Below are 111,474 nucleotides of genomic sequence, written 5' to 3'. Positions count from 1 at the left end.
ACCGTCGAAAGAACAACCTTCGTGGCGGTTCCCGACACAGGATCCCTGCTCCAGGATCTTGTCTTGTATACCACGAGCGTGTGGCGGTTCTGGCGGTCGAATTCTGCCGGGGCCGCATTACGAGGCCTCATCGCCGAGGCGCAAGGCACGAAAGAAGCGCTGGCAGCATTGCGCGAGAGATTTCTTCCGGAACGCACCGCCGACGTCAGGCATATCCTCTCGGCGGCTGCAAGCCGCGGCGAGATCGACGCTGCGGAAATCGACGACAAGCTTTCGCTCTGGGTCGGTTACAGTTGGTTTCGTCTTCTGACGGATGAGCTTCATGAAGAAGATCCGCTGGCGTCAGTCATGGCTCAGATCACCGGCGCAAGAAGCAATCGCCAATCCTGATCCGACAGACCGATGACGATGCCGTCGCATTCGAATTGACGAAACGATACGGATCGTTTATATGGCGACCGTTCTCCTGCCACGTCAATTTGAGGAAGCCTGATGATAAACTTTCGTCCTTCGCCACTTTTATCCACGGCTCGATTTTTGGGCGCGGCGATCATCGGAGCGTACATCGTGCTGAACGCCCTCAACATACTTCTGTTTCGCCTGACGGAAGGCTTGGGACAGGCAGGTGCAAGCGCCATTACGGTTCCGCCGATGGTGGTAGCAATGCTCTACGTGGTCGTGCCGCTCGCGAGAAAACTCTCTTAGGGGATCGGGAAGGCGCTAGGCGAAGCCGGCTGGAATTGACCGCCTGGCCATATTCATAAGCATTCTGTCGGCGCTTCGTGCGCCGAGTAAGGAGAGCGAAACATTCTTCACGCGACTGGCAATTGGAAAAGCCAGTTGCGGGCACCCGCTCAGACCTGAGAGACACAGAAGCTTGACGCAGGCCGAACGAAATGCGGCGAAGCTTTCCGGCCCGGCATCGCGCGTTGGCGGGCTCATGGCCAAGGTCGGAAGAGCGACAACCACATTTTCGCGGAGTAAACGGTCGACCTTCGCGGAAAAGAGCTTTCGGATCCTGTAGGCAGTGCGCACCTCCTCGTTGTCCAGGCGAGACGCTGATCGAAGACGCGCGGCAATATCGGGTGCGATGGCCTCAGGGCCCCGCTCGAAGAGCGTTTGGTTGCTTTCCCAGGCTTCCTTTTGGAGGATGGTGGTGAATGCCAAAGCAAGATCCGTGAGGCTGAACGAGCAGATCGCAGCTGTCCTGCGGATAGGCATGGCCGACGATCGAAGGCTGGCGATCATCTCGTCGGCGATCGCGCCGTCGATGGTTTCGAAGATATCCTCGGCAATGAGAATGGATAATGGTCGGTCATTTGCCGCGGGCATGCCGACGGCGCTCATCACCGCGGCCATCGGGTCGAGGCTTCTCGTCATGAAACCCGGCACATCGAAGCTTGGCGCCAGCGGACGCAGTGCCCTGTTGTCGAGGCTTCCATGTGTCGGCCGCCAGCCGACGAGGCCGTTGATGGCGGCGGGCAGCCGGATGGAGCCGGACGTGTCTGTTCCAAGCCCGAGATCCGCGAGGCCAGCGGCAACCGCGACGGCTGAGCCGGAGGACGATCCGCCGGGGATGAGGGTGGGGTCGCGTGGATTGATAGGCATGCCGAAATGGATATTGCCGCCAATCAGCGAATAGGCGAGCTCATCCGTATTGGTTTTGCCGACAAAACAGGCGCCGGCCTCCAGCAGCGTCTGGACCAAAGGCGCCGTCGCTGTCTTGATGCCCGAGGCGGCGAGCACCGCGGCATTGCCGGCCGAGGTTGGATAGCCGGCAACGTCGAAAAGGTCCTTTACCGCCAGGCGAAGTCCGGAAAGTGGTCCGGTGGACGCATGGCCGACATCGACGTCGGGATAGGGCATGAATGCATTCCACCGGTCCTGCACTTCACCGCTCCCTAGATCTTCAGATGTTGCAGGACACGGCTGCGGCTGTCCGGACCGTTGGCGCTTTCGTCTTCGATCGCTCCAAGTTTGAGAATGGCCCAGCGATCCGCCACCGAAAGGGCGAAATCCAGGTTCTGTTCGACCAGCAGGATGGTCGTGCCGCGTTTCTCGCGGTCGTCCCTCAACGCCTTGGCGATGTTCTGGACGACGGAGGGCTGCAGGCCTTCGGAGATCTCGTCGATCAGCAGCAGCTTTGGCCGCAGCATCAGCGCCCGGGCCAGGGTCAGCATTTTCTGCTCACCGCCTGAAAGCGTGCCGGCCTTTTGGGTCAACCGGTCCTTCAGGAACGGGAAATAGAAGTAGACCCTCTCCAGGGCGGATGCCAGGTCCCGGTCGCTTTTCAGCGCCAGGCGCAGATTGTCACGGATGGAAAGATCCTGAAACAACGGCAATTCCTGGGGCGCATAGCCGATTCCGGAAGCGATCAGCTCCGCCGGCTTCCTGTCGGTGATACGGGCGCCGTCGACCTCGATCTTGCCTTTGCCGACACGCAGGAAGCCGAGGATGGTCTTCAGCAGCGTCGTTTTGCCCATGCCGTTTTTGCCCATGAGCGTGAAGATCTCGCCGGGCCGGATGGCGAGCGACACGCCATTGACGACATCGACCGCGCCATATCCGCTCGACACAGTGCTGAGCTCGAGTTTGAACGCGTCAGCCATGAGCGCCTCCTGCGTAGATGGTGCGAACCGTTTCGGAATTGACCACGTCATTCACCGTGCCGTCGAGAACCAGCTTACCCTGGTGGAGAACCACGATGCGGCTCGATATCTCACGCACGAAATCCAGATCGTGTTCGACCAGGATGGCGGCAAAACCCATCTCGTCCGTCAGTTTCTTGAGGATAGTGCCGATGGTCATGCGCTCGGTCTTGGTAAGACCCGCCGTCGGTTCGTCGAGCAGGATGATGCGTGGTTCCAGAGCGACGACCATTGCCAGTTCGAGAGCCTGCCTTTGACCGTGCGACAGCAGCACGACCGGTTTGTCCAGCATCTCAGCCATGCCTGTGAGCGTCAGGATCTCGGCTGCAGCTGGCGGCAGTATGATCTCGGCGGATGATTGGATTGGGTTGGGTGTTCCGCGGCTGAGCCGTGCCATCTTCAGGCATTCGCCGATCGTCATGCTGTCGAAGATGCTGGCGACCTGGAATTTCCGGCCGACGCCGAGGGCGACGATCCGTTCCGGTGCACGACCGGCGATATTGGTGCCGATGACATCTACTTGACCTTCGACCTTCTCGGTGCCATCCGACAGACAACGCATCAGCGTGGTCTTGCCGGCGCCGTTCGGGCCGACCAGGCTGACGAGTTCTCCGGCGCCGATTTCCAGGTCGATGCCCTTGAGGACGGAGAGGCTGCCATAGGACTTGCCGAGACCGCGGATCGACAGAAGGCTTTTGCCTGCCGCCGGACCATTCCTGGCGACGATGCGCGTCGGCAAGGACTTGAGAGTGCTGTTGGAGTTTGCGGTCTTGAGGAAACGCGTCACCAGGGAGGCGAGGCCGCCCGGCAAAAGGATGATCATGACGACGAAGAGCGCACCGACGATCAGTTGCCAGAGGAAGGGCAGATCGCCCGACAGGCTGGCACTCAGATAATCGATGCCGATTGCGCCGAACATAGGCCCGATGATCGTTCCCCGGCCACCAAGCGCCGTCCAGACCACGAGTTCGGTTCCGAAGACGAAGCCGGTATTCTCTGGGGCGACGACACCGGATGCATTGGCATAGAGGAAGCCCGCAAGGCCGCACACGCCGGCAAGAACGCCCGTCAGGACGATCTTCAACCGGGCCGGATCCATGCCCAGATAGGCGACGCGGGCTTCATTGTCGCGGATTGCCACAAGCAGACGGCCGGCGTCCGACCGGACAAAGACGATCGCAACAATGGCCAATGCCAGCAGACAGGCGCCCGACAGGCGGAAGTAGCCGGGAAGCCCGAGCGGCAGAGTGTCGTAACCGACAAGGCCGCTCGAGGAACCGGTCCAGGTGCCGCCCGAAAAGACGAGCTGTGTGACGACGATCGGCACAACAAGCGAGATCACGGTGGCATAGAGCGGTGTCGATCCGTGATAGAACGACAGCCAACCGACGGCGAGGCCAAGCACGAGCGGGACGAGCACGGCGGCGACAAGGGCGACGACCAAAAGCGCCGGGCTTGCGCCGATATGGGTGAGAACCATGGCGGTGGCATAGGCGCCGACGCCAAAGAATGCCGCCTGCCCGAAGGTGAGAACGCCCGTATAACCCCAGAGCAGGTCGACGGTGATCGCCAGCATGGCGTAGATCATCGAGCGCGTCAGGACGTTGAGGCTGAAACGGCCGAGAAACATCGGTCCGAAGACGATCAGCAGGAGGGCTGCCAGCGCCAGCGCCAGAAGAAGGACAAGCCGGAGTTTTTGTCTGTCACGCACGGGCAAATCCTTTCGGACGTATGCGCAGTGTGATTGCGCAGATGACGGCCACGGTGATGCCGCCGAGGATTGGGCTGAAATAGGTGCTGACGAGCACCTGCGCGGCCCCGAAGATCAGGCAGGCGCCGGCAAGTGCGGCAAACGAAGAGCCCGCGACCATCACCAGCATGAAGGCGCCGGTCAGCCAGGCGACGCCCATATTGGGATCGACGCTGGTCAGCGGCGCCAGCAGCACGCCTGCCAGGGCGGCAAGGCCGGTGCCGATCATGAAGGTGGCGAGCCGCACCTTTTCAGTGTCGATGCCGAGCCCGCGCGCCAGTGTTTCATTCATGATGACTGCCCGGGCGGAAAGGCCAAGCCTTGTCCCATCGAGCAGCAAGGTGAAGCCGAGACCCAGACCGATAGCCGCGGCAATGGCGAAAAGGCGGTAGGCCGAGTAGCCGGTGCCAAAGAGGTCGAAGGTGCCGGGCAGCAGGGCCGGCGTGAACTGCACGTCGCGGCCGAACCAGAGCGTGATCAGCTGGCCGATGACGATGCCAAGGCCCCAGGTTGCAAGAATGGCGTCGAGGGGTCGGCGATAGAGAGGCCGCACGATAAACCGTTCGGCGATACCGCCGAGGATCGCTCCGACCAGAAACGCAAAGGGGATGGCAAGCCATGGATTGAGGCCGAACCCGCTGACGACGACAGCGCAGTAAGATCCAATGGTAAGCCAAGCGCCGTGCGCGAAATTGATGATCTTCAGCACGCCGAAGATCGCAAGCAGCCCGGCGGCAACGATGAAGAGAATGGCCGCGGTGCTGACGATATCGAGAAAGAGGGTCATTTCTAGAACTCCGATGCTGGAGGCGGGGCACCCTGCCCCGCCCCGCTGGTTTCAGAGATTCGGGCACTGATCGCCAGGATCGACATCTTTGAAGCTATCGACGACTGCAACGCTGCCGTCGTCCTTTACCTGGCCAAGATACATCGTCAGCGGCGCATGGTGCTGCTTGTTCATCGAGATCTTGCCGCGCGGACCGGTGAAGGAGACATCGGGAAGGGCTTTGAGCACATCAGCCGTATCGGTGCTGCCGGCCTTCTCGACGGCTGCTTTATACAGGTAGATCGCCTCATATTGCGGCACCGAAAGATCGTTCGGCGTGCGCAGTTCCTTGCCGAACTTCTTTTCCATGGCCGAGAGAAAAGCCTTGTTCTCGGGGCTGTCGATGCCGGTGACGTAGGAAGCGGAGAGGAAGATGTCCTTGGCATCGGTGCCCATGCTCTTGGCGGTGCCTTCGTCGACCGCCAGATTGCCGTAAGGCAGGCTGACGCCGGACGAGCGCAACTGCTTGGTCAAGGTCACGTTCGGTGCGCCGCCGGCCGTCGAGGTGATGATGGCGTCGGCGCCGGAGGAGCGGACCTTGGAGATGATGGCCGTCCAGTCGCTGCCGTCCATCGGCAGATATTCCTCGCCAACGACCTGCGCGTCGGCTTTTTCGATATAGGCTTTGGCGAAGGTCAGCATGCCGCGCCCGAAAGAATAGTCCGAACCGATCAGGAAGAACTTCTTGGCGCCCTGTTTGCTGATGAAATTGTCGACGACAGGCGGCACCTGCTGTTCAGGCACCCAGGCATTGACGAAAAGCTTGGCGTTGCAGGATTTGCCTTCGTAGAAAGACGTGTAGATATACGGCACGTCACCCTTGGAAATGATCGGCAGTCCTGCATTGCGCGCAGCACTCGTTTCCATGGAGATGACGACATTCACCTCCTTCTGGAAAACCAGGGAATCGAAGGCCTTTTGCGCGCCGGCCGCCCCGGATGCATCGTCGGCGATCTCAAGCGCCAATGGCCGCCCGAGCACGCCGCCTTTGGCATTGATTTCTTCCACGGCGAGTTCGGCAGCCTGGACGACCGACGGGGCGACCACGCTGTTTGCGCCTGACAGCCCCACCGGCACGCCGATCTTGATCGGATCCTCGGCAAAAGCTGCGGTGGCGAACGCCGCAGATGCCAGTGTCAGGATGATGGTTTTCATTTGCATTTTGTTCCCCTTTCTTGAGTTGGGTCGAGATTACCCGTAGACATCGGCTCGGCGGTCGCCGAGCAGATGATTGAAGCTGTTGAGCGTGCGGGTCTCCGTGACGCTCGACAGATCGATTTGTGCAAGCAGGATTTCCTCGCGATCGGCACTGGCCGGACCGGAGACGGGCCAGCCTTGCGGGCCGACGATAAGGCTGCGGCCGATGAAGGACTGGCCGCGCTCGACGCCGATCCGGTCGGCGCAGGCGATGTAAAGGCCATTGGTGTGGGCGGCTGCCTTGTGCAGAATGTTGGCCATCGGCTCCGCAATGCTTTCCGCACCAGCCATCGGTACCCAGTTGGTGGGCACGCAGACCAGTTCGGCGCCGGCCAGCGCCAATTCGCGGAATGTTTCGGGAAACCATCCGTCGTAGCAGATGGCGATGCCGATACGGCCGAAGGGCAGGTCAAATACCGGCAGCCCCATATCACCTTTTCGGAAAAGACGGTTTTCGTTGTTCCACAGATGGAGCTTGCGGTATTTGCCAATATATCCGTCGGGACCGCAAAGAAGCGCGCTGTTATAAAACCGGTCGCCTTCCTGCTCGGCAACGCCGCTGACGATGTAAAGGCCAAGCTCCCCGGCAAGGCGGCAGAGCGTCTCAGCACTCAGGCCGCCGGGTACCGGACCGGCCAATGCGGCAACTTCGTCGCCGTCACGGAAGCTGTAGCCGCTGTCGGCCAGTTCCGGCAGAACGACGATCTCTGCGCCCTTGGCCTTCGCTGCCCTCGCCAGCCGCTCGATGGCGGCGAGGTTATGGGCGCGATCGCCGACGATCGGTTCGAACTGGACGGTTGCGACGGTTACTGTCCGTGCGGTTGAGGTCTTGATGCTCAATCTCGTCTCCAAACGCAAAAAACCTCTGGCACGGAATTCAATCCGTGAACCAGAGGCTACATAGCCATGATGTGAATGCGGCAGCCCTGCCGCTGAGCAAACCTGCTCGTTATCTTTAGGCTGGCACGAAAGAATGCGACCGTCAAGCCGCTCTATTGGATATTTTCAAGAGTTGCACGACCACAACTCAGGGCTTAAAATTAAGCTTTTGCGCCGATCGACAGCCCAAGGCTTTTCATCGTGTCTTGCGCAGCAATGATCGATTCGGCAATCGTCGCCATCGGAACGCGCTTCGACGTCGCCTGATCGCGCAAGAGCTTATAAGCCGCCTCTTCATCGAGGCCATTCATGACCCGCAGCGCCGAAACGGCTTTTTCCACCAGCCGGCGGCTTTTCAACGTTTCCTCGAGTTTTTGCACTTTGCCGGCGAGCCGTTTTTCGTAGCTTTGCCGATAGCGTGCAAGCGCAAATTGCGTCAGGATGCCGAGCGGCCGCAGCGGTTTGCTGATAACGCCGTGGGCGTTGAGATCGATAATCGCCTGAAGGGCCGTCGGGCTCTCATATGTCAGGATGGCGATGACCGCCGTTTGCTGGAGATCGATGATCTCGAGCGCATGCTCGAGCTGGACATCCTCGACGTGCAGGAAGACGGTGTCGATGTCGGGCGGCAAGGCAGGCGGGAGCGGCCAGGTCGCGCGAACCTCGCAGCCAAGGCGCTTGAGGTGGGCGATCAGCAAGTTGCCGTCCTCGTCGCGCGGATGGACAACCAGAACGCGTGCGCGCCGCAGATCCTGAACGATCCGGCTTGGTCCCGCCATGTCAGGCCTCCAACCAAACGTCTTCGAACCGCGAAGCGGTCAGGTACGGGTCCGGTCGGATCGGGCCAGGCGCCTGCCAGGCAATGTCGAAAAGCCCGTCCGCCCGCGCCACGCCGATGCGGGGATGTAGCCAGAGATGCCGGGTATCGGCGTCGAAATTGATCCGCCCTTCCGGAGCAGAAAAATCCTCCAGGAGAATTTCCTCGGAAATGCGATGGGTCTCGAGCGAGCCGGCCCGGGCAAGTGCGCGGGCGAAAAGGTGAACCTGCGCATAGGCTGGCTGCGACCAGACGCTCGTGGTGAAGTCCTGGCCGAAGCGGGCCTTAAATGCCGCGACGAAGCGCGCGTTCGCCTCGTTTTCGACCGTCTGGAAATAGGTCGCCGAAAGAATATGGCCAGTGCAAGCGTCAGCACCGATCTCGCGGATCTCGCTCTCGGCCATGGTCAGGCTGGCAATCGGAACCCGCTTGCGATCGATTCCCGCCTCGGCATACATGCGATAAAACCGCTGCGCCGGCCGCCCGACAATCGTCGAGAAGATGGCGTCGGGCTCGAGACGGACGATATCGGAAATAACCGAACGCAGCGTTTGCTCGTCGGCATGAAGAGGCAGATATCGTTCGCTGACGACTTCACCGCCCTTTGCCTCCAGCACATCCCGCATCACCCGATTGGATTCGCGCGGATAAATATAATCGGCGCCGACGAAGAGGATCCGGCGTCCATGGTTGCGGAGCAGGTATTCTGCGAGTGCGAACGTATTCTGATTAAGGGTGGCGCCGGTGTAGACGACATTCTCCGAATATTCGAAACCTTCATACATCGACGGATAAAACAGCAGTCCGTTGTGCCGTTCGACAATCGGCAGCACGGCCTTTCGGCTGGCCGACATCGACGTGCCGAAGATGATGTTGACGTCGTCGTCTGCCAGCAGCCGCCGCGCCAGATTGCGATAGGCGGTCTGGTCCCCGCCCGGATCATAGGCGATCGGTACGATGGGCTTGCCGAGCACGCCGCCCGCCGCATTGACTTCCTCGATCGCAAGCGCGGTGCCAAGAAAGTGCTCGGTTTCCGTAATTTCGCTAATTCCGCTTCTGGAAAACAGCACTCCCACCCGCCATTCGGAGCTTGTCATCTTTGCCTTTTCCGAAACGTTGGAGGTTCGAAAGCGGTGAATGCCTCAGTTCCGCACTTTCGACTTCCATATCCTTAGTGCTTTTTCATGGGGTGCTGCAAGCGGGATGCAGGTCGCTGTCACAGGAGACGAAAACGCGAACTACCGGCTGCGCACTGTTGCGGGCATCACATTCTCGGGTATCGGGCACACATAGGCTTTGCCGCTGGTTTTTTCCCGCCACTCGGCCTTCGCGGCCGTAAGGAGGTCGGATGACGACATCAAGGCGAGCCCCGTCGTCGCAAGCGTCTTGGCCGCATGCGCCATGGCTTTGTGCGCGGCCGGGCTTTTTCCTTGCGCGACGACCTGCCAGGTATGGGGATTGGTGCCGATCGCCCAGGCTGGCGCCCAGCATTGCGCGGTCGGCGTCACCCAGCTGACATCGCCGACATCGGTCGATCCGGCCCGGAAATGCGATTGCCCTTCGAAATCGCGCAGACCGGTGTGCAAGGGCGTCGAGCCATCGATCTTGGCATTGGAAAACACATCGCCCTTGATCTGATAGAGGCGGATACTGCTCCTGATCGCCTCCTGGGTGAAGGTATCCTGGATTTTCCTGGCGAAGGCGATGTCTGCCTCGTCGAAGGCGATCGGCCCGAGCGCGACCATGTTCTCGTGCATTGCCGTTTCAAGCGTGATGTTGGGAAGAAGGTTCGTCGAGGCGGTGTCGAACACGATCTCGACCTCGGTTTCGGTCATCATGGCGGCACCGCGCGCAACTTTCTCGACGCGCCCGGCAAGCTCGAGCGCCTGCGGCATGTCGGGCGCCCTGATCAGATAGAGAACCTCGGCGCTGGCCTGCACGACATTGGCAGCCCTACCGCCGGTGTCGGTGATCGCGTAGTGCACGCGACAATCCTGCGGCATGTGTTCACGCAGGAAATTGACGCCGACATTCATCAGTTCGACCGCATCGAGCGCCGAACGGCCGAGATGGGCGCTGTTGGCAGCATGTGCCGCGACACCCCTGAAGCGATAGTAATATTCGAGAACGGCCAGATTGTTCGTCGAACGAACACCGTTGAACGGAGCCGGGTGCCAGGTCAGGGCGGCATCGACGTCATCGAATGCGCCGGCCCGAACCAAGAAGGTCTTGCCGGAACCGCCCTCCTCTCCCGGGCAGCCGTAATAGCGCACCGTTCCGGGCAGGTTGTTCTCCTTGAGGTGGCGGGCAAGCGCAACCGCCGCCATCAGCGACCCAACGCCAAGCAGATTGTGCCCACAGCCGTGACCGGTCGCTCCCGCTGCTTCGGGATGAGGCTCGGCCAGGTCGGCGGTCTGGCTCATTCCGGCCAGGGCATCGAATTCGCCGAGGAAAGCAATCACCGGCGTGCCGCTGCCAGATTCGCCGATGAAGGCCGTTTCCATGTCTGCGACACCACGGCGGACGACAAAGCCGCTTTCGTCGAGTGTCCTTGCCAGCAATTGCGACGAGCGCCGCTCCTCGAACTTCAACTCCGCGAAATCCCAGATACTGTCGCTGAGAGCGATATAGTCCGGCTTCATCTTTTCGATCGTCGCGGAAATGGAGCTGATCGCTTCAAGATTCATGGTATTTCCTCGCTACTGTCCGGCCGCCACAAGAATGTGTTGCGCCGGACCCGGCAGGTCTGTCTGCCGGATCTCTTGTCGACTGCCGAAGTGGGATCACCGCACCCGACCCGCCCGGGCGCGGAACTGAGGTTCAATTGTCGAGTGAAACTTCCCAAAGACGGGCATTCGATTGCCAGACGGGTTGGCCCTTCAGCTTCTTGGTCGCGCCCCAGAGATCGACCATGTCATAGAGGAAGATGCCAGGCATTTCCTTGAGCATCAGCGTGTGGAACTCGTCGAAGATCGCCTGACGCTTCGTCTGGTCGGGTTCTGCATAGGCGGCCTTCATCAACTCGACGGCCTTCGGATCATCCCACATCAAGGACGCGTTCTTGTCCTTGTTGCCGACATAGAAGCCGTACATCAGCGCCGGATCGAGCCGCGGTGCGACCGATTGCGAGATGATCTGGTAGTTGCCGGAGCGGCGGCGATCGACCTGCGTTGCATAGTCGAGCACCTCGATCTGCACATTGAGACCTGCCTGCTGCATCATGGCCTGCGCCATCACCGCGGCGGGGAAGCTTGGCACGTTGCTGCGCTTGTTGGCGATGATGGTAATCGGCTCGCCCTTATAGCCGGCCGTCGCAAGCTCTTTCTTCGCGGCCTCGATGTCGTAGGGCAGACGCTCCTTCTGGACGTCGTCGAAATAGAGCGAGTCTTGCGAAACCATCGAGCCGTTGGCTGCACCCGTGCCATTGGAGGCTGCCTCGACGAGCTGGTCGAGATCGAGTGCCATTGCCATGGCGCGGCGCACGCCGGGATTACCCAGAACCTTGTCGCGCGTCTGGATGTAGAAGAGGTTTTTGCCGTTGTTGCGAGCCACGATCAGCTGCATCGTGTCGCTCGTCTTGAATTCGGGAATGAGATCCGGCGAAATCTCCGCCGTATCGAGCACGCCGGACTCAAGGCCGGCCTTGACGGTCGAAGCATCGGGAATGACCATGAACTTGATGCCGTCGACGAGAGGGCGCTTGGAGCCGACCATGCCGTCGGGCTTGCCGTCGTTCTGAGGCGAGACATAATCGGCGAACTTGGCGAGATGGATATACTCGCCCTTCTTCCATTCATCCCATTTGAAGGGACCAGTGCCGATCGGCTTTTCGAAGCTTCCGTCCGCGCCGACCGATTCTGGGGAGATCATCCCGGTGTAGCCGCATTCGGGGCGCGACATCAGGCCAAGGAAAACCGCGGATGGCTTTTCCAGTGTGATGGTGACAGTGGAAGCATCGACTGCCTTGACGCCGGTAACATGCACATTGCCGCTGCCGTCGAAGTCAGGAAGGCACGTCCATTTCGTTTCAGGCTTGAGATAGCGGTTCCAGTTCCACACGACGTCATCGGCGGTCAATGTCTTGCCGTTGTGGAATTTGACGCCGTCACGCAGTTTGAAGCTGTAGGTCAGCCCATCCGCCGAGACGTCGAAGCTCTTTGCCAACAGCGGCTTGACCTCGCCATTATTGGCATAGCCGACGAGCCCTTCGACGATATGCAGGATGACGCCATCGGTATTGCCGTCGCGATTGACGCCTGGATTGCTGCTGCGCAGATCGGAACTTTGAGCCACGACGATGTCGCGGGCGTCGACCAGGCCGGTCATCGCCATCAAAATGGTCCCGGCAAGAAGAAGTTTATGCATTGTTCTACCCTCTTTTATGGATCGTCAGGATTGCAATTCATCCCAGCAGGCGCGCGAAAGCCTGCCGATGGTTTCAAGCGCGACCGTATAGCCCGGAGTGCCGTCCGGCATTTCCTGCGGCACGTCGTCGGTATAGGCGGCGATGATGTAGAAGGGGGAACCGTCGCGATAGACGATACCGGCATTCATCCGGCCACGCTTTCCCGTGCCACCCTTATGGGCGACGAGCACACCGAATGGCAGCCGGGAAGGAATGGCATAGCGCAGGATTTGGTTCTTCAGGGTTTGGAGCGCGTAGGCGCACAGCGCCTGCGAGCAACCGAGCCGGTCGGCTGCTTCCGGCGAATTCTGCGCATCCAGGATGGTCTGCAGCAGATAGACCTGATCCTGCGCTGTCGTCGTGGTGACGGCTTTCAATGAATGATCGGGTGACAGCGCCAAGGGAGGGATGAGGAAGCGATGGTTGGTGCCGGACATGCCGATCGATTTGCAATAATCGTCGACCTCTTCGAGCGTCAGCCTTTCGAAGACCATCTTGGTGCAGACATTGTCGCTCAGCACCATCATGCCGGTGATGGCATCGCGCAGCGATATGACGATACCGGGGCTGAGATAGCGGAACATCCCGCTCGCCACTTCCTCGGCGAAACGCTTTTCGTAGGTGATCCGTTCGTCCAGATCCAGGCGGCCTTCATGCGCGGCCTTCAAGGCTGCCATCATGATCGAGGTTTTTCGGGTGCTGGCGGAGGGCGTTTCCTCATCCGCGCCTCTGCCGATCGTTTCGCCGCTGGCAAACGCACGCACCATGAAGCGCGTCACGAACGGCTGGGCATCGCAGATCGCGTTCAATCGCTCCGCAAGCTTTGCGGATTCACTCATCATCGTCATATCAGGTCTCCAGGCGCCATTTGAGGGTCACGCCGCCCTGAGCATTGTGGTCCAGAGAGGGGATGGCCGAGAGAAGCCTTTGCGTATAGGCCTCCTTCGGGCTGTCGAAAATCGTATCGCGGTCGCCCTCCTCGATGATCCGGCCGTCCTGCATGACGACGACGCGATCGGCCACCTGCTCGACCACGCCGAGATCATGGCTGATGAACAAGCAGGAAAAGCCGTAGCGTTTTTGCAGATCGGACAGGAGTTCGAGCACCTGCGCCCTGACCGTCACGTCGAGGGCCGATACCGGTTCGTCGGCGATCAGGAATTTCGGCCGGCGCGCAATGGCCCGGGCAATCGCCACGCGCTGACGCTGGCCGCCGGAAAGCTCATGTGGATAGCGCCAGGCGTAGTCGGCCCCAAGCCCGACTTCTTCAAGCGTCTCCAGGGCGCGCTGGCGCTTTGCCGCAGCGTTGAGATCGGGAACGAGCCGCAGCGCTTCTTCGACAAGCGCTGCGATGGTCATGCGCGGATCGAGCGAGGAATACGGATCCTGAAAAACCATCTGGCAATTCAGCCGATAGTCCATCCAATCGTCGTCGCGGCTGCGTCCCTTGAAACGGATATCGCCTTTGCTCTCCCGGACCAGCCCGGCAATGGTGCGGCCGAGCGTGGTTTTGCCGGAACCCGAACCACCCACAAGTGCAACGACTTCGCCCTCGTGGATATCGATGCTGACGCCATGCAGCGCCCGCTTTGGCGTTGCCTTCTTCATCAGCGACCGCCGGCCCGCATAATCGACGACGATATCACGCGCCGAGACCATCGGCGCCTTGGTCTTGTCGATCGTTCGCGTCTGCCCACGGAACGGCAGGGAGGAAAGCAGTTTCTTCGTATAGGCACGCTGCGGTGCGTCGAGCAGATCGGCGGTGCGTCCTTCTTCGACGATCATGCCCTTTTCCATGACGACGATGCGGTTCGTGTAGCGGGCAACCATCGGAAGGTCATGACTGATCAGCAGCACGGCGGTGCCTTCCGCCTGCGTCAGTTCCACCATCAATTCCATGACATCGCGCTGGATCACGGCATCGAGCGCAGTCGTAGGCTCGTCGGCGATCAACAGCGCCGGTTTCAGTAGCATGACCGATGCCAGCATGATGCGCTGGCGCATACCGCCCGAGAATTCATGCGGGTAGGACGTGAGCGCCCCGGCGGGATCGCGGATCCCGACCCGGCTCAGCATGTCGAGGATCCGGCTGCGCCGCTCTTCCCGAGAAAATCTCGTATGCAGCTGCAACCCTTCTTCGAGTTGGCGGCCGACGGACATCGAGGGATTGAGCGAGGTCATCGGTTCCTGAAAGACGACACCGATTTCCGCGCCTCGTAGCTGGCGCAATTGCGCGCCGTTCATGGAAGGCACGTCGCGTCCCTTGTAGGCGATGGAGCCGCCGATCACCTTGATGGGTGCCGGCAGCAGTGAGATCAGGGCGCGTGTTGCCAGCGTCTTGCCCGATCCGCTTTCTCCGACGATGCCGAAGATTTCGCCCGGCGCGATATCGAAGCTGACGTCCTTGACGACCTGCACACCGGTCCCGGCGACCTGAAGCGACAGGTTGCGGACATTCAAAAGCGTTTCATTTATCATCTCAGTCCCCTCATCCGCGGATCAAGCTTGTCCCGAAGAGCGTCGCCCAGAAGATTGATGCCGAGGAGCGTCAGGGCGATCGCCAGGCCCGGGAACAGACCCAGCCAAACAGCCTGCTCGATGAAGGGTCGCCCGGCAGCCAGCATGTTGCCCCAGGTCGGTGCCGGTGGCGGAACGCCGAGACCGAGAAAGCTGAGCGCACTTTCCGAAAGGATCGCCCAGCCGAACATCGAGGTTGCAAGCACGGTGATCGGGGCGATGCAATTGGGGAGGATATGGCGGAACATGGTGTAGAGCGTGCCATTGCCCATCACCTTTGAAGCCTCGATGAACTCCCGCTCGCGCAGCGACAGGACGGCACCCCGGACAACGCGGGCCATCGAGGGGGAATAGGCAATGCCCAGCGCGAAGATGATGCCATATTGGTTGGCGCCGAAGACGGCGAGCAATCCCAGCGCCAGCAGGATGCCCGGAAAGGCGAGAAGCGCATTGTTGATGGCCATGACGACGGCATCGATCCAACCGCGGGCGTAGCCGCTGACGAGACCGATCAGCGTGCCGCAGACCGTCGCGAATGTGACCGTCAAGGTGCCGATCCAGACGCTCGCCCGGGCGCCGACGATCAGCCGGCTGAGCACGTCACGGCCGAATTCGTCGGTTCCGAGCCAGTGGCCGCTGCTTGGTGCCGCCAGCCGTGCCGTGAAGCCGAGCTTCATCGGATCATAGGGGGTCCAGAATAGCCCGATCGCAGCTGATATGAGCAAGGCGGCAATCAGAATGCTGCCGATGAAGCCGTTGAACGTGACGTTTTTCATTCGGCGACCACCCGGGGATCGAACAAGGGATAGAGCAGGTCGACGACCAAATTGACCAGCACATAGGAAAGCGAGACGAACAGCAGGCAACCCTGGATAACCGGGTAATCGCGCGCAAAAATGCTGTCGACCATCAGGCGCCCGAGCCCCGGAATGGTGAAGACCGTCTCGATGACGGCAATGCCGCCAAGCAGATTGCCGAGGATCAGGCCGATGACCGTCCAGGTTGGGCCGAAGGCATTCTTGAAGGCGTGCCGCCAGAGGACGGCGCTTTCGGAAAGGCCCTTGGCCCGCGCGTGGGTAATATAGTCGAGACGCAGCACTTCCAGCGTCGAGGCGCGTGCCATGCGGATCAACACACCCATTTCATGAATAACCAGGGTCACGATCGGCAGCACGAGGTAGAGCAGGCCGCCGGTCATGTTGCTGCCGATCGAGACGTAGCCAAGGACCGGTAGCCAGCCGAGTTTCAAGCCGAAGAAAAGCAGCAGCAGCAGTCCGAGCCAGAATGTCGGGATCGACAGCAGGATCGTCGCCGTGCCGACCAGCGCCAGGTCCGTCAAACTGTTTTGCCGCCAGGCGGCGATGACGCCGGCCGGCACGGCGATGAGGCTCGCCAGAAGGACGGCGATGACGACGATTTCGGCGCTGACCAGAAAACGTGATGCGACGAGCGGCAGAACCGCCTCGCCGTTGACGATCGAGCGGCCGAAGTCACCCTGGACGACATTGGCGGTCCAGATCAGGAACTGTTCCGGCAGCGATTTGTCGAGGCCGAGTTCCGAGCGCATCGCCGCGATCTGATCTGGCTCTGCCATATCACCCAGCATCAGTGCCGCCGGATCGCCGGGTATGAAGCGGATCAGGGTGAAGACAGTCACCGAAACGAGGATGATCGTCGGCAATGCCATCAGCAGGCGGTTCAGAACGAATTTCAGCATTTTTGTTCCCCGCGATGGGCGACGGTGAGTGTCCGGCGCCATCGGTTTCGTTGCTGCCGACTATGATCGAATGGAGAAATATCCGCAATATTATGCGATTTCGTCATAAGTCTATGCGGAATGTGACCGCAACCAAAGCGACTGCATTGGCGCAAAGGTTCAAGCTAAAAAACTGATTTCAAATGTCTTTTTGCGAAAGCTGGATCTGTCGCTTCAAGGCATCGCTGAGAGCATGGGCGGCAATCGAGAGTGGCGTGCCGACTGCCCTTGCCAATCCGAATTCCTGGGTCGCGCGTGGCACGAAAGGACGGTGAACGACCGGCAGGTGGCGATAGAGATTCGCATAAAAGCTGCTGATGATCGTTACCCCGAGGCCATGCGCGACGTAGGAACAGGCGGAACTGTTGGTATGCGTCTCGATCTTGACGATCTGCTTGATGCCAGCCCGCCGAAAGGTTTGGTCGAGCGCCATGCGGTTCGGCCGTTGGCGGCCAATCAGAATGAGAGGAACGTCGCGCAAATTCTTGACGGTGATTTCCTCCAGTTTCGAAAGAGGATGATCCTTTGGAACGACGCAGACGCTTTCGCCGGTGGCGACGCGCTCGACCTCGATGCCCGGTCCGCTCTCGCCCTCCATGCGTAGAAAGCCGAAATCGATCACCCTCTGCTCGACGAGCTTGTTGATCGCCGTCGTCGTCTCGAAGAAGGTTTCGATCCGTACACCGGGGAAATCGCGGATGTAATCGACCAGCATTGCCGGCGCGAAATGCTCCCACATGCTGCTCGGCAGGCCGATGCGGACGATCTCCGGGCCGGCGGCGCCGCTTCGCAAGTCCTCCGCGTGACCTGACATCCGATCGACCGCCAGCAGGATGTTCTCGGCATCGCGGGCAAGAAGCAGGGCCTCGGGGGTGGAGATGAGACGGCCTTTGTCGCGCACGAAAAGCGACATCGAAAGATCCGCCTCGAGTTGCTGGAGTAGACGACTGACGCCGGACTGGCTGAGACCCATCGTCTTTGCCGTGGCAATCGTCGACCCTGTCGCAAGAAGTGTGCGCAGGACTTCCAGTTGCTTGATATTCATGCTTTTGCGATCCCCCGGGACGGTATAAGCACCGTCATCATGCCCAGTCCGAAATGCTTTGAAGGAAGAGGCTGGCGGCCTTGGGCATCGGAAATTTCTCTCCGCTGATCAGCGCGTAGGCAACGGGCAGTTCCGGTTCGAGCGGAATGAACTGCAGCGGCAGCGTCGCATATTCGCGAGCGATGATTTCCCCGACCAGCGCAATGCCGAGCCCCTGTGCGGCCAGCGCGCAGGCACTCGCCACCGAATGGGCCTCAAGCAGGGGGCGTTGACGGATGCCGGCCTTGTGGAACAACGCCTCCAGCTCGTGGCGAACCGGTCGCTCCCTGTTCAGCATGATCAGATCCTGCCCCTTCAGGTCGCCGACCGACAATAGCCGGCTACCGGCCTTGGAATGATCGGTGTGCACGGCGCAAATGATCCGCGACGACAGGATCTTCTCCTGTTTCAATCCCGGGCTCATCAGCGGCAGACGCGCGAAGCCGAGATCGGCCTCGCCGTCGGCCACCATCCGTTCTAATGCGAGATAGCTGCCGGACGCGACTTCGACGCGCATCGGGCCATTGGCGGCAAGAAAGTTCTTCACTAACTTCGGAATGCGCGTTGAGGAAAGGCTGGCGGGAAAGGCGAGCCGCAGCATGATCTCGCGCGATCGACCGCTCTCAAGCTCCATCGCCGCGGTTTTCAAGGCGCGGAGCCGGTCGGAAATGGCGCGGATTTCCGGGCCGAGCTGAAGCCCCTCGCGGGTCGGTTGAAGCCGGTTCTTTTCCCGCTCGAAAAGCCGGACGCCGAGATAGTCTTCCAGTTGCTGCAACAAACGGCTGGCATTCGATTGCGAGATCCCAAGCTCGACGGAGGCAGCGATCGTCGAGCCGGTCGCGGCGATGGCGTCATAGGCCTCGATATGCTTCAGGCTGATCGCCGCACTCGTGTCTCGCGCCATTCTATCTCCCATGAGGATAGCCCTACCCGCAAACCGCATAAGATTGCGGAGCTGCGGAAAGTTGAACATTTTCCGCTGAGAAACCAAACCCACGGAAAGACTTTCGTCAATGGCCACCATTCTCCGGACGATCGCGGAACAGGCCCTGTCGCGCACGACGTTCTCAAGCCTCGCCATGGATCGGGCAAGAGATGCGGCGGTGGATACTATCGGCTGCATGATTGCAGGCAGCAGCGATGAAAGCGTCGCCGCGCTTACCCGCGCTTTCGACGGGGAAATCGCCGGCGGCGGCCAAGCGCGGCTCATCACTGGCGGCTCCGCCTCGCCCTCGCTCGCCGCCCTCGTCAACGCAACGGCGGCTCATGCGCTCGATTTCGATGACAATTTCCATCCGGCGAGGGCGCATGCTTCCGCGGTACTGGTGCCGGCGCTGCTGGCGGTTCTGACGCGCGGAAATGCCGTGAGCGGAAAACGGTTTCTCGAGGCCTACCTGACCGGGCTGGAAGCGCAGGCGACGGTCGGCTTCGGCGTCAATCCCTCTCACTATAACAGGGGCTGGCACGCGACTTCGACGGTCGGCAGCATCGGGGCTGCTGCAGGCGTGGCACGGCTTCTCGGTGGCGACGAAGAGAGCCTCGCTGCGGCGATGAGCCTCGCGACCAGCTTTGCCTGCGGGCCGAAAGGGCAATTCGGCACGAGCGCCAAACCGCTTCATGCGGGCATTGCAGCGCGCAATGCGGTGGATGCGGCGCGCATGGCGCTTGCGGGTCTGAGCGGCCGGCCGGATATTCTAGAACGGCCGCAGGGCTTCCGCGATTTGTTCGGCGGCGATGATGCCAAGGGGTGGGAGGGCCTGGCATTGACGGAAGAACACATCATCGAAAGCCGGGGCGTAGTGACCAAGCGTCATCCCTGCTGCGCCTCGACCCATCGCGCCATCGACGCGCTTCTGGACCTAAAGCAGGAGCACGGGCTTTTGGCGGCCGACATTGCCAGGATCGAGACGAAAGTCGGCATATCCGCTGCCCGTAATCTCGCTTATCCCGAGCCCACCAACGAGATGCAGGCCCGCTTCTCGATGCCATATTGCCTGGCGACGGCTTTCCTCAAGGGAGCTCTCAGCCTTTCGGACTTTACGCGGCAGCAGATCGAACGGCTGGAAATCCGGCAATTCATGCCGTGCATCGAAATGCAGTCCTATTCGGCCGAAGAAGAAAGAGGCGTCGAGCGCCTCCCGCACGTCGTCACGGTCACCACTCGCGACGGCCGCATTCTGAGCAAGTCCCGGCTGCATGCGAAGGGATCGCTCGAAGCGCCGATGAGTGTGCATGAACGTGAAGTCAAGTTCATGGACTGCTTGCGCTGGGGAAATCGGAATGCGTCCGGCGCTGCTTTCCTGCAACTTCGCACGCTTGCCGATTCTGAAAACATGTCCGGCGACGATTTCTTCTGGGGCCTGATTGCAGACCGTCAGTCGCCTTGACAAGCCACGGGGACGGATAGGCGGCGGGGAACGGCTCCCCGCCCCAGCATCGTTCAGGCCATGGCCTTCTCAGGCGAGGTATTTCGTGAACCAGTCGACCGTGCGCTGCCAGGCGAGCTTGGCGGCGGCTTCGTCGTAGCGCGGCGTGGAATCATTGTGGAAGCCGTGATTGACGTCGGGATAGACATAGGCCTCGTAGGTTTTTTGCGACAATTTCAGCGCGGCTTCATAGGCCGGCCAGCCTTCATTGATGCCCTTGTCCAGCCCGGCGTAATGGAGAAGCAGGGGCGCCTTGATCTTCGGCACGTCCTCGGCGCGCGGCTGCCTGCCGTAGAACGGCACGGCGGCGGCAAGTTCTGGATAGGCGACCGCCGCAGCATTGGCGACGCCGCCGCCGTAGCAAAAGCCGGTGATGCCGACCTTGCCGGTGGTGAGGTCGCTCTTCATCAGAAACTCCACCGCCGCGAAGAAGTCGTTCATCAGCTTTTCCGGGTCGACCTTCTGCTGCAGGTCCCGCCCCTTTTCGTCGTTGCCGGGATAACCGCCGACCGAGGAGAGTCCATCCGGTGCCAGCGCGATGAAACCGGCCTTCGCCACGCGCCGCGCCACATCCTCGATATAGGGGTTCAGGCCTCTGTTCTCGTGCACGACCACCACGGCCGCGACTTTGCCGGCGGCTTTTGCGGGGCGGACGAGATAGGCGCGGACATCTCCATTTCCTTTCGGCGAGGAATAGGTGATATATTCGGCTGATATGTCGGGATCGGTGAACTCCACCTGGGTCGCCAGCGCATAGTCCGGGCTCAGCGACGAAAGAATGGCGGCTGCCGTCAGCCCGCCGACGGCGAATTTGCCGGCCCGGTCGAGAAACTCGCGCTTGGTAATCCTCCCGTGCGCGTAATAATCATAGAGTTCGAGAAGTTCCTGAGGGAAATCCTTGGCTGTCATGCGGGTCATGATGGCTCCTCCTTGCCTTCGGGTCTCGCGCCATCCTACACACGTAAACTCATGTGTCTTTTCAACATTTCGCGAGTCCCGCGTGTGGCTGTCGGGACGATCGCCGGCTGCTGCAAAGGACGCTGAATTCGCCGCCGCTGCTTCAAGCGGTGCGGGCTATTTCCTTCGGCAACCGCATCCGGCGGGTCGCAGCCAACAATCGGCGCCATCCGCCGGTCTATGAAAATTAATTTCATGCTCGCGCTTTGAGGCCCGTTTTCTATTGACGCCTCTCGATTTTTGTCCCAACTTAAAGAAAATAAATTACTTAATTGGGAACTTGATCGGCATGAAAGTGGGAATCATCGGGCTGGGATTCCGGCTCGGCTATCTCGGATATGTGTTCAAAGCGATCGATAGCAGCTTCGACATTGTCGGCTATGTCGATCCAGAACCTGCCGGACTTCCCGGATTGACGGAAAAGGGAGTCTCGGTCGGCAAGGCCTATGCTTCGCCAGAGGAGTTGCTGGCGTCCGAAAAGCTCGATCTGCTGATGATCGGCTCTCCCAATCACCTGCATCTCGATCATATCAGGCTCGGGTTGCAAGCCGGTCTCAAGGTCTTCTGCGAAAAGCCGATCGTGACCACAATCGCCGAAAGCATCGAGCTTGCCCATCTGATGGCGAAGTTCGGTCACGAGCGGCTGATGGTCGGTCTGGTGCTGCGGTATTCTCCCCTCTACAAGGATCTGCGCGCCATCCAGGCCGAGGGCAAACTCGGCCAGATCGTCTCGATCGAGGCTTCCGAGCACATCGAGCCTTATCACGGCGCCTTCTTCATGCGCGACTGGCGCCGTTATGAGCGCTATTCCGGCAGCTTCATGCTGGAGAAATGCTGCCACGACCTCGACCTTTATAATGGTGTCGTCGGCGCGCGGCCGGAACGGGTGGCAAGCTTCGGTGGCCGCAAGAGCTTCATTCCGGCCAACGACCCGGCCCGCGAAGGGATCAACGATCTCGAGCTTTTCCACCGCAAGCCGAGCGGCTGGATGGGATCGGACAAGGTCTTCGACAGCGATGCCGACATCATCGATTATCAGGTGGCGATCGTTGAATATGAAAATGGCGTCGGCATGAACTTCCACACCAATCTGAACGTGCCCGATCAGTTCCGCCGTTTCGCCATCATGGGTTCGCGCGGCATGGCCGAAGGCGATTTCGTGCGCGGCTATCTCGATGTGCATGAGCAGCTGACCGGCAAGAAGGTCGTGGAAAATAAATATGCCGCCACCGAACTTTCTCAGCATTACGGCGCCGACGAACAGATGGCGAGCGATCTGCTGGAAAGCGTGCGCACCGGGCTTGAACTTCCGGTTTCCACGCTGAACGCGCTCGAAGCTGGCATCCTCGCCTTGGCGATGGATGAGGCGAGGATGAAGAAAACCGTCGTCGACCTGCGTCCCATCTGGGACCGCTTCGACGAGGCGCTCCACGCAAGAGCGGCTTGAGGAAGGCGGCAAGATGAGTGTACAAAGAAGCGCCTTCATCTTCGCCTGGATCCTTCTTCTTCCGGCCGTCCTCTATGTTCTCGCCATCGTCGCCTATCCCCTTGTCGATACCTTCATTCTCTCCTTCACCGATGCGTCGCTGAAGAAGACCACCAACTGGGTCGGCTGGATCAATTACCAGAAGATCTTCAACGCCACCTTTGCGGAGGTCATCTTCCGCACCTTCGTCTGGACCTTCTTCTCGGTCGCGCTGAAAATGGTGATCGGCACATTCGGTGCGACGATGCTGAATGCCGCCGTGCCGGGCCGCTCGCTGTTCCGGCTCTTGACCATGCCGCCATGGATCGTGCCGATGGCCATCGGCATTTTCATGTGGGGCTGGATGTATAATGGCCAGTTCGGGATGATATCGGGCGTTTTGCAGCGCCTCGGTCTGGTCGACGGTCCGGTCGCCTTCCTCGCCTATGGCAGCACCGCCTTCTGGGCAACGATCGTCACCGATGTGTGGATCGGCGTGCCGCTGGTGACGATCTACTTCCTGGCGGCGATCCAATCGATTCCGAAGGATCTCTATGAGGCCGCCTGGACCGACGGCGCCGGCCGCTGGTACCGCTTCCGCCGTATCACCCTGCCGCTGATGGTGCCCGCCATCATTACCATGTCGATGCTGTCGCTGATCGCCACCTTCAACTCGTTCGACATCATTTGGATTCTGACGCAGGGTGGACCGAGCGGCGAGACGACGACGATGATCATCGATACCTATCAGACCGCCATCGGCTCGAAGAAATATGGTGAAGGGGCGGCGCGCGCCGTACTGATCTGCATCTTCCTGTCGCTCTTCTGCTTCGCCTATTTCCGCGTCACCCGCCGCCTTAACCCGGAGAAGCGCGCATGAGCAGTGCTGCCATGATCGACCGTTACCGCTGGTGGGAAATCATCCTGATCTATTGCGGCATCGCGCTGTTTCTGTTCTTCGTGCTGGCGCCTTTCTTCGAAGGCTTCATGGTGTCGCTGAAACCCCTCAGCCAACTCTTCTCCTCGCCCTACCGCTTCTGGCCGGAGAACGGCTCCTTCGAGGCTTACCGGACGATGTGGGTCAGCGTTCCGGGCTTCGGGCGCTATATCTTCAACTCCTTCTTCATCTCGATCATCGTCACGCTGATCGTGCTCTGCCTCGTCATTCCGGCGGCTTATGCCTTCGCGAAGTTCGAATTCAAGGGCATGGGCATCCTGCTCGGCGCCTTCCTGACGGTGAACATGTTCTCCGGCGCCGTGCTTCTGATCCCGCTCTTCCGGCTGATGCGCAGCATGGGTGTGCTCAACACCTATCTCGCGATGATCGTGCCTGGTGTCGCCTTCCTGATCCCCTCGGCGATCTGGCTGCTGCGCACCTACATGATCCGCATTCCGCAGGAGCTCAACGAAGCCGCCTATATGGATGGCGCCAGCCATTTCTACACGCTTCGCCGCGTCATCCTGCCGATTGCGATGCCGGGGATCATCGTCGTCGCCATCACCACCTTCATCGGCGCTTACGCCCAGCAATTCATCTTCGCGCTGACCTTCAACTCGAAGACCGAATACATGCCCCTGCCGGTGGGCCTCTTTGCTTATTTCGGCAAGCAGGAGGTCATCTGGAACGAACTGATGGCGGCATCCTTCGTCGGCATCGCGCCGGCGATGGTCGTCATCTTCTTCCTTCAGCGCTACCTTGTCGGCGGGCTGACCGCCGGTGCGGTGAAACAATAAGACCAAAAAACGAGTGAACAGCTAACCAAGAACGGGAGTCACGACGTGAATATTACAATCAAGACAGGCCTAATGGCGCTCGCCTTGCTCGGTTCGACGGCACTGACCACGGTCACTGCCCATGCAGCCGACAAGGAAATCAGCTGGATCTATTGCGGCGACACGATCGACCCGGTCCACACCAAATACATCAAGCAGTGGGAAGAAAAGAACGCAGGCTGGAAGATCACCCCCGAGGTCGTCGGCTGGGCGCAGTGCCAGGACAAGGCAACGACGCTTGCCGCCGCCGGCACGCCGGTTGCCATGGCCTATGTCGGCTCGCGCACGCTGAAGGAGTTCGCGCAGAACGATCTCATCGTTCCGGTGCCGATGACCGATGACGAGAAGAAGACCTATTACCCCCACATCGTCGACACGGTGACCTTCGAGGGCAACCAGTGGGGCGTTCCGATCGCCTTCTCCACCAAGGCGCTTTACTGGAACAAGGATCTCTTCAAGCAGGCGGGCCTCGATCCCGAGAAGCCGCCGAAGACCTGGGCCGAAGAAATCGAGATGGCAAAGACCATCAAGGAAAAGACCGGCATTCCGGGCTTCGGTCTCTCCGCCAAGACCTTCGACAACACCATGCACCAGTTCATGCATTGGGTTTACACCAACAACGGCAGTGTAATTGGTGCAGACGGCAAGGTCACGCTCGACAGCCCCGAAATCCTCGCCGCGCTGAAAGCCTATAAGGACATCGTCCCCTACTCCGAAGAAGGCCCGACGGCCTATGAGCAGAACGAAGTACGCGCCATCTTTCTCGACGGCAAGGTGGCGATGATCCAGGCAGGTTCGGGTGCCGCCGACCGTCTGAAGAAGACGCAGATCAGCTGGGGCATCACGACGCTGCCGCTCGGTCCGAACGCCAAGGGCCCGGGCACGCTGCTGATCACCGACAGCCTGGCGATCTTCAAGGGCTCCGGCGTCGAGGACAAGGCGACGGAGTTTGCCAAGTTCATCACCTCGCCGGATGTCCAGTCGGAATACGAGCTGCAGGGCGGCGCCGGCCTCACGCCGCTGCGCCCCTCTGCAAAGGTCGACGAATTCGTCGCCAAGGACCCCTACTGGAAGCCGCTCATCGACGGCATCAGCTATGGTGGTCCCGAGCCGCTCTTCACCGACTATAAGGGCTTCCAGAACTCGATGATCGAAATGATCCAATCGGTGGTGACTGGAAAGGCCGAGCCGGAAGCCGCACTGAAGAAGGCTGCCGGCGAAATCGAAGCCTTCAAGTAATCCCTCCTAAGGCTCCCTCGGGTCGCGGCAAAAGCCGCGGCCCCTCCCCTATATCTAATGTGCGACGAAGACCGCCGGCGGAGACAGATTTTTGGGACAGCTCGTTCTTAACAAAGTTCAGAAATTCTATGGCGACTACGAAGTTCTGAAGGGCGTGCAGCTCGACGTGAAGAACGGCGAGTTCGTCGTCTTCGTCGGGCCGTCTGGCTGCGGCAAATCCACCCTGCTGCGGATGATCGCCGGTCTCGACGCGACGACGGCTGGCGATATCGTCATCGACGGGACCAGGGTCAACGACCTGCCGCCCGTCAAGCGCGGCATCGCCATGGTGTTCCAGTCCTACGCGCTCTATCCGCACATGACCGTTTTCGAAAACATCGCCTTCCCGCTGCGCGTCGAGAAGATGGAGGAGGCAAGGCTCAAGGCCCGGGTGGAAAATGCGGCGCGCATCCTGCATCTCGAACAGCGGCTGCAGCAGAAACCCGGCATGCTATCCGGCGGCCAGCGCCAGCGCGTCGCGATCGGCCGCGCCATCGTGCGCGAACCGAAAATCTTCCTGTTCGACGAGCCGCTGTCCAACCTCGACGCGGCGCTGCGCGCTGATATGCGCATCGAACTTGCCAAGCTGCACAGACAGTTGAAGGCGACGATGATCTATGTGACACACGACCAGGTCGAGGCGATGACGATGGCCGACCGTATCGTCGTGCTCGACGCCGGAGATATCTCCCAGACCGGCGCGCCGCTGGAACTCTATCACAAGCCCGCCAACCAGTTCGTCGCTGGCTTCATCGGCAATCCGAAAATGAATTTTCTCCCCGTGACCTGCAAGGGCGTCAGCGCTGGCGGCGTCGAGGTGGACTATCTCGGCCAGACCGCGGTTCTGCCGGTGACGCCGCGTGACGGCATGGCTGGCAAGACACTGACCCTCGGCATCCGCCCGGAGCATATTCAGCTCAACGGCGGCGACATCGTCTTTACCGTAACGCCGACCGTCATTGAACGCCTCGGCGCCAATACCGTCGCCTACGCCTCGCTCAACGGCGAGGGCGAGAATTTCTGTGCCATGCTGCCCGGCAGCGTCGGCATCCGCGCCGATGCGCCCGTATCAACCGGCATCAATGCCGCCGACTGCCATCTCTTCGACGAAGCGGGCATCGCGTTTGAGCGGCGGGTGGAGCTCACCGAAATCGATATGAATGTGATCAACCCGACGGCGGCTTGAAGCGACTGGCTCCGTGTCGGCGGCACGTCCGACTGCATTCTTGCTGATATCGAGATCGCGGACGATGTCGCTTCGCCCATCAGAACCATTTCACTCTCGACCGATCCCGACCCCTACCAGACGAGACCGCGGGCCGCGACATCTTCGACGCGTGTCACCACGCCTCCCAGATGAAAGACCATCGTATCGAACAGGTTGGAAACCACGCAGGTGTGGTTCGGGATGATGAAAAGCTTTTCGCCGATCTGCGGCCGGGGGCCGGTGCAGCCTGAGAGATCGATCACGCCGTGTTCTTCCGAGAGGCTGGTGATCCGGGCCTGGGGATAACCGACGATCAGGCCGTAATCGCTGAAGCCCTGCAGGTCCGAGGTCAGCGCTTTCGAGCCGGCGTCGATGACGGCGCGGTCGGCGGTCGGGCGGGAGACGACGGTGGCGAGCACGTGCATGGCGCAGTCGTCCTCGCTGCAATGGCCCATGCGCACCATCTGGCGGTCGTTGTAGATATAGGTGCCGGCGCGGTGCTCGGTGGCGGACGGGACGAGATGCGCCTCGAACAGGCTCGGCGTTCCGCCGTTGCTGACGATCGGGCAGGCGATGCCGTCGGATTTCAGGCGGTCCAGCGTCTCGGTGATGAAGGCTTCGACGGCGGCCGCCGATTGGGGCTTCGGATAGGTGACGATGCCACCGAAGGTGAGGCCGTCGGCGGCGGCAACGCGCCTGGCGAGCGAGGCGGCTTCTTCAGGCGTCTGCACGCCGCAGCGGCCGCCGCCGGTGTCGCATTCCACAAGCACGGTTAGCGGCTTGTGGCCGGAGAAATGGGCGGCCAGCCCATCAATCGTCGTTTCGCTATCGGCGACGACCTTGAGCGCCGGGATTTTCTCGTTCAGTTTTGCCAGGCGCTCGAGTTTCTGCTGTCCGATTATGTTGAAGGTGATCAGGATGTCGCCGAAGCCGGCTGCGGCAAAGACCTCGGCCTCCGTCACCTTCTGGCAGTTGATGCCCTTGGCGCCGGCGGCAATCTGCGCCACGGCGAGAGCCGGGATCTTGTGCGTCTTGATATGCGGGCGGAAGTTCAGGCCGTGCTCGTCCATATAGGATTGAACGCGGGCGATATTGGCGGCCAGCCGGTCTTCGTCGATCACGGGGCGCGGCGTCGAGAGATCGGCGATCCGGTCTCCCGCCCTGGCGACGACGGCAAAGCTGGCATCATGCATCTAGGCGGCTCCGCGTTCTCTTCCATGGGGATCGGCCACGATCGGCCAGATTGTCTTCGGCGCCCGCCGGTACGGCGTCGTCGCCGGATTATTGGGATAGGGCGTTCCGGCGGAGCAGTAAAGGATCTCGGCGGCAATCCGGGAGAAGGAGGCAAAGAAGTGATTGGTGGATTTGATCACCAGGATCTTCTGCTTCTCGGGATCGATGCCCATCACCGAAAACAGGCTGGGATCGAAGCTCTGGGCGCGCGTCGAATTGAGGATAATGTCGATACCATCGAGGACGATATGGGCGGCATCGCCGAACGGCGCCAGGCTCTCTCCGAACTGCATCTCGGCATTCCTGACGAGCTTGACGACCTTAACGGTGCCGTCGATCGGATTGCCGGTGCCGGGCGCCGATTTGGCACCGAAGCGCAGCGGGATTTCCGCCCCCTCGCCTGCGGCAAAACAAATCTGCACGGCCACCGGATCCCAGATGGTGCCGATGACAGCACTTCTGACGCCGCGGGCCAGGAGCTCGGCGAGAATGACCGTCGCATCCCCTGCCGTGCCGCCGCCCGGATTGTCCCAGACATCGGCGATTACGACGGGCCATGCAGTTGCAGCAATCGCGCGCGCGACGGCTTGCCTCTCGTCGATCTGCGGGACCATGAAGGTGCCGCGCTTGGAAAACAATTCGAGGCCGAGTTCGCGCGCCAAAGCCGCGCCCTTCTCTGGCTTGTTATCGGTGATGACCAGCAGCTTCGTTCCCATTTCGGGAACGTCCCCGACCATGAAGCCATGGATTACCGAGATCGACAGGATATCGGGATCATCCTTCTCGATCCGCATGATCTTGTCGACGAAGGAGCGCATCGGCTCGCGCGATGTTGGGAAGACGTCGATCATCCGGCAGTCGAACACTGACATGACAGGCTTGACCCGGCCTTCGAGCGCGTCGACGGCGATGCGCCAGAGATCCTCGGCGCGGTCGACGAAATCGGTATGTGGAAATTCCTTGAAGTAGACGGCGAAATTAAGCGCCGCGACACGTTTGGCCGTCAGATGGCTGTGCGGGTCGAGTTCGGCGCAGATGAGCACGTCGGGGCCGACGATCTCGCGCATGCGGGAGAGAAGATCGCCTTCGGTATCCTCGTATCCGGCGGCTACCATGGCGCCATGCAGGCCCATGACGACGGCATCGACCGGCATGGCCGCGCGGAGCTGGCCGAGGATTTCGTCGCGCAATTCTTCGTAGGTCGCCCGGTTGACGAGGCCCGCGGGGTCGGCCCAGGTCGCCGTTCCCTCGATCAGCTGCCAACCTTTCTCCTTGGTGACGCGCCGTCCGACGGTGATCGGCGCGGTGCAGAGGGTCGGCGTTTCCGGATGCTGGCCGGGGGGCGCATAAAGAGAGGCTTCGAATGCGCGGCGATCCACGCAGATCGGGGAAAAAGTATTGGTCTCGGTCGCCAATGCTGCCGTGAAAATGCGCAAAAAAGTGGCCTTCGTGTTGTCGGCTCCGCTTTACCCCATCGGGTTCGGCAGGTAGCCGGTGAAACCTGAGATCTTCCAGCGTCCTTGGTGAAGCCTGCAATAATAGAGCGTCTGCCATTGCAGGATGTCGCGGGTGCCGTCCGCCTTGGTAATGCCGCCGTCGAACTTCTTGCGGACGAGCGCCATCTCGCCTTCGATTTCGATATCTTCGAGCGTCGTCGTGGTGAAAATCGCCGTGCGCGCATCTTCCGCAAAGCTCTGCTCGGCGAAATCCTTCGCCTGTTTCAGCCATTCCTGGCGATAGGCCGACAGCGTCGGAAAGGCCAGGCGCCACCTGTCGGGGCTCACCTGCTTCTGCGCATCGATGCCGATGAAGCCCTCTTCGACAAAATCATGCTCCACCTTCGACCAGTCGGCGGCGAGAAAAGCATCGATATCGCGCAGAACGAGCATTTCCCAGATCGCCTGCCGGGCGCTGTCGGAGGGGAAAGGATTCTGGAAAGGATCGCGCATATCAGCCCCGGATTGAAATTCTTTTCATAAATGGTGTTTTTCACTGGTCAAATTCTGCTTTCTATGGTCACTTGTCAACTTACCAAGAAAATAATTTGCAAGGACATCAGCATGCCCATCAAGCGCTATGGCACTGTTCAAACGGGGGCCGGCGGCAAGGCGCTGCCTTTCGCGCGTGCGGTCGAGGCCGACGGATGGCTCTATGTTTCCGGACAGGTTGCAATGGAAGATGGCGAGATCATCGACGGCAACATTATCGCCCAGACCCACAAGACGATCGCCAATGTCCTGGCAATTCTCGATGAGGCCGGATACGGCGTCGAGGATGTCGTGCGCGTCGGCGTCTGGCTCGACGATCCGCGCGACTTCTGGACCTTCAATAAGATCTATCAGGAGTATTTCGGCGAGCATCCACCGGCGCGCGCCTGTGTGCAATCGTCGATGATGGTCGATTGCAAGGTTGAGATCGACTGCGTGGCCTATAAGAAGAAGGATGGGTGAGGAATAAGGGCGGGAGCGGCTTTGGATATCTTTTCGACATTGCAGGAAGACAAGGGCCGGCTCTCTCCCTCCGAAAGCCGCATCGCGGAGATCATCGTCAACGACTTCGAGTTCGCCGTGAATGCTTCGATCATCGAACTTGCCGAACGGGCCGAGGTATCGCCGCCGACCGTCACCCGCTTTTGCCGGCGGCTCGGCTGCGAGAGCTTTTCCGACTTCAAGGTGCAGCTCGCCCGGACCGCCCATATCGGCGTGCGTTATCTGAAACCGGAATCGAAAAGCACCGACCCGGCCGATGTCGCCCAGGATATCATCACCAAGGCGCAGAACGCGCTCTTTCTCCTGCACCGGTCGCTTGATCTTGCCGCGATCGAAACCGCCGTTTCGTTTATCGCCAAGGCCGATATGATCTACGCCTTCGGCTCGGGCGGCAATTCGTCGATGATTGCCGACGAGCTGCAGAACCGCCTGTTCCGTCTCGGGCTCCGCATCACGGCAAGCTCCGATCACAGCATGCAGCTGATGATGGCGGCCGCGGCGAAGCCGGGCGACGTGCTGATTGGCTCGTCCTTCTCCGGGCGCAATATGGAGCTGGTGCGGGCCTTCGAGCTTGCCCGCGGCGCCAAGGTGAAGACGATCGCGCTCACCCAGACGGAAAGCCCCGTTGCCAAAGCCGCTGAAATCGTCGTGCCGATCGACCTTCCCGAAGGCAACAACATCTATCGCCCGACCTCGACGCGCATCGCCTACATCGCGACGGTCGATATTCTGTCGAGCCTGGTCGCCTACGCCGTGCAGCCAAAGGCGACGACAACGCTGCGGCGCATCAAGCAGCAGCTCGTCATCCACCGCGACGGCGACGACCGGCAATTGCTTGGAGATTGAGCCTCATGAACGGGAGCGACAGAAAATGACGAAGTCGATAGCGATCGTCACCGGCGCTGCGGGCGATATCGGTGCGGCGATCGCCGCACGGCTCGCCGATGACCATGACGTCGTGTTTCTCGCCGACATCGATGCCGCCGCTGCTTCTGCCGTCGCCGCAAAACTCGGGCCGGACGATCGCTTCGTGGCCGCCGGATGTGACGTAACCAGCGAGGCGAGCATTGCCGAACTGGTCAGACGCGTCGCGGGCGCCGGCGTGGTGCGAACGCTGGTCAACAATGCCGGTGCGGCGCGCGCCACCAGCCTGCACGAGACGACGCCCGAGATCTGGCGGGCGGATAATGCGCTCAATCTCGAAGCGGCATTCCTGTGTTTCCGTGCGTTCGAGCCGATGCTCAAGGCTTCGAAGGGCTCCGTCGTCAATATCGCCTCGGTCAATGGCATGAATGTCTTCGGGCACCCGGCCTATAGCGCCGCCAAGGCCGGCCTGCTGCATTTCACCCGGCTGGTCGCCGTCGAATACGGCAAGTTCGGCATCCGCTCCAACGCGGTTGCACCCGGCACGGTGAAGACGCAGGCCTGGGAGAAACGCGCCGCCGCCAATCCGAATGTTTTCGAGGAAGCGCGCCGCTGGTATCCGCTGCAGCGGGTCGTCGATCCCCAGGATGTCGCCAATGCGGTCGCCTTCCTTGCCGGTCCGCTCGCCGCCGCCATCTCAGGCGTCTGCCTGCCGGTCGATTGCGGCCTGACGGCCGGCCAGGCCGAACTGGCGAGAACCTTCTCGCAATCGGAGCATTACTGATATTCAGGGCTCCAATCTCCGAGCCGAAACATGACATGAATTTCGAGACTGCCGCCGCGGCCGCGCCTGCCGATTTTCCTGACGATTGATGACCCTATGAGCCGCCTCTTCCCCGACGTCTTTCGCAATCCGGCGATCCGCGCCAGTATGATCGCCATTTTCACTTTCGGCATGGCAGGGGCGATGACCGCCCCCTATCGTTCCATCGTCGGCATCCGCGAATTGGGTTTGAGCGACGGCCTCTATTCCTTTTTGGCCTTCGCCTCGGCGGCGGTAAACGTCGTCATCAGCGTTCTGCTCGGCAACCTCGCCGATCGGCTCGGCGAGTATCGTTCGGCGATGATCGGCGCCTGCATCTTCGGCATCGTCGGCTACGGTATGGTCTATGCCTTTCCGAGCGCGACGGTTTTCATTATCAGCGGGCTGCTGCCGCTACCCATCTACGGGGCTTTGAATTCGCTGCTGTTTGCCAATGCGCGCGCGGCGATGCACGGCATGAACCGCAATGATATGGTGACGGCCAATTCAGGCGTGCGCGCGATGATCTCGCTCTCCTGGGTGCTGATCCCGGGCATCACGGGCCTCGTGCTTTCGGGCGCATCGAGCATGTTGCCGGCCTATCTCTTTGCGGCCATCTCCTGCCTGTTCTGTCAGGGCATCATCGTCTTTTTCCTGCCGAAGCGGGCGGGAAGGGAGATTGCCGCGGTTCATCATCTCTCCTATCTCGGAGCGCTCAGGCAGGTCGTGTCGCCGCGGATTTCGGCGCATATCGCCGGCGTCGCGCTGATCACCAGCACGCTGCATCTGAACGATGCCCTTCTGCCGTTGATCGCCACCGGTGCTGCCCATGGCGCGCTCAGCGATGTCGGCATTCTTGTCGGCATCGTCGCCCTGCTGGAGATCGTCTTCATCATCGTCTGGTCGCGGATTGCGCGGAAGACCGGGCAGATGACGGCGCTTGCCGCCGGCACGATCATCTATGCCTTATTCCTCAGCCTTCTCGGCTTTGCCTCCGAGCCATGGCACCTCTATGCACTGACCTTGCTCGCCGGCATAGGTGCTGCGGCAATCATCAGCTTTCCGATCACCTATCTGCAGGATCTCATCGCCGACCGGCCGGGGCTCGGCAGTGCGCTGATCTCCGTCAATATCTTTGCGAGTGCGGGCATCGGGGCACTGGTTTTTGCCGCCGGCACCTGGGCGACAGGTTATTCCGGAACCGCCATGCTGGGCGCCGTCACCGGATTGTCGGGCATCACAATCCTCGGCCTGCTACAGAGGCGCAATGCCGTTGCGCCTGGTGATGTCGAGGTTCAGTAAAATCCGCCGAAAAATGTGGCTTTCATCCCTATCCGTCTTATGACAAGGGTGGTGCACCATTTCCTTTGAAGGCGACATGAAGGCAATCTCCGGTACGAATCTCGAGCAGGCCAAGTCTCACAACCGGCGTGTGGTGATCGAGGCCGTGCGGACCAACGGTCCCTTGTCGCGCGCGGCGATCGCCCGGATGACGGCGCTGACCGCCCAGACCGTGTCGAATATCGTCGAGGAACTGGAGCGGTCGCATCTGCTCGTTCCGGCCGAGGCGCAGAAGCTGGCGCGGGGACAGCCGATCATCCCCTATTCGATCAATCCCGCCGGCGCCTATTCGATCGGTCTGGAACTCGGCCGCCAGCGTGCCAGCGGGGTCCTGACGGATCTTTCCGGCGCCGTCTGCGCGCGCATCGAGCGCCACGTCAAACATCCCGATCCGCAACGGGCGATGCCGGTTCTGCAATCGATTGTCGAGGACATTCAGCAGGCCTTCGTCTTCGACCGAAACCGGCTGCTCGGCGTCGGCATGGCCCTGCCCGGCCGCTATGCCGATGGCGGCATCACCTCTCTCAGCCCGCAAAACCTGCCCGGCTGGCAGGATTTTCCCGTCGGGCATGAGCTGGAGCAGCGGGTCAAGGTGCCGGTGCTCGTCGAAAACGACGCGACCGCAGCCGCGATCGGCGAGCGGCTCCACGGCGTCGCCCGCGGTTTGAGCAGCTTCGTCTATCTGTTTCTGGCCGGCGGCGGCGGCATCGGCGCCGGCATGTTCCTCGACGGTCACCTCTACAAGGGCAGCCGCAACAATGCCGGCGAGATCGGCCATATCATCGTCGAGCCGCACGGCAAGCTCTGCAGCTGCGGCAAGCGCGGCTGCCTGGACCGTTACATCTCGCCGACCGTCGCTTACGAATTCATGGGCATAACCAATGCCGAGGAACTGTCTTCAGACGATCTCGACGCGCGGATCGCTGGGGGTGGCGAAGGCCTGGACGCCTGGCTCGACCAGGCCGTCCAGCCGCTGCGGCAGACGCTCGATTTCCTCGAACTTGCCTTCGATCCGCAGACCATCGTGTTCGGCGGCAGCATATCGACATCGCTGATGCGCCGGCTTGCAGAACGGCTGGAGCCGCTGCACGTCCCGATTGATCCCAACCGCACGCGGAGCGTGCCCCGGGTGATGATCGGCATGACCGGCAAGGATACGGCGATCCTCGGCGCCGCGGCGCTACCGATCTTTTCCGAAACCAATCCGCGCTTCGACGTTCTGCAAAAGCCGGTCGGCTAAGCGACGATTGCAGCCTATTCAAACAGAATGAGGCTTGCCGGCGTTGGCGGCATCGGTTTGACTGTGACGCCGGCAAGGCCGGCCAGTCTTGCCATCTCGGTCAGCTCATTTTGCGTATAGGCCTGGCCCGCCGGCGTGCCGGCGAGCATCTCCCAGGAGAAGGCCGCCGGAAAAGGCGGCGACACGCGATCTTCGTTCGGCACGAAATCTACCGCGACGATCCGGCCACCCTCTGCAAGGCTCGCGATGATCTTTCGCAGCAGCCCTGCGCATGTCGGCAGATCGAAATGGTGCAGGAAATTCGGTAGCAGGACGAGATCGTAATCCGTGCCCCAGTCGACATCGAAGGCACTGCCGGCGATCGTCCGATACCGGTCAGCGACGCCCGCTCTTTCCGCATTCTGCCGCGACAGCTCCAAGACCGCGGCCCAATCGACGGCGACGATCTCTGCCGATGGAAGGGCTTTTGCAATTTCGATCCCGAACAGGCCGGGACCTGCGGCAATGTCCAAAACCTTTTTGAAGGGCTTTCCCAAGCCGGAGATTTCGCCAGCCAGTAGTTTGGCGCTGAGGCCGGTAAAGGAGCCCATGCCGCGCGCAAATTTCAACCAGACGGGATTGTCCGGCGACATGTTCGCGAGCCCGGGCGAACCGCCGTTTCGCACGACGGCGGCCGGATCGCGCAGGAAATTATCCAGTATTTCGGGTGCAGCGACGAACTCGACAGCAGAGCCCATGTAGGCCGGCGAATTGCGATCGAGGAACATCCGGGTCGACGGCGTCATCCGGTACTCTCCGCTCTCCTTTGTCAGGAAACCATGGACCACCAGGTAGTCGCAGAGGATGCGCACCCCACGCTCCGAGGCGCTGGTTGCCGATGCCAGCAAGGCTGCCGTTTTGCCCTCGCCGATATGGGTAAAGAGATCGAGCTCGATAGCGGCCTTGATCGCTGCCGTCTTGCGGCAGGCAAACAGCGCATCGACCACGAGTTCGGGTGACACGACGCCAGCGTCGGCGTCCTCGGCGATCGTTTCCATGGTATCCCCCAACAACCCTCGATCGGTCTTGCCTGGCAGCGCCAGCCGCGGGAATTATGCGTGCATTCGCATATTCTACAATACTTACCGCGCTAACCCGATCGGGTGCCCCAACGGCCGACGGTCACCGACAGCCAAGGCCGGAGATTCACTGTCCATCGCAATCAAAACGACGTTCGGACCTGCAAATTCAGAATTTCCTGCTCAAGACGTCGGGGAATTCAGCCTTCTCAGCGACTGACGCTGACCTATGCTTTCTCTCGAAGCAGACGGCTTTCCCGAAGCCAAATCAAGGACGAAGCGCATGGCTATTTTCCGCCCGAAATACATCACGTTCGACTGCCACGGCACGCTGATCAACTTTCAGATGGCGGAGGCCGCGCGCGACCTTTATGGCGACCGCATGAACGAGCAGAAGATGCTCGAGTTCATCAAGGACTTCTCCGCATACCGTCTGGATGAAGTCATCGGGGATTGGAAGCCTTATGCCGACGTGGTCCATAACGCGCTCTCAAGAACCTGCAAACGCAACGGCATCGACTTCAGGGACGAAGACGCAAGGCTCGTATACGAACGCGTACCGACCTGGGGACCGCATGCGGACGTTCCGGCTGGCCTTGCCAAAGTCGCCAAGGAAATTCCGCTTGTCATCCTTTCGAACGCCATGAACGCGCAGATCATGTCGAATGTCGGAAAGCTCGGCGCCCCCTTCCACGCAGTTTATACCGCCGAAGAGGCTGGCGCCTACAAGCCGCATTTCCGCGCCTTCGAATATATGCTGGACATGCTCGGCTGCGGCCCGGAAGACATCCTCCATTGCTCCTCCTCGTTCCGCTACGATCTGATGAGCGCCCACGACCTCGGGATCAAGAACAAGGTTTGGGTCAATCGCGGTCATGAGCCGGCCAATCCCTATTACGGCTATACCGAGATCGCCGATATCTCGGAATTGCCCGGTGTCGTCGGGCTCTAGGAAAGACCGAATCTATCCCGTCTTGCAGCTCAAGAAAGCAACCGCCGTGCGCGCACCTTTCTCAACGCGCGCACGACGATCTTGGGCGATCCTCAAAGCGGATGACGGTGCCTAGCCCGGCTTTACGACTCCTGTAGCCCATAGAGCAGCGGCATCAGCCCGGCCAGCGCCTTGAAGCGTTCCCATGACTTCGACGACGGTTTCGTCCAGCCGGTTTCGGCAAGTCCGGAAAGACGGGGAAAAACGAGGCGGTCGAAAACGGCGCGATCGGTCATCGGTTCGGACCAGATGCAGGCCTGGATGCCGAGGAGCTTGCCTTTCTGCGCCGCTGTCCAGCCACTGAGCGGATCGAAATTATAGAGTTTTTCCGCATCCGACGTTCCCGCCCAGCTGGCGCCGGGCTCGTCCCAGTCCGGCCGCAGCGCCATGTCGAGGTAATAGACCTGGCCGGGGCAGACGACCATCTCGTAGCCGCGTCCGGCAAGTTCGGCCGAGACCTCGACATTGCGCCAGCTGCAGAGATAGCTCTTCGCCTTGTCGATGACATCGCCGTGGGCCGCTTCTTCCCAGCCGCCGGTGATGCAGCCCTTGCTCGCCAGGAAGCGCTGGACCCGCTCCAGGAATTCGGCCTGCAGGACGGCGGCACCCGAGCCGTGGATATCGTCGGCGCCATGGGTATTGGTCACAACGTTCAGCCGCTTGGCATGGGCATCGGCAATGGCATCGCCGGCGACGGTACGCAGCCGGTCGAGCGCTGCCGGCGAGCCGGACCACGCCCCGAGCGGCACTTCGTCGGCGCCGAGATGGATTGTCTTGAACGGGAAGAGCTCGATGAGTTCGGTCAGGATAGTCTCGACGATCTCGTAGGTCTTCTCAAGCGCCGGATTGATGCAGTTGTCGGGAAAGCCCTGAACCGAATAATAGCTGCCGACCTCGGCCGGATCGCGCAGTTCGGGTATTGCCTGCTGCATGGCGTAGCAATGGCCGGGCATGTCGATCTCCGGCACGATCTCGACGCCGAAGCTCTTTGCCTCAGCGACGATCTCGCGGATGACCGCCTTGGGATAGTAACCGCCCGTGCGGGCCGGGCTGGACCCAAGGAGCGGCGGAACGGCAAGGCCGTGGCCGCGCCAGGCGCCGACCTCGGTCAGCGCCGGATAGGCGTCGATCTCGACGCGCCAGGCCTCGTCGTCGGAAAGGTGCCAGTGGAAGCGGTTGAGCTTGTTCCAGGCAAGCACTGCGATCAGTTTCTTGACCTCGGCTGCACCGTAGAACTGGCGGGCGACATCGAGATGCAGTCCGCGCCAGCCCATCGCCGGCTCATCGACGATCTCGCCGGATGCCGGAAACTGGAAGACACCGGGATGCAGCCTTGCGCCGCGCCAGATCTGGCCGAGGGTGACGAGGCCGTAGAGAAAGCCGGTCCGGCTGCTCGCCTCCACCGTCAGCCTCTCCTCGTCAAAGCTCAGCCGATAGGCTTCGGGGCCGAAGCCGGCGGCATCCTTCAGGGTGACGGGCACCGCCCCTTCCGCCTCGGTGCGCACGATGCCTTCGACGGCGAAGAGATGGTCGACCAGCGCCGCGAAGCTCTGCGCCGCCGCCTCCCCTTCGCCGCTCTGCGCCAGCGGCGCAAAACCGGCCGGCAATGGACGGCGCGCGGCGATCGCCACATGGTTCGGCCAGGGAATGATCGACACCTGAACGGGCGCATTGGCGGGAACCGGATAGATCTCGGCGCCCCGCTTCAGGGCCGCATTGCTGACCGAAGAGCGCGTCGGCTCGATGCCGAGCACGATGGTGCCGCCATCGGAAAGCGCGAGATAGGCGCTCGTCGCACCATCCGTCCAATGGCGGAACTGCCAGCTCAGCGCGTAGACCGAGATCGTCCAGGTCTCGCCGGCTGCGAGAACGAAATCGGCCGGCGGCTGGAATTCGGTGAAATTGGAGAGCCGCTTTGAGACCGTGGCGCCTTCGACCCGTCCGGCCGGATCGACCCGGCCCGGACCGCTGATGCAAAGCGAGAAGCCGGAAATCGGCTCGCTGCCGAGGTTCTTAAGGCGCAGAACATAGGAGAACTCCTTTCCGTCGGCCGGCGGGTTCCAAAGGGTTTCAAGCCGCAGGGTTTTCGGTCGCGGTGTGGACATCGTCACTCTTTCCTTTTGAACATTGGCCTCTTGAGAAGCGGGCTTTTGAAAATCAGCTCTTGGGCATTCCGGCGTTGGAAACGCCGAGCGCGCGGATGAAATGGTTGGGGCCGACCTGCTCGATCACAGCCGATTCAGGGCGGCTCAGCGAACGCACCTTTTCCGCCTGTTCGAGGAAACGCGCGCTGCCGCCGGTCACGAACGGCCTGCTGCCGTCCGGAACGGCGGACAGCAGCAGCCTGGTATAGGGATGGCGCGGGTCGGAAAGAACCCTTTCGGTGTCGCCCCATTCGACCATCTGGCCGGCAAACATCACGACGATCTCCTCGGCCACATGCGCCGCCGTTGCGATATCGTGGGTGATATAGAGCATGGCGAGGTGGTTTTCCCGTTTCACCCTGGCGAGTAGATCGAGAATATCCTTGCGGATGGAAACATCGAGCATCGAGGTCGGCTCGTCGGCGACCAGCACGCTCGGCGCGACGGCAAGCGCCCGGGCGATGTTGACGCGCTGCCGCTGCCCGCCCGAAAGTTCATGCGGGAATTTCTGCCGGGTCACATCGGGTTCCAGCCCGACGCTGGCGAGCAGCCGGGTAATCGCCTCGGCGAGATCGGCCTTTGCGCCGCTCTGCCGATGCAACTGCAGCGGCCGCGCCAGATGATGGCCGACGGTGAAGGCCGGGTTGAGCGACGAGAACGGATCCTGGAAGACCATCTGCACTTCCCGGCGATAGCGATGCTCAGCCCCAGCGTCGCCGCGGGCAGTCAGCTCCTGCCCGCGGAAAAACAGTCTGCCGCCGGTCGGCCTGTCCAGGCGCGCGATGATGCGGGCGCAGGTCGTCTTGCCGCAGCCGGATTCGCCGACGAGCGCCAAGGCCCGGCCGGGAAACAGCGAGAAGGACACGCCTTTCAGCGCACGGACCGCGCCGAAATTGCGCTCTATCCCCTCGAGCCGGATCACCGCTTCAGCGACAACGGGATTTGTCTCCGCTTTCATGCCACGACTCCCGATAGATGCCGATTGTCGGGAAGCTGCGGAATGGCATTCCAGAGCTTCCGCGTATATTCGTGTTTCGGCGCATGGGCGACCTGGCTGACGTCGCCCACTTCTACGAGTTCGCCCTTCAGCATGACACCGATGCGCCGGCAGAGCTGCGCCATCAGGTGCAGATCATGGGTGATGAACAGCACGGAGAAGCCGTAGCTCCGCTGCAGGTCGACGACCTGTTCGAGGATCTCCCGCTGCACGACGACATCGAGCGCCGTTGTCGGCTCGTCCATGATGATCAGTTCCGGCCTCAGCGCCAGGCAGATCGCGATGACGATGCGCTGGCGCATGCCGCCGGAGAACTGGTGCGGGTAATCGCCGATGCGATGCGTGGGAATGCCGACGAGGCGGAACATCTCCTCGGCCCGCGCCCGGGACTCCGCATGCGAGCAGCCGGTGTGCCGGCGCAGAACGTCGTGGAACTGCGCCTCGACCCGCATCAGTGGATTGAGCGAATTCATCGCGCTCTGGAAGACCATGCCGATGCGCTTCCAGCGGATTGCCTGCAGCTCACGTTCCGGCAGCCTGAGCAGATCCTGCCCGGTGAGGCGGATGCTGCCGCCGCTGATCCAGGCCGGCGCCTTGGAAAGACGGGTGATCGCATAGGCGATCGTGCTCTTGCCGCAGCCGGATTCACCGGCGAGCCCGAAGATCTCGCCGCGGCCGATCGTGAAGGAAACGTCCTTCACGGCGCGGAATTCTCCCTTGTCGACGAGGTAGTCGACATTGAGCTTTTCGATTTCCAGAAGATTGTCGCTCATCGACCAAGCTCCAGTTGCCTGTTGCGGGCGCGGTTGAGGCGGAACCAGCGCGTCAGCGCCGGGCCGGAGCGGAGCTGCGGGTTGGCGATCTCGTCGAAGGTGAAATTCAAAAGCGCAAGGCCGAGACCGGTCAGGGCGATGCCGAGTGCCGGCACCCCGATGTCCCACCATGCGCCGACCATGATCGCCGAGGAATTCTGGGCGTTATAGAGCATCGTGCCCCAGGAGACTTTCAACGGATCGCCGAAGCCGAGATATTCGAGCGTCGTCTGGGCGACGATGGCGTAGATGATGCTGCCGACGAGGTTGATGCCGATCAGCGTCGTCAGGTTCGGCAGGATCTCGACGAAGATGATGCGCCAGGCCGGCTCGCCGATCATCTTCGACGCCGTGACGAAATCGCGATTGCGCAGCGCCATCGTCTGCGACCGGGTCATGCGGGCGCCCCACGGCCAGGAGGTCAGCGCGATGATCGTCATGATCGTCATCGGCCCCACCGTGCCGGCGAACGAGGCGAGCAGGATCAAGAGCGGCATGTTCGGGATGACGAGCACGGCATTCGTCGCCAGGTCGAGCCACGCATCCGTCCTGCCGCCGACATAACCGGCGATCAGCCCGATGGCGGTGCCGAGAACGGTGATGGCAATTCCCGTGGCAAAGCCGACCGAGAGAGAGCTGCGGGCGCCCCAGACGAACTGGCGATAGACGTCCCGTCCCATCTTCGTGGTGCCGAGAACATGTTCGATCGACGGCGGCTGATGCGAGCGTCCGACACGCGCTCCGGGCTCTCCGGGGGCGACGAGCGGCGCAAACAGCGCCATCAGCCACAGGACGGCAATGATGATCAAGCCGGCGAGCGCTTTCTTCTGCTTGAAGATGGGCCACAGCGTAAAGCTCATCACGCGGCCTCCCGCAATCTCGGATCGACAAAGCCGTAGATGATGTCGACGAGGAAGTTGGCGCCAAGGGTGGCGAGCGTCATCAAGAGCAGCTGCCCCTGGATGACGGGGTAATCGCGGGCGATGCTCGCGGTATAGAGCGTCAGCCCCAGGCCGGGATAGTTGAAGACGATTTCGGTGACGATCGAGCCGCCGAAGACGGCGCCGAGCATCAGCGCCAGATTGGTCAGCACCGGAAGCATGGCATTGCGGGCGCCGTAGCCGAACATCACGGTGAGGTGGCTGAGCCCCTTGGCGCGCCCCATGGTCACATAGTCCTCGCCGAGCACCGAGATCATCGACGAGCGCATCGTCGTCTGGAATTCGCCGATCAGAAACGGCGAAAGCGTCAGCACCGGCAGGATCGCATGGGCGAAGACGCTGCCGATAAAGGTGAAATTGAAGGCGGGATCAAGATTGGGATCATAGGCATAACCCACCGGAAACCAGCGCAGCGAGACCGCGAAGACGAAAAGCGTCGTCAGCGCCACGATGACGGGCGGCACCGAAATCATGATCACCGACAGCGGCGAGACGATCGTGTCGAAACGCCCGCCGCGGCGCCAGGCCGAGACCGCACCCAGCACGACGCCGACACAGAGGGAAAAGATAATCGCGGTGGTGACAAGGAAGATGGTCCAGAGCGTCGAGCGGCCGAGCACCTGGACGACGGTCTGGGGGTAATATTTGACCGAGACGCCGAGATCGAGGGTCACGAGCCCCTTTAGATAATCGGCGAACTGCCAAAGCATCGGCTGGTCGACCGCGCCGAAGCGCGCCTTGATCGCTTCGACGGCGGCCGGCGTTGCCCGCGGACCGAGTTGGGCAACCATGGCATCGACCGGGCTCCCCGGCATTAGCCGGGGAAGGATGAAGTTCACCACGATGGCAAAGGCCAGCGCGACCGCATAGACGCCGAGGCGCCGGCTCGAAATGCGCATTTTGCTCCCCCGCTGGGTTTAGCTGACCGGCTTGAGACGTAAGAGATGCATCAGGCGCATGCGGTTGTTGTCGTGATCCTCGGGGTTCATCACCGGATCCTTGTCGGTGACCCAGCCGGTGAAGCGCTTGCTGGAGAACTGATACCAGGTCGGCCCGTTGAAGACGGGAACGACGGGGAAGTCGTCGGCGATCAGTAGCTGAATGTCGTTGAAGATCTTCTTGTGATCCTCGTCCGACGTCGCCTGCAGATATTGATCGAAAAGCGCGTCCAGTTTCGGGTTCGAATAACGCGAGGGCGCGCCGGTGATGCGCCCGCCATAGGCTGTGGAAAGGCTCTGGTAATAGCCGCGGAACGGCGTTGCGCCATCGGCGCGGGAGTTCATGACGACCTCGAAGCTGCCGTCGATGAGCTCTTTGCGCCATTGTTCATATTCGGGCGTGGCGACCGACGCATTGATGCCGGCGGCGCGCAGGCCTTCGACCGCGATCTGGACCGCATCGATCCAGTCCGTCCAGCCGTTCGGAACGATGATCGGGAGGGCGATCGGCTTGCCGCTCGGCGTGGTGCGGAAGCCGTCGGCGCCCTTCTTGTAGCCGGCATCGTCGAGAATCTTGCTGGCCTTCTCGGTGTCGAAGCCCATGAAAGCGTCCTTGCCGCCCTCGGCATCCTTGTTGCGCCAGCTTTCGAAGCGCGGCGGCAGGCCGGTCGCATGCTCGTTGACGACGGGATAGCCGAAGCCGGCAATATCGACCATGGACTTGCGATCCATGGCGAGGCTGAAGGCATGGCGGAAGTTCAGGTCCTTATAGGCCTCGAGGTTGCCTTCATTGCCGCTCTTGAAGTTCATCTGGAAGGCGACGGTTTCGGCCGGCGGCTGCCAATAGCCATTATGGTCGGCATCGAGCCCGACGAAGGTCTTGTCGATCTGGGGAATGAAGGACCCGATCCAGTCCATATTGCCCTCAGGCAGGATGGCGAGCATCTGGTCGTTGCCGGAGATCTGCGGCAGTCTCAGGCAATCGACATGCAGCGAGGTGGCATCCCAGTAGTTCGGGTTGCGGCACTGCTCGTAGACCTGCGGCGTGAAGCGGCGCAGCTCGGTCATCGGGCCGGAACCGACCGGCTTCTCGTTCTTGAAGGCGACCGGATCGGAAACGTCCTTCCAGATATGCTCGGGAACGACGGCGAGGTCCGCCAGCGTTTCCGGGAAATCGGAGTTGACGGCCTTGAGATCGATCTTCACCTCGGTCGCTGACGGCGTCTCGACGGAGGCAACCGTTTGACCGACGCCGACGGTGTCGAGGGCTGCATTCTTCAGCATGAGGTCGATCGTATATTTCACGTCGGCCGAGGTCAGCGGCTGGCCGTCGGACCATTTCACTCCGGGTCGCAGCGTGTAGGTGACCGATTTCATATCCTCGGAGAATTTGTAAGCCGTCGCCAGGCGGAAGACCGGCTTGCCGCCATCCTCGGCATTGAAGATGACCAGCGGCTCGTAGATGAAATCCATTGTGCTCTGCCGGCGGCCGGCGAGATCGAACGGATTGAAGTTCTGAACCCAGCTGGTCTGCTCCTCGATGTGCATCGTCAGCACCGATTCAGCAGCCGCACTGCCCGCCCCGAAAGCGACGAGCGCCGTCAGCGCCGTTGCCGCTGCTAAGCCGGCGTACACGGAAATGTTGTGAAACATGCGTTTGGTCGATCTCATTCCAACGTTCCCTCGTTGTTTATTTTTGAAGTCAATCAAATTGATTTAATATTGATAGTCAGTTTCCCGCCGATGCGTCAATTGCCAATCCAAATTTTTCCGGGCGGCATCTGCAGCCGTTTTCGGCAGCCGTCGGCAGGTGCGATTTCATGGTGAACAAAAAAATAAGGGCGGGGCTCGCCGCGTTAACCATTAAGGTACTTTTAAGTACGATAATTAATCCAACGATGGCGAATTGATCGGAACCTCCAGGTCGATAAGCATGAGGCTGCTCGCCACGGCCGGGATGTTTCCCCGGGTTTCAACATATTCAACCTCCGAAACAGGCGAACTTCGATGACGAGCATCAATACCAACAATTCCGCGATGTCTGCCCTTCAGACGCTGCGCAGCATCAATTCCAATCTCGAAACGACACAGAACAGCGTCTCCACCGGCTACCGTGTCGATACTGCATCCGACAATGCCGCCTACTGGTCGATCGCGACCACGATGCGCTCCGACAACAAGGCGCTCTCGGCAGTCTCCGACGCGCTCGGCCTCGGCGCGGCGAAGGTCGATACCGCCTACACGGCAATGGACAGCGCGATCGACGTCGTCGACGAGATCAAAGCCAAGCTGGTGGCGGCGACCGAAGACGGTGTCGACAAATCAAAGGTCCAGGAAGAAATCGGCCAGCTGCAGGAGCAGCTGATGAGCATTGCCCAGTCGGCGTCGTTCTCGGGCGAGAACTGGGTCGCCGGCGCCGACGGCACGAAGAACGTCGTATCGTCCTTCGTTCGCGACGGTTCCGGCGCCGTTTCCGTCAAGATGACGGACTACGTTCTGGATACCAGCTCCGCCGGCAACGTGCTGTTCGGCATGAACGGCGGCTCGATCGAAACCTCGACGGGTATCCTTGGAACGGCGGATGCAAACGGCGATTCCGTCTACTCGCTCGACATTACCAACTTTACCACCGGTCAGATCCAGTCGGCGCTGTCGACCGTCGAATCCGCGCTTTCGGCAATGACCTCGGCCGGTGCGCAACTGGGTTCGATCTCGACGCGCATCGATCTGCAGGAAGATTTTGTCGGTGCGCTGTCGGATTCGATCGACTCAGGTGTCGGCCGGCTGGTCGATGCCGACATGGAGGAGGAATCGAGCAAACTGTCCGCCTTGCAGACACAACAGCAGCTGGCGATCCAGTCGCTGTCGATCGCCAATTCCTCGTCCCAGAACATCCTGTCGCTCTTCCGCGGCTAATCGCAATCGCCGACGCAAAGGGAGCCGGGCTAATAAAACGCCCGGTTCACATCCGCCGATCAATCGATCGAGCCTGGCCTTCCCGGTCGGGCTCGATCGCATTTGGGACCCCTCTTGCCTTGACATGTCGATCGTCTCCACAGCAAACATGGTCGATCTTCTCAACCGGGGCAGAAATGCCGCGCGCGCGGGACCATCGTATGGAACGAGTTGAGCCTGCCCACCCCGATGCAAGGCCCGCCATCGTCTGGCTCGGCTTCCTCGCCATGTGCATCGGCATGTTCATGGCGATCCTCGACGTTCAGGTGGTGGCGACGTCGCTGCCGACCATCCAGTCGGCGCTTGGCATCGATCCCGATCAAATGAGCTGGATACAGACGGCCTATCTGATCGCCGAGGTGGTCGCGATCCCGCTCACCGGCCTGCTGACGCGGCTTCTGACCATGCGGTGGCTGTTCGTTGTCGCCATCGGCCTGTTCGTGACGGCTTCCGCCGGTTGCGCGGCCAGCAGCAGCTTCGGCGAGCTGGTCGCCTGGCGGGTGCTGCAGGGTTTTTCCGGCGGAACCCTGATCCCCTCGGTGTTTTCGGCTGTCTTCATCCTGTTCCCGAACGAGCGGCAGGCGCTGGCGACGACGATTGCCGGCGTGCTGGCGGTGCTGGCGCCGACGGTCGGGCCGATCGTCGGCGGGTGGCTGACCGAGACCTATTCCTGGCATTGGCTGTTCCTGATCAACATCGTTCCGGGGATAGCCTCGGCAATCCTGGCGGCATTCTTCCTGCCGCGGCAGCCGGCCGACCCGTCCGAACTCAGGCATCTCGACGGCCTGTCGCTTCTTCTAATGGCAACTGCGCTGACGACGCTGGAACTCAGCCTGAAGGAGGCGCCGACCAGCGGCTGGACCTCGACCTATGTGCTGAGCCTGCTGGCGATCTGTCTTGTCTCGGGCGGTGTATTCATCGCTCGCACGCTGCGTCGGGACCGGCCGATTGTCGATCTCGGCAATTTCGCCGATCGCAATTTTCTCGTCGGCTCGACCTTAAGCTTCGTGCTCGGCATCGGCCTGTTCGGCTCGGTCTATCTGATGCCGGTGTTTCTCGCTTTCGTCAGAGGCCACGACGCGCTTGAGATCGGCACAACGATGCTGGTGACCGGCATCGCCCAGCTGGTGACGGCGCCGATCGCGGTCGCGCTGGAGAAGCGCATGGATGCGCGGCTGCTGTCGGCCGCCGGTTTCGCGCTGTTTGCGATCGGCGTTGGCATGAGCGCGTTTCAGGATCCGCGTTCGGATTACGATGCGATGTTCTGGCCGCAGATCGTGCGCGGCGTCGCCATCATGTTCTGCCTGCTGCCGCCGACGCGGCTGGCGCTTGGCACGCTTCCGGCCGATCGCATTCCCGATGCGAGCGGGCTTTTCAACCTGATGCGCAATCTCGGCGGCGCCATCGGCATCGCGCTGATCGACACCATCATCTACACGCGCTCCGAGCCGCTGGGCCAAGGCCTCTGGGCGCGTCTGCAGGCCGGCGACATCGATGCCGCCACGTTCGTCGGCGCACCTCTTCAGGCCATATCGGGCCACAATGGGGAATTCGATGCGGATACGACGGCGCTGCTCGATCCGCTGGTCCAGACCGCGGCCAGCGTCCAGGCGATCAACGAAGCCTGGATGGTCGTCGCCATCCTCACCGGCTGCGCCCTGCTCTGCGTGCCCTCCGCCAGGCGGCCGGCGTCAACGTGACACATGGCGATATGTTGCCGATCGGTCGGCCGCCGGTAAGATTTCTCTCAATCTTTTTGCGTCATGCTTCGATTCCCCTCTGATCAATCGACGAGATCTCAATGGCCCCGAACCTTGACCGCAGCTTTCAAATGCCCCGACGCGACGATCTCGGCCTCTTCACGATCAGCAACGGCTCCGGCCTGACGATATCGACGCTGCCGAACGGCACGCTGTTTGCCATCGAATATGCCGACGACAAGGGGTCGGTGCAGATCAATCAGATCCAAGGTTCGCCGCTCATCGGCGGCATCGGCCGCCTTTATCTGCGCATCGGCGGCGCTCGGCCTGATGTCGTCGAGATTGTCGGGCCGCGTGCCAATGGCAGCTTCGGATACGATGCGACGAGCTTCTCTTGGAACGGCAAGGCAGGCGATATCGCCTATGACGTCCGGCTCGAACTCCATCCCTCCGAAACGACATGGTTCTGGCGCGCCTCGCTCAGGCATCTGAAGGAGAAAACCCTGCCGGCGGATCTGGTGCTGATCCAGGATGTCGGCCTCGGCGATCGCGGCTTCCTGATGAACAGCGAAGCCTATGCCTCGCAATATGTCGATCACCATATCGCCGATCATCCGGCATTCGGACCCGTGGTGATGAACCGGCAAAATCTCAAACAGGGCGGCGCCCGCAGTCCCTGGCTCGCTCAGGGCTGCCTCGACGGGACTGCCGCCTATGCCACGGATGCGATCCAGCTGGTGCAGGCAAAAGACCGCCTCGGCGATCGGCTGGTCGGCCCGTTCGGCGCCAGCCTGCCGAGCGAACGGCGGCAGCAGGAAACGGCCTGCCCGGCCATTCAATCGAAACCGCTCGCCATTTCCGCAAGCGGTGCTGGTGCGACTTTCTTTGCGGTGTTTGCCGCCGATCATCCCGAGGCGTCGAGTGACGCCGATCTTGCGCGGCTCGACGGGCTTGCAGCTGCGGAAAGCGTTGCCACTCGCCTCGAAACGGTGACGCCGGTTCGCAGCCTGTTGCAGGATGCGTCGCTGTTGGAGGTCGAATCGCTCGACAAAAAAGCGATCGGCCGGCTTTATCCCGAGCGGAGCCTGGAAGAGCGCGCCGGCGGGAAGCTGCTGTCGTTCTTCACGCCGGACGGCGTCCTGAACCGCCATGTCGTCCTGCGCGAGAAGGAGCTTTTGGTGGCGCGCCGTCACGGCGCGATTGTCCGAAGCGGCAATAATATGCTGCTCGATGATTCCACTCTTGCCGCCACCTGCTGGATGCAGGGCATTTTCGCCGCGCAGCTGACGATCGGCAATACCTCGTTCCACAAGCTCTTTTCCGTTTCCCGCGACCCCTACAACCTGACGCGCGCCAGCGGGCTGCGCATCCTGGCGTATCTTGGTGCCGGCTGGCAGCTGCTGGCGGTGCCGTCGGCGTTCGAAATGGGGCTCAACGACTGCCGCTGGATCTACCAATGTTCGGAACGCACGATCACCGTTGCGGCGGTCGCCTCCGGCGAGGATGCGGCCATGCAATGGACCGTCTCCGTTGAGGGCAAGCCGTGCCGCTTCCTGGTGTTCGGGCATGTCGTTCTCGGTGAGCGTGAATATGACGCGGGCGGGCAGATCGCAATCGATGCCGCACGCAAACGCATCGCCTTCCGGCCCGATCCGGCCTGGCTCTGGGGCGAGCGTTATCCCGGTGCCGGCTATTGGCTGGTGAGTTCGACGCCCGATGCCATCGAGGAGATCGGCGGCGACGAACTGCTCTATGCCGATGGCATTGCACGCAACGGCGCCTTCGTCGGTCTGCGCTCCCGGCCGACGCAGGCCCTCTCATTCGCCGTAGTCGGCTCGATGACGAATGCTGAAGAAGCCGAGCGGCTGGCGCAACGCTACGAGGCTGGTGTCACCGATGCAGCCATGCTGGCGCCGGCCTCGAAATTCTGGCGGAACGCCGTTCGTGGTTTGACGATCGGTAGCCCTTCGCCGGATCTTGCCGCGCAGACGACGCTGCTGCCCTGGCTCGCGCATGACGCCATCGTGCATTTGAGCGTGCCGCACGGCCTCGAGCAATATACCGGTGCCGCCTGGGGCACACGCGACGCCTGCCAGGGGCCGATCGAATTCCTGCTCGCCTATGAGCATGACCGCGAAGCCAAAGAGGTGGTGAAAACGGTCTTTAGCGAGCAGTACCTTGAGAAAGGCGACTGGCCGCAATGGTTCATGCTGGAGCCCTATGCCAACATAAGAGCGGGCGACAGCCATGGCGACGTTATCGTCTGGCCGCTGAAGGCGCTCTGCGACTATATCGAAGCGACCGGCGATCTCGCCATTTTCGACGAGAAGGTCTCCTGGCGCGATGAAAAGACCATGCAGAAGGCGCCGAAGGTCGACAGCATCGCGGTCCATGTCGACAAGCTGCTCGATACCGTCCGCGGCCAGTTCATCCCGGGAACGCATCTGATCCGTTATGGCGAGGGGGACTGGAACGATTCCCTGCAACCGGCCGATCCGCATCTGCGCGACTGGATGGTCAGCAGCTGGACCGTCGCCCTGCTTTACGAGCAGATCGTCCGCTATTCCGCGATCCTGCGCCGTCTCGGCCACGGGAAAAAGGCCAGAAATAACAAGGCAAAATCGCTGAGGAAAATCGCAACGGCGATGCGGCGGGATTTCAACCGCCATCTCGTGCGGGACGGCATCGTGGCCGGCTACGGTATCTTCGATCCCGCCCATGACGGCGTCGAATTGCTGCTGCACCCGAGCGACAGTCGCACCGGCCTCTCCTACTCGCTGATCGCGATGACGCAGGCGATGCTCGGCGGGCTGTTTTCGCCGGATCAGCGACGCGCTCATATGAAGCTGATCGAAGAGCATCTGCTCTTCCCAGACGGCGTGCGGCTGATGGAGAAGCCGGCGACCTATGCCGGAGGACCCGAGACGCTGTTTCGCCGGGCCGAATCCTCCTCCTTCGTCGGCCGCGAGATCGGGCTGATGTATGTGCATGCGCATCTTCGCTATTGCGAGACGCTCGCTTTGGACGCCGAGGTGGACGAACTCTGGAAGGCGATTTCGCTCGTCAATCCCATCGCCGTCACCACGGCCCTGCCGCAGGCGTCGTTGCGCCAGCGCAATACCTATTTCAGCAGCAGCGACGCGGCCTTCCATGATCGCTATCAGGCGGCGGCGCAATGGGCGCGCGTCAAGGCCGGAAAGGTCGCGGTCGACGGCGGCTGGCGCATCTATTCGAGCGGGCCCGGGCTCTATGCCAGGAGCTTCGTCGAAAATATCCTCGGCTTCAAACGACGCTTCGGCCGGCGCAGACGCAAGCCGCTTCTTCCCGCGGTTCACGCTTCCGTCGAGCTGCAGACGGATCACGCCGCCTGGCGGCGGCTGATGAAACCGAAGCCCGACGCGTAATATTCACGACGAGGCGTTGGCGTCGCGCAGTTCTTCGAAGCGGGCGGCACTCTTCGACAGGTGAGTTCGAATGGCGCGGCGGGCAGCGGCCTCTTCGCCGTCGCGGATCGCCGCGAATATGGCATGGTGTTCCCGGCGCATGCGCGCCGCATGGCGCTTACGCTCGGCCGCCGTCATTTTGTCCAGGCGGGCCCATTGCCGCGGCACCATGAGGTCGCCGAACGTATCGAAGAGGCGGCCGTAATAGGAATTCTGCGTCGCGACCAGGATAGACCTGTGGAAGGCGTAGTCCTCCTGCGCGCCGTATCCGCCCTCCTCCAGCGCCTTGTCGAGCGCATCGAGCCGATCCTGCATGCGGTCGAGATCCTCAGGTGTGCGCCGCAGCGCAGCAAGTCCGGCGGCTTCGTATTCGACCCCCATGCGCAGTTCCAGCACGCGCAGGATCTCGTCGATCGACTGCAGGTCGTTGGGAATGATCGAGAAGGATCGCGGGTTGGGATCGTTCGAAACAAAAGCTCCAAGCCCCTGCCGCGTGGTGATCAGGCCCTTGGCGCGCAGCGTGGCGAGCGCCTCGCGGACGATTGTCCGGCTGACGCCGGTCGTCCTCATGATCGCTTGTTCGGTCGGCAGGCGCTGGCCAGGCTTCAGGTCGCCGGATTCGATCTGCGCCATCAGCGTATCGGCAAGGCCGCTGCGCAGGTTCGGCGGCTGGCGAATGGTGTTGAAGACCGCGTTGTCTCTGTCCGTCATCCTGTGTCGATCCTGCCCCCGATGCGGCTCTGCCGGCCTCATGTCCTTTTGCTAACGCATGCCGGCAGGAAAGGCAAAAAGACCTCGATTACGGCAGCTCTATGCGACAGCACCGCGCGTCTCTTCAGACGCGCGGCCCTTAGTACTTTGAATTATGCAGTCATCGTTCGGGGGCGGATCATCGCGCCAGCCAGCCGCCATCGACGGGCAGAACCGTTCCATGCACATAATCGGAGGCCGGCGATGCCAGGAACACGGCAGCCCCTCCAAGTTCGGCTGGCGTTCCCCAGCGCCCGGCCGGAATGCGGGCAAGGATGGCGGCGTTGCGGTCGGCATCTTCGCGCAGCGCCGTGGTATTGTTGGTGACGAAGTAACCGGGCGCGATGGCGTTGACGTTGACGCCCTTGCCGGCCCATTCGCAGGCAAGCAGCTTGGTCAGACCGGCAAGCCCGCTTTTCGAGGCGGTATAGGACGGGATGCGGATACCGCCCTGGAAGGAGAGCAGCGAGGCGATGTTGATGATCTTGCCCCTGCCCTTGTCGACCATGTGGCGGCCGGCCGCCTGCGACAGGAAAAAGGCCGTCTTCAGGTTGACGTCGATCACCGCGTCCCAGTCTTCTTCGGTGAAGTCGAGCGCATCGGCCCGGCGGATGATGCCGGCATTGTTGACGAGGATGTCGAGGCCGCCGAAGGTCTGGATGGCTTCAGCGACGATGCCCTTGACCGGCTCGATGGTGCCGAGGTCGGCCTTGACGACATGAAAGCGGCTTCCCGCCTGCTTCACCAGCGCTTCGGTTTCCTCCATCGAGGAGCGCCCGACGGCGACGATCGAGGCGCCGGCCTCGGCCAGCGCCGCCGCGATGGCCTGGCCGATGCCGGTATTGGCGCCGGTGACGACGGCGGTCCTGCCTGTGAGGTTGAAGGGGTTTGCCACCACGCTCACCTCAGATCCGCAATGGCGATGTGATCCATGTCGGTGAAGCTCTTATTGTCGCCGGCCATCGCCCAGATGAAGCTGTAGTTCTTGGTGCCGGCACCGGAATGGATCGACCAGGGCGGCGAGATGACCGCTTGTTCGTTGGCGACAAGCATATGCCGGGTCTGCTGCGGCTCGCCCATGAAGTGGAAGACACGCTGCTCGGCTTCGAGATCGAAATAAAGATAGGCTTCCATGCGGCGATCATGCGTATGGGCCGGCATGGTGTTCCAGACGCTGCCCGGCTCGATCATGGTGAAGCCGAGGGTGAGCTGGCAGGACTGGCAGACCTCAGGGTGGATGAACTGGTAGATCGATCGCTTGTTGGCCGTTGCCGCGTCGCCGGGCGTCAGGTGGCGGGCCTTTTCGCGGGTGAGCAGCACGGTCGGATGTGCTTGATGCGCCGGCGTCGAGACCAGATAGAACTTTGCTGGATTGGCGGCATCCACGCTTTCGAACCGCACGTCCTTGGCGCCCTTGCCGGCATAGAGGCAATCATACTTGGCAAGATCATAGCTGGTGCCGTCGACGACGATGCGGCCGGCGCCACCGACGTTGAGCGCGCCGAGCTCACGCTCGGCAAGGAAGGTTTCCTGGCCGACCGCCGTCGGCGCCGTCAGCGCCAGCCCGTCGGCCAGCGGCGTCGCGCCGCCGATGACCATGCGGTCGTAATGGGAATAAGTCAGCCGGATCTCGCCGCCCGCAAAAACGGTTTCCACCAGAAAGTGACGCCGCAGCGTCTCCGTGTCGTATTCGCGCACGGCCTCGGGATGGGAGGCGTGCCTCACGTCGATCTGCATGTCAAATTCCTTCAGTTTCGTTGTCGTCAAGCGTCGTTGCTCCAGCGAGGCCGGATCCGTTTGTCGATCCGTTTCGCTCGGCAATGAACCGAATGGTTACATAGTTGTACGACAAATTCGAAGTCAATATGTTTCTGCAGCACTGGCCCGCAGCGGGCGGCCATCGCCGGAATCGGGAGCAAAATCAGCGGTAAGCGGGAAAAGTCTTCAGCGCCGGGCGACGGGTCGCTCGCTGCGGTTTTCGGCACGATCGGTCAAAAACGAAAAAGCCTGCCGCGGGAGGAGGTGCGGCAGGCTTTCTAAAAAACCGAACGACAGCTGGGAGGAGGAGTGCTGCCGTTCCCGCAGACGACCCTGGGAGGAGGATGGGGCGCCTGCTCGAAGGGATGCGGTGCATCGCTTCGATAGAAATAATCATACTTATTTCTTGCTCAGTTGGTAGGCATTTCTTTGCAGGGCAGCTATGCGCTATGCGAAAAGCAGGTGGCTCAAATCACCATGATCCCGTCACGCCGGAAGCACAAAAGCAAAGCGCCCGCTTCGGAGAAAGCAGGCGCTGGCCAAGTCTTTAAAAGTGCTTGTTGTGCAGGCCGTTAGCGGGCGATGGCAGCGCGAGCGACGTTACGGATATCGCCGCGGCCGATGCCGAGGTCGTCCAGTTCGCGCGCAGACATACGGCCCAGTTCAGCGACCGTCTGACGGTACTTGCGCCAGTTATTGAAAGAGCGTGCTACGTTCATGATGATCCCCTTTCCGTGGGCTTTCGAAGCCTAGCTGCCAGTCCTTGGCGCTTCGTTCGCTTCGATGAGTGGTATATAGTATGAGCCGATCGATTGTTGCAGCGCCAATGCATCACTGCACCTATGCGGCGTTTGCATGGGTCGTCGGATTGAGGGTGTTCCGGTAGGATACGAACCGCTTCGCGGTCAGAGTTTGAAGCGATCGAAGGCCGTCAGCCGCACGGTCGGCGGATCCGCGTCTCGCCACCGGTAGATGTCCGAGCGCAGATAGGAAAGCTCGTCACCGAGATCGTCTTCTCCGACTTCGATCCACCAGGACTTCAGGCGTCCGTCGCTGCCATCCGACCAGCGATAACCCCTCGCCTTCAGATGGTCCTTCATCTCGAAGGGGCTGTGTTCGGCAAAGATGCGGATGCGCGAGCGCTGGCTGGCGCGGTAAAGCTCGGCGAACGGGCTTTCACCGTCGCCCTGCTCCCGATCGAGGATTTCCAGCAGGGCGTGGCAGTCGTCCACCGCGCGATGACCGTCATGGAAATAACCGGCCTGGCCGACGAGATAGCCGAGCTTGGTGCCCTCAAAGCCGCGGGCGCTCCAGTCGATCTCCGACACCGAACAGGCCCAGGCCTTGCAGGCGAAGATCGCCGAGAAGGCTTCGCAGAACGGCCGGTCGAAACCGGCATTGTGGGCGATGATCAGATCCGCCGGTTCGATCAGGGCGCTCAGCGACCTCATATCGATGACCTGGCCTTCGACCATCGCATCGGTAATCCCCGTCAGCCGGGTAATTTCGGGCGGAATGGGCCGCGACGGCTGCTGCAGGCCGCCATAGATGCCGACGATATCGCCGATCCCGCCGTCATCGTCGAATGTGAAGGCGACGGCGCCGATTTCGATGATCTCATCGCTGCGGTGGTTGAGACCGGTCGTTTCCGTATCGAGAATGACGCCAAGCCGCGAAAACTCCGGCCGTCTGGCCGTTGCAATCGGCCGGGCGGTCAGTTTCCGGAGGATGCGGTAGTTGCCGCTCTCTTCAAGCGTGCGCGCCATGTCTTCATCGGAATGGCCGGCCGGCTGCGATGGCGGCCGGCGTGATGGAGCGCGCGCCCTGGCCGTCGCCGTTGACGGCTTGGCAAACATATCGAGTTGCGAATCTCTCTGCACGCTCATCGACCCTGTATGTCACGCAAACGCGGTTTAATCCATCGCGCGCGGCGCTATCCCCAGCCCTTGCCTTTCGTGGACATGCAAGCTTAGCTGAGCGCGAGCAGCGAAAGGAAAAGCCATGCCCGGTGACAACGGCACGAGTGTCGAACAGGACGTCGTCATCATCGGCGCCGGGGCCGCCGGCATTGCCGCTGCCCGTCGCCTGCAGGCAATTCGTCCCGATATTTCGATCCTGCTGCTGGAAGCCGGCGACCGTCTCGGCGGCAGAGCCTGGACGGTCGGGCTGCCGGGAGCCGCCGACATCGCGCTCGACCTCGGCTGCGGCTGGCTGCATGGGGCGCGGACCAATGCCTGGACCGGCATTGCCGACGAGGTCGGATTGACGGTCGACCGCACGCCGGCGCCCTGGAACGGCGGGCGGCGGCTGCAGCGCGACGATGCGGAGATCCATGCCGCACAGGAAGCAATCGGCGCCTATTTCGAACGCCTGGAGAGCCATGAAGGCGATGACACCGATCTGGCCGAAATGCTCGAACCCGGCAATGCCTGGAATGGCCAGATCCGGGCGATCGGCACCTATATCACCGGTGCCGAACTGGAGTGCTCGTCGGTCGTCGACTACACCAGATATGATCCCGGCCCCGGCCCGGACTGGCGGGTGCGTGAGGGCTATGGAACCTTGATCTCGCGTTACGGCAAGCCGGTCCCGGCAAAGCTTGGCGTCGAGGTCACGCGCATCGACTACCGCCCTGCCGGCCGTATCGATATTGAGACGAACCAGGGTGGGCTCAGGGCTCGTGCGGTGCTGGTGACCGTTTCGACGAATGTGCTTGCCGCCGAAACGATCGCCTTCGACCCGCCATTGCCCGAGAAGATCGAGGCAGCGTCCCGTTTGCCGCTCGGGCTCGCCGACAAGCTCTTCCTCAGGCTGGCAAATCGGGAGGCGCTGCCGGCCGATACCCATATGCTCGGTTCCACCAGTCGCGGCGCGACCGGCACCTATCAGCTCCGGCCACTCGGCGCTGCCGTCGTCGAAGCCTATTTTGCCGGCAACCTCGCCCATGATCTGGAGCGGGAGGGCAGAGACGCCGCCTTCGCCTTCGCCGCCGATGAACTGGCGGCGGAATTCGGCGCCGATATCCGCAAGGAATTGTCGGTTGCGGCGATCTCGGCCTGGGCCGCTGCACCCCATATCGGCGGCTCCTATTCTTATGCCGAGCCTGGCGCCTCGGATCTCCGCGCGGTCCTCGCCGCACCGCATGACCAGCGGATCTTCTTTGCCGGCGAAGCCTGTTCGCGCGCGCGCTATTCGACGGCGCATGGCGCCTACGAGACCGGTGTCGCTGCCGCCGATCTGATCGCCGGCTCGTTTTCGAAAGAAGCGTAAGTCGCCGGCCGCATGGGCGGCGGGAATATTTTTTCCCACTTGTGACACCGGCGGGATTGGTTATGCTGCTTCAGCCCCTGCGCCGGATTGAGCCCAGGGCGCCAGACGTCATCCGGCGGCAAGCGGCCGCCTCAAGCTCGATATTGTCATTGATTGCGGAAGCCCCGGCTTCTACCCCGGCGATTTTGTGCGTCGGCTGCGGGCGTCCGCATGAGGAGGAAGATATGGATTATCGCAAGCTCGGTCCCAGCGGGACCGTCGTCACCGCCTATTGCCTGGGCACCATGACCTTCGGCGCGGAGGCCGACGAAGCGGCCTCGCACAAGCTGCTCGACGATTATTTCGCCTGGGGCGGCAATTTCATCGATACCGCCGATGTCTACAGCGCCGGCAAGTCGGAAGAGATTATTGGTCGCTGGCTGAAGGCGCGCCCGACCGAAGCCCGCCAGGCGATCGTCGCCACCAAGGGCCGTTTTCCGATGGGCAACGGTCCCAACGACATCGGCCTGTCGCGCCGCCATCTCGGCCAGGCGCTTGACGATTCTCTGCGCCGCCTCGGCCTCGAGCAGATCGATCTCTACCAGATGCATGCCTGGGACGCGCTGACGCCGATCGAGGAAACGCTGCGCTTCCTCGATGATGCGGTTTCATCAGGCAAGATCGGTTATTACGGCTTCTCCAACTATGTCGGCTGGCATATCGCCAAGGCCTCCGAGATCGCCAAGGCGCGGGGTTATACCCGCCCGGTGACGCTGCAGCCGCAATATAACCTGTTGGTGCGCGACATCGAGCTCGAAATCGTCGCGGCCTGCCAGGATGCCGGCATGGGCCTGTTACCCTGGTCGCCGCTTGGCGGCGGCTGGCTGACCGGCAAATACAAGCGCGACGAGATGCCGACCGGCGCCACCCGCCTTGGTGAAAACCCCAACCGCGGCGGCGAATCCTATGCGCCGCGCAATGCGATGGAACGAACCTGGGCGATCATCGCCGTTGTCGAGGAAATCGCCAAGGCGCACGGCGTCAGCATGGCGCAGGTGGCGCTCGCCTGGACGGCGGCGCAGCCGGCAATCACCTCGGTCATCCTCGGCGCCCGCACGCCGGAGCAACTGGCCGACAATCTCGGCGCCATGAAGCTGAAGCTCTCCGACGAAGACATGGCGAAGCTCAACGAGGTTAGCGCCCCTCAGCCCTTCGACTACCCCTACGGCAAGGGCGGCATCAACCAGCGCCACCGCAAGATCGAAGGCGGCCGCTGAGTTTCGGTCCATAAACAACGGGCTGTCTCGGATCTGCAGCCACCAATGCAAAAAGCCGCCATGTTTTTTCATGGCGGCTTTTCTGCTTGGGAGGCGATTTTAAGCCGGAAGCTGGAAGATCACATTGGCGATCAGGACGATTGCCAGGCCGCCGGCGAGTGCCAGATAGGGCAGCATGCCGGCTTTCTTGACGCCGAGATCCTGGCCGATGAGGCCGAGATCCTCCATTGCGCCGGCCGGGAATTTGCCGCCGTCGCGCACATAGTGGCGATAGGCGAAGACCGGCAGGATCAGGGCGGCGAAGATGAAGCCGACCCAGAGCGCATTGGAATAACCCCAGACCTTGGCCCCTGCCCCGAGAAACAGCGCGTTGACGAAGGCAAGCACGGTGTTGAGGCCGATCAGCCAGGTCGGCGCCTTCCAGGGACGTTCGATATGGCCGGAATCGATCCGGTGGATCCAGCCGGAATTGAGGTTCAGGAAGTTGAAGATGATGTAGCCGACATTCGAGACGGCGAGCACGAAGAAGTAACCGCCGGTATCCGAGGCGATGGCCAGAAGGAAGAGGTTGAAGGCGAAATCGGTCCACATCGCCCGCGTCGGGGCGCCGTTTTCGTTGACGTGGTCCAGATATTTCGGCAGCCAGCCGTCCTTCGAGCCCTGATAGAGTGTGCGCGAGGAACCGGCCATCGCCGTCATGATGGCGAGGAAAAGCGCCATGATCATCAGCACGACGAGCAGCTGGGTGACGACGCGGCCGGCGCCGATCAGGCCGCCGAGCGCTTCGGCAACGCCGGTGCCGTCGACGATGCCGGGGGCGAGCATGCCCGCATGGCCAAGAACGCCCTGGAAGGCGAAGGGCACGAGGAAGAAGAACAGGCAGCAGGCAAGGCCGGAATAGAAAATCGCCTTGAAGGTGTCGGTCTTCGGGTTCTTGAGTTCGCGGGTGTAGCAGACGGCGGTCTCGAAGCCGTAGGTCGACCAGGCGGCGATATAGAGACCGCCGAGGAAGAGCGTCCAGCCGCCATTGCTCCAGCTGCCGTCGGCGCCGGAATAAGCGGCCGTCGGCGGCACGAGGCCGGTAACGTTGGCGGCAACAATATGGCCGCTGACGATCGGGTAGAGACCGATGATCAGCAGCGGCACCAGCACGATGATCGCCAGCCACTTCTGCACGCTTGCCGTCTCGGAGATGCCGCGATGCTGGATCGCGAAGATGATCAGCATCAGGATGCCGCCGATGAAGAAGGTGGCGTTGACATTGGCGGTGGCAAGAAAAGGAATGCTGAAGCTGACCAGCGACCAGCTGCGGATCCACGGCGTCAGCGCAGCGACGCCGTCGGTGCTGAGCAACGCCTTGACGGCGTCATCTGGCGTTGTGCCGGCATGGGCCGCAATATATTCGGCGACGCGGGGGCTATCGGCCGTGATGGAAGCGGCATGCGCGGAGATCCAGTCGAGGACCATCTGCGAATCCGCCGCCGGGATCGGGAAGAACGAATTGAGGATATAACCGGCGGCGATGGCGCAGCCGAGCGACAGCACGGGCGACCAGGCAAACCAGTTGCACCAGACCGACAGCGGCGCGATGAATTTCGAATAACGCAGCCATGCGGTGGCGCCATAGACCGAGGCGCCGCCGGATTTGTTGGCGAACATGCCGGCGATTTCGGCATAGGTGAAGGATTGCAGGAAACCCATCACCATCGAAATGATCCAGACGAGGAAGGCGAGCTTGCCCGTCGTGCCCGCAATGCCGCCGATGGAGAAAAGAACGAGCGGCGGCACGCCCGCAGCCACCCAGAATGCGCCCTTCCAGTCGAGCGCGCGTACAAGCTTACCTTCGGTGCCGGATGCAATTCCGGCCTCCACAACGTCTGTCATCGGTAAAATTCCCCATTCGATTTGTTCCCGGACGTATCTTTGTACGTCTCCCTGAACGTGTCTCCCTGACAGTCTCAAGCCCGCCCGGATGATTTTGGCGATCCGTGTTTCCGACGGATTCCCGAGTCTCGACCCTTTATGCATAGTGAAGATATTTTCTTTTTAGTCAACTCGACTTTACTTTCCCCAGCCGTTTTGTAACCTGTATGGGTGGGTGCCCGAGGGCATGCCGATCCTCCCAATGAGGGCAGAATGCGAGAACTTCATCCTGCTATGACAGGCCTGCGGCCCGCGGTTCCGAGCCTGGTGCGTTATCCCGGCCTCCCTGCCCTGCCGGAGGGGACGGCGCGCTACAGGGCAAAGGGCGGCGGATCGGTCGTCGTGCGTGTCGAGCCCGGCGACCACGTCAGCGTCATCGACAGCGAGGGCGGACAGGTTTGCGAGATCTCTTTCCTCGACGAAAAGGGTCGCTTCCTGGCGGCGGGCCTTGGAACGGCCTTCAGCAATTCAGCCGAGGGTTTGAAGGCCATTCTTCAAGGTGAGGATGAGAGTGCTGCCCGCACGCGTGCAGCGCTTGAGCGGCGCGGCGCCGATCTTTCGGCGGCCGGAGCGCTCAGCATCTTCGGGGCGGGATCGAGCCCGGGCAGCCGGGCGGAATTCACGATTTCCATAAAGGGACTGCTGATCGTCGCGGCACCCGCTGGCGCCATGTCGCCGCAGGCGCAGGATACTGCGACGCCGATCGAGGTCAGGATCAAGCGCAGCCTGCTGATCCGCGATTACGCCTCCGCCCTGCCGGAACCGGCCGCCGACCCCATCGAGGATATCCGCATCCGGGCGGCAACCGCCGCAGCCTATTTCGTGCGCGCCGGCGAATTCATCCAGATCATCGATGTCTATGGACGCCAATGCACCGATTTCCAGGCTTTCGCCGCCCGCAAGGTCGACAAAGGCCTCGATCTCGCGCTGGATTCCACGGTGACCCGCACGCTGCTCAGCCGCAGCTATCCGATGCCGGGTCTGCCCTCCAAGGCCTTCGACCGCGACTTTGAGCCACTGGTCGAGATCGTCCAGGATACGGTAGGGCGCCACGATGCCTTCGCCACCGCCTGCAATTCGCGCTATTACGATGACATGGGGTATCCCGGCCACGTCAACTGCACGGACAATTTCAACGCGGCGCTGGCGCCTTACGGCATTGCCGGCCGCAAGGGCTGGGAAGCGCTGAATTATTTCTACAATACCAACATCGACCACAACAACCAGCTCTATCTCGACGAGCCCTGGTCGCGCCCCGGCGACTACGTGCTGATGCGGGCGCTGACCGATCTCGTCTGCGTCTCTTCGTCCTGCCCCGACGATATCGACGCGGCGAACGGCTGGGATCCGACGGATATTCACGTCCGCACCTTTTCCGGAAAAGAAAAATTCTCACGAGCGGTGGCCTATCGCATGACCCCAGACGCCGACGCCGAACTGACGCGCGAAACTGCCTTCCATCCCCGTCTTTCCGCCTTGACGCGGGACTATGCCGAATATCGCGGCTACTGGCTGCCGAACCGCTTTTCCGCCGAAGGACTGGTCGAGGAATACTGGGCCTGCCGCGAGCGCGCCGCTGTCATCGATCTCTCGCCCTTGCGGAAGTTCGAGGTGACGGGGCCGGATGCCGAGGAGCTCCTGCAATATTGCCTGACGCGCGACGTGCGCAAACTGTCGACCGGCCAGGTCGTCTATTCCGCCATGTGCTACGAAAACGGCGGCATGATCGATGACGGCACGCTTTTCCGGCTCGGCGACAAGAACTTCCGCTGGATCGGCGGCGATGATTTCAGCGGCATATGGCTGCGTCAGCAGGCCGAGAAGAAGGGCTTCAAGGCCTGGGTCCGCTCGTCCACAGATCAGATGCACAATATCGCCCTGCAGGGCCCGAAGAGCCGCGATATCCTGAAGGACATCATCTGGACGGCGCCGCGCCAGCCGACGATCGGCGAACTCGAATGGTTCCGCTTCACTGTCGGCCGCATCGGCGGTTTCGAGGGCGCCCCGGTCGTCGTCTCGCGCACGGGTTATACCGGCGAGCTCGGCTACGAAATCTTCTGCCATCCGAAGGGTGCGCTGACGGTGTTCGACGCCGTCTGGGAGGCAGGGCAGCCGCATGGCCTGAAGCCGATGGGGCTGGAGGCGCTCGACATGGTCCGCATCGAGGCAGGCCTGATCTTTGCCCATCACGAATTCACCGACCAGACGGATCCGTTCGAGGCCGGCATCGGCTTCACGGTACCGCTGAAATCCAAGCAGGACGATTTCATCGGCCGCGAGGCGCTGATCCGGCGCAAGGAACACCCGCGCCATCTGCTCGTCGGCCTCGACGTCAAGGCCAATGAGGCGGTCGGCCACGGCGATTGCGTCCATATCGGCCGCGCCCAGGTCGGCGTCGTCACCAGTGCCACCCGCTCGCCGATCCTCGGCAAGACGATCGCGCTCGCCCGCATCGACGTCATGCATGCAAGTCCCGGCACCGAGGTCGAAATCGGCAAGCTCGACGGCCACCAGAAGCGCCTGCCGGCGACGATCGTGCCGCTTTCGCATTACGACCCGCAGAAGACGCGGCCGCGCTCTTAACGCAGGCATTGGAGACCTGGCCGATCCGTTCCTGGCCTCGCCGATGACGCATCACGCACCGGCGACAATGTGTAAAGGCACTGAGATGCAACCATCTAGAGAATGCGGAGTTTCGAAAAACTAAAAGTTGACAAATTCGGGTTGAGTGATTATATCGGCATTGTCGATATTGCTTGTTTGACTTTTGTTATCGCACGCCGACAACGTGCCCTGGACGAACTTCCCTCTTCAAAATCGAGATTATCATCCGTCGTGCATCTCGCACGTGCGGCCTGTCAATTGCTATGAAAGGGTTTGTTATGACCACTGGCACAGTTAAATGGTTCAATTCCACCAAGGGCTTCGGCTTCATTCAGCCTGATGACGGCGGCGCTGACGCCTTCGTTCACATCTCGGCCGTCGAGCGCGCTGGCATGCGCGAAATCGTCGAAGGCCAGAAGATCGGCTACGAGCTTGAGCGCGATAACAAGTCGGGCAAAATGTCCGCTTGCAATCTTCAAGCTGCTTAAATTGATATCTGCTTTCCTTTGACCACGGATGTACTGGCACTGTCGAAAGCGTGATACCAGCGAGGTCAGGCAAATTGCCTGGCCTTTTTTCTGCGCTGCGGGCCACTGCACCATTCCTTAAATCGGAATCGATCTAAGGAATTATGCAGCAAGCCAACGTGTTCCAGCGTCCTTTGCCCGTCTTGAGACGCGCGGCGCGGTTACGAAAATCCAGGACTGATATGACAGACACACACAGCAAATCGCGCCAACGGGCGGAGATCGCCTTCGGAAACGTACAGTCGCAATTCCTGGCGCGCAGCCGCGCGGTCGAAGAAATCGATCAGACAGTGCGCGCCCGCGAGGAAAAGACCTTGAGATTGCGCGAAGCCCGTGAGGCCAAGGAATTGCAGGATCGCTTGATGGCGGCCGCCGGCCCAGCCGTGAAGCAAAAAAAGAAAAAGTGATTCAACATCTAGATGATTTCAAACCGGATTGGCATAATAGCATCCGGATCCCAATCGAATACATAGAGCATAGGGTCATGCGAAAGCCGCACAGTTTTCGGCAATCATGCTCTAACGTCGCAGCCAAACAGTCAGGTAACAGAATTGAAAAACGCCAGAAACAATGAGCTTTCCGATCGTCGCAGCGCCGCTGCCGAAGCAAAGGCCGCTCTCCTCAATGCGTATCGTGACGCCAAGGATAAGGCTGAACCGACCAGGCAGGCAAAGCAGGCCGAGCGTCAGGCCGTCGCTGCCGCCAGGGAAGAACGCCGCGCCGAGCGCGAACGGGTAAAGCGTGAGGAACTGGAGCAGGCGAAAGCCGCGGAAGCAGAACGCCAGGCCGCCGCCGAGGCTGCAGCACGCGCCGACGCCGACGCGCGCGAAGCGGCTGACAAGGACCGGATCGCTCGCGTCATTGCCGACGAAGCCGCCCGGAAGGCCGCACGCGACCTGCGTTACGCCAACCGAAAAGCCAGAAAGTCGTGACTGTCAGCGCTGCCTGTCGTCACAACAGGCAGCGCCCTCTTTCAAGCGGCCTGCACGGCTGCGTTCAGCGGGATTTCGACATCGATCTCGAGCGTCGAGACGAATTCGTTGCGATCGATCGTCACCTGCACCTTGTCATGGTCGAGTTCGACATGCTTGGCGATCACCGCAAGGATTTCTTCGCGCAGCAACGTGACTAGGTCCGACCCGGCCGAGGAACGTTCGTGGGCAAGAAGCACCTGCAGGCGTTCGCGAGCGGCCGGTGCGGTTCTCTGCTTGTTGAAAAGACGGAAAATATTCATGCCGCCCTCCGTCCGAAGATTTTGCCGAAAATGTTGCGCTTTTCCTCAGGGATCGCCATCGGCACCAATTCGCCGGCGAGCCGGCGGGCGGCATCGAAATAGGCCATCGCAGCCGGGCTGCGGCTTTCTGCCAGCGTGACCGGCGCACCGATATTGGAGGCGCGCAGGACGTCCATGCTTTCGGGCACGATGCCGAGCAGCGGGATGGACAGGATTTCCAGCACGTCATCGACCTTGAGCATGTCGCCGCGCTCGGCGCGGTTGGCGTCGTAGCGGGTCAGCAGCAGGTGCTTTTCCATCCGTTCGCCGCGTTCGGCCTTGGCTGTCTTGGCATCGAGCAGGCCGATGATGCGATCGGAATCGCGCACCGACGAGACTTCGGGGTTGGTGACGACAACGGCAACATCGGCATGGCGCATGGCAAGCGTTGCGCCGCGCTCGATCCCGGCGGGGCTGTCGCAGATGATCCAGTCGAAATACCGCTTCAGGTCGTTGATGACCCGTTCCACGCCCTCGGCCGTCAGATTGTCCTTGTCGCGCGTCTGCGAGGCCGGCAGCAGGAACAGCGTCTCCAGCCGCTTGTCGCGGATCAGCGCCTGGGTGAGCTTTGCATCGCCTTGGATGACGTTGATCAGGTCGTAGACGACCCGGCGTTCGGCGCCCATGACCAGGTCGAGATTGCGCAAGCCGACGTCGAAATCGACGACGACGACTTTTTCATTGCGTTGCGCCAGCGCCGCTCCCAATGCGGCGGTCGAGGTCGTCTTTCCGACCCCGCCCTTGCCTGACGTGACGACGATCACTTTCCCCATGTCTCTCTCCTTTGCCGCAGTAATTCGAAGTGTCTCAGCGTCCTTCGCGCGTTTCTCAAAGCCGCGCGGCGCTGTCGTCAGGTCATTTTTTCCGCCATGATCGCATCGTCTTCGAGCCAGAGCTGAACAGCCTGTCCGCGAAGATTGGCGGCCATGTCTTCCGCCATTTTGTAAACGCCGTCGATTGCCACCAGCTCGGCTTCCAGCTTGCGGCAAAAGATCCGCGCCGATGCGTTGCCGATGGACCCCGCCATGGCGCGGCCACGCAGCGCCCCATAGATATGGACCGACCCACCGGCGATGACCTCGGCGCCCGAGGCGACAGACCCCACGATAGTGACGTCGCCTTCCGGGAAGATCACCGATTGCCCGGAGCGCACCGGCTCCCTGATGACGATCGATTGCGTCGTTGCCGGACGGATCGCGGCGACTTCAGGTTTCACCGGCGAACCGGCAGGCTCATTGGCCTGAACCTCGATGTCGGAAGCGGAGCGGCCGCCTTTGAGCGCCGGCGGCATGCCCACGCCGAGAATGGAAGGCCGTGCGCCCTCGATGCCCATGATGCTGACATTGCGCTTGGCCAGTTCGGCAATCAGCTCTTTCAACTGCGGCCGGTCGATTTGCAGGTCCGTCAGATCGAGCACGACAGGCCGTCCGAGGAAGAAGCCGGCCGAACGCGCTGCCAGATCGTCGAGCCGAGCCAACCAATCATCGAAAGGAAGGTCCGGAGACAACATGACGGCCAGAAAGGAGCGGCCCTTGATGCGGATAGAGCGAGCGTCTGTTAGCACTTTGGTCATCTATGTGAAGAAATCGTTGACCATATCTACCGCTGCTATGGTTAACAAAAAGTTAACGCGGCCTTAATATTAGCGGCAATGACAAGCGTTTTTTCAACCGCGACATTGAATTAACTTATTGAAAACGCACTATAATATTTGATACGGCCGCACGGTTAACAACCGCGTTTTTGACCTGAGCCGCAAATATTTCGTCGCCCGGGAAAACGCTCAGCCTTCCGCCTTGCGTTGCGCCTCGGAAATGGCGCGGGCGGCCTCTTCGGAGGAGTTGGCGAGCGTGCGCATCTCGGCGGCAAGCACGGCAAAGCCCGATCCGGCGGTGCCGGCGCGGGCGGCTTCAATGCCGGCATTGACGGCGAGCAGCTTCAGGTAGCGCAGCGATTGCAGGATCTCGTTGGTCTTCGAAGCGGTGACGCGCATGTCGGCGGTCCGCTCGTCGATTCGCTGATAGAGCGATTCGATGTTGATGATGCTGCCTTCGAGGTAGAGAAGCTCGCCCTTCTGGTCCCATATGCCGCCGCCGGTCTCCGTCACCCAGATCAGATGGCCCATCGCATGGCGGATGCGGTATTCCATCGTCCAGTCCGCGCGCTTCTCCAGCGCCCGGCCGACGATTTCGTCCATCAGGGGCACGTCTTCCTCGTACATGATCGAGGTGAAGGTCCGCGTACGGTTGCCGATGATTTCGTCGGCGGGATAACCGAAAATGCGCTCGATGCCGTTGGTCATCTCAAGCATCGTGTAGTTTTCATCGGCACGGCAGCGATAGAGAAAACCGCTCATGCGTCCGAGAATGCTCGTTTGAAAATCCATGAAGGCCACGTTCGAAGAGAAGAGTTGCGGATGGATTTATATCGGCTCGTTTGAAAAGGCGCCGGTCACTATGCCGGACGAAGATGTACGAATAGCTTCGTCCGGCAGAACACTCGGGTCCGGTCAGTTGCGCAGATATTCCTCCTTGGAATCGTCGAGCGCCTCGACCCAGGGCGTGTGGTGCTTCGGCGACATGTTGCCGGTCATCAGCGATCGATAGGCGTGGTCGCGGAAGCCCATAATATTGTGGGCCTTGTGATGTTCCCACTCCATGAAAGTCCGGTTGGTGCCTTCGATGTCGAAGGAGGGATAATCGGTCTCGGCAAGCAGTTCCTTCACATAATCGCCCTGATACCAGATCATCTGTTCGGCATCCTCGAGCGTCTCCTCGCGGGCCCGCCACATATCGAAATTGGCTTGCAGCTCTTCTTCCGGCGGCAGTGCGATGCGGCCCATCATCACGTCACGGGCCCACCAGGCCTGCACGTCGAACATGTTGAACGTATAGAACTGGTCCTGCATGCCGATATAGAAAAGCTGCGGATTCTTATCGAAGATCACCCCCTTGTAGAGGCTGTCGGCCCAGAGGCGGTTTGCGGTCTTCAGCCGGAGATCATCCGGAAGGAAGGGGAAATGGTGCTGGTAGCCGGTGCAGAGGATGACCGCATCGACGTCCTTGGTCGAGCCGTCGAGGAAATGCGCCGTGCGGTTTTCGAGCTTCGTCAGCAGCGGCCGTTCTTCGAAATTCTCCGGCCATTTGAAGCCCATCGGCTTCGAGCGGTAGCTCGTCGTCACCGATTTCGCGCCGTATTTCCAGCATTGCGAGCCGATGTCTTCGGCCGAATAGCTGCGGCCGACGAGCAGAATATCCTTGCCCTTGAACTCCAGCGCGTCGCGGAAATCGTGAGCATGCAGGACGCGGCCGTTGAAGGTCTTCACACCCTCGAAATAGGGCACGTTCGGTGTCGAGAAGTGCCCTGATGCGACGACGACATAGTCGAATTCCTCGTCATACATCCGGTCCTCGACGCGGTTATGCGCCGTCACCGTGAATTTCTTCGTCGCTTCGTCGAAGCGGACCATACGCACCGGCGTGCTGAAGCGCACCCAATGGCGGACATTCGCCTTCTCGACGCGGCCCTTGATATAGTCCCAGAGCACGGCGCGCGGCGGATAGGAGGCGATCGGCTTGCCGAAATGCTCCTCGAAGGAATAGTCGGCGAATTCCAGGCATTCCTTCGGCCCGTTCGACCAGAGGTAACGATACATGCTGCCATGGACCGGCTCGCCATATTCGTCGAGGCCGGTGCGCCAGGTATAGTTCCAGAGCCCGCCCCAGTCCGACTGCTTTTCGAAGCAGACGATCTCCGGGATCTCGGCGCCCTTCTGGGCAGCCGATTGAAAGGCGCGCAGCTGCGCCAGACCGGAAGGACCGGCACCGATGACGGCTACTCTTGTCATGAAGCATTCCCCTCTTGATTATGCGGTATCGATTTACGGACTAAATTTCAAAGTGTTACGGTGTTTTTCGCGTCTGAAAGGTGTGCATCGCGGCGCGTCAGTCGGGAAAAATGCCGGGGCTGGTCGGTGCTCCGTCGTCATATTTGGAAAGCCAGTCGATCGTCGTCTCGCGGAAACGGGTGAGGCCCTTGTAGTCGATCAGCTCGGGCGGCAGCGTCTTCAGCACGCGCGGGAAACGGCGCGCCCATTTCGGCACGGTGACGAGCTCTTCCATGTTCATCAGGTAGCAGCGGATGACGAAAAGGATGGCGTTGGAGCGCGGCAGTCGCCAGAGGCTCTGCAGCTCGACGCGCAGATGCACCTTCTCGCCGACATTGTCCGATGTCACTGTGGTGCGATCAGGACCCCATTTGTGATAATTCTCGGGACTGGTGTCGAGGCGCGGATTGATCGTCATCGTCCAGTTGAAGCGTCGTGTCGGCTTGCCCTGCTGCAGGTTCAGCAGGAATTTCAGCGCTCTGTCGAAGACGCCGATCTGATGGGCTAGCGGCACCGGCCCGTGCCATTCCATGAAGTTCATGCCGATATCGAAATCGAGCGACCAGTCGGCCTGCGTCGTCACCATGCCGGCATCCATCCAGAGATTGCCGTCGCGTTGATCGACGATGCAGAAGTCGCCCTGGGCCTGGCGGGTGATGTATTCGAAGGGCTCATAGGGCAGCGTCGAGGCATCGCCGAAGGTGAAGCTGTCGTCGATGCCGAGCGGGCGGTTGATCCAGCGCCACTGGTCGCCGTTGCGGATCAGCGTGAAATGGTCTGGGTTACCCGCCGCCTGCTCTTCCATCAGCAGTTCGAGCGTATCCCATTGCGCACTCATCATGTGCGGCAGGGCCTGATAGCGGAGCGGATCCTCCTTCAAGACAAGCGCCCGGTCATGCATCTCGGCAACATAATGCTCGTCGACGTCGATCAGGTTTTCGAAAACGGTCCCCGTCCGTCCGCGCACATGCGGCTCCATGTTGACGGAATACATGTATTCGTCGCGGTCGAAGGGAAAGGGGAAGCGGCGGATGTTCTCGGGGCTGTTCCGGTAGCTGAAATCGTCCCGGAATGTTTCCTGCTTGAAAGCGATTGCCATGCCCGGTCTCCTGTTTGTGCTTTTTCCTGTGGCGTCAAAGATCGAGATGCAGGATGTTTCCCTCGAAGCGGGAAACGCAGATCATCACCTTGCGTCCGGATGCTTTTTCTTCGCCTGTGAGGTAAACGTCATTGTGCAGCAGCTTGCCCTCGCAGACGGCGACCGCAGTTTCGCATTGACCGCAGGCGCCGCCGCGACAGAGGAAGGGCGCGTCGACGCCCGCCGCTTCGATCGCCTCCAGCATGCTTTCGTGATGACCGACTTTCACCGTCTTGCCCGAGCGCAGAAGTTCGATCGTGAAGGGCTTGCCGGGCAGCGAGGAGAGGAACCGTTCGGAATGCAGGCTCTGTTCCGGCCAGCCGGCGCTGATGCCGGCTTTCAGCACGCCGTCGATCATCCCGGAGGGGCCGCAGACATAAAGATGCGTGCCGAGCGGCTGGCTGTCGAGCAGGCGCGTCAGGGGGATGGCGGCGCCTTCTGCGTCGCAATGGATCTTGATGCGATGGGGGCCGTAGCGCTCCAGCAGTTCCCGCCAGTAGGCGCCGCGATCACGCGTGCGGATGGCATAATGCAGCTCGAAATTGGCGCCCTCGCGGGAAAATTGCTCCATCATCGCGATGAAGGGGGTAATGCCGATGCCGCCGGCGATCAGCAGATGTTTGCGCCCGCGCCAGTCCGGCTGGAAGAGGTTGACGGGGTAGCTGACCTTCAACTCGTCGCCTTCGCTCACCTTCTCATGCATGAAGGTGGAGCCGCCGCGTGAATCCTCGACATGCAGCACGCTGATCTCATAGGCTGCGCAATCATGCGGCGGCGACATCAGTGAATAGGCGTTGCGGCGCATATGACCGCCATCGTTCATCGAGACGATGATATGCGCGCCGCCGGAAAAATAAGGCATCGGCTTGCCGTCGAGGCGCTCGAAGCGGAAACGTTTGACGCGTTCGGCGATCGGGGTGATCCGCGCCACGCGGACGGGAATTTCTGTGCCGCCGCTCAAAGAAACAACTCCTCGGGGTCGGGCGCGCTGCCCGGTTCTTCTGCATCGATATTGACGCCCTGGAAGGCGGCGAGCCGGCGCGAATAATGATCGCGCACCAGAAGCGTCAATCCGCAATGGCTGCAGGTAAAGGGACTGGCGGTGACGTCGTCGGTCGTGCCCTTGCAGTGGACGCATTGCACGCGCCTAGCAAGCGACCCGCGGTGTTCGGTGATGACGGAGGCGTGGTCCATGCCGTAATCGAGCGCCATCAGCATTGCCTGGCCGATGAAGCCTTCCGTGCCCGCTATATAAAGCCGGGTGCCCATATGGGCTGTGGCAAGCGAGCCCTTCAATCGGAAGAGCAGTGTTGCGATCGTCGGGGCCGTGAAGAACATGTCGGCGCCGAGGTGGCGCAGTGCCTCGTCCAGGCCGGAGCCTTGCGAGCCGCGGGCGACATAGAGGATTTCGCTGCGGGAGAGGGCGGTTTCGTCAAGTGCTGCCCGCTGGTCGAGGAGAGCCTTGGCACCCTCCCCTTCGAGCGCGAAAATGTGCCGCCGGGCGTTCGGCTGGATGATCAGGCCCGTATAGACTGGTCGGCTCTTGATGCCTGCAACGAGCATTCGCGTGCTCCTTAACCTACGGCAGTCCTCTTCTTCTTCTCCGGGTCGTCGAAGGGGAGCGTGTGGGCAGTGGCGCTTGCCTTCACGGTCTTGCCGCGGACTTCGAGTTTCGTCCCATGCACCGCCTTGTCAACGTCGAGACGGGCAATCGCCATGGATTTCTTCGTCAGCGACGAATAGCTCGGGCAGGTAATGACGCCAACCTTTTTGCCGTCGGCAAAAACCTCGTCGCCGAGATCGGCGGGTCCATCGGCATCGATCAGCATGCCGAAGATCTTGAAGCGTTCCTTGCCCTTGAGGCGGGCATGTTCCTCCGCACCGCGGAAGCCCGTCTTGCCGGGGCTGACGGTGAAGTCGAGGCCGAGTTCCCAGAGGCTGTCGCCGGGCGGCTGATCGGCGAAGGGATACATCTGCGAATTGTCGTAGGGATAGAACAGCAGGTAGCTTTCGACGCGCAGCATGTCGAGTACGGAGAAGCAGCAAGGGATGATGCCCATTTCCTTGCCTTCCTCGACGATCCGGTCCCAGACCATGACGGCGTCCTGGCCGCGCACGAAGATCTCGTAGCCGCGTTCGCCGGTATAGCCGGTGCGCGAGATCATCACAGGCGCGCCGAACAGTGTCGTCTGCATGTGGTGGAAATATTTGAGATCGCGGATGCCCGGCACGTATTTGGCGAGATAGTCGACCGCCAGGGGACCCTGCAGCGACAGGTCATGCAGGTCGTCGTCGAAGAGCACGGCGCAATTTCGGCCTGCCGCCTGCCTGACGATCTCCTCGTGGCCGGAACCGGAGCCGTGTACCAGCATCCAGGCGTTCGGGCCGGTGCGATAGACGATGCAATCGTCGGTGAAATGGCCGCGCTCGTTCAGCATGGTCGCATAGACCGAGCGGCCGGGGTAGATCTTGGTCAGGTCGCGGGTGGTCATGGCGTCGAGAACGGCGATGGCGTGCGGGCCGACCAGATGCACCTTCTTCAGGCCCGATACATCCATGATGCCGGCCTTGGTGCGGACCGCGACATGCTCTTCCGACATGTCCTTGTCGTAGGTCCAGGCGGTCCCCATGCCGCTCCAGTCCTCAAGCTTCGATCCCAGAGCGCGATGCCGATCCGCTAACACGGAGAAACGCCATGATAGAGCCATTTCCGTTCCCTCTTATTTCTTCTACGGAATATTTATTTCCTGAGTATATAAGCCTTTCGCGCCATGGCAAGCCCGCCCGGCGGCATTCCAATCAAAACTTCGGCGGCGTCTGCCCGGCAGTGCGATGGGCGGCGATGACGGTATTGGCCATCAGCATGGCGATGGTCATCGGCCCGACGCCGCCGGGAACGGGAGTGATGGTGCTGGCGACTTCGGAGACCTCAGCGAAGGCGACGTCGCCGACCAGCCGGGTCTTGCCCTCGCCTCTTTCGGGGGCTGCCACGCGGTTGATGCCGACGTCGATGACCGTCGCACCCGGCTTGACCCAATCGGCCCTGACCATCTCCGGCCGGCCGACGGCGGCGACCAGGATATCGGCGTTGCGGCAGACCTCGGCGAGGTTCTTGGTTCTCGAATGGGCGATCGTCACCGTCGCATTGGCGTTGAGCAGCAATTGCGCCATCGGCTTTCCGAACAGGTTGGAGCGGCCGATAACGACGGCGTTGAGGCCGGAGAGGTCCTCGCCATGGGTGCGGCGGACGAAGACCATGGCGCCGGCCGGCGTGCAGGAAACCAGTCCGGTCTTCAGGTCGCCGATGGCAAGCTTGCCGGCATTGGCGATGCTGAGGCCATCGACATCCTTTTCCGGCAGGATCGACTGGATGATCGGCTCGCTGTCGAGCGGCTTCGGCAGGGGCAATTGCACCAGGATGCCGTGGATCGACGGATCGGCGTTGAGGGTGGCGACGAGGGCTGCCAGCTCCTCTTGGCTGGTCTCGGCCGGCAGCGTGTGCTGGACGGATTTGAAGCCGCATTCCTTGGCCATGCGGCCCTTCGAGCCGACATAGGCGTGGCTTGCCGGATCGTCGCCGACGATGACGACCGCAAGACCGGTGGTGACGCCGCTGCTCTTTTCCAGCGCTGCCGTCGCACTCTTGACCGTCTGAATGACCGATGCAGCTACGTTCTTGCCGTCGATGACCTCAACCATCTCTCAGCCCATGCGTTCGGAGGCGTAGCTGCCGGGGCTTGCCGGGAAGACCACGGTGCGGTTGCCGTTGATGAAGGTGCGATGGTGAATATGGGCGTGGATGGCCCGGGCCAGCACCTGGCTTTCGACATCGCGGCCGATCGAGACATAGTCGTCGGGCGACTGCGCATGGGTGATGCGCGCCGTGTCCTGCTCGATGATCGGGCCTTCGTCGAGATCGGCGGTGACGTAATGGGCGGTTGCCCCGATCAGCTTGACGCCGCGGCCATAGGCCTGCTTGTAGGGGTTGGCGCCCTTGAAGCTCGGCAGGAAGGAATGGTGGATGTTGATGATCTTGCCCGACATCTTCTGGCACATCTCGTCCGAGAGGATCTGCATGTAGCGGGCGAGCACGATCAGCTCGGTGCCGGTCTGCTCGGCCACCTCCATGATACGGGCTTCGGCCTGAACCTTGTTAGCCTTGGTGACCGGAATATGGTGGAAGGGAATGTCGTGGTTGACCACGACCTTCTGGTAGTCGAAATGGTTGGAGACGACGCCGACGATATCGATCGGCAGGGCGCCGATCTTCCAGCGATAGAGCAGGTCGTTGAGACAATGGCCGAAGCGCGACACCATCAGCAGCACCTTCATGCGCTTCTCGCTGTCGTGGAATTCGTAATCCATCGAAAAGGGGGCGGCGACCGGTGAAAAATCGGCGCCGATCTCGGTGCCGGACAGACCCTCCTCCGAGATGAAGGAGACGCGCATGAAGAATTTTCCGGTATCGAGATCGTCGAACTGCGAGCTATCGATGATGTTGCAGCCCTTCTCCGCCAGATAACTCGAAATCGCCGCCACGATGCCGCGCGTCGACTTGCAGGATACGGTGAGTACGACGTTCTTCATGCTGTCTTTTCCTTCACGAGATCAAGTGCCGAGGATGCGATCACGCCGAGCTTGTCAGCCCGGCGTGTCGGCGGTCTCGAAGACATCCGTCGGCCGCTCAGATGTCGAGCGTGCTGTCGCGTTCCCACTGGGTGAAATGCGAGCAGTAGGCATTCCATTCCCGATGCTTGAGCTTTAGATAGGCGGCGGAAAATTCCGCCCCCATCGCCTGCTTCAGGCCCTCGTCGGCATCATAGGCACGCAGCGCATCTAGGAGGTTGAGCGGCAGGCGCGGCGCGTCCTTCACCAGATGCCCCTCGGCATACATGTCGATATCATAGTGCCGGCCGGGGTCTGCCTGGCTGCGGATGCCGTTAAGGCCGGCGGCAATGATGATCGCCTGCAGCAGATAGGGATTGACCGCTCCATCAGGCAGGCGCAGTTCGAAACGTCCCGGTCCCGGCACGCGCACCATGTGGGTGCGGTTATTGCCCGTCCAGGTCACGGTGTTCGGCGACCAGGTGGCGCCTGAGGTGGTGCGCGGCGCGTTGATGCGCTTGTAGGAATTGACCGTCGGATTGGTGACCGCGGCAAGCGCCGAGGCATGTTTCATAATGCCGCCGAGGAAGGTCTTGCCCTGAGCCGAGAGCCCAAAGGCCATTTCCTTGTCGGCGAAGGCGTTGACCTTGCCATCGATGTCCCAAACCGAGATGTGGGCGTGGCAGCCGTTTCCGGTCAGGCCCATGAAGGGCTTCGGCATGAAGGTGGCGCGAAGGCCATGCTTTTCGGCGACCGACTTGACCATGAACTTGAAGAAGGAGTGTTTGTCTGCGGTCTGAAGCACGTCGTCATATTCCCAGTTCATCTCGAACTGGCCGTTCGCATCCTCGTGGTCGTTCTGATAGGGCTTCCAGCCGAGCTCGAGCATGTAGTCGCAGATCTCGGCGATGACATCATAGCGACGCATCACGGCCTGCTGATCGTAGCACGGTTTTTCGGCGGTATCGAACTGGTCCGAAATCACCGAACCATCCGCAGAGATCAGAAAGAACTCGGGTTCCACGCCGGTTTTTACCCGCAGCCCTTCTTTCGCAGCCTCAGCAACCAGCTTTTTCAGCAGCACACGTGGCGCCTGTTCGACGGGCTGATCGTCCATGACGCAGTCGGCTGCGACCCATGCGACGTCTTTCTTCCATGGGAGTTGGATGACCGAGGACGCATCGGGAACCGCGAACAGGTCGGGATGGGCCGGCGTCAGATCGAGCCAGGTTGCAAAACCCGCAAAGCCCGCGCCGTCTTTCTGCATATCGGCAATGGCTTGCGCCGGGACCAGCTTGGCGCGTTGGGCGCCGAACAGGTCCGTGTAGCTGATCATGAAATATTTGATGCCTTTTTCGGAGGCGTATTGCGAGAGATCCAGTGTCACGTTTGTCCCCTTGTATTGATCTCAGACACTTGATGATGAAGCCGGCCGCATCCTCCCAAACGCGCCCGGCTGATGTTTTTTTAAAAACCGGTCTTGCCGGGGATCCAGTTGGTGCCGGCGAGCGGCACTTGCGCCATGGCCGATGCCTCGATCGTCAATGCAACGAGGTCTTCCGGCTCGAGGTTATGGAGGTGGTTCTTGCCGCAGGCACGCGCGATCGTCTGCGCCTCGAGCGTCATCACCTTGAGGTAGTTGGCAAGGCGGCGGCCGGCCGCAACCGGATCAAGGCGCTTTGCGAGCTCCGGATCCTGGGTGGTGATGCCGGCCGGATCCTTGCCTTCATGCCAGTCGTCATAGGCGCCGGCCGTCGTGCCGAGCTTTTGATATTCTTCTTCCCAGTGCGGATCGTTATCGCCGATGGCAACAAGTGCCGCCGTGCCGATCGCGACCGCGTCGGCGCCGAGCGCCAGCGCCTTGGCGACGTCGGCGCCCGAGCGGATGCCGCCCGAAACGATCAGCTGCACCTTGCGATGCATGCCGAGATCCTGCAACGCCTGGACCGCCGGACGAATGCAGGCGAGTGTCGGCATGCCGACATTCTCGATGAAGACGTCCTGCGTGGCCGCCGTGCCGCCCTGCATGCCGTCGAGCACGACGACGTCGGCGCCGGCCTTCACGGCAAGAGCGGTGTCGTAATAGGGACGCGCGCCACCGACCTTGACGTAGATCGGCTTTTCCCAATCGGTGATTTCGCGCAGCTCCATGATCTTGATTTCCAGATCATCGGGGCCGGTCCAGTCCGGATGGCGGCAGGCCGAGCGCTGGTCGATGCCCTTTGGCAGGTTGCGCATATTGGCAACGCGGTCGGAGATCTTCTGGCCGAGCAGCATGCCGCCGCCGCCGGGCTTGGCGCCCTGGCCGACCACGACTTCGATGGCATCGGCGCGGCGCAAATCCTTCGGATTCATGCCGTAGCGGGAGGGCAGATATTGGTAGACCAGCGTTTGCGAATGGCCGCGTTCCTCATCGGTCATGCCGCCGTCGCCTGTCGTGGTCGAGGTGCCGGCGATGGTCGCACCGCGGCCGAGCGCTTCCTTGGCGTTGCCGGATAGCGCGCCGAAGCTCATGCCGGCAATGGTGATCGGCGTCTTGAGCGTGATCGGCTTCTTGGCGAAACGTGAGCCGAGCACGACTGTCGTGTCGCACTTCTCGCGATAACCTTCGAGCGGGTAGCGCGAGATCGAGGCGCCGAGAAACAGCAGATCGTCGAAATGCGGAACCTTGCGCTTGGTGCCGGCGCCGCGGATGTCATAGATCCCGGTCGCGGCCGCCCGGCGGATTTCGGCAAGCGTATAGTCATCGAAGGTCGCGGACTTGCGTGGCGGGGTATAAGGATTGTGATAGCTCATGGGGGTCCCTCGCCTCAGTACGCGTCGGCGTTGTCGATGTTGAAATTGTAGAGCTTGCGAGCCGAGCCGTAGCGCTTGAACTCTTCGGGCCTGACGTCCGTCACGCCTGCTTTATCGAGCAGCTCGGCAAGCTTTTCCAGATGCTCCGGCCGCATCTCTTTCTCGATGCAGTCGGATCCCAGGCTCTTGACTTCGCCGCGGACAAAAAGCTTGGCTTCGTAGAGCGAATCCCCCAGCGCTTCGCCGGCGTCGCCGAGTACGACGAGATGGCCGGACTGGCCCATGAAGGCCGACATGTGGCCGATGCTGCCATGAACGACGATGTCGATGCCCTTCATCGAAATGCCGCAGCGCGACGCCGCATTGCCCTTGATGACGAGCAGGCCGCCGCGGCCGGTGGCGCCGGCATACTGGCTGGCGTCGCCCTCGATGACGACAGTGCCCGACATCATGTTTTCGGCAACGCCCGGACCGGCCGAACCGTGGACCGTGACCCTGCCGCCGTCATTCATGCCGGCGCAGTAATAACCGACCGATCCTTTGACGGCGACCGTGACGGGGCTGTCGATACCGACGGCAACGGAATGACTGCCGCGCGGGTTGATGACCTCGAATTCAGTGTCGTTGGCACCTTTGGAAAGGGCGTGCAGCGCGCTGTTCAGTTCGCGAAGAGGGGTGTTGGAAAGATCGAATGTCGGCATTGCATCCTCGTTGGTCCGGGAGACGGTCTGACCCGCTCCTGCATTCAGGCGCCCCTCAGGCAGCCTTGTCGTGATCCCAGAAGTAAACGGTGGCCGGCTCCGGCTCCCAGACACGGGCGTTCTCGATGCCTGGAAGATTGACCAGCGCGCGGTATTCCGAGCCGAAGGCGACATATTGGTCGGTCTCGGCCATTACGGCGGGCTTGCAGGCGATCGGGTCGCGCACCACCCCGAAGCCGGACTTGGTGCCGACGACGAAGGTGAAGAAACCGTCGAGATCGTCGAGCGCGCCGGTCAGGGCCTCACCGAGATCCTTGCCCTTGGCCATTTCGGCCGTCAGATAGGCGGCGGCGACTTCGGAATCGTTCTGCGTCTCGAAGGTCATGCCTTCGCGAACCAGTTCGCGGCGCAGGTTGTTGTGGTTGGACAGCGAGCCGTTGTGCACCAAGCACTGGTCGGCGCCGGTCGAGAACGGATGGGCGCCGAGTGTGGTGACCGCGGATTCCGTCGCCATGCGGGTATGGCCGATGCCGTGGGTGCCGCCCATGGCGCGGACATCGAACCGCTTCACGACGTCTTTCGGAAGACCGATTTCCTTGTAGATTTCGACGCTTTCGCCCGATCCCATCAGGCGGACCGTCGGGCGGATCTCTTCGAGCGCCTTGCGCACGGTTCCAAGCTTGGAGGCATCCAGCTCGATGACCGCATGCGTGCTCTTGATCGACACCTCGGCTCTGATGCCAGCCTTCGCAAGGTCAGCGGCGAGGCCTTCGAAGTCCACGCCGGGGTTGGCGGACTGGATGGTAATCTTCGCTTTTCCCTCGGTGGAGCCGCCATAGATTGCGATTCCGGCTGAGTCCGGTCCGCGATCCGTCATGGTGATCAGCATATCCGAGAGCAGATTTCCCAGCTGAGGTTCAAGGCTCTTGTCCTTGAGGAACAATCCAACAATGCCGCACATAGCGTGTGCCTCCGTTCATGGTGAGAAAGGACTAGCAGGACTATTTCAGGACTTCAACTAGGAAGAATAAATTTTTCTTTTAAGGCAAGTCAGCTTCTGGAATTCTGCTGGGGATAGCTGATGATCGAGAGGTATTTGCTCGGCAGTTCCACCAGTTGTTCCGGGCCATGCGGCGCATCGGCATCGAAGAACAGGCTGTCGCCCGGCTGCATCTGGAAAAGCTGATCGCCATGGCGGTAGATGACCTCGCCTTCGAGCATGTAGAGAAATTCCATGCCCTCGTGCTGGAAGGTCGGGAAGGTGTCGGAATCGGCCGTCAGCGTGATGAGATAGGGTTCGACGATGACGCCGCTGGTATTGTTGTCGATGTGGCCGAGCAGATTATATTGATGGCCGGCGCGCGTGCCGCGCCGTTCGAGCTCGATGCCCTGCCCCGCCTTGACGAAGACGGCATTGCGCGGTTCCTCAAAGCGGCGGAAAAAGGCGGTCATCGGCACGCCGAGCGCCCGCGACAGCGATTGCAGCGTCGTCAGCGACGGCGAGATGTTGCCGTTCTCGATCTTCGACAGCATGCCGAGCGAAATGCCGGTCGCGGCCGCCAGATCGGTCACCGTGATGCCGAGTTTCTTGCGGTAGGCGCGCACCTCATGGCCGATCGCCATTTCGAGGTTGTTTTCCTTCGGCTCGCGAACAGCGTGCGGATCCTGGGAAAAGGGAGCGCGTTCGCTATGCGCCTGTTCCGGTTGCTTCGCCGCTTCAAGCTTGGATTTCATGCTGCCGCCTTCGCGTTGTTCAGAGGCAACCCTATCGCCCTAGTGAAATTTTCTCAACCGTGAAGAAAACCTATTCCCGCCGCGCCTCACGCGGAGCGATGCCGTAGACGGCGCGGAACATCCGGGAAAAGTGGCTAAGACTGGAAAAGCCGGTGGCAACGGCGATCTCTGAGACGGAAAGCGGGCTCTGCTTCAGCAGGCGTTGGGCGTGCTGCAGCCTGATCCTGTGGTACTGATCGAGGAAGCTGGTTTTAAGATGGGCGGAAAAGAGCCGGTCGAGATGGCGGACGGTGACGCCGGCGATGCGCGCCATGGCGGCGCGGTCGAGCGGCATTTCGATCGTCTCCTCCATCCGTTCGAGAACGCTGAGCAGCCCGGGATGGTGGACGCCGTAGCGCTCGGCGAGCGAGGCGCGCTGGGGGGCGGCGGGCTCGTTGACCTCGGTGTGAAGATACCAGTCGCTGACGCGGCGGGCAAAATCAGGTCCCATGCGCTCGGCGATCAGCACATGCATCATATCGAGCGGTGCGATGCCGCCGCCGCAGGTGATGCGGTTGCCGTCGATCATGAAGCGCGCTTGGCGTGGCGTAAGCTCCGGAAAGGTCTCGAGCAGGGCGGCCGCATGTTCCCAGTGGATGGTAAAATCGCGGCCGACCAGCAGTCCGGCGGCAGCCATCAGATAGGGACCGCCCGAAATGCCGCCGATCCTCACACCCTCGCGCGACAACTGCCTGAGGCAGGCAAGCACGCCGGGATAACGCCAGTCGCGCGGCAAGCCGCCGGCGCAGACGAAGGCCATGCCGAGGCCGGAACCTCTGGCCGGAAGGGGTTCGGCGGGCACGCTGACGCCTGAAGAGGAGAGCGCCGGCCCTCCGTCCGGCGAAAAGATCGACAGCCGATAGATTTCTCGTCCGGCCAGAAGGTTTGCCGCCCTGAGCGGCTCGGTCGCCGAGGCATAGGACATCAGCGCGAATCCCGGTATCAGGATGAAGCCGATTTCCTGGACATTTTTACTATCGGGCGAGGACATGTCTCTTTTCTAACCATTCATGTCCTTATAGCGCAAGTCGAACGTCTCCTTTCTGGCATCATGCGGTCGTTCCATTCGGATTGACCCATGCGCTATTCCGCTCTTTCGATTTTTCTCAACGGCCTTCGCGGCAACAAAGGCTGGGCGCCCGCCTGGCGCGACCCGGCGCCGAAGCCGCATTACGACGTCATCATCGTCGGCGGCGGCGGTCACGGCCTTGCCACCGCCTATTATCTCGCCAAGGAATTCGGCATCACCAATGTCGCTGTCCTTGAAAAGGGTTATCTCGGCTCCGGCAACATCGGCAGGAACACGACGATCATTCGCTCGAACTACCTGCTGCCCGGCAACAATCCTTTCTACGAACTGTCGATGAAGCTTTGGGAAGGCTTGGAGCAGGACTTCAACTTCAATGCCATGGTCTCGCAGCGCGGCGTTCTCAATCTCTTCCATTCCGATGCGCAGCGCGACGCCTATACGCGCCGCGGCAACGCCATGCGGCTGCACGGCGTCGACGCCGAGCTTCTCGACCGGCAGGCGGTGCGCAAAAAACTGCCCTTCCTCGATTTCGACAATGCCCGTTTCCCGGTGATGGGTGCTTTGTACCAACCGCGCGGCGGCACGGTGCGCCACGATGCGGTCGCCTGGGGTTATGCGCGCGGCGCCGACAGCCGCGGCGTCGACATCATCACCCAGTGCGAAGTGACCGGCATCCGCAGCGAAAACGGTCAGGTCACCGGCGTCGAGACCAGCCGGGGTTTCATCGGATGCGGCAAGCTGGCGCTGGCAGCGGCCGGCAATTCTACCGTCGTTGCCGACATGGCCGGCCTTCGCCTGCCGATCGAAAGCCATGTGCTGCAGGCCTTCGTCTCCGAAGGACTGAAACCCTTCATCGACAATGTCGTCACCTTCGGCGCCGGCCATTTTTACGTCTCGCAGTCGGACAAGGGCGGGCTCGTCTTCGGTGGCGATATCGACGGTTATAATTCCTATGCCCAGCGCGGCAATCTGGCCTCGGTCGAGCATGTCGCCGAAGCCGGGCTGGCGATGATCCCATCCCTGTCGCGGGTGCGTTACCTGCGCTCCTGGGGCGGGGTGATGGACATGAGCATGGACGGCTCGCCGATCATCGACCGCACCCATATAGACAATCTCTATCTCAATGCCGGCTGGTGTTACGGCGGCTTCAAGGCGACGCCGGCCTCCGGCTTCTGCTACGCCCATCTGATCACCCGCAACACGCCGCATCAAACCGCCCGCGCCTTCCGGCTCGACCGGTTCGCCCGCGGCTATCCGATCGACGAAAAGGGCGTCGGCGCCCAGCCCAATCTGCACTGAGGACATCTAACGATGGCAAGCCTGATTTCATGTCCCCATTGCGGCGCCCGGCCCAAGGAGGAATTTTCGATCCGCGGCGATGCGGGCCTGGCTCGACCGGCGCCGGATGCCGGTGCGGAGGCCTGGTTCGACTATGTCTATCTGCGCGACAATCCGCGCGGCAGCCACAGCGAATACTGGCATCATTCCTCCGGCTGCCGCCGTTGGCTGATCGTCGAACGTGATACCGTCACCCATGTGGTTCATGGCGTCAGGGATGCCGCGCTTTCGAAGCTTGGCGGGGATCTGGCATGACGAGCTTCCGTCTTGCCTCCGGCGGCCGCATCGACCGCGCCACGACACTCGGCTTCACTTTTGACGGCAAGGTTCTCGCAGGCCATCCGGGTGATACGCTCGCCTCGGCGCTGCTTGCCAACGGCATCCAGCTCGTCGGCCGCAGTTTTAAATATCATCGCCCGCGCGGCATTCTGACGGCCGGGGCTGCCGAACCGAACGCGCTGGTGACGACAGGCAGCGGCGGGCGCACCGAACCGAATACGCGCGCGACGATGATCGAGCTTTATGAGGGGCTGGCGGCCAAGAGCCAGAACCGCTGGCCCTCGCTCGGTTTCGATGTCGGCGCCGTCAACGGCCTGCTCTCGCCTTTCCTCAGCGCCGGCTTCTACTACAAGACCTTCATGTGGCCGGCAGCGCTGTGGGAAAAGCTCTACGAGCCGGTGATCCGCAAGGCGGCGGGCCTCGGCAGAGCTTCCTATGAGGCTGACCCCGATGCCTACGAGAAATGCTGGGCGCATTGCGATCTGCTGGTGATCGGCGCCGGTCCCGCCGGTCTTGCCGCAGCACTAACCGCCGGCCGCGCCGGCGCCCGCGTCATCCTCGCCGACGAAGGCCCCGAACTCGGCGGCAGCCTGCTTTCCCGCGGCACTGTCGAGGACAAGCCGGCGGACGCGCTTCTCAACGAGCTGCTGGCCGAACTCGAAGGGCTGGAAAATGTGCGCCGCCTGCCGCGCATGACCGTCTTCGGCTGGTACGACGACAATGTCTTCGGCGCCGTCGAACGCGTGCAGAAGCATGTGGCGCTGCCCGATCCGGAACGCCCGGTCGAACGCTTGTGGCGCATCGTCGCCCGCCAGGCGATCCTGGCGACAGGCGCCGAGGAACGGCCGCTGGTCTTCGGCGGCAACGATATACCAGGCGTGATGATGGCTGGCGCCATGCGCAGCTATCTCAATCGGCAGGCCGTGGCGCCAGGCAAAAGCACGGTAATATTCACCACCAACGATTCTGGTTACCGCACCGCCGCCGACCTTGAAGCCGCCGGCCTTCAGGTCGCGGCGATCGTCGACAGCCGCGCCGATGCGGGCAAGGGCTGGCAGGGCCGCGCCGAGGTGCTCAAGGGCGCCCGGGTGATCGACGCTTTTGGTGGCCAGCGCCTCAACGGCGTCAGCGTCGAAACCGCAAACGGCACCCGCCGCATCGACGCCGATGCGCTTGCCATGTCGGGCGGCTGGAGCCCGATCATCCACCTTGCCTGCCATCGCGGCGGCAAGCCGCAATGGTCGGACGAAGCTTCGGCATTTCTGGCACCGGTCGCGCAGGACGGTCTTGCCGTTGCCGGTTCGGCTGCAGGCCTCCCTGAAACCGCGGCCTGCCTCGGCGATGGCGCCGCAAAGGCGACGGCCGCCCTGAAGGCGATCGGCTTTGCAGCGGCGGAACCGGCCTTTACCGCGCCCTCGGAGACCGCGGCACTCACAAAGCCGCTCTGGTCGGTCAAGGGCTCGAAGGGCAAGGCTTTCGTCGACTATCAGAACGACGTGCATCTCAAGGACCTCGGGCTTGCCGTGCGCGAAGGCTACGGCCATGTCGAGCTTGCCAAGCGGTATACGACATCAGGCATGGCGACCGACCAGGGCAAGCTGTCCAACATCAACGCCATCGGCATTCTGGCCGAGGCGCGCGGCGTGTCGCCGGCCGAGGTGGGAACGACGACCTTCCGGCCCTTCTATACGCCGGTTTCCTTCGGCGCTCTGACCGGAACATCGCGCGGCAAACATTTCCAGCCGGGGCGCAAATCGCCGCTGCATGGCTGGGCCGAGAAGAACGGCGCGGTCTTCGTCGAAACCGGCCTCTGGTACCGGTCTTCCTGGTTCCCGCGCGCAGGTGAGGCGACATGGCGCGACAGCGTCGACCGCGAAGTGCTGAACATCCGCAAAAATGCGGGCCTCTGCGACGTCTCGACCCTTGGCAAGATCGAAATTTTCGGCCGCGACGCTGCGACCTTCCTCGACCGGGTCTATTGCAACGGCTTCGCCAAGCTTGCTCTGGGCAAGGCGCGTTACGGCATCATGCTGCGCGAGGACGGCTTCATCTATGACGACGGCACCACCAGCCGCTTCAGCGACGAGCATTTCTTCATGACGACGACGACGGCGCTTGCCGCCGGCGTGCTCACCCATCTCGAATTCTGCGCCCAGACGCTCTGGCCGGAACTCGACGTCTGCTTCGCCTCTTCCACAGATCAATGGGCGCAGATGGCCGTTGCCGGGCCGAAGTCCCGCGCCATCCTCGCCGAGATCGTCGACGAGGACATCTCCGATGCGGCCTTCCCCTTCATGAGCGCCCGCAAGGTGTCGCTATTCGCAGGCCGCCTCGAAGGCCGGCTGTTCCGGATCTCCTTCTCCGGCGAACTCGCCTACGAGCTGGCCGTGCCGGCTGGCTACGGTGAGAGCGTTGCCGACGCCGTCATGGCATCAGGCGAAAAACACGGTATCTGCGCCTATGGCGCCGAAGCGCTCGGCGTCCTGCGCATCGAAAAGGGCCACGTCACCCATGCCGAGATCAACGGCACGGTCACCCCGGGCGATCTGGGTTTCGGCCGCATGGTTTCATCGACCAAGCCGGATTTCATCGGCAAGGCGATGCTCGCCCGCGAAGGCCTGCAGGATCCCGAGCGGCCGCGCCTCGTCGGCGTCAAGCCGTTGAACCCGGCAAGCGGCTTCCGCACCGGCTCGCATATCCTTGCCGAAGGCGCTGCTGCGACGCTCGAAAACGACCAGGGCTATGTCTCCTCAAGCGCCTTTTCGCCGACGCTCGGCCATACCATCGGCCTGGCGCTGGTCACGCGCGGGCCGGAACGCATCGGTGAGAAGGTGACGGTCTGGAACGGCCTGCGCAATGAATTCACCGATGCGGTGCTCTGCCATCCCGTCTTTGTCGATCCTGAAAACGAGAAGCTCCATGCCTGATCTTCCCCAGCACAGACCGGTTCTCGCCGGCGCTCGATATAACGGCATGGCAGGATCCGGCCTCCGGCTGGAAGCCTTGCCGGAAGGCCATCTGCTGCACGTGCTCGGCGCGATCCAGCCGGCGGCGCTGGCCGCCGAACTGGTCAAAGCGGGCCTTGCAAACAGTTCGATCCGCACGGCCGGCTTCCGCCAATGGTTCGTCGCCGGCGACGCGCCGCTTCCGCCCGCCGGTCTCGATGTGCTGACGACGGCACTTGCCGGAAAAGCCTTCGTCATGGACCAGAGCCACGGGCGCGTCCGCATCGGCGTGTCCGGTCGGTCTTCGCGCCTGCTTCTTTCAAAGGGCACCGCCGTCGATCTCGACCCTTCCGTCTTCCCGGAAGGTAGCTCGGCAATGACGATGGTCGGCCAAATCTCCGTGCAGATCGTCCGCACCGGCAATGACAGCTTCGAGCTGACGGTGCCGCGCAGCTTCGCCGAAAGCCTCTGGGACGAGCTTTGCGATATGGCGGCGAGCGCCGAGAAGGACGGCGGCGTATAGGCCTGCCGTTCGTCCAGCCAACACCAGGCCAATTGCATCTCTATCCATATGCCCGCGCAGCCCAGCCGCCGGACATTGACACGGCAATACCAGGCTCCTATGTTACATGTAACGCCCTGCAGCGCGTCGCGATCTATCAGATTCGACGTTGCGCTTTAGGTTTTTATTTTTACGCATGTCGTTGCCGCAAAACCGCTGCACACTTTTGCGCGACATGCTTTAATGGAGCCAATCATGGCAACGCCGGTCAACGAAAGAGTTCAAAAGCGCCGCGAGGCCTTGCGGGCTGCTGGGCTGCGTCCCGTGCAAATATGGGTGCCCGATACCCGTCGCCCCGGTTTTGCCGAGGAATGCCATCGTCAGTCCGTTCAGGCAGCCCTTGCCGACGCCGGAGATCGCGATTTGCAGGATTTCCTCGATGCCGCACTCGCCGATCTGGACCCCGAAGGTGAGGCGTGAGGCGCGGTGACATCGTAACCGTCGCCATCACCGGCGATTTCGGCAAGCCTCGTCCGGCGCTTATCATCCAAGCAGATCAATTCGACGCAACGGGCACGGTCACCGTGCTGCTGATATCAGGCACGCTCATCGATGCGCCGATTATTCGGCCAACCATCGAGCCGACAGCACTCAGCGGTTTGCGCAAAGTCTCGCAAGTGATGGTGGATAAAATCATGTCCGTGAAACGGGATCGAATAGGCCCGATAATCGGCCGCCTGGAAGACGATGCTCTCTTGGCGGTCACAAGATCGCTCGCCGTTTTTCTGGGTATCGCCTGACGGCAAATCCTGACCCGCTTTCCACCAACTGGTGCCCGGCGATGGGCTTCAAGCCGTTTCCCGCGCGGCGGGCGTCATCCATTCGGCGCGCTCTGCACCTTGCAGCTCTTCCATCGCATCGGCAGCAAAGCTCGGCACCACGCCGGTCCACAGCAGTGCGCCGTCGGGATTGGAGTGGCCGTCACCTTCGAGCTTATAGATGCTCTCAACGATATACTGGCCGTCATTGTTCAGGCCCTTGATCTCGGAAATCTCGATCACCCGGCGTCGTCCGGTGCGCTTGAAGCGGGCGATCTGGACGACGACGTCGACCGCCGAGGCGATCTGGGCGCGCAGCGGCCGGAGCGGCATGTCGATATCCGACATCAGCGCCAGCGTTTCCAGCCGGTGCAGGGCGTCATAGGGCGTGTTGGCATGCACCGTCGACAGGCTGCCGCTATGGCCCGAGGTCATCGCCTGGATCATATCGAGTGCTTCGCCGCCGCGGCACTCGCCGACGATGATGCGATCGGGCCGCATGCGCAGCGACGAGCGGAAGAGGTCGCGGATGCTGGCGCCGCCGCGGCCGAAACGGTCGGGCTTCGTCACTTCGAGATAGACGACATGCTCCTTGCGGATCTGCAGTTCCGAGGTGTCCTCGATGACGATGATGCGCTCGTGGTCGGCAAAGGCTTCCGACAGCGCGTTCAGCATCGTCGTCTTGCCGGTGCCGGTGCCGCCTGAAATGATGACGTTCTTCTGCAGCCCGACGGCTGCCTGCAGCAGCGACAGCGACGCCTCGGTCAGGCTGCCCTGGGTGACGAGATCGCGGATGCTGCGATGTTCTTTCAAGAAACGGCGGATGGAGATGCAGAGCCCGGTGCGGGCGGCCGGCGGCTGGATCATCTGCACGCGCGAACCGTCCGGCAGGCGGGCCTCGACGCTCGGCTCCTCCGGCGTCAGCCGTTTGCCGGAGAATTGCGCGATGCTGCGCGCGGCCGATTCCAGATCCTCGCGGCTGGCAAAACGCGTATCGGCGCGTTCGAGCTTGCCGCGCCTTTCGACGAAGATGTCGGATGTCCCGTTGATCAAGATTTCCGACACGCTCGGATCCTCGAGCAGGAAGCGGATCGGGCCCAAGAGCTTGTCCAGCGCCCGGGTCAGGACCTGGAAGGTCGCCTGTTCGGCGGCGTCGTCGGATACGGCCTTCATCAGAGCGGCATCCCCACCAGAACCGTGCTCATGCCGAACAGTGTCGCCATCATTTGAACTGCGGTTGGAAAGAACATCATCAATGGAATGAGGACCAATGCAAGTATCAGGATGCTGCTCATCGTTTCCATGGTTCGTTTCTCCGGAACGACTGAAGGGCGAGGCCCATAATGTCGGAGAAGCTTAATCCAGATCGCCAAGCAACGCCATGGCCGCGTCCCGCGCGAGCGGCCGATAGCGCGCGCGTCATGCCGTCTATTCTATCGCCTTGAAAGAATTGACCAATTATGGGGCAGTCGGCGACAGTTGGCAAAGCCGTCGCAAAGTTGCTTCTTCGGGGTAAAACTATAGCGTCTTCAGGCGGTTAGTTGAAAATTACCGCCGTCAACTCCGTTTCATCAAGAGACGCCTCCAAGACAATTGGAACCCTTCGTTCCGTTTGCTTGACGGAGGGCTGGCCTTGGGCGCACTCTTGGGTCTTAATGGTGTTGCTCAACAAGCGTTGGCCGCCGGGGAAGAAAAGCTGAAGCAGAACATATCATTGGAACGAGCAACGTGCTGGTTCGGATCGATACCGTATGCTTGGTAATCTTCTCTCAGGTCTTCGATCCGAAACAAACCTAGGAACGAGGAATACGCAGATGTTTGGAAAACTCAAGACTCTCGCAATTGCACTTCACCAGGACGAACGTGGCGACATGGCCCAGATCGTCCTCGCCGTCGCCCTGATCGTCATTCCGCTGATGCTGCTCCTGCTCGCATTCGGCAAACAGATCGGCGAATGGTTCAACGAAAAGAACACGGCTCTCTCCGACGCTGAGAGAATTCCCGAGCCGGGTCAATAAGCGGATCCCGTGTCATGGATATGACCTACGATCTGACCCTCATGCCTGCGGCGGCGGCTCTTGCCGTCGCCTGCGCCACGACCGCGGCGGTGCTCGATCACCGCCAGGGTCACATCCCGAACGCCGTGACCTATCCCTGCCTGCTTGCCGGCTTCATGCTGGCGGCAGTCAGCGGCGGTCTGGCAGGGATCGGCCTTGCCTTTGCCGGCCTCATTGCGGCCGGCATGATCTTCATCATCGCCTTCGCAGCCGGAAGCTGCGGCGGCGGCGATGTCAAGCTGATGGCGGCGCTCGGCGCCATTCTCGGCCTCTGGCCCGCCATCGACGTGACGCTCGCATCGCTGATGGTCGGCGGCGTGATCGCCCTGTTCTCGATGGCGCGGCGTGTTCAGTGGAGCGTGCTGGCCAGGAACGTCGGACTGTTCGCCCTGCTGCTGCCTGCCGGTTTCCGCGACGCCGCTTCGGTGTTGAAGCCGCGCGAGACACATCATACCGTCCGCTTCGGCGTTGCCGCGGCTCTCGGGCTTTTCTGGTGCCTATTCATGCCTGATTTCACCCCTCTTTCACTCGTGAGGTAACGGCAATGCGCGCTGAACTCGAACGCCCCCTCTTCGACGGTGCCTTCTGGAGTTCGATCCTGCACTCACGGACCTTCTGGATCCCTGAGGATCACGGCGCGCTCTTCGGCACCTTTGCGATCGCGATGATCCTGCTTGCCTCGATGCTGCTGCTGCCGCGGCTTTCCGCCCGCCGGCGCCGGATATCGGAGCTGCACGGCGATAGCTCCGGCAGCACCACAATGATGGATTTCGTGCTCGTCACGCCGGTCTTCGTCTTCTTCATGTTCGTGGTGTTCCAGTTCGCGATCCTGGCGAAAAACCACCTCTTCACCCATTATGCCGCCTATGCGGCGGCCCGCAGTGCCCGCGTCTATTTCTGCCCGGCCCTGCCGATCACTATCCGGAGCTTCATCGACGTCAAGACCTGCGATGACGATGCCGCTCCTGGGAAAGCCGATCTTGCCGCCCGCCTGGCGCTGATTCCGGCCGCTCCCTACGACCAGCTGAAATGTGTCGGCGCCTGCCAGCCGCCGGAAGAAGCGCTGAAAAGCCTTGCCGATGCCTCCGGCCTTTCGAAGAACTGGCGGGCGATGCGCAACCAGGCCCGCTACATGTTCGACCCGCAGAACGTCACCGTGACCGTCGACCGCGCGCCGATGGCGCTCTATGCCGCCATCAACCGCTCGCCGCAGGTGCCGGTGACCGCCAAGGTCGAAGCGCGCTTCCTGCTGCTCGAATATGCCGGCTGGGTCTTTGCCCGCGGCCAGAGGAAAGACGGCCGCTATTACACGATCTCGAAGGCGGAGGTGAACCTGCTATGACACCGACCCTCATCCAGCGCCTGCACCGCGACGAACGCGGCTTCCTGTCGCCGATCATTCTCTACATGACCATCGCGCTTGCCCTGATGATCGTCTGGATCCTGAACACGGGACAGATGATCTACGACAAGCAGCGCACGCAGGACACGGCCGACGCCGCCGCGCTCGTCCATGCCGACTGGGAAGCGCGTTATCTCAACATCATGGCGATGAACAACGTCGCCTCCTCGCAGGCAACCGTCGTCATGGCGACCTCGGTCGCCTTCCAGCTGACCACGGCGGAATTGGCCCTGCGCTCGACCGCCATTCTGGCGAAACTTGCCGAATATTCCTTCACCGAGGGCTTCGGCCCGGCGTCCCTCTTGCCGCCGATGCCGCCGATGCCCTATTGCCCGGGCTGGCAGAAAGTCCCGATCGTCGGCGGCATCATTTACGGCGCTTGCCTGGCGTTTCAGGGGTTCCGGGCGACCGAAGCCACCATTGCCATCGCATACACGGTAAAAGCACAGATCGATTATGATCCCTGGGGCCTGATCAACAAGTCCAGCGACATCATCGACGGCATGAACGATCTCAACGACTACCTCGTCGAGAGCTTTCCGCAGCGCGTCGGCAACGAAGCCTTGCATCTGGTGCGCCTGAACAAGGCGGATCATGTCGTCTTCCATCCGCCGTGCGAATCCTGCAACGACGCCGGAGAAGGTGCCGGCGGCAACCTGCCGGTCGATCGCGACGGCGTCAATCCCGCTGCGGCCTATGCTGAAATGTGCCTTGCGATGAGCAGGGGCACCGAGGGACAGGATCCATTCCTGATGCGCGGCGAATTCGCCAATCGCGGCTTCCCCAACGGCAAGGGTCCGCTGACCGCAGGCGGCGTCGACGGCAGCCATATCCGCGACTTCGTCAACCACAAGAGCGGCATCGACAATACGCTGGTGAACTTCTACATCTTTTACGAAGCCTTCGGCCCAGCTTACCTGAGCAAGGTGCCTTTCAAGGCGATCGTCGAACAATATGCCGGCGATCTCAGCTGGCTGGAAGAAGCAGCGCTCGATGTCAGCTTTTGGCTGGCGGACAAGGTCTTCGGTGTCGGCTTCGGCGTCACCAACCCCTTCCAGCTGCCGATCGACGTGCCGCCGCGTTATTCCGACTCACAGACAAAGGACGAGAACGATTTCACCCGCAAGTTCGACATGATCTGGAACCAGGTCTGCGGGCCGGCCGGTGGGGCGATCTCGGTGGCGGGTGCCGCCCTGCCGGTCATCTCCTTCCCCAAGCCTTACTGGCTGAAGGGCCGCATCCCCTTCAACTTCACGCCCTTCGGCGGCGAGCAGCTCGACGACTATCAGACGCTGGCGATCGTTTCGCGTGCGCCGCGGGCCCGGCTGCAGATCCGCATCTTCAAGGACAAGACGCCATCCGCCTATGCGCTCGCGCAGAGCTGGGTCCACAATTATACGGCCTTCGATCTCTATACGCAGGACTGGCTCGCATCGCTTGCGCCGGCCACGCTCGCCGACGATACCGGCGAGGTTTCGAACACCATCAAGCAGAGCCCGGCCGCCGATAGTTTCACCGGCCTGACCCGCGTCTTCGACAAGGGAGGAGCCAATGCCTGGGCTGCCGTCAACACACACTGAAGATGCCCGCGGCGCCCCAGCCGGCGGCCTGATGATGCGGCTGCACCGCGACAGGCGGGGTCTCGCCTCGATCGAATTCGTGCTCGCCGCACCCGTCATCCTGCTGATCGTGATCTTCATGATCCATGCCAACAGGATCTCCACCAAGAAGGTGGGCACCATGCTGGCGATGCGCAACGCCGCCTTCGCCGAGGCGAATGGACTGGACTGCACCTCGGATTTCTCGAACGTCTTTCCACTCCCCTCTCTGCCGGCGCTGCCCGGACGCGATGCCATGAGCTGCTCGCGCACGCCCTCGCATGAGGGCGACGGCGACCCGCAGCGCACCTTCGTCTGGGACGACGTGCAGAACACCCTGAAAAGCGATGGCCGCGACTTCGGCGACATGGTCGGCGACCTCGCCAATGAAAAGCCGCAGCTGGTCACCGCGACGGCTGATCGCGTCTACAAATTCAGGGATTCCGACGATCTCGATACCATCAGGAGCATCCGCTGGAAGGATGCCTTCACGGTCGACGATGCAACGCTGTTTGCCTCGCACAACAACGATACGACGCGCCGCGGCTACGACCCGACGCTGCGCCGGGAAATCCGCGATGTGGCCGACGATTCCGGCGATCTGTTCGATGGCGTCTTTCCGGGAGCGAAATAAGATGAGACAGGGCGCGCGCATCTCCGTTCATCTGCTGGCGACCGCGTTCGGTATCGGGCTTGTCGCCATAGTCGCGGCCACGCCGGGCCGCGCCGAGGTCTACAAGGATTTCCGGGCGACGCTGAATTCGATGCTGGCCGGCATTCTCGGCGCGCCGGAGCGGGCGCCGCGCGATCTGGTCATTAACGGCCAGCCGCTCGAATTCACGCCCTACCAGAGCGATCGCAGCATTTCCGATATCACCGACGAATGGCTGCGGGTGCTGGCCGTCAATACCCGCCCTGCCCTGCCGAAAAGCAACGACAGGGAAGAACTGACTGCCGTCATCGCCGCCAATATGCTGATCGTCCCGAAGGTAAGCCGCATCCGCGACGATCTTGCCGTGGTGGTTCGCTTCTTCGATGGCGACGGCGAGGCAGCGCTCGATTATCTCCGACGGCAGGACGCGGCAAATCCTTCGGCAAGAGCGCCGATCCCCGGCGTCTCGATCATGATCCGCAGGCCCGCCGGCGCGCCGGTGACCGAGGTGCTGATGACCCGCTTCGAGGACGTGGCGTCGTCGCTGCCGGCCTTTGCAGCACCCGCCGATGTCGGCAAGCTGCCGCCGTCGCTGCGTCCGCCGGCCGGTGTCGAGGTGCTGAGCGATATCGGCGACCGCGACAAGGGCCATACGTCGCGCACGGTCGTCTCGAAAGGCTCGCTGTCGGCCGTGCGCTGGTCGGATGCGCGCGCCGAGCTTCTCACCCGTGACGGCTTCACCATCGAGGCGCCGCCGGCTCAGCGCGGCGGGGTCACTGCCCTTTACGGCCGGCGCGGCAGCGTCGAGGCCAATGTTCTCTACACCAGCAGCAAGAGCGACGGCCGGACCGTCGAGGTCATTCAAATCAGGCAACCCTTCGTAGGGGGAACAACACCATGAACTGGAAGCTTATTGCGGCCGTCATCGTCGGGCTCATCACCGGCGTTCTGCTCTACTTCTGGACCGAGAGCGTCAAGAACGAGCAGGTAGCCTATGCCTTCATGCGGCTCCAGCCGGACCGGAAGGTGACGCGCGGTCAGGCAATCACGCCCGACATGCTCGCCGAACCGGTCATGCTGCCGGAAAGCTTCGGGGCGCTTGCCAAGCTCGCCGTTCCGGCGGCCAGCGCCTACCAGGAATGGCTGAAGGACAGGACGGCCGCTGCCGACATTCCGGCCGGCTCGGTGCTGCTTTTCCAGTATTTCGACGATAATGACGGTGGCCGCCTGACGACGATGATCGCGCCCGGTAAACGGGCGCTCACCCTTCCCGTCAACGCGGCCGCGGCCGTCGGCCACTTCGTCGAGCCGGGCAGCTATGTCGATATTCTCGGCACGGTCGATGAGCCGGTCGAGCCCGTCGCACCGGCCGCCGCGACCCAGCCGGGAACCCCCGGCCAGACACCGGCGGTCCCCGGGCAAGCGCCTGTTGCGGCCGGGCAGCCGCAGGCTCCGGCCCAGCCGCCCTCGCCGGTCGAGCAGATGCTGAAGAACTATCTTACCCAATATCCGGGCGCCGACGAGAATGACGTCAATGCCTACCGCAAACAGGCGCAGGATTATAAACTCGGCATCAGCTCGCGCACCCGCGTCGTCACGCGCACCTTCCTGCAGAATGTCAAAGTGTTGGCCGTCGGCGCGGCGACGACGGCGGAAGGCGCGGTCACCAAGGCCAACAGCACCTACAACAACGTCACCGTCGAAGTGACGCCGGCGGAAGCGGAGATGCTGATTTTTGCCATGGGCCAGTCGAACGGCAGCCTGAACCTCGTGCTGCGCAATCCGGCCGACAATACCGTCGAGGAACTGCCGAGCATCAACTGGACGCGCATGTGAGCGTTGCGGGGGAATAAGCCATGCTGTTGAAGATTTCCTATGAGGACGGCAGCGGCCGGGAGGTGATCCCGCTCTCGGCAAACGAGACCTATTTCGTCGGCGAAAGCAGCACGCTGACGCTGCCGGCCGGCGCGGGCGTCGTGCGGCTGCGCGGCAGCCACGTCTCCTCGCCGCAATTCGTGCTGCGCAAATCAGGCCAGGGCTGGTCGGTGCAGCATCATGGCCGCAATCCGACCCGGGTCGACGATCAGCCGCTGCGGGCCGGCACGCCGGTTGCGGTTTCGGCCGGCATGTCGATCTGGGTGCCGAACGTCACGATTGAACTTGTCGAGCCGGCCGCGGCGGCCGAAGCGGTGACGCAGTTTCCGGACCAGGAGCGGGTGCTGGCGCTGCAGATGGAGATCCATGAGCGATTGCTAAAAGACACGCAATACGACCGGCTGGTGAAATCCTCCGATTTCGGCCGCGAGGACACGCGAAACCGCATCCGCGAGCGGCTCGACATGTTCATCAAGGAAGCGCTCGACGGGGCGCCGCAAGATCTCGTCATCCTCGTCATCAAGAACGCCGTCTATCGGTGGCTCGCAAAACGCATCGCTCGCACCGGGCGGCGTGACGCCTCGTCGACTGCGGCCAGCCTGTCGCGCGAGGAACAGGACAACCGCCGCCTGTTCGATGTCGGCAAGGCGCTGATCTCGGCGCTGCAGCTCAAGCTGAATTTTGAATCCACCCGCGCCGACTTCGCCCAGCTCGACACGCGCTTCAGCGCCGCCTTCCAGTCCCGCCAGGCGCTGTTCAATGCCGGCGACCGCTACGAGATCGCCCATATGCACCTGCGCTCGAATATCGAGGAGCTGATGTACCGCTGGGGCACGATCTCGGAGCTGATGGATCTCGACGTCATCTCGGAAATCATGGTGACGCGTTACGACGAGATCTACGTCGAAAAATTCGGCCTGCTGGAGCGCTACCCCTTCGCCTTCGCCAATGAGCGGCAACTGATGAAGGTGATCGAGCGCATCGCAGTCGATTCCAACCGCTCGATCAACGAGAGCGAGGCGATGGCCGACTTCCGCATGCCCGACGGCTCGCGCGTCAACGCCGTCATTCCGCCGCTGGCGGTCAAGGGCGCCTGCCTCACCATCCGCAAATTCGGCGGCAAGTCGCGGCTCGACATCTCCAAGCTGGTCACGGCCGGCGCGCTCAGCGAGCCGATGCGCGCCTTCCTCGAGGCGGCGGTCCGCGCCCGCAAGAATATCGTCGTCTCCGGCGGCACCGGCTCCGGCAAGACGACGCTGCTCAACAGCCTGTCGCAGTTCATCCCGATCGGCGAGCGCGTCGTTGCCGTCGAGGACACCTCCGAACTGCAGCTCGACGGCATTCATGTCGTCTATCTGCAATCGCGGCCGAAGACGGCGGAGTCCGAAACCAGCGTTACCATCCGTGATCTCGTGCGCAACGCGCTGCGCATGCGCCCCGACCGCATCATCGTCGGCGAGTGCCGCGGGGCGGAGGCGATCGACATGCTGCAGGCAATGAACACCGGCCATGCTGGCTCGATGACGACGGCGCATGCCAATACGCCGCAGGACATGATGACCCGCCTCGAGGTGATGGTGCTGCAGGGCCAGAGCTCGCTGCCGGTCATGGCGATCCGCCAGCAGATCGTCGCCGCCGTCGAGCTCGTGGTGCAGCTGAACCGCTTGGAAAGCGGGCGGCGCGCGGTGACCGAAATATCCGAGGTGATCGGCATCGATCCGGATACCGGCCTCGTCATCGTCGAGCCGATCTTCCATCTGGTCGGGCGCGCCGGCGGCCAGGCGGTGCATGCCTTCACCGGCTATCTGCCCAGCTTCGTCGCGGAACTGGTCGAGTTCGGCGAAGACGGTGAAATCGAAAAACTCGACATGTTCGTTTGAGGGGGAAGCCATGGATATCAGCATTCTGCAGATTTTTACGGTCGCCCTCGGCGCGGTGACGGCGGGGCTGCTCGTCTGGGGTGCGCCGGTGCGCTGGCCGGCGCCGCTGTTGCGCGCCACCGAACGCGATATTGCGCTCGCCAGCGAGGCGGCACAGGTCTTCGGCCGCGATGCCGTGCCGCCCTATACGATGATCCTTGCCTACGGCATCACGGCAATCGTCGTCTTCCTGGTGGTCTCGCTGATCTTCGGGCCGATCTTCGGCATCGTCATCGCCATTCCGGTCGCTTTCTTCCTGCCCAAGGCGGTGATCCGCTATTTCCTGCAGCGGCGCTGGCTGCAGATCGAATCGCAGCTTCCCTATGCCGTCGACCAGATCGTCTCGGCGGTGCGCACCGGCAAGCCGCTTGCCGTCGCCGTCAATGCGGTGGCCGATACCGGCCAGATGCCGGCCTCGCGCGAGTTTGAGCGTATCGCCCGCGAGCAGAAGCTCGGCATCGGCCTGGTCGAGGCGCTCGATCGCCACGGCCGCACCGTGCCGAGCCTGCACTTCAAGATGGTCGACGCGGCCCTCGGTCTCTTTGCCCGCCAGGGCGGCGATATTTCCGAGCCGCTAACGGAAATGTCGAAATCCTTCAAGGAAATCTGGAAGCTCGACCAGAAGATCACCACCTCGTCGTCGCAGGCGCGCATGAACTTTCGCGTCGTCAACGGCGGCGCGCTGTTCATGATCCTGATGATCTTCTTCGGTCAGCCCGAGCTGATCGACAAGGTGTTCGGCAACGCCATCGGCATCGTCATCGCGATCGTCGGCGCCATTCTCTATGCAACCGGTTTCTTCTGGATGCGCTCGATGATGAAGGTGTCGGTCTGATGTCTCAGATACCCCTCGCCCCCATTGCCGTCGTTTTTGCCGGCATCACCGCCGCCCTCTTCGTCTGGTGGATCGGCGACCTGCTCGGCAGCATCCAGGTGGTGCGCCGGTCCCGCGGCGGCGACGGCCCGCCGCCGAATGTCGTTGACAGCATCGGCATGCGCACGCCGGTGGAATTCGTGCTGCTGCATTTCGAGCCGTGGCTCGCCGATTACGGCGCGCAGCTCGAGCAGAAGCTGATCTATGGCGGCCGGCCCTTCGGCGGCGTCACGGGCCGTGAATATATCGCGCTGCTCGTTGTGCTGAGCCTCTTCGGCTTCATCCTGCTCGGCGTGCTGTTCGGCATTGCCAGCGGCAGCATCATCGGCGGTCTGGTCGCCGGTCTGATCCTTGGGCTGATCCCCGCCATCTATTTCTGGGTGGTCGCCGACGACAAGATGCAGGACCGCAAGGAGCGCATTTCGCGCGAATTTCCCTATTTCCTCGATCTCGTCGTCATGACCCAGCAGGCCCAGGCCACCCTGCCGGAAAGCCTGCGGCTTTATGCCGAGGCTGCACCCGGAACGGTGATGAGCGAGGAGATCGATCAGACGCTGAAGGACGTGGCGCTCGGCACCGGCATGGTCGAGGCGCTGCAGCGTTTGGAGCGGCGCATGACCGCCGAAGAGGTCATCCGCGTCATCCGTGCGGTGATCCAGGGCGAGGTCGAGGGCAGCAACCGCGTCGAGCTGTTGCGCGAACATGCGCGCGACCTTCGCTTCCGCCGCTGGGAAAAAGCCGACAGGGCCAGTGAAAAGCTGAAAGCAAAGATCGTCATGCCGGCGATGATGATCGTCGTGTCGATCCTGCTTCTGGTGCTGGCGCCGGCAATTGTCGAGATGATGTCGAGTGGGATGTTCTAATCATGGCCTTTTCCTTCTTTCGCGGAAACAAACCAAGCCTTCTGCAGACCGGTCCCGGCGGCCAGAGCCGCAGCCATGTGCTTGATCGGCCGGAGATGTCGATCGGCCGGGCGGCGAATGCCGATATCGTCGTCGACGATCCCTTTCTGGCGCCGATCCATGCGCGCATCGAAAAACAGAGCGACGGCGGCTTCATCATCCGCCGCATGGGGCTGAACCCGATCATGCTGCGCGGCGAAGCGCTGCTGCAGACGGCCTCGCTGAAAGCCGGCGACAGTTTCCGTCTCGGCAAGGACGTCGAATTCCAGTTCGTCGTCAAGACCGCCGCCAAGGAGGCGCCGAAGAAGGAGGCATCCAAGACGGGAGACGACAAGCCGAAGAAGCCGCTGCTGAAGCAGCCGGCCTTCCTCGCCGGCATGGGGCTTGCCTATCTCGCCATCGTCGGCATTATCGGCTACGTCATCCTGTCGGATAGCGGCAGCACCGAGGGTGGCCCGACCGCCGAGCGCATCAACGCCGAAGCCGCCCGCATCCCGACCTGCATCAAGAACGCCCGGCGCATGCGCCAGGTCTCCGAAGCAAGCTTCAACGGCGCCGTCGGCGGCCGCGTCGGCCGCGATGGCGATGCAACCTATGCCGCGCTTTCGCTGGCCGCCGAGCCATCGGACGACGCCGCGCTGGCGAAGGCCGCCGAGCCGATCGTCGAGGCGTACAAACGCACGGCACTTGCAGCACTCGCCTCGGAAAACCGCGGCAACAAGACGCTGGCGCTGAGCCTCTACCAGCAGACCTACGATCTCGTGCCCGACATCAACTGCTCGGCGGCACGGTTTGCGCTGCAGCGGCGGGCGGCGGTCAAGCCGCCGGCGCGGCGGTGAGCACAGTCCCGCCGGCCGCACTAAAGCCCGTTGCGATCTTCCAGATTCGCTCCCCGCGCTTTAGGCCCTTCTACGCATGTCATTATCGCACACTTTTACGCGACATGCTTTAACATGCACACCACGGCGGAGGAGCGCGCCGACCTCGTGCTCGACCAAGTCCGATTGATTTGCCGATGAGGTCGTCCGAGCGGGACTGGGGGATTTCATCCTGCGCTGACGGCAGTGCGGCTCATCCGCTGCATGACCAGGATCAATCCGAACATGACGATCGCGAGGCAGCTTAGCGTTGCACAGATAGCCAGCGATGCCGGAATGCCGATCTGAGCCATTGCCAGCGCCAGGACGAACGGCGCAATAGCGGACAGGATCAAGCGGGCCGCCATCATCTGACCCTGCCGCTTGCCATAGCCGTCACTGCCGAACAAATGCAATGGCAGCGTACCGGTGACGATGCTCAGCAAGCCGTTACCCATGCCAAAGATCATCGCGAATATCATGGCGCCCGGCACGGACGGTGCCAGAAGCAGCAGGATCAGCATGCCGCCGGGTATTAGAAGAGCCGCGAACAAGGCAAGATGCAGCGCCGCCAGATTCTTGCCGAACATCATGTTGATGAGACGGCTGGCGACCTGGGAGGGCCCGAACAGCGTCCCGACCAAGGCAGCCGTGGTGCCGAGACCGAGGCCAGACAGCAGTGGCACCATATGAACCAGCACCGCCGAGCTGGAAAGCGACATCAGCGAGAACCCCGCTACCATCAACAGGAACCCCAGCCGACGACGCTCTGATGGCAGGATACCCTCGACGCGCGGCGAGGCAATTTTTGCTGTTTTCCGTACTGCGCCGTGAGAAAGCCATGCATGGATCGGCAGGCAGATGAATAGGTTGAGGGCGGCAAATATCACATACACATTCTGCCAGGACATCAGCGCCTGCAGCGCTGCCGTGATCGGCCAGAACATGGTCGAGGCGAAACCCGCAATCAGCGTGAGGTGGGCAATGCTGCGCGCTGCCACCTCCGGCCGGAGCTGCACGAGGAACGCGAACGCCGCGCCGTATTGCACCAGATTGGCCGCGACCTCGATCGCGATCAGGGCGGCGACATAGGACGTCCTGCCCGGCGCATAGGCGCAGGCGAGCAAGGCTGTGGCGGCGACGGCCGAGCCTATGGTCATCACCCGGCCGGCACCAATGCGATCAAAAAGGCCGCCAAGCCACGGCGCCGTCAGCCCGCCGATCAGCAGCGCGACCGAGAGGGCGCCGAAGATCCATTCGGTCGACCACGCGAAATGGGCCGCCATATCAGGCGCCAGAATACTGAAGCTGTAGTAGAGCGTGCCGTAGCCGATATTCTGCGTGATGCCGAGGGCAACGATGGCAGTGACCGGGATCCGCCCGCTCATATGGATTTCAGTCTCGTGCGCTGCTCCAGCTTTTCCGCGTCTTCCTTGCGCTCGCTGTAGCGATCCGTGAGATAGGCAGAGGCGTCCCGGGTCAGCAGGGTGAATTTCACCAGCTCCTCGCAGACGTCCACGACGCGATCGTAATATGACGAGGGTTTCATGCGGCCGTCCGTATCGAATTCCTGAAAGGCTTTCGCCACCGAGGACTGATTGGGGATGGTAATCATGCGCATCCAACGGCCGAGGACACGAAGCTGGTTGATCGCGTTGAACGACTGCGAGCCGCCCGACACCTGCATCACCGCCAGCGTCTTGCCCTGGGTCGGCCGCACCGATCCGACCGAAAGCGGGATCCAGTCGATCTGTGCCTTCATGATGCCCGTCATGGCGCCGTGCCGTTCCGGACTGACCCAGACCTGGCCTTCCGACCAGGCAGAGAGATCACGCAGTTCCTGTACTTTGGGATGGTTGACCGGTTCCGCGTCTGGAAGTGGCAGGCCAGCGGGATCGAAAATCTTCACTTCGCACCCGAAATGCTTCAGCAGCCGGGCGGCTTCATGAGCCAGCAGGCGGCTATATGATACAGCCCGCAGCGAGCCGTAGAGGATCAGAATGCGTGGCTTGTGGCTAGAAAACGCCGGACGCAATGCGTCGAGATCCGGCTGGCGCAGATGATCGAGGGATGCGGCAGGCAAGTCAGACAATGCGCTTGCCCTCGGCATCGAGAACTTGCTCGCCATCTTCCTTGGTGAACGCCCCCTTGTGGGTGGCCGGCAGAATGTCGAGCACCAGTTCGGAAGGACGGGTCAGCCGCGTGCCGATCGGTGTGATCACGAAAGGCCGGTTGATCAGGATCGGGTTTTCAAGCATCGCATCAAGCAGCTGATCGTCGGTCAGCTTCGGATCATCGAGGCCAAGTTCCGCATAAGGCGTGCCCTTCTCGCGGATCGCCTCACGGACGGTGAGGCCGGCCTCGGCGATCATTCTGACAAGCTGGTCGCGGCTGGGCGGTCTCTTCACGTACTCGATGACTGTAGGCTGAATGCCGGCATTGCGGATCATCTCCAGCGTGTTGCGCGACGTGCCGCAGTCGGGGTTGTGATAAATGGTGACGTCCATGATGTTAAACCCTCTTGATGGTGGTGGCGCTGGTCTGGACGGCGGCGCCGCGCTCATACCAGCCCTTGCTGCGGTTGACGATCCAGACGACCGACAGCATCACCGGCACCTCGATGAGGACGCCGACAACGGTGGCGAGCGCCGCCCCGGAGTTGAAGCCGAACAAGCTGATGGCTGCGGCCACCGCCAGTTCGAAAAAGTTGGAGGCGCCGATCAGTGCCGAAGGCCCGGCGACACAGTGCTCCTCCCCGCTCATGCGGTTGAGCAAGTAGGCGAGGCCTGAATTGAAGTAGACCTGGATCAGGATCGGCACGGCCAGCAGCGCAATGACCGCCGGCTGCGCGATGATCTGTTCGCCCTGGAAGCCGAACAGCAGAACCAGGGTTGCGAGAAGCGCCAACAGGGACACCGGCTGCAGCTTGGCGCCGAGGCGGTCGACGTCGGTCACGCGGCGCAGGATCTGCGCGACGATCACCGGCAGGACGATGTAGAGCACGACCGACAGGATCAGCGTGTCCCACGGCACGGTAATGGCCGAAAGGCCGAGCAACAGACCAACGATCGGCGCGAAGGCAATGACCATGATGGTGTCGTTCAACGCCACCTGGGAGAGCGTGAAGTGCGGCTCGCCTTTGGTCAGGTTCGACCACACGAAGACCATCGCCGTGCACGGCGCAGCCGCGAGGATGATCAGGCCCGCAATGTAGCTATCGATCTGGTCAGCCGGCAGGTAAGGCCGAAACAGATAGCCGACGAACAGCCAGGCGAGCAGCGCCATCGAGAACGGCTTGACGGCCCAGTTGATGAAGAGCGTGACACCGATCCCGCGCCAATGGCGCCCGACCTGGCTGAGCGAAGCAAAGTCGATTTTCAGAAGCATCGGAATGATCATCAACCAGATCAGCACTGCGACCGGCAGATTGACCTTGGCGACTTCGGCTGCGCCGATCGCCTGGAAAACGCTGGGCATCACATGACCGAGAGCGACGCCAACGACGATGCAGAGGAAAACCCAGACTGTGAGGTAACGTTCGAAGGTGGACATGGATTATTATCCTTGGACTGGCTTGGCCAGCAGCGCCGCTGCGGCCGGGCACAGGCTTGTGACCTGCCGAGTTTGCAGGATTGCAGCAGGAGCCGTCGCACGATCCACCTTGGCGAAACCGAGGCGTTCGAAAAAAGAGGTTGCAGAATCCGTCAGCAAATAAACCATCCGCGCACCATCACGCGCAGCCTGGGCTAGCAACCGCCTGGTGATGGCTTCGCCATAACCGTGCCCACGCTGCTGCGGCAGGACCACCAACGAACGCAAAAGTGCGCAGTCCCCGTAGTGTTCCAGCCCCCCATAGCCGATGGTCGCGTTCCGATCCGCAAACCGGAAGAGGCTGCGGCCGTCTTCATCAAGATCACCGGTTGGAAGTCGGGCGGCCTGCAGGGCTGCTCGCAAGTTCTCATCTGCGCAGCTGACCGGTTGCTGTTCCAGCTCCCCGCTCATGCGACGTCGCCCCGGCTATTGGTCGTGCCCTCCATCGTGCCGATGGCGCGCAGTTGCGTTTCAAGAGCCAGCTTGTCAACTGATGCGAGCGGAAGGCTCACGAATGCCATGATACGGTTCTTGAGGTAGCGCGCGGCTTGGGAGAACGCCTGGCCTTTCTCAACCAGTGTACCTTCGACGGCCGCCGGATCCTCGACACCCCAGTGCGCCGTCATCGGGTGGCCGATCCACACGGGGCAGGCCTCGCCCGCGGCGTTGTCGCAGACCGTGAAGATGAAATCCATCTGCGGCGCGCCGGCTTCGGCAAACTCTTCCCAGCTCTTCGAACTGGACCCGGTGCTTTCGTAGCCAAGGGCGCGCAGCGTATCCAGCGCCAGCGGGTGGACTTCACCTTTGGGCTGGCTTCCCGCCGAATAGGCCTTGAAGCGACCCTTGCCTTCGCGGTTGAGGATGGATTCGGCCAAGATCGAGCGGGCGGAATTGCCCGTGCAGAGGAAAAGGACGTTATAAACGCGATCGGCGGTCATTGCAGGTTTTCCTTCGGAGCTGGGGCGCAGCAAGCGGCGACTTCGGCGGCCGGCGCGCAGATCTCGGGATGGCCGCCGCAGCAGTCTTCCATCAAGAAGCGGATGAGCGCGCCGAGGCCTTCGTAGTTGGCGGTGTAAATGATCGAGCGGGATTCCCGCTGTTGGTTGATAAGTCCTGCTCGCTCCAGTTCCTTCAGATGGAACGAGACGTTGGAGGCGGAAACCTCCGCCTTCTCAGCGACGGCGCCGGCAGGCATCCCATTCGGCCCGGCGACGACAAGCATGCGGACGATGTGCAGCCGGGTTTCCTGCGACAGTGCCGCAAATGACATGAGGGCTTGACGTTCTTCCATATTTCTACAATCCTTGAAGTGTTGAAACAGGAGTAGCCGAAATGAATGCGATCGACAAGCCCCTTCTCGAGACCGACATCAGCCTGGGTCGCCTCCTAGAGACGATCGACGGCGTCCGTGAACTGCCGCTGATCTTCTCCTACGACGGTCGACCGGTGAAATCCGGTTACCATGTAACTGAGGTCAAGGCCGGGCAGTTCGCCGCGCTTGACTGCGGTGCCAACCCCGAAGCCTGGTCGGAAATCTTCGTGCAACTTTGGGATGTCGACGAGGAAAATCGCACGCAAATGGCGGCCGGCAAGTTTGCGGCGATCATTCGCAAGGTGTCGGAGCATGTACAGCTCGGTGGTTCTGCCAAGCTCACCTTCGAAGTCAGCGACGGGATCAGGCCGATGCAGCTTTATTGTGCCTCGATGCCGACCGTGCAGGACAGTGCTCTGCATGTCGAGCTGACGCCGCGTCCGGCAAGCTGCAAGCCTCGCGACCGATGGCTGAAAGAAGAGAACCGCAAGTCATCTGCCTGCTGCGGCCCGTCAACGGCACAAGGCGCCTGCTGCGGCTGAAGCCGCCGTTGTCGGAAGATCCGGCGACTAAGCCGGCAAGTTCACGGGGGAGAAAAGCAGTCGCTACGGAGGGCTGCTTGCGGGCACCGGGGCGGCGCGATGCGGGGCCGTTCCCGCCTGGCATTCCGGCAGTCGCACACATGCGCTTGAGCTCCGGCAGGCCGGCGTTGCGCGCCGCCACGGCATTTTGAAATGCCGCGGCGCAGGCAACGCATCCACAAGGCTGTCGAAGGCAACGAGCGCGCCGTCGCCCATCAGCTTGATAATCGTGCCATGGCGCTCAGAGATGGCGGGATTGATCAACTCGGCGCGGATGGCCTTCAACCGCTTGATGGTGCCGGCCTCGTCGGCCTCCATCGCTTTGGAGTAACAGTCCATATCCGCTGCGAGGATCGCGAGCAGCTTTCGGTCGAGCGCGGGAGTGCCCATCATCGTTGTCTTGCATGACCAGCAATCGTGTCGCCAGTCTACACCCATCGAAGCGCCGCAATCAGCTTGGCGCCGAAACGGCAGGTCTGCTTGCGGGGCTGTCCGACCCAAAGCAAAGCAGACCTGCCATCTGGCATCCGCCCGCCGACCCTGCCATAAATAAGGTTCATCGGGGAGGCACCATGATGCAGAAGAATGCGCCGGACTTCAGCCTTGAGGGCAAGGTGACTTTGGTGACGGGAGCCAGCCGTGGCATCGGTCGAGCTTGCGCGCTTGCCTGTGCCGCAGCAGGCTCCGATATTGTTTTGGGGGTCCGCGATGTCGCAGCGTCGGCGGGACTGGTTGCCGAACTCGAGGGGACGGGAAGAGAAGTCCTCGCTGTTGAACTGGACCTTCCCAACAAGGCCCATATCGCCCAATCCGTCGACGCAGCGCTGACGACATTCGGCCGGATTGACGTCCTCATCAACAATGTCGGCGTGGCGCCCGGCAATCTCGCGGAACTTGTCGAGGAGAAGGACCTTGACGAGATCCTCGATGTCAACATCAAGGGCACCTTTCTGATGACGCAGGCAGTCGGGCGTCACATGATCAAGCGCAATGGGGGCCGGATCATCAACATCAGCTCCCAGGCCGGCACCGTGGCGCTGCGCGGCGAGGCAATCTATTGCATGAGCAAGGCGGCGATCAATCACCTGACACGCTGCCTTGCAGCCGAATGGGCAGCCTATAATATCACCGTAAACACCGTATCGCCGACCTTCATCCACACCGATGGGACAGCACCTTTTCTCTCCGATGCCGACAATCGCAAAGCGACGCTCGATCACATTCCACTCGGCCGGATCGGTGAAACCGATGATGTGGTGGGTGCCGTCGTCTTCCTGGCATCGCCAGCTGCGAGCCTGATCACCGGCGCCAACCTGCTGGTGGACGGTGGATGGTCCGTTGCCTGAGGCGGAGGCCGCTGCATGGCAGCGCAAGTCTTATCCGGACGAAAACGACAATCTCTACGGATTAGGATCACCTTCCATCACCGGCAAATGCGATAGCGCTGGCTATCCGCGATTTCTATCAGCATGACCTGGAGAACAATGGATGTGACCTCTTCAGGCACTTTCCGGCTGAGATAGTCCGCCGCTTTCGGCCCAAGGGGAGCCATCCAAGGTTGGATCACTTAAAGACTGCTTCGCGCTCTCATGTCAGCCGTTCGGCCCGTTGTGGTACTCTCCCGAATGCAGACATCTATCAAGCATGCTTTGATGCTGATGCTGCGGCGATGACCCAGTGCCTCATGTCGTTGATGCGCCAACACCGGCCAAAACCTGAGGTCTCTGACACGCGAACGGTGCTCACAGTTAAGGACAGTCCGTTGAAAGATTGTCGGGTTTGTGTCGATTCATGACGCCAGATGCCATCTGTCTGAGAAGATGGGGCAACCCCATCCTGCGGGCATCTATCCTCGCATTTTTGTCCATCGCGAAACGTTTGTCGCCTTAACGCGTTCTGTAGGTTGCGGCATGACATGGTGCCCATGGAGGTGGTCATGACCAAATTCGCGCTCTACGTTCCGCTCGAGGCAAAGCCCGGCAAGGAACAGGAGGTCGCCGATTTTCTGCGATCAGCCATACCGCTGGTAAATGCCGAGCCCGGCACGATTTCCTGGTATGCGATACAGGAAGGCCCAAGTTCGTTTGCAATCTTCGATACATTCGACGATGAGGACGGAAGGGAAGCGCACTTAAACGGCCAAGTCGCTGCGGCCTTAAAGGCGAAGGCAGAAACCGGGGACCTGTTCGCCAAGCCGCCGCAGATACATAAGCTGTCTATCCTCGCCGACAAGCGGTCATAAGTGCACTATCATCGCCGACTGTCGCCTATATTGTTGCTTTGACGTCCAAGGCTGACCATTATTTTCGGCCACCCAGAAGCAGTCGGTCCACTTCATGACTTCTGCATTGCGCCAAAAGCAGATAAGACCTCCAAGCCGCGAGCGCTCCAGGAAGGCGACAAGTCCCGATCACAATTATTGAGACTTCAATTCCGCATAGAGCCAATCGCGAAACGACCTGACTTTCTTCTGCCGCAAAGCATCGGCTGGATAGACCAGGTAATAGCTCCATCTCGATTTCAGAGCGAGATCGAAGGGGCGAACCAGCCTGCCAGCCGCCATATCCGCAGACACCAGTGCACTCCGACCCAGTAGCACGCCTTCACCCTGGACGGCCGCTTCTACAGCATAAGCGGCAGAGTCGAAGCGCACGCCTGCTTCCGAATTCACGCCGGAGACACCCGCAGCCTCAAGCCAGGCTGCCCAATCTATGCGGAAATTATCGTGAATGAGGCGGTGATGGCGAAGGTCTTCAGGAGATCGAAGCGGATGCTTTCCCTGAAGAAGTTCCGGACTACAGACCGGCGTCACTTCCTCTTCTGAGAGGAACTCCGAGACGACATCGCCATAGTCGCCTGCGCCGAAACGGATCGCAATGTCGATGCCATCGCGAATGAAGTCGGCAAACGCGCCCGAGGTCGAGAGCCGCACGTCGACATCAGGATTGGCGCGATGAAAGCGATGCAATCGCGGCACGAGCCATCGTCCGGCAAAACCGTCCGACGTGCTGACATTGAGGACACCGGATGACCGCGATGCCGTCGCCGCAGCCGTGGCCGTTGCGATCCGGTCGAGCGCCGCTCCGATTTCGCCCGCATATTGACGCCCCGCTTGCGTCAACTGCACCGAACGAGTGCCGCGCTCGAAAAGAAGCGTCCCCAACGTTTCTTCGAGATTGCGCACGGCGCGACTGACTGCGCCATGGGTCACGTTGAGTTCGGCTGCCGCCTTCGTGAAGCTCAGGTGGCGTGCGGCGGCGTCCAAGGCAGGGAGCGTGGTCAGGGGAGGCAATCTGCGGGGCATTGTCGACCTGTGATTTTTGCTCACAAATCTTGCACTAATATTCGGTTGTCGTCCAGACCCCTGCGGAGCAATCTTGCCTTCGAAACAAGCTGATGCTTGGGCAGTCAAACTCAGGAGCGCAGGAGAAGGCCATGACTATTGCTCACACTCTCGACGACATTTACCTCCCCGCAGCACCCTTGCCCTCGATACACAGCCTCGCAGGCCTCGGCGCGTTCTTTGCGCGGCCGGTCCTTCGGCTCCGGAACCGTATCGCGGTGCGACGCTTCGAACGCTATTCCAACCACCTCCTGCGCGACATCGGCTTCGAACGCGACTGGGACGGATCGATCATCGGTGGCGATCGCTCCCGGTCCCACTTTAACGCTGCAGGAAAACTAAGATGAAAATCCATTCCCACCTTTGGTTTGAATCCCAGGCCGAGGAGGCCATGGCGTTCTACACATCGATATTCGAGGACTCGAAAATCCTCGGGCGAATCGATCTTCCCGATCCCGAACTGTCGGTGGTCCGGTTCGAACTCGGCGGCCTGCCGATCACCGCATTGAATGCCCATTCCCACACGCCCTACAACGAGGCGTTCTCCTTCCAGGTCGAGACCGGCGACCAGGCTGAAACCGACTATTACTGGAATGCCCTGACCGCCGACGGCGGCAAGGAACAGCCCTGTGGCTGGCTCACCGACAAGTTCGGCATCTACTGGCAGGTCACGCCGACGCGACTGCTCGACATGATCGCCGATCCCAACCGGGAAAAGGCGGGCCGCGCGATGCAGGCCATGTACAAAATGAAGAAGATCATCATCGCCGACCTCGAGCGGGCCTACCAGGGATAATTTTCCCGATCACGGCAATCGATCGTATTCCATTTCAAGCGAACGGAGGAACCTATGGCAGCGCTCATGGGAAAGAAAGTCGTCATCATCGGAGGCAGTTCAGGCATCGGCCTCGGCGTCGCGGAAGCCGCGGTCGAGCGCGGCGCGGAATTGGTTATGGTCGGTAGATCGCTGGAAAGACTGGCGGCTGCAAAGGCCTCGCTCGGCCCTCAAGCCAATGTCGAAACCATTTCGGCGGACATGACCAACGAGGCTGAGATCGCCAGGCTGTTTGAGGAGGTGGGACCGTTCGATCATCTGGCCGCGACTGCGGGAAGTCCGCCTCCGGGCAGTCCGATCCGTGAGATCAATATTGCAGAGGTAAGGGCCTTTGTGGACAATAAGCTGCTCGGTGCAATCCTGATGGCGAAATACGCCTCCCGGACCCTGAAGACCGGCGGTTCGATCACCTTCACATCGGGCATCAACAAGGATCGTCCGCCGGTTCCGGGTGGGGCCGTCGTATCGGCAATCGCCGGTTCGTTCAGCTATTTTATTCGTGCTCTAGCGCTCGAATTGGCCCCGATGCGTGTCAATGTGGTTTCGCCGGGTTGGGTCGACACGCCGATGTTCGAGCAGCTTGCGGGCATCATGAAATCCGAACTCTTCGAAACCATGGCAGCGCAATTGCCAGCCGGAAAAATCGCAACTCCAGCTGATATCTCTCCAGCATACGTCTATGCCATGGAAAGTGAATTCACGACCGGTCAGACAATTGATATCGACGGAGGCCAGAGCTTGATCTAGCAGGCCTCCACAGCATCCCGGAGAACCACGTCGGTTGGGGTTTGAGGAATGCCTGTCCTCCTTGTGTCGGCAGGAGCAAGGCCCCAAGCCTCCAATTCGCCAAAGGCGGAGGTCGTGTCGCCTTTGCGCCCTCATTCCGGCCATTTAGATAAGTCGAGCGGAATGTCCAAAGCCGACGTTCCGCTCGACGCCTGAGCCACCTCCTGTATGGGCGGCAAGCAGCCATTCCGGACGCCAAACCATAGTACCTGCTTTGTCGCGCAGCCGAAACAAGCGAGGCTCTAAAGCCACCTTCTCACGTTACGCGCGTAGTCGTCAAAAGCCGGGCCGAACTGGCGGCGCATCTTGGCTTCCTCGAAGGGGATGTGGACCCAATTGGCGGTAGCAAACACCAAGAGGGGGGCGACGAACATAAGAATAGCGCCCGTCGCCACAGCCACACCGAGGCTGAGGACGACGAGGCCCAGATACATGGGATTGCGGGTGAACTGAAAAGGTCCGCCGGTGACCAGCTTGTTGTTGGTTTCCGAGGTGGGATTGACTTGGGTGCCCTCACGTCGGAACAGTATCAAGGCCCAAACTGGAGCAATGAGACTGACCGCGATGAGCCCGATCCCGACGAACAGGCTATGTACCCAAGGTACGGCGGGCCACCCGGCCAAGTAGCTGGCGCCCGCAGTGAGGATCAAGAAGAGAAGGGCCCATATCGGTGGCGGAAGCTTCAACATATTCGTTCACCTCGCGGAGCGCGAGCGGCGCTCTATTGCCGGCACTGGGAGCGACTATAAGGAATGTTGCCTCTCAAAGCCATTTGCGGCCGCTATGGGTCGAAGAGGGACAAGACACCACTGTTGGTCTGCGACGAATTCGCCGTAAACTATGCTTTTTGGTGGGGCGTGAGTGCGAGTCTAAGAACTCGCATCAGCAGTTCGAGCGCGTCTTTCGCTGATCCTTCGGCACTGAAGCTATGTTTGATGCCGTCCATGGCTGCGGCGATGAAGGCGGCAATGTCCATGGATGAGGACTTCAAGGCCTTGAGGTCGATCTCATCCCGAGCCTCGGCATCCGCAAGCGTTTCCGACAGGAGATGAAGCAGTCTTGATCTGGCGGCAGTCGTGATATCGGCAGCCAGTTGCAGATTGATTTCGAAGAGCTCTCTTGCATTCTCACTCTTGCTGAACGGCGCTATCAGCCCTTGCTGGAAGGCAGAGATGGCTGCCGCAATTCGGTCGATGATATCTCCCGTGTCCGAAAGGACGCTTTGGACATCAGACATAGTCTGCGCATGGGCTCGCGCCGAGCCTGCCCGGAAGAGCTCTTCCTTGCTGTTGAAGACGAGGTAAAGCGACGCCCGGGAAATCCCCGCGGCGCGCGCGATATCCACCATCGTGGTCTTCTGGAACCCGTAGCGGGCGAACACCGGCAGTGCGGCGTCCAGAATCTGTCCTGATTTAGGCTCTTCTTTTTCCATCTGGACATATTGACGACCCGTGTCTCAAATGTCAAAGAGACGATTAGACGGCAATCGTCCATATGTCTACTTGGGATAGAGCGCATCATGAATGAAGAGCGATCACGACGAAAATCCATTGTCCTGGTGACCGGGGTCGGCGGCTTCCTTGGCGGCCACGTGGCGCTGCAGCTGCTACAGCAGGGGTATAGTGTGCGAGGGACGATACGACGGATGACGAAGGCTTCGGCGATAATGTCGCGTTTCCAGTCGTTCGCGGACAACATGGACCTGGTTCAAGATCTCGACAACGACAAGGGATGCGACGATGCGGTATCGGGCTGCGACTACGTGATCCACACTGCATCCCCATTTCCAAGTGGCGCGGTCCGTGACGAGGCAGGACTGATTCGGACGGCCAGAGAAGGGGCGCTTCGCGTGTTGCGGGCGTCCCATCACGTTGGGGTCAAGCGGGTCGTTCTTACCTCATCCATCGCAGCCACCAATCACGGAAACGGACATGCGCCGTTTAGCGAGAGGGATTGGACCAATGTGGAGAGCAAACGGGCCACACCCTACTACAAGTCCAAGACTTTGGCCGAGCGTGCCGCTTGGGCATTCGTGGAAGAACGCGGACTGCCTTTGGTGGTGATCAATCCCGGCCTCATTCTGGGTCCCTTGATAGGCAATGATTTCGGCTCATCCGTCGGGCTGATCTGGAGACTGATGAACGGCAAGTTCACAAGCCTCCCACGTTACGGCTGCTCGATTGTCGACGTACGCGACGTCGCTCTGGCCCATGTCCGGGCAATGATCGAACCGGCCGCCGTTGGGCACAGGTTTATCGTGGGCGGCCGGGTGTTCTTGATGAAGGACCTTTCGCTCGCGCTTGCCCAGGCCTTCCCCGAATATACATCCCGATTGCCCACGGCCGAACTTCCAGATTGGTTCGTCCGCATTCTGGCGCTGATCGATGCCGATGCTCGGACGATCGTCAATGAGGTCGGACGCGACCTCAGCATCGACACCTCAAAGGCCGGACGCATGCTGCAATGGCATCCGCGCTCGGAAGAGGAGACGATCCGGGGCTGCGCTCAAAGCCTAATCGAAAGGGCTTGGTCACTCCGCTGAACGCCAGCCGGCATTGAACCAGAACCATGCGAGACCAGAAATGATATCTGAAATTCAGACTGAAGTGGACAACATCCGTCAGATTGAACGGAGCCGGCTGCGGGCGCTCGTCGCAGCTGACATCGCAGCTGCGCAGCCACTGCATGCGGATGATTTCCAACTGATCACGCCGATCGGAGCTGCGCTGTCGCGTGAGCAGTATCTCGGCGCGATCGCCGCCGGTCAGATCAAATACGGCGTCTG

108 protein-coding genes and 2 pseudogenes (2 of these 110 only partly in view) are annotated in these 111,474 nt (G+C 61.6%); 48 read left to right on the top strand and 62 right to left on the bottom strand.

Annotation, left to right across the window (positions count from 1 at the left end):
• A protein-coding gene (locus FHX14_RS01580) for a TetR/AcrR family transcriptional regulator (protein ID WP_184375664.1) crosses the window boundary here: on the top strand, positions 1–390 show its 3' portion. The gene continues 225 nt to the left of window position 1, outside the view; the window shows 390 of its 615 coding nt (coding positions 226–615); the start codon falls outside the window, past its left edge; its stop codon occupies positions 388–390.
• Positions 391–492: 102 nt separating this feature from the next.
• A complete protein-coding gene (locus FHX14_RS01575) occupies positions 493–705 on the top strand; it encodes a hypothetical protein (RefSeq protein WP_003594765.1) in 213 nt (70 codons plus the stop codon).
• 15 nt (positions 706–720) lie between these two features.
• On the opposite strand, the gene FHX14_RS01570 is transcribed toward FHX14_RS01575, so the two are convergent.
• From FHX14_RS01570 to FHX14_RS01495, 16 genes are all read right to left on the bottom strand, one after another.
• The gene (locus tag FHX14_RS01570; protein ID WP_003594768.1) at positions 721–1,890 is read right to left on the bottom strand and encodes an amidase family protein; all 1,170 of its coding nucleotides are present in this window, start codon (positions 1,888–1,890) and stop codon (positions 721–723) included.
• Positions 1,891–1,901: 11 nt separating this feature from the next.
• Positions 1,902–2,609, bottom strand: coding sequence for an ABC transporter ATP-binding protein (locus FHX14_RS01565; RefSeq protein WP_184375662.1), 708 nt, complete (start codon positions 2,607–2,609; stop codon positions 1,902–1,904).
• Positions 2,602–4,359, bottom strand: coding sequence for an ATP-binding cassette domain-containing protein (locus FHX14_RS01560; protein ID WP_348649222.1), 1,758 nt, complete (start codon positions 4,357–4,359; stop codon positions 2,602–2,604). The genes FHX14_RS01565 and FHX14_RS01560 overlap by 8 nt, the downstream gene beginning before the upstream one ends.
• On the bottom strand, positions 4,352–5,185 hold the full coding sequence (locus FHX14_RS01555) for a branched-chain amino acid ABC transporter permease (protein WP_184375659.1): 834 nt from the start codon (positions 5,183–5,185) through the stop codon (positions 4,352–4,354). The genes FHX14_RS01560 and FHX14_RS01555 overlap by 8 nt, the downstream gene beginning before the upstream one ends.
• 51 nt (positions 5,186–5,236) lie before the next feature.
• A complete protein-coding gene (locus FHX14_RS01550) occupies positions 5,237–6,385 on the bottom strand; it encodes a substrate-binding protein (protein ID WP_184375658.1) in 1,149 nt (382 codons plus the stop codon).
• 30 nt (positions 6,386–6,415) lie between these two features.
• Complete coding sequence (locus FHX14_RS01545; protein ID WP_184375657.1) at positions 6,416–7,261, bottom strand: nitrilase family protein; 846 nt, start codon at positions 7,259–7,261, stop codon at positions 6,416–6,418.
• Positions 7,262–7,461: 200 nt separating this feature from the next.
• Positions 7,462–8,079, bottom strand: a complete 618-nt coding sequence (locus tag FHX14_RS01540) for an ANTAR domain-containing protein (protein ID WP_184375656.1) — start codon at positions 8,077–8,079, stop codon at positions 7,462–7,464.
• Position 8,080: 1 nt separating this feature from the next.
• On the bottom strand, positions 8,081–9,214 hold the full coding sequence (locus FHX14_RS01535) for a transporter substrate-binding domain-containing protein (RefSeq protein ID WP_184375655.1): 1,134 nt from the start codon (positions 9,212–9,214) through the stop codon (positions 8,081–8,083).
• A 141-nt stretch (positions 9,215–9,355) separates the two neighbouring features.
• Positions 9,356–10,804 (bottom strand): M20 family metallopeptidase, encoded by a 1,449-nt coding sequence (locus FHX14_RS01530; protein ID WP_184375654.1) that lies wholly within the window; start codon positions 10,802–10,804, stop codon positions 9,356–9,358.
• Between the two features lie 133 nt (positions 10,805–10,937).
• Positions 10,938–12,482, bottom strand: coding sequence for an ABC transporter substrate-binding protein (locus tag FHX14_RS01525; protein WP_184375652.1), 1,545 nt, complete (start codon positions 12,480–12,482; stop codon positions 10,938–10,940).
• Between the two features lie 24 nt (positions 12,483–12,506).
• Positions 12,507–13,370 (bottom strand): serine hydrolase, encoded by an 864-nt coding sequence (locus FHX14_RS01520; protein WP_184375650.1) that lies wholly within the window; start codon positions 13,368–13,370, stop codon positions 12,507–12,509.
• 1 nt (position 13,371) lies between these two features.
• Complete coding sequence (locus FHX14_RS01515) at positions 13,372–15,000, bottom strand: ABC transporter ATP-binding protein (protein WP_184375648.1); 1,629 nt, start codon at positions 14,998–15,000, stop codon at positions 13,372–13,374.
• Positions 14,997–15,815 (bottom strand): ABC transporter permease, encoded by an 819-nt coding sequence (locus FHX14_RS01510; RefSeq protein WP_184375646.1) that lies wholly within the window; start codon positions 15,813–15,815, stop codon positions 14,997–14,999. Before FHX14_RS01510 ends, FHX14_RS01515 begins: the two co-directional genes overlap by 4 nt.
• Positions 15,812–16,756 carry an ABC transporter permease gene (locus tag FHX14_RS01505; RefSeq protein ID WP_184375644.1) on the bottom strand — a complete coding sequence of 315 codons (945 nt, stop codon included), beginning with the start codon at positions 16,754–16,756 and terminating at the stop codon, positions 15,812–15,814. Before FHX14_RS01505 ends, FHX14_RS01510 begins: the two co-directional genes overlap by 4 nt.
• 178 nt (positions 16,757–16,934) lie before the next feature.
• Positions 16,935–17,840 carry a LysR family transcriptional regulator gene (locus tag FHX14_RS01500; RefSeq protein WP_184375642.1) on the bottom strand — a complete coding sequence of 302 codons (906 nt, stop codon included), beginning with the start codon at positions 17,838–17,840 and terminating at the stop codon, positions 16,935–16,937.
• A gap of 37 nt (positions 17,841–17,877) precedes the next feature.
• Complete coding sequence (locus FHX14_RS01495) at positions 17,878–18,852, bottom strand: LysR family transcriptional regulator (RefSeq protein WP_184375640.1); 975 nt, start codon at positions 18,850–18,852, stop codon at positions 17,878–17,880.
• A gap of 40 nt (positions 18,853–18,892) precedes the next feature.
• Between FHX14_RS01495 and FHX14_RS01490 the strand changes: the two genes are divergently transcribed.
• The gene (locus FHX14_RS01490; RefSeq protein ID WP_184375638.1) at positions 18,893–20,266 is read left to right on the top strand and encodes an MmgE/PrpD family protein; all 1,374 of its coding nucleotides are present in this window, start codon (positions 18,893–18,895) and stop codon (positions 20,264–20,266) included.
• Between the two features lie 69 nt (positions 20,267–20,335).
• On the opposite strand, the gene yghX is transcribed toward FHX14_RS01490, so the two are convergent.
• Positions 20,336–21,223 carry a YghX family hydrolase gene (gene yghX, locus FHX14_RS01485; RefSeq protein WP_184375636.1) on the bottom strand — a complete coding sequence of 296 codons (888 nt, stop codon included), beginning with the start codon at positions 21,221–21,223 and terminating at the stop codon, positions 20,336–20,338.
• Positions 21,224–21,551: 328 nt separating this feature from the next.
• Between yghX and FHX14_RS01480 the strand changes: the two genes are divergently transcribed.
• The 5 genes from FHX14_RS01480 to ugpC all read left to right on the top strand — a co-directional run bounded on the left by FHX14_RS01480 (position 21,552) and on the right by ugpC (position 26,964).
• Entirely contained in the window at positions 21,552–22,709 is a 1,158-nt protein-coding gene (locus FHX14_RS01480; protein ID WP_003594794.1) for a Gfo/Idh/MocA family oxidoreductase, read from the top strand.
• A gap of 13 nt (positions 22,710–22,722) precedes the next feature.
• Positions 22,723–23,607, top strand: a complete 885-nt coding sequence (locus FHX14_RS01475; RefSeq protein WP_054184546.1) for a sugar ABC transporter permease — start codon at positions 22,723–22,725, stop codon at positions 23,605–23,607.
• Positions 23,604–24,461 (top strand): carbohydrate ABC transporter permease, encoded by an 858-nt coding sequence (locus FHX14_RS01470; RefSeq protein ID WP_003594798.1) that lies wholly within the window; start codon positions 23,604–23,606, stop codon positions 24,459–24,461. Before FHX14_RS01475 ends, FHX14_RS01470 begins: the two co-directional genes overlap by 4 nt.
• Before the next feature lie 72 nt (positions 24,462–24,533).
• Entirely contained in the window at positions 24,534–25,739 is a 1,206-nt protein-coding gene (locus tag FHX14_RS01465) for an ABC transporter substrate-binding protein (protein ID WP_037074333.1), read from the top strand.
• A gap of 91 nt (positions 25,740–25,830) precedes the next feature.
• Positions 25,831–26,964: a sn-glycerol-3-phosphate ABC transporter ATP-binding protein UgpC gene (gene ugpC / locus FHX14_RS01460; protein ID WP_184375634.1), complete on the top strand. Its 1,134-nt coding sequence runs from the start codon at positions 25,831–25,833 to the stop codon at positions 26,962–26,964.
• 113 nt (positions 26,965–27,077) lie between these two features.
• Here ugpC and FHX14_RS01455 read toward each other — a convergent pair whose 3' ends face one another.
• The 3 genes from FHX14_RS01455 to FHX14_RS01445 are packed head-to-tail and all read right to left on the bottom strand — an operon-like array spanning position 27,078 to position 30,167.
• Positions 27,078–28,178 carry a D-TA family PLP-dependent enzyme gene (locus tag FHX14_RS01455; RefSeq protein ID WP_054184548.1) on the bottom strand — a complete coding sequence of 367 codons (1,101 nt, stop codon included), beginning with the start codon at positions 28,176–28,178 and terminating at the stop codon, positions 27,078–27,080.
• Positions 28,179–29,654, bottom strand: a complete 1,476-nt coding sequence (locus FHX14_RS01450) for a M81 family metallopeptidase (RefSeq protein WP_184375632.1) — start codon at positions 29,652–29,654, stop codon at positions 28,179–28,181.
• A gap of 30 nt (positions 29,655–29,684) precedes the next feature.
• Positions 29,685–30,167: a hypothetical protein gene (locus FHX14_RS01445; RefSeq protein ID WP_179612868.1), complete on the bottom strand. Its 483-nt coding sequence runs from the start codon at positions 30,165–30,167 to the stop codon at positions 29,685–29,687.
• A 111-nt stretch (positions 30,168–30,278) separates the two neighbouring features.
• Here FHX14_RS01445 and FHX14_RS01440 point away from each other — a divergent pair, with 111 nt between their 5' ends.
• From FHX14_RS01440 to FHX14_RS01420, 5 genes are all read left to right on the top strand, one after another.
• Complete coding sequence (locus FHX14_RS01440) at positions 30,279–30,668, top strand: RidA family protein (RefSeq protein WP_012555064.1); 390 nt, start codon at positions 30,279–30,281, stop codon at positions 30,666–30,668.
• Between the two features lie 21 nt (positions 30,669–30,689).
• Positions 30,690–31,553 (top strand): MurR/RpiR family transcriptional regulator, encoded by an 864-nt coding sequence (locus FHX14_RS01435; protein ID WP_184375631.1) that lies wholly within the window; start codon positions 30,690–30,692, stop codon positions 31,551–31,553.
• Positions 31,554–31,578: 25 nt separating this feature from the next.
• Entirely contained in the window at positions 31,579–32,355 is a 777-nt protein-coding gene (locus tag FHX14_RS01430; RefSeq protein ID WP_184375629.1) for an SDR family oxidoreductase, read from the top strand.
• A gap of 96 nt (positions 32,356–32,451) precedes the next feature.
• A complete protein-coding gene (locus tag FHX14_RS01425; protein WP_184375627.1) occupies positions 32,452–33,675 on the top strand; it encodes an MFS transporter in 1,224 nt (407 codons plus the stop codon).
• Positions 33,676–33,751: 76 nt separating this feature from the next.
• Entirely contained in the window at positions 33,752–34,954 is a 1,203-nt protein-coding gene (locus FHX14_RS01420; protein ID WP_184375625.1) for an ROK family transcriptional regulator, read from the top strand.
• Between the two features lie 14 nt (positions 34,955–34,968).
• Here the strand turns inward: FHX14_RS01420 and FHX14_RS01415 are convergent, their stop codons facing one another.
• Positions 34,969–35,991, bottom strand: a complete 1,023-nt coding sequence (locus tag FHX14_RS01415) for a class I SAM-dependent methyltransferase (RefSeq protein ID WP_184375623.1) — start codon at positions 35,989–35,991, stop codon at positions 34,969–34,971.
• Positions 35,992–36,295: 304 nt separating this feature from the next.
• Here FHX14_RS01415 and FHX14_RS01410 point away from each other — a divergent pair, with 304 nt between their 5' ends.
• A complete protein-coding gene (locus FHX14_RS01410) occupies positions 36,296–36,964 on the top strand; it encodes a haloacid dehalogenase type II (RefSeq protein ID WP_003594817.1) in 669 nt (222 codons plus the stop codon).
• Positions 36,965–37,086: 122 nt separating this feature from the next.
• Here FHX14_RS01410 and FHX14_RS01405 read toward each other — a convergent pair whose 3' ends face one another.
• From FHX14_RS01405 to FHX14_RS01380, 6 genes are read right to left on the bottom strand one after another with little or no spacing between them, the layout of a single operon-like run.
• Positions 37,087–39,108, bottom strand: coding sequence for a beta-N-acetylhexosaminidase (locus FHX14_RS01405; RefSeq protein WP_184375621.1), 2,022 nt, complete (start codon positions 39,106–39,108; stop codon positions 37,087–37,089).
• Between the two features lie 52 nt (positions 39,109–39,160).
• Positions 39,161–40,105, bottom strand: coding sequence for an ABC transporter ATP-binding protein (locus FHX14_RS01400; protein WP_184375619.1), 945 nt, complete (start codon positions 40,103–40,105; stop codon positions 39,161–39,163).
• The gene (locus FHX14_RS01395; protein WP_184375617.1) at positions 40,102–40,917 is read right to left on the bottom strand and encodes an ABC transporter ATP-binding protein; all 816 of its coding nucleotides are present in this window, start codon (positions 40,915–40,917) and stop codon (positions 40,102–40,104) included. The genes FHX14_RS01400 and FHX14_RS01395 overlap by 4 nt, the downstream gene beginning before the upstream one ends.
• Complete coding sequence (locus tag FHX14_RS01390; protein ID WP_184375615.1) at positions 40,914–41,816, bottom strand: ABC transporter permease; 903 nt, start codon at positions 41,814–41,816, stop codon at positions 40,914–40,916. Before FHX14_RS01390 ends, FHX14_RS01395 begins: the two co-directional genes overlap by 4 nt.
• Entirely contained in the window at positions 41,816–42,796 is a 981-nt protein-coding gene (locus FHX14_RS01385) for an ABC transporter permease (RefSeq protein ID WP_183697252.1), read from the bottom strand. The genes FHX14_RS01390 and FHX14_RS01385 overlap by 1 nt, the downstream gene beginning before the upstream one ends.
• Before the next feature lie 18 nt (positions 42,797–42,814).
• A complete protein-coding gene (locus FHX14_RS01380; protein ID WP_184375613.1) occupies positions 42,815–44,506 on the bottom strand; it encodes an ABC transporter substrate-binding protein in 1,692 nt (563 codons plus the stop codon).
• A 336-nt stretch (positions 44,507–44,842) separates the two neighbouring features.
• On the opposite strand from FHX14_RS01380, the gene FHX14_RS01375 reads away from it, so the two are divergent.
• The 3 genes from FHX14_RS01375 to FHX14_RS01365 all read left to right on the top strand — a co-directional run bounded on the left by FHX14_RS01375 (position 44,843) and on the right by FHX14_RS01365 (position 50,894).
• Positions 44,843–45,751: a flagellin gene (locus FHX14_RS01375; protein ID WP_183697258.1), complete on the top strand. Its 909-nt coding sequence runs from the start codon at positions 44,843–44,845 to the stop codon at positions 45,749–45,751.
• Positions 45,752–45,951: 200 nt separating this feature from the next.
• Positions 45,952–47,490, top strand: a complete 1,539-nt coding sequence (locus FHX14_RS01370) for a DHA2 family efflux MFS transporter permease subunit (protein WP_184375610.1) — start codon at positions 45,952–45,954, stop codon at positions 47,488–47,490.
• Positions 47,491–47,591: 101 nt separating this feature from the next.
• Positions 47,592–50,894: a cellobiose phosphorylase gene (locus FHX14_RS01365; protein WP_184375599.1), complete on the top strand. Its 3,303-nt coding sequence runs from the start codon at positions 47,592–47,594 to the stop codon at positions 50,892–50,894.
• A 3-nt stretch (positions 50,895–50,897) separates the two neighbouring features.
• Here the strand turns inward: FHX14_RS01365 and FHX14_RS01360 are convergent, their stop codons facing one another.
• The 5 genes from FHX14_RS01360 to FHX14_RS01340 form a co-directional block, all read right to left on the bottom strand.
• Positions 50,898–51,644 carry a FadR/GntR family transcriptional regulator gene (locus FHX14_RS01360; protein WP_184375596.1) on the bottom strand — a complete coding sequence of 249 codons (747 nt, stop codon included), beginning with the start codon at positions 51,642–51,644 and terminating at the stop codon, positions 50,898–50,900.
• A 178-nt stretch (positions 51,645–51,822) separates the two neighbouring features.
• A complete protein-coding gene (gene kduD, locus FHX14_RS01355; RefSeq protein ID WP_348649221.1) occupies positions 51,823–52,587 on the bottom strand; it encodes a 2-dehydro-3-deoxy-D-gluconate 5-dehydrogenase KduD in 765 nt (254 codons plus the stop codon).
• Positions 52,584–53,420 carry a 5-dehydro-4-deoxy-D-glucuronate isomerase gene (gene kduI / locus FHX14_RS01350; RefSeq protein ID WP_003594834.1) on the bottom strand — a complete coding sequence of 279 codons (837 nt, stop codon included), beginning with the start codon at positions 53,418–53,420 and terminating at the stop codon, positions 52,584–52,586. Before kduI ends, kduD begins: the two co-directional genes overlap by 4 nt.
• Before the next feature lie 593 nt (positions 53,421–54,013).
• Complete coding sequence (locus tag FHX14_RS01345; RefSeq protein WP_003594835.1) at positions 54,014–54,160, bottom strand: DUF1127 domain-containing protein; 147 nt, start codon at positions 54,158–54,160, stop codon at positions 54,014–54,016.
• 186 nt (positions 54,161–54,346) lie between these two features.
• Entirely contained in the window at positions 54,347–55,327 is a 981-nt protein-coding gene (locus FHX14_RS01340; RefSeq protein ID WP_037074336.1) for a 3'-5' exonuclease, read from the bottom strand.
• 115 nt (positions 55,328–55,442) lie between these two features.
• Here FHX14_RS01340 and FHX14_RS01335 point away from each other — a divergent pair, with 115 nt between their 5' ends.
• Both FHX14_RS01335 and FHX14_RS01330 read left to right on the top strand, forming a co-directional pair.
• The gene (locus tag FHX14_RS01335) at positions 55,443–56,711 is read left to right on the top strand and encodes an FAD-dependent oxidoreductase (RefSeq protein WP_184375590.1); all 1,269 of its coding nucleotides are present in this window, start codon (positions 55,443–55,445) and stop codon (positions 56,709–56,711) included.
• A 224-nt stretch (positions 56,712–56,935) separates the two neighbouring features.
• Positions 56,936–57,967: an aldo/keto reductase gene (locus tag FHX14_RS01330; RefSeq protein WP_184375588.1), complete on the top strand. Its 1,032-nt coding sequence runs from the start codon at positions 56,936–56,938 to the stop codon at positions 57,965–57,967.
• A 99-nt stretch (positions 57,968–58,066) separates the two neighbouring features.
• Here FHX14_RS01330 and FHX14_RS01325 read toward each other — a convergent pair whose 3' ends face one another.
• On the bottom strand, positions 58,067–59,851 hold the full coding sequence (locus FHX14_RS01325; RefSeq protein ID WP_003594841.1) for an APC family permease: 1,785 nt from the start codon (positions 59,849–59,851) through the stop codon (positions 58,067–58,069).
• Between the two features lie 252 nt (positions 59,852–60,103).
• Between FHX14_RS01325 and FHX14_RS01320 the strand changes: the two genes are divergently transcribed.
• The 4 genes from FHX14_RS01320 to FHX14_RS01305 all read left to right on the top strand — a co-directional run bounded on the left by FHX14_RS01320 (position 60,104) and on the right by FHX14_RS01305 (position 63,953).
• The gene (locus FHX14_RS01320) at positions 60,104–62,473 is read left to right on the top strand and encodes a DUF1989 domain-containing protein (protein WP_184375586.1); all 2,370 of its coding nucleotides are present in this window, start codon (positions 60,104–60,106) and stop codon (positions 62,471–62,473) included.
• 299 nt (positions 62,474–62,772) lie between these two features.
• A complete protein-coding gene (locus FHX14_RS01315; protein WP_003548109.1) occupies positions 62,773–62,982 on the top strand; it encodes a cold-shock protein in 210 nt (69 codons plus the stop codon).
• Between the two features lie 221 nt (positions 62,983–63,203).
• Positions 63,204–63,428: a hypothetical protein gene (locus FHX14_RS01310; RefSeq protein WP_054184568.1), complete on the top strand. Its 225-nt coding sequence runs from the start codon at positions 63,204–63,206 to the stop codon at positions 63,426–63,428.
• 144 nt (positions 63,429–63,572) lie between these two features.
• Positions 63,573–63,953 (top strand): DUF6481 family protein, encoded by a 381-nt coding sequence (locus FHX14_RS01305; protein ID WP_012555040.1) that lies wholly within the window; start codon positions 63,573–63,575, stop codon positions 63,951–63,953.
• A 41-nt stretch (positions 63,954–63,994) separates the two neighbouring features.
• On the opposite strand, the gene minE is transcribed toward FHX14_RS01305, so the two are convergent.
• From minE to FHX14_RS01220, 17 genes are all read right to left on the bottom strand, one after another.
• Complete coding sequence (gene minE / locus FHX14_RS01300; RefSeq protein WP_003594850.1) at positions 63,995–64,255, bottom strand: cell division topological specificity factor MinE; 261 nt, start codon at positions 64,253–64,255, stop codon at positions 63,995–63,997.
• Positions 64,252–65,067 carry a septum site-determining protein MinD gene (minD, locus tag FHX14_RS01295; RefSeq protein WP_003594851.1) on the bottom strand — a complete coding sequence of 272 codons (816 nt, stop codon included), beginning with the start codon at positions 65,065–65,067 and terminating at the stop codon, positions 64,252–64,254. The genes minE and minD overlap by 4 nt, the downstream gene beginning before the upstream one ends.
• Positions 65,068–65,144: 77 nt before the next feature.
• On the bottom strand, positions 65,145–65,867 hold the full coding sequence (gene minC / locus FHX14_RS01290; protein ID WP_184375584.1) for a septum site-determining protein MinC: 723 nt from the start codon (positions 65,865–65,867) through the stop codon (positions 65,145–65,147).
• Between the two features lie 210 nt (positions 65,868–66,077).
• The gene (locus FHX14_RS33340) at positions 66,078–66,680 is read right to left on the bottom strand and encodes a PAS domain-containing protein (protein ID WP_184375582.1); all 603 of its coding nucleotides are present in this window, start codon (positions 66,678–66,680) and stop codon (positions 66,078–66,080) included.
• 123 nt (positions 66,681–66,803) lie between these two features.
• Positions 66,804–68,141 carry an NAD(P)/FAD-dependent oxidoreductase gene (locus FHX14_RS01280; protein ID WP_184375580.1) on the bottom strand — a complete coding sequence of 446 codons (1,338 nt, stop codon included), beginning with the start codon at positions 68,139–68,141 and terminating at the stop codon, positions 66,804–66,806.
• A gap of 97 nt (positions 68,142–68,238) precedes the next feature.
• Positions 68,239–69,279: a DUF3445 domain-containing protein gene (locus tag FHX14_RS01275; protein WP_184375578.1), complete on the bottom strand. Its 1,041-nt coding sequence runs from the start codon at positions 69,277–69,279 to the stop codon at positions 68,239–68,241.
• Between the two features lie 34 nt (positions 69,280–69,313).
• Complete coding sequence (locus FHX14_RS01270; protein ID WP_003594861.1) at positions 69,314–70,279, bottom strand: PDR/VanB family oxidoreductase; 966 nt, start codon at positions 70,277–70,279, stop codon at positions 69,314–69,316.
• A complete protein-coding gene (locus FHX14_RS01265) occupies positions 70,276–70,881 on the bottom strand; it encodes a dimethylamine monooxygenase subunit DmmA family protein (RefSeq protein WP_003594863.1) in 606 nt (201 codons plus the stop codon). The genes FHX14_RS01270 and FHX14_RS01265 overlap by 4 nt, the downstream gene beginning before the upstream one ends.
• A gap of 11 nt (positions 70,882–70,892) precedes the next feature.
• Positions 70,893–72,026, bottom strand: coding sequence for an aminomethyltransferase family protein (locus FHX14_RS01260; RefSeq protein WP_003594865.1), 1,134 nt, complete (start codon positions 72,024–72,026; stop codon positions 70,893–70,895).
• Between the two features lie 91 nt (positions 72,027–72,117).
• A complete protein-coding gene (gene folD / locus FHX14_RS01255) occupies positions 72,118–73,017 on the bottom strand; it encodes a bifunctional methylenetetrahydrofolate dehydrogenase/methenyltetrahydrofolate cyclohydrolase FolD (protein WP_184375576.1) in 900 nt (299 codons plus the stop codon).
• A gap of 3 nt (positions 73,018–73,020) precedes the next feature.
• Positions 73,021–73,905: a formyltetrahydrofolate deformylase gene (purU, locus tag FHX14_RS01250; RefSeq protein ID WP_003594869.1), complete on the bottom strand. Its 885-nt coding sequence runs from the start codon at positions 73,903–73,905 to the stop codon at positions 73,021–73,023.
• Between the two features lie 97 nt (positions 73,906–74,002).
• A complete protein-coding gene (gene glnT / locus FHX14_RS01245; RefSeq protein WP_012555031.1) occupies positions 74,003–75,310 on the bottom strand; it encodes a type III glutamate--ammonia ligase in 1,308 nt (435 codons plus the stop codon).
• 80 nt (positions 75,311–75,390) lie between these two features.
• On the bottom strand, positions 75,391–76,719 hold the full coding sequence (locus FHX14_RS01240; RefSeq protein WP_003594873.1) for an FMN-binding glutamate synthase family protein: 1,329 nt from the start codon (positions 76,717–76,719) through the stop codon (positions 75,391–75,393).
• Positions 76,720–76,733: 14 nt separating this feature from the next.
• On the bottom strand, positions 76,734–77,420 hold the full coding sequence (locus FHX14_RS01235) for a GXGXG domain-containing protein (protein WP_003594875.1): 687 nt from the start codon (positions 77,418–77,420) through the stop codon (positions 76,734–76,736).
• Between the two features lie 55 nt (positions 77,421–77,475).
• Positions 77,476–78,381 carry a glutamine amidotransferase family protein gene (locus tag FHX14_RS01230; protein WP_003594878.1) on the bottom strand — a complete coding sequence of 302 codons (906 nt, stop codon included), beginning with the start codon at positions 78,379–78,381 and terminating at the stop codon, positions 77,476–77,478.
• Positions 78,382–78,470: 89 nt separating this feature from the next.
• Positions 78,471–79,154: a helix-turn-helix domain-containing protein gene (locus FHX14_RS01225; RefSeq protein ID WP_003594880.1), complete on the bottom strand. Its 684-nt coding sequence runs from the start codon at positions 79,152–79,154 to the stop codon at positions 78,471–78,473.
• Positions 79,155–79,224: 70 nt separating this feature from the next.
• A complete protein-coding gene (locus tag FHX14_RS01220) occupies positions 79,225–80,184 on the bottom strand; it encodes a GlxA family transcriptional regulator (RefSeq protein ID WP_184375574.1) in 960 nt (319 codons plus the stop codon).
• A gap of 87 nt (positions 80,185–80,271) precedes the next feature.
• Between FHX14_RS01220 and FHX14_RS01215 the strand changes: the two genes are divergently transcribed.
• The 6 genes from FHX14_RS01215 (at position 80,272) to FHX14_RS01190 (ending at position 86,087) form a co-directional block, all read left to right on the top strand.
• The gene (locus tag FHX14_RS01215) at positions 80,272–81,522 is read left to right on the top strand and encodes a sarcosine oxidase subunit beta family protein (RefSeq protein WP_184375573.1); all 1,251 of its coding nucleotides are present in this window, start codon (positions 80,272–80,274) and stop codon (positions 81,520–81,522) included.
• A gap of 12 nt (positions 81,523–81,534) precedes the next feature.
• Complete coding sequence (locus tag FHX14_RS01210; protein ID WP_003594885.1) at positions 81,535–81,816, top strand: sarcosine oxidase subunit delta; 282 nt, start codon at positions 81,535–81,537, stop codon at positions 81,814–81,816.
• On the top strand, positions 81,813–84,767 hold the full coding sequence (locus FHX14_RS01205; RefSeq protein ID WP_184375571.1) for a sarcosine oxidase subunit alpha family protein: 2,955 nt from the start codon (positions 81,813–81,815) through the stop codon (positions 84,765–84,767). Before FHX14_RS01210 ends, FHX14_RS01205 begins: the two co-directional genes overlap by 4 nt.
• On the top strand, positions 84,760–85,308 hold the full coding sequence (locus FHX14_RS01200; protein WP_184375570.1) for a sarcosine oxidase subunit gamma family protein: 549 nt from the start codon (positions 84,760–84,762) through the stop codon (positions 85,306–85,308). The genes FHX14_RS01205 and FHX14_RS01200 overlap by 8 nt, the downstream gene beginning before the upstream one ends.
• Positions 85,309–85,542: 234 nt before the next feature.
• Positions 85,543–85,767 (top strand): antitoxin MazE family protein, encoded by a 225-nt coding sequence (locus FHX14_RS01195; protein WP_184375568.1) that lies wholly within the window; start codon positions 85,543–85,545, stop codon positions 85,765–85,767.
• A complete protein-coding gene (locus FHX14_RS01190; protein ID WP_184375566.1) occupies positions 85,764–86,087 on the top strand; it encodes a type II toxin-antitoxin system PemK/MazF family toxin in 324 nt (107 codons plus the stop codon). The genes FHX14_RS01195 and FHX14_RS01190 overlap by 4 nt, the downstream gene beginning before the upstream one ends.
• Positions 86,088–86,135: 48 nt before the next feature.
• On the opposite strand, the pseudogene FHX14_RS01185 reads toward FHX14_RS01190, so the two are convergent.
• Positions 86,136–87,528: pseudogene (locus FHX14_RS01185) on the bottom strand (ATPase, T2SS/T4P/T4SS family).
• A gap of 391 nt (positions 87,529–87,919) precedes the next feature.
• On the opposite strand from FHX14_RS01185, the gene FHX14_RS01180 reads away from it, so the two are divergent.
• The 11 genes from FHX14_RS01180 to FHX14_RS01130 are packed head-to-tail and all read left to right on the top strand — an operon-like array spanning position 87,920 to position 98,223.
• Positions 87,920–88,123: a hypothetical protein gene (locus tag FHX14_RS01180; RefSeq protein ID WP_003563674.1), complete on the top strand. Its 204-nt coding sequence runs from the start codon at positions 87,920–87,922 to the stop codon at positions 88,121–88,123.
• Positions 88,124–88,137: 14 nt separating this feature from the next.
• On the top strand, positions 88,138–88,701 hold the full coding sequence (locus FHX14_RS01175) for a prepilin peptidase (protein WP_184375563.1): 564 nt from the start codon (positions 88,138–88,140) through the stop codon (positions 88,699–88,701).
• A gap of 5 nt (positions 88,702–88,706) precedes the next feature.
• The gene (locus FHX14_RS01170) at positions 88,707–89,504 is read left to right on the top strand and encodes a TadE/TadG family type IV pilus assembly protein (protein WP_184375561.1); all 798 of its coding nucleotides are present in this window, start codon (positions 88,707–88,709) and stop codon (positions 89,502–89,504) included.
• Complete coding sequence (locus tag FHX14_RS01165) at positions 89,501–91,144, top strand: Tad domain-containing protein (RefSeq protein WP_184375560.1); 1,644 nt, start codon at positions 89,501–89,503, stop codon at positions 91,142–91,144. Before FHX14_RS01170 ends, FHX14_RS01165 begins: the two co-directional genes overlap by 4 nt.
• Positions 91,116–91,796 (top strand): TadE family protein, encoded by a 681-nt coding sequence (locus FHX14_RS01160; RefSeq protein WP_184375558.1) that lies wholly within the window; start codon positions 91,116–91,118, stop codon positions 91,794–91,796. The genes FHX14_RS01165 and FHX14_RS01160 overlap by 29 nt, the downstream gene beginning before the upstream one ends.
• Position 91,797: 1 nt before the next feature.
• Positions 91,798–92,715, top strand: a complete 918-nt coding sequence (locus FHX14_RS01155; RefSeq protein ID WP_184375556.1) for a hypothetical protein — start codon at positions 91,798–91,800, stop codon at positions 92,713–92,715.
• Positions 92,712–93,650 carry an RcpC/CpaB family pilus assembly protein gene (locus tag FHX14_RS01150; RefSeq protein ID WP_003594907.1) on the top strand — a complete coding sequence of 313 codons (939 nt, stop codon included), beginning with the start codon at positions 92,712–92,714 and terminating at the stop codon, positions 93,648–93,650. The genes FHX14_RS01155 and FHX14_RS01150 overlap by 4 nt, the downstream gene beginning before the upstream one ends.
• 20 nt (positions 93,651–93,670) lie before the next feature.
• Positions 93,671–95,569 carry an ATPase, T2SS/T4P/T4SS family gene (locus FHX14_RS01145; protein ID WP_012555018.1) on the top strand — a complete coding sequence of 633 codons (1,899 nt, stop codon included), beginning with the start codon at positions 93,671–93,673 and terminating at the stop codon, positions 95,567–95,569.
• A gap of 10 nt (positions 95,570–95,579) precedes the next feature.
• A complete protein-coding gene (locus FHX14_RS01140) occupies positions 95,580–96,443 on the top strand; it encodes a type II secretion system F family protein (RefSeq protein ID WP_003594911.1) in 864 nt (287 codons plus the stop codon).
• Entirely contained in the window at positions 96,443–97,345 is a 903-nt protein-coding gene (locus FHX14_RS01135) for a type II secretion system F family protein (RefSeq protein ID WP_012555017.1), read from the top strand. The genes FHX14_RS01140 and FHX14_RS01135 overlap by 1 nt, the downstream gene beginning before the upstream one ends.
• A gap of 2 nt (positions 97,346–97,347) precedes the next feature.
• Entirely contained in the window at positions 97,348–98,223 is an 876-nt protein-coding gene (locus FHX14_RS01130; RefSeq protein ID WP_184375554.1) for an FHA domain-containing protein, read from the top strand.
• A gap of 206 nt (positions 98,224–98,429) precedes the next feature.
• Here FHX14_RS01130 and arsK read toward each other — a convergent pair whose 3' ends face one another.
• The 7 genes from arsK to FHX14_RS01095 are packed head-to-tail and all read right to left on the bottom strand — an operon-like array spanning position 98,430 to position 103,123.
• The gene (gene arsK, locus FHX14_RS01125) at positions 98,430–99,629 is read right to left on the bottom strand and encodes an arsenite efflux MFS transporter ArsK (RefSeq protein WP_184375552.1); all 1,200 of its coding nucleotides are present in this window, start codon (positions 99,627–99,629) and stop codon (positions 98,430–98,432) included.
• A complete protein-coding gene (arsH, locus tag FHX14_RS01120) occupies positions 99,626–100,351 on the bottom strand; it encodes an arsenical resistance protein ArsH (protein ID WP_184376243.1) in 726 nt (241 codons plus the stop codon). The genes arsK and arsH overlap by 4 nt, the downstream gene beginning before the upstream one ends.
• On the bottom strand, positions 100,326–100,748 hold the full coding sequence (gene arsC / locus FHX14_RS01115) for an arsenate reductase (glutaredoxin) (RefSeq protein WP_184375550.1): 423 nt from the start codon (positions 100,746–100,748) through the stop codon (positions 100,326–100,328). Before arsC ends, arsH begins: the two co-directional genes overlap by 26 nt.
• Before the next feature lie 4 nt (positions 100,749–100,752).
• Positions 100,753–101,793, bottom strand: coding sequence for an ACR3 family arsenite efflux transporter (gene arsB / locus FHX14_RS01110; protein ID WP_184375548.1), 1,041 nt, complete (start codon positions 101,791–101,793; stop codon positions 100,753–100,755).
• 6 nt (positions 101,794–101,799) lie between these two features.
• On the bottom strand, positions 101,800–102,243 hold the full coding sequence (gene arsN2 / locus FHX14_RS01105) for an arsenic resistance N-acetyltransferase ArsN2 (RefSeq protein WP_184375546.1): 444 nt from the start codon (positions 102,241–102,243) through the stop codon (positions 101,800–101,802).
• Positions 102,240–102,770 (bottom strand): arsenate reductase ArsC, encoded by a 531-nt coding sequence (locus FHX14_RS01100; RefSeq protein WP_184375544.1) that lies wholly within the window; start codon positions 102,768–102,770, stop codon positions 102,240–102,242. Before FHX14_RS01100 ends, arsN2 begins: the two co-directional genes overlap by 4 nt.
• On the bottom strand, positions 102,767–103,123 hold the full coding sequence (locus tag FHX14_RS01095) for a metalloregulator ArsR/SmtB family transcription factor (protein WP_184375542.1): 357 nt from the start codon (positions 103,121–103,123) through the stop codon (positions 102,767–102,769). Before FHX14_RS01095 ends, FHX14_RS01100 begins: the two co-directional genes overlap by 4 nt.
• Positions 103,124–103,164: 41 nt before the next feature.
• Between FHX14_RS01095 and FHX14_RS01090 the strand changes: the two genes are divergently transcribed.
• Positions 103,165–103,686 (top strand): DUF6428 family protein, encoded by a 522-nt coding sequence (locus FHX14_RS01090; protein ID WP_184375540.1) that lies wholly within the window; start codon positions 103,165–103,167, stop codon positions 103,684–103,686.
• 139 nt (positions 103,687–103,825) lie between these two features.
• On the opposite strand, the pseudogene FHX14_RS01085 reads toward FHX14_RS01090, so the two are convergent.
• A pseudogene (locus FHX14_RS01085) lies at positions 103,826–104,115 on the bottom strand (adenylate/guanylate cyclase domain-containing protein); the annotation flags it as partial.
• 185 nt (positions 104,116–104,300) lie between these two features.
• Between FHX14_RS01085 and FHX14_RS01080 the strand changes: the two are divergent.
• Positions 104,301–105,071 (top strand): glucose 1-dehydrogenase, encoded by a 771-nt coding sequence (locus FHX14_RS01080; protein WP_184376231.1) that lies wholly within the window; start codon positions 104,301–104,303, stop codon positions 105,069–105,071.
• Positions 105,072–105,661: 590 nt separating this feature from the next.
• Entirely contained in the window at positions 105,662–105,967 is a 306-nt protein-coding gene (locus FHX14_RS01075) for an antibiotic biosynthesis monooxygenase (protein ID WP_184375538.1), read from the top strand.
• Between the two features lie 174 nt (positions 105,968–106,141).
• On the opposite strand, the gene gcvA is transcribed toward FHX14_RS01075, so the two are convergent.
• A complete protein-coding gene (gene gcvA, locus FHX14_RS01070) occupies positions 106,142–107,029 on the bottom strand; it encodes a transcriptional regulator GcvA (RefSeq protein ID WP_184376229.1) in 888 nt (295 codons plus the stop codon).
• A 131-nt stretch (positions 107,030–107,160) separates the two neighbouring features.
• On the opposite strand from gcvA, the gene FHX14_RS01065 reads away from it, so the two are divergent.
• Genes FHX14_RS01065 through FHX14_RS01055 form a run of 3 tightly spaced genes read left to right on the top strand, consistent with a single transcriptional unit; the run spans position 107,161 to position 108,650 of the window.
• The gene (locus FHX14_RS01065; protein ID WP_184375536.1) at positions 107,161–107,415 is read left to right on the top strand and encodes a hypothetical protein; all 255 of its coding nucleotides are present in this window, start codon (positions 107,161–107,163) and stop codon (positions 107,413–107,415) included.
• Entirely contained in the window at positions 107,412–107,864 is a 453-nt protein-coding gene (locus tag FHX14_RS01060; RefSeq protein ID WP_184375534.1) for a VOC family protein, read from the top strand. Before FHX14_RS01065 ends, FHX14_RS01060 begins: the two co-directional genes overlap by 4 nt.
• A gap of 54 nt (positions 107,865–107,918) precedes the next feature.
• On the top strand, positions 107,919–108,650 hold the full coding sequence (locus FHX14_RS01055; protein WP_210300930.1) for an SDR family oxidoreductase: 732 nt from the start codon (positions 107,919–107,921) through the stop codon (positions 108,648–108,650).
• A gap of 281 nt (positions 108,651–108,931) precedes the next feature.
• Here the strand turns inward: FHX14_RS01055 and FHX14_RS01050 are convergent, their stop codons facing one another.
• Positions 108,932–109,378, bottom strand: coding sequence for an isoprenylcysteine carboxylmethyltransferase family protein (locus FHX14_RS01050; protein ID WP_184375532.1), 447 nt, complete (start codon positions 109,376–109,378; stop codon positions 108,932–108,934).
• 149 nt (positions 109,379–109,527) lie between these two features.
• Positions 109,528–110,121, bottom strand: a complete 594-nt coding sequence (locus FHX14_RS01045; protein WP_184375531.1) for a TetR/AcrR family transcriptional regulator — start codon at positions 110,119–110,121, stop codon at positions 109,528–109,530.
• Between the two features lie 87 nt (positions 110,122–110,208).
• On the opposite strand from FHX14_RS01045, the gene FHX14_RS01040 reads away from it, so the two are divergent.
• Together FHX14_RS01040 and FHX14_RS01035 are read left to right on the top strand one after the other, a co-directional pair.
• Positions 110,209–111,231 carry an aldehyde reductase gene (locus FHX14_RS01040; RefSeq protein WP_184375530.1) on the top strand — a complete coding sequence of 341 codons (1,023 nt, stop codon included), beginning with the start codon at positions 110,209–110,211 and terminating at the stop codon, positions 111,229–111,231.
• 40 nt (positions 111,232–111,271) lie between these two features.
• Positions 111,272–111,474, top strand: the start of a protein-coding gene (locus tag FHX14_RS01035; protein ID WP_184375529.1) for a nuclear transport factor 2 family protein. Its footprint extends 205 nt past the window's final position; the window shows 203 of its 408 coding nt (coding positions 1–203); the start codon lies at positions 111,272–111,274; the stop codon falls past the right edge of the window.

Source organism: Rhizobium sp. BK619, from assembly GCF_014195245.1.
Lineage (GTDB): Bacteria > Pseudomonadota > Alphaproteobacteria > Rhizobiales > Rhizobiaceae > Rhizobium > Rhizobium acidisoli.
Note: the sequence above shows the minus strand (reverse complement) of the source record. Positions and strands in the feature narration are given on the sequence as shown.

What these genes read in the sequence shown, in the direction of transcription:
- FHX14_RS01575 (WP_003594765.1), top strand. Translation starts at nt 493, where the DNA reads ATGATAAACTTTCGTCCTTCGCCACTTTTATCCACGGCTCGATTTTTG.
- FHX14_RS01565 (WP_184375662.1), bottom strand. Translation starts at nt 2,609, where the DNA reads ATGGCTGACGCGTTCAAACTCGAGCTCAGCACTGTGTCGAGCGGATAT.
- FHX14_RS01555 (WP_184375659.1), bottom strand. Translation starts at nt 5,185, where the DNA reads ATGACCCTCTTTCTCGATATCGTCAGCACCGCGGCCATTCTCTTCATC.
- FHX14_RS01550 (WP_184375658.1), bottom strand. Translation starts at nt 6,385, where the DNA reads ATGCAAATGAAAACCATCATCCTGACACTGGCATCTGCGGCGTTCGCC.
- FHX14_RS01540 (WP_184375656.1), bottom strand. Translation starts at nt 8,079, where the DNA reads ATGGCGGGACCAAGCCGGATCGTTCAGGATCTGCGGCGCGCACGCGTT.
- FHX14_RS01535 (WP_184375655.1), bottom strand. Translation starts at nt 9,214, where the DNA reads ATGACAAGCTCCGAATGGCGGGTGGGAGTGCTGTTTTCCAGAAGCGGA.
- FHX14_RS01530 (WP_184375654.1), bottom strand. Translation starts at nt 10,804, where the DNA reads ATGAATCTTGAAGCGATCAGCTCCATTTCCGCGACGATCGAAAAGATG.
- FHX14_RS01525 (WP_184375652.1), bottom strand. Translation starts at nt 12,482, where the DNA reads ATGCATAAACTTCTTCTTGCCGGGACCATTTTGATGGCGATGACCGGC.
- FHX14_RS01520 (WP_184375650.1), bottom strand. Translation starts at nt 13,370, where the DNA reads ATGACGATGATGAGTGAATCCGCAAAGCTTGCGGAGCGATTGAACGCG.
- FHX14_RS01515 (WP_184375648.1), bottom strand. Translation starts at nt 15,000, where the DNA reads ATGATAAATGAAACGCTTTTGAATGTCCGCAACCTGTCGCTTCAGGTC.
- FHX14_RS01510 (WP_184375646.1), bottom strand. Translation starts at nt 15,815, where the DNA reads ATGAAAAACGTCACGTTCAACGGCTTCATCGGCAGCATTCTGATTGCC.
- FHX14_RS01505 (WP_184375644.1), bottom strand. Translation starts at nt 16,756, where the DNA reads ATGCTGAAATTCGTTCTGAACCGCCTGCTGATGGCATTGCCGACGATC.
- FHX14_RS01500 (WP_184375642.1), bottom strand. Translation starts at nt 17,840, where the DNA reads ATGAATATCAAGCAACTGGAAGTCCTGCGCACACTTCTTGCGACAGGG.
- FHX14_RS01495 (WP_184375640.1), bottom strand. Translation starts at nt 18,852, where the DNA reads ATGTTCAACTTTCCGCAGCTCCGCAATCTTATGCGGTTTGCGGGTAGG.
- FHX14_RS01490 (WP_184375638.1), top strand. Translation starts at nt 18,893, where the DNA reads ATGGCCACCATTCTCCGGACGATCGCGGAACAGGCCCTGTCGCGCACG.
- yghX (WP_184375636.1), bottom strand. Translation starts at nt 21,223, where the DNA reads ATGACCCGCATGACAGCCAAGGATTTCCCTCAGGAACTTCTCGAACTC.
- FHX14_RS01480 (WP_003594794.1), top strand. Translation starts at nt 21,552, where the DNA reads ATGAAAGTGGGAATCATCGGGCTGGGATTCCGGCTCGGCTATCTCGGA.
- FHX14_RS01475 (WP_054184546.1), top strand. Translation starts at nt 22,723, where the DNA reads ATGAGTGTACAAAGAAGCGCCTTCATCTTCGCCTGGATCCTTCTTCTT.
- FHX14_RS01470 (WP_003594798.1), top strand. Translation starts at nt 23,604, where the DNA reads ATGAGCAGTGCTGCCATGATCGACCGTTACCGCTGGTGGGAAATCATC.
- FHX14_RS01465 (WP_037074333.1), top strand. Translation starts at nt 24,534, where the DNA reads ATGGCGCTCGCCTTGCTCGGTTCGACGGCACTGACCACGGTCACTGCC.
- FHX14_RS01455 (WP_054184548.1), bottom strand. Translation starts at nt 28,178, where the DNA reads ATGCATGATGCCAGCTTTGCCGTCGTCGCCAGGGCGGGAGACCGGATC.
- FHX14_RS01445 (WP_179612868.1), bottom strand. Translation starts at nt 30,167, where the DNA reads ATGCGCGATCCTTTCCAGAATCCTTTCCCCTCCGACAGCGCCCGGCAG.
- FHX14_RS01440 (WP_012555064.1), top strand. Translation starts at nt 30,279, where the DNA reads ATGCCCATCAAGCGCTATGGCACTGTTCAAACGGGGGCCGGCGGCAAG.
- FHX14_RS01430 (WP_184375629.1), top strand. Translation starts at nt 31,579, where the DNA reads ATGACGAAGTCGATAGCGATCGTCACCGGCGCTGCGGGCGATATCGGT.
- FHX14_RS01425 (WP_184375627.1), top strand. Translation starts at nt 32,452, where the DNA reads ATGAGCCGCCTCTTCCCCGACGTCTTTCGCAATCCGGCGATCCGCGCC.
- FHX14_RS01420 (WP_184375625.1), top strand. Translation starts at nt 33,752, where the DNA reads ATGAAGGCAATCTCCGGTACGAATCTCGAGCAGGCCAAGTCTCACAAC.
- FHX14_RS01415 (WP_184375623.1), bottom strand. Translation starts at nt 35,991, where the DNA reads ATGGAAACGATCGCCGAGGACGCCGACGCTGGCGTCGTGTCACCCGAA.
- FHX14_RS01410 (WP_003594817.1), top strand. Translation starts at nt 36,296, where the DNA reads ATGGCTATTTTCCGCCCGAAATACATCACGTTCGACTGCCACGGCACG.
- FHX14_RS01405 (WP_184375621.1), bottom strand. Translation starts at nt 39,108, where the DNA reads ATGTCCACACCGCGACCGAAAACCCTGCGGCTTGAAACCCTTTGGAAC.
- FHX14_RS01400 (WP_184375619.1), bottom strand. Translation starts at nt 40,105, where the DNA reads ATGAAAGCGGAGACAAATCCCGTTGTCGCTGAAGCGGTGATCCGGCTC.
- FHX14_RS01395 (WP_184375617.1), bottom strand. Translation starts at nt 40,917, where the DNA reads ATGAGCGACAATCTTCTGGAAATCGAAAAGCTCAATGTCGACTACCTC.
- FHX14_RS01390 (WP_184375615.1), bottom strand. Translation starts at nt 41,816, where the DNA reads ATGAGCTTTACGCTGTGGCCCATCTTCAAGCAGAAGAAAGCGCTCGCC.
- FHX14_RS01385 (WP_183697252.1), bottom strand. Translation starts at nt 42,796, where the DNA reads ATGCGCATTTCGAGCCGGCGCCTCGGCGTCTATGCGGTCGCGCTGGCC.
- FHX14_RS01380 (WP_184375613.1), bottom strand. Translation starts at nt 44,506, where the DNA reads ATGAGATCGACCAAACGCATGTTTCACAACATTTCCGTGTACGCCGGC.
- FHX14_RS01375 (WP_183697258.1), top strand. Translation starts at nt 44,843, where the DNA reads ATGACGAGCATCAATACCAACAATTCCGCGATGTCTGCCCTTCAGACG.
- FHX14_RS01370 (WP_184375610.1), top strand. Translation starts at nt 45,952, where the DNA reads ATGGAACGAGTTGAGCCTGCCCACCCCGATGCAAGGCCCGCCATCGTC.
- FHX14_RS01365 (WP_184375599.1), top strand. Translation starts at nt 47,592, where the DNA reads ATGGCCCCGAACCTTGACCGCAGCTTTCAAATGCCCCGACGCGACGAT.
- FHX14_RS01360 (WP_184375596.1), bottom strand. Translation starts at nt 51,644, where the DNA reads ATGACGGACAGAGACAACGCGGTCTTCAACACCATTCGCCAGCCGCCG.
- kduI (WP_003594834.1), bottom strand. Translation starts at nt 53,420, where the DNA reads ATGCAGATCGACGTGAGGCACGCCTCCCATCCCGAGGCCGTGCGCGAA.
- FHX14_RS01345 (WP_003594835.1), bottom strand. Translation starts at nt 54,160, where the DNA reads ATGAACGTAGCACGCTCTTTCAATAACTGGCGCAAGTACCGTCAGACG.
- FHX14_RS01340 (WP_037074336.1), bottom strand. Translation starts at nt 55,327, where the DNA reads ATGAGCGTGCAGAGAGATTCGCAACTCGATATGTTTGCCAAGCCGTCA.
- FHX14_RS01335 (WP_184375590.1), top strand. Translation starts at nt 55,443, where the DNA reads ATGCCCGGTGACAACGGCACGAGTGTCGAACAGGACGTCGTCATCATC.
- FHX14_RS01330 (WP_184375588.1), top strand. Translation starts at nt 56,936, where the DNA reads ATGGATTATCGCAAGCTCGGTCCCAGCGGGACCGTCGTCACCGCCTAT.
- FHX14_RS01325 (WP_003594841.1), bottom strand. Translation starts at nt 59,851, where the DNA reads ATGACAGACGTTGTGGAGGCCGGAATTGCATCCGGCACCGAAGGTAAG.
- FHX14_RS01320 (WP_184375586.1), top strand. Translation starts at nt 60,104, where the DNA reads ATGCGAGAACTTCATCCTGCTATGACAGGCCTGCGGCCCGCGGTTCCG.
- FHX14_RS01315 (WP_003548109.1), top strand. Translation starts at nt 62,773, where the DNA reads ATGACCACTGGCACAGTTAAATGGTTCAATTCCACCAAGGGCTTCGGC.
- FHX14_RS01310 (WP_054184568.1), top strand. Translation starts at nt 63,204, where the DNA reads ATGACAGACACACACAGCAAATCGCGCCAACGGGCGGAGATCGCCTTC.
- minE (WP_003594850.1), bottom strand. Translation starts at nt 64,255, where the DNA reads ATGAATATTTTCCGTCTTTTCAACAAGCAGAGAACCGCACCGGCCGCT.
- minD (WP_003594851.1), bottom strand. Translation starts at nt 65,067, where the DNA reads ATGGGGAAAGTGATCGTCGTCACGTCAGGCAAGGGCGGGGTCGGAAAG.
- minC (WP_184375584.1), bottom strand. Translation starts at nt 65,867, where the DNA reads ATGACCAAAGTGCTAACAGACGCTCGCTCTATCCGCATCAAGGGCCGC.
- FHX14_RS33340 (WP_184375582.1), bottom strand. Translation starts at nt 66,680, where the DNA reads ATGGATTTTCAAACGAGCATTCTCGGACGCATGAGCGGTTTTCTCTAT.
- FHX14_RS01280 (WP_184375580.1), bottom strand. Translation starts at nt 68,141, where the DNA reads ATGACAAGAGTAGCCGTCATCGGTGCCGGTCCTTCCGGTCTGGCGCAG.
- FHX14_RS01275 (WP_184375578.1), bottom strand. Translation starts at nt 69,279, where the DNA reads ATGGCAATCGCTTTCAAGCAGGAAACATTCCGGGACGATTTCAGCTAC.
- FHX14_RS01265 (WP_003594863.1), bottom strand. Translation starts at nt 70,881, where the DNA reads ATGCTCGTTGCAGGCATCAAGAGCCGACCAGTCTATACGGGCCTGATC.
- FHX14_RS01260 (WP_003594865.1), bottom strand. Translation starts at nt 72,026, where the DNA reads ATGGCTCTATCATGGCGTTTCTCCGTGTTAGCGGATCGGCATCGCGCT.
- folD (WP_184375576.1), bottom strand. Translation starts at nt 73,017, where the DNA reads ATGGTTGAGGTCATCGACGGCAAGAACGTAGCTGCATCGGTCATTCAG.
- purU (WP_003594869.1), bottom strand. Translation starts at nt 73,905, where the DNA reads ATGAAGAACGTCGTACTCACCGTATCCTGCAAGTCGACGCGCGGCATC.
- FHX14_RS01240 (WP_003594873.1), bottom strand. Translation starts at nt 76,719, where the DNA reads ATGAGCTATCACAATCCTTATACCCCGCCACGCAAGTCCGCGACCTTC.
- FHX14_RS01235 (WP_003594875.1), bottom strand. Translation starts at nt 77,420, where the DNA reads ATGCCGACATTCGATCTTTCCAACACCCCTCTTCGCGAACTGAACAGC.
- FHX14_RS01230 (WP_003594878.1), bottom strand. Translation starts at nt 78,381, where the DNA reads ATGTGCGGCATTGTTGGATTGTTCCTCAAGGACAAGAGCCTTGAACCT.
- FHX14_RS01225 (WP_003594880.1), bottom strand. Translation starts at nt 79,154, where the DNA reads ATGAAATCCAAGCTTGAAGCGGCGAAGCAACCGGAACAGGCGCATAGC.
- FHX14_RS01220 (WP_184375574.1), bottom strand. Translation starts at nt 80,184, where the DNA reads ATGTCCTCGCCCGATAGTAAAAATGTCCAGGAAATCGGCTTCATCCTG.
- FHX14_RS01215 (WP_184375573.1), top strand. Translation starts at nt 80,272, where the DNA reads ATGCGCTATTCCGCTCTTTCGATTTTTCTCAACGGCCTTCGCGGCAAC.
- FHX14_RS01210 (WP_003594885.1), top strand. Translation starts at nt 81,535, where the DNA reads ATGGCAAGCCTGATTTCATGTCCCCATTGCGGCGCCCGGCCCAAGGAG.
- FHX14_RS01205 (WP_184375571.1), top strand. Translation starts at nt 81,813, where the DNA reads ATGACGAGCTTCCGTCTTGCCTCCGGCGGCCGCATCGACCGCGCCACG.
- FHX14_RS01200 (WP_184375570.1), top strand. Translation starts at nt 84,760, where the DNA reads ATGCCTGATCTTCCCCAGCACAGACCGGTTCTCGCCGGCGCTCGATAT.
- FHX14_RS01195 (WP_184375568.1), top strand. Translation starts at nt 85,543, where the DNA reads ATGGCAACGCCGGTCAACGAAAGAGTTCAAAAGCGCCGCGAGGCCTTG.
- FHX14_RS01180 (WP_003563674.1), top strand. Translation starts at nt 87,920, where the DNA reads ATGTTTGGAAAACTCAAGACTCTCGCAATTGCACTTCACCAGGACGAA.
- FHX14_RS01175 (WP_184375563.1), top strand. Translation starts at nt 88,138, where the DNA reads ATGGATATGACCTACGATCTGACCCTCATGCCTGCGGCGGCGGCTCTT.
- FHX14_RS01170 (WP_184375561.1), top strand. Translation starts at nt 88,707, where the DNA reads ATGCGCGCTGAACTCGAACGCCCCCTCTTCGACGGTGCCTTCTGGAGT.
- FHX14_RS01165 (WP_184375560.1), top strand. Translation starts at nt 89,501, where the DNA reads ATGACACCGACCCTCATCCAGCGCCTGCACCGCGACGAACGCGGCTTC.
- FHX14_RS01160 (WP_184375558.1), top strand. Translation starts at nt 91,116, where the DNA reads ATGCCTGGGCTGCCGTCAACACACACTGAAGATGCCCGCGGCGCCCCA.
- FHX14_RS01155 (WP_184375556.1), top strand. Translation starts at nt 91,798, where the DNA reads ATGAGACAGGGCGCGCGCATCTCCGTTCATCTGCTGGCGACCGCGTTC.
- FHX14_RS01150 (WP_003594907.1), top strand. Translation starts at nt 92,712, where the DNA reads ATGAACTGGAAGCTTATTGCGGCCGTCATCGTCGGGCTCATCACCGGC.
- FHX14_RS01145 (WP_012555018.1), top strand. Translation starts at nt 93,671, where the DNA reads ATGCTGTTGAAGATTTCCTATGAGGACGGCAGCGGCCGGGAGGTGATC.
- FHX14_RS01140 (WP_003594911.1), top strand. Translation starts at nt 95,580, where the DNA reads ATGGATATCAGCATTCTGCAGATTTTTACGGTCGCCCTCGGCGCGGTG.
- FHX14_RS01135 (WP_012555017.1), top strand. Translation starts at nt 96,443, where the DNA reads ATGTCTCAGATACCCCTCGCCCCCATTGCCGTCGTTTTTGCCGGCATC.
- FHX14_RS01130 (WP_184375554.1), top strand. Translation starts at nt 97,348, where the DNA reads ATGGCCTTTTCCTTCTTTCGCGGAAACAAACCAAGCCTTCTGCAGACC.
- arsK (WP_184375552.1), bottom strand. Translation starts at nt 99,629, where the DNA reads ATGAGCGGGCGGATCCCGGTCACTGCCATCGTTGCCCTCGGCATCACG.
- arsH (WP_184376243.1), bottom strand. Translation starts at nt 100,351, where the DNA reads ATGCCGAGGGCAAGCGCATTGTCTGACTTGCCTGCCGCATCCCTCGAT.
- arsC (WP_184375550.1), bottom strand. Translation starts at nt 100,748, where the DNA reads ATGGACGTCACCATTTATCACAACCCCGACTGCGGCACGTCGCGCAAC.
- arsB (WP_184375548.1), bottom strand. Translation starts at nt 101,793, where the DNA reads ATGTCCACCTTCGAACGTTACCTCACAGTCTGGGTTTTCCTCTGCATC.
- arsN2 (WP_184375546.1), bottom strand. Translation starts at nt 102,243, where the DNA reads ATGAGCGGGGAGCTGGAACAGCAACCGGTCAGCTGCGCAGATGAGAAC.
- FHX14_RS01100 (WP_184375544.1), bottom strand. Translation starts at nt 102,770, where the DNA reads ATGACCGCCGATCGCGTTTATAACGTCCTTTTCCTCTGCACGGGCAAT.
- FHX14_RS01095 (WP_184375542.1), bottom strand. Translation starts at nt 103,123, where the DNA reads ATGGAAGAACGTCAAGCCCTCATGTCATTTGCGGCACTGTCGCAGGAA.
- FHX14_RS01090 (WP_184375540.1), top strand. Translation starts at nt 103,165, where the DNA reads ATGAATGCGATCGACAAGCCCCTTCTCGAGACCGACATCAGCCTGGGT.
- FHX14_RS01080 (WP_184376231.1), top strand. Translation starts at nt 104,301, where the DNA reads ATGCAGAAGAATGCGCCGGACTTCAGCCTTGAGGGCAAGGTGACTTTG.
- FHX14_RS01075 (WP_184375538.1), top strand. Translation starts at nt 105,662, where the DNA reads ATGACCAAATTCGCGCTCTACGTTCCGCTCGAGGCAAAGCCCGGCAAG.
- gcvA (WP_184376229.1), bottom strand. Translation starts at nt 107,029, where the DNA reads ATGCCCCGCAGATTGCCTCCCCTGACCACGCTCCCTGCCTTGGACGCC.
- FHX14_RS01065 (WP_184375536.1), top strand. Translation starts at nt 107,161, where the DNA reads ATGACTATTGCTCACACTCTCGACGACATTTACCTCCCCGCAGCACCC.
- FHX14_RS01060 (WP_184375534.1), top strand. Translation starts at nt 107,412, where the DNA reads ATGAAAATCCATTCCCACCTTTGGTTTGAATCCCAGGCCGAGGAGGCC.
- FHX14_RS01055 (WP_210300930.1), top strand. Translation starts at nt 107,919, where the DNA reads ATGGCAGCGCTCATGGGAAAGAAAGTCGTCATCATCGGAGGCAGTTCA.
- FHX14_RS01050 (WP_184375532.1), bottom strand. Translation starts at nt 109,378, where the DNA reads ATGTTGAAGCTTCCGCCACCGATATGGGCCCTTCTCTTCTTGATCCTC.
- FHX14_RS01045 (WP_184375531.1), bottom strand. Translation starts at nt 110,121, where the DNA reads ATGGAAAAAGAAGAGCCTAAATCAGGACAGATTCTGGACGCCGCACTG.
- FHX14_RS01040 (WP_184375530.1), top strand. Translation starts at nt 110,209, where the DNA reads ATGAATGAAGAGCGATCACGACGAAAATCCATTGTCCTGGTGACCGGG.